Genomic DNA, 115,343 nt, shown 5'->3' on the forward strand with positions numbered 1-115,343 from the left:
ACTGCCGCGCGCCGGGCGGCGGCAACTAGCTAGCCACGCGACCCAGCCTGATGCCAGGCCCGATGTTAGGCCGACTATCAGGCCGAACGCCCTGACCGGTCGACCTGATCGACCGGTTCTTCGATCAGCGTTGCCACGGCGCCGGATGTGGCGGCCCGCTCCGCCATCACCGCGCCGGTCATCGCGGTGCCGCTTTGCATCTCCCGCAATGCGGCCGCAATCACGCCTTCCGCTTCTGCCACCAGCGTACGCCGGTCCGCGCCTGGCGCGAGCGGTGCGCATATATAGATATGCGCGGTGAGCGGTCCGCCGCTCAGCAGCAGATTCAGCGAATCGGCGAGCGACAGGTCGTCGATATAGGCAGGCGCGGTGGATTGCCGGCCTTGCGCGTCCTGATACATGATGCACAGTGGCTGCACCGCCGCCGACGCCGACACGGCCGCCTGAAACATGTTCGCGTGAAACGGCAGCAGCGCGAGACCATTGGACGTGGTGCCCTCGGGAAACACACACATCAGCTCGCCCGCGCTCAGCCGATCGGACAGCTCATGCATGATCCGCTTCGCGTCGCTGCGCTTTTCGCGCTGAATGAACACCGTGTCCAGTTGCTGCGCGAGCCAGCCGACCACCGGCCACTGCCGGATCTCGGCCTTCGAGACAAACGGTGTGGGCCGCCACGCGTTGATCACATAGATGTCGATCCACGAGATGTGGTTGGCGACCACCAGTGCGCCGCGATCGAGCCGCGCGCTGTCGTTATGCACGACGAGCCGCATGCCGCACAGGCGCAACATCTTCAGCGACCATTCGCGATTGAGCGTGTGACGCACATCGGCGCTGGCTTTGGGAAAGCGCGTCGCCACGATCCACATGCCGTGCAGCAGATGAACGACGAGACGGGCCTTGCGTAACGCGAGCTTCATGGTCGGAGCGTTCCTGATTGGGCCAGTGAGCGTAGCAACGCCGCGGATATCAGCGCTGTTCGAATGCGACGTGCCCGGACACGATGGTCGCATGCACGCGCGCCGGCAATTCGTAGCCGAGGAACGGCGTGTTGTGCCCCTGGCTCTTCAACGCACGCGGCTCGACGCGCCAATACGCATTGCGGTCGAACACGCAGAGATCGGCCACACCGCCCACAGCGATACGGCCGGCCGCGTCCAGTTTGAGCACTTCCGCCGGCGCCGTGGTGATGCGGTTCAGCGCCTTGGCAAGCGGCACGCCTGCCTCGTCGGCCCACTTTACCGTCAACGACAGGAACAGCTCCAGCCCGGTCGCACCGGGCGTGGCCTCGGCGAACGGCAACAGCTTTTCGTCATCATCGACGGGCGTGTGGTCGGAGCAGATCGCATCGATCGTGCCGTCGACCAGACCCGCGCGGATCGCTTCGCGATCGCGCTGTTGACGCAGCGGCGGATCGAGCCGGAACTGCGCGTCGAAATAGCCGATGTCGACGTCGATCAGATGCACGTGATTCACGGTGACGTCGCACGACACCGGCAAACCCTCGGCCTTCGCCGCGCGCATCAGCGCAATGCCCGCCGCCGACGACACGTGCGACAGATGCACCCGCGCTCCCGTCACGCGCACCAGTTCGAAGATGGTGTGCAGTGCGATGGTTTCCGCCGACGCCGGCACGCCCGACAGCCCAAGCCGCGAAGCCAGCGCGCCGCTCGCGGCCACGCCGCCCTTGCCGAGATAAGCGTCCACGGGACGCAGCCACACGGTATAGCCGTAGGTCTTCGCGTATTGCAGCGCGCGCATCAGCACCTGAGTGTCGACCACCGGCACGTCGGCCTGCGAAAAGCCGATGCAGCCCGCCTCGGTCAACTCGACCATCTCGGTGATGACCTGCCCCTTGAGGCCGACCGTCAGCGCGCCGAGCGGATACACGTGCACCTGGTTCAGATTGCGCGCGCGAAACTTGAGCATCTCGACGAGGCCCGGTTCATCGAGCGTCGGATCGGTGTCCGGCGGGCAGACGAGGCTCGTCACGCCGCCCGCGAGCGCGGCGGCCATTTCGGATTCGAGCGTCGCCTTGTGTTCGTAGCCCGGCTCGCGCAACCGCGCGGACAGATCGACCAGACCTGGCGCGACACAGAGGCCTTTGGCGTCGATCGTCTTCTCCGGGTGGAAATCCGCAGGCGCGTTGCCGATGGCGACGATCTTGCCCGCTTCGATAAAAATGTCCTGCTGCTGTTCGGTGCCCGCTGCCGGATCGATCAGCGTGCCGCCTTGAATATGAATCTTCATGCGCTGCCTTATGTTCAGCTGAGTTCAGCCAGGTTCTGCGTTGTGTGCCGCGGGTTCGTAGTGCGTGAGTGACGTGGCGCCGCGGCGCTCGACGTCTGCGAGATCAATCGTGATTGCCCGCGACAATCCCCATCACCGCCATGCGCACCGCGATACCGAAGGTCACCTGATTCAGAATCACCGATCGCGGGCCATCGGCCACTTGCGAATCGATTTCGACGCCGCGATTCATCGGGCCCGGGTGCATCACGATCGCGTCGGGCGCGGCGAGCGCGAGACGCTCCGGCGTCAAGCCCCAGCTCTTGAAGTACTCCTGCGCCGACGGCAGCAATGCGCCGCTCATCCGTTCGTTCTGCAGACGCAGCATGATGATCACGTCGACGTCCTTCAGGCCTTCGTCGAGGTTGTGGAACACGCGCACGCCCATCTGTTCCAGCCCGCCCGGCAGCAGCGTGCGCGGACCGATCGCGCGCACTTCCGGCACGCCGAGCGTGGTCAGCGCATGAATGTCCGAGCGCGCGACCCGCGAATGCAGAATGTCGCCGACGATCGCCACGCGCAGCTTCGTGAAGTCCTTCTTGTAATGGCGAATCGTGTACATGTCGAGCAGCCCCTGCGTGGGGTGTGCATGACGGCCGTCGCCGGCATTGATCACGTGCACGTGTGGCGCGCAATGCTGGGCGATCAGATACGGTGCGCCGCTCGATGCATGACGCACGACGAACATGTCGGCATGCATCGCCGAGAGGTTGTTGATCGTGTCGAGCAGCGACTCGCCCTTGCTCGTCGACGACGCGTTGATGTTCAGATTCAGCACGTCCGCCGACAGGCGCGTCGCAGCGATCTCGAAGGTGGTGCGGGTGCGCGTCGAGTTCTCGAAGAACAGGTTGAACACCGACTTGCCGCGCAACAGCGGCACCTTCTTCACTTCGCGATCGGTCACGCTGACGAACTGATCGGCGGTATCGAGAATGTGATTGACGATCGCCTTCGGCAAGCCCTCGATCGACAAAAGATGTTTCAGCTCGCCATTTTTCGTGAGCTGCGGGTTTCCCTTCAGGAAGCCATAGCGGAAGCGCTCGGTGGCGCTATCGGCGGAATCCTTGGGAGCCTGGGTGGCGGTGTTCATGGTGTACCTGCTTCAAATACGGGCTTCAACGTGATCGGTGTCGATGCTGACTGCGTGTGACGATGCCAAGCCGGACTTCGCGCGTTTAGCCGCGACGAACGGCTCGAAAATTTTCTTTTGTGTGGCGTGTGATGGCTCAATGCGATGCGCGGAATGCGACGGGCTCGATGCGCACTTGGCGCGCTCTCGCGCCGCGTTCAATCGACGCGTGCTTCTGTGTGAAAAGTGAAATGCGGCTGACCGGATGCGCCGCCCGCTTCACCACTGTCCGAGCGGGCCAGCACGAGCGTAGCGTCGGCGGGAATATTCACCACGCTGCCGACAAAGCGCGCCGCCACCGGCAATTCGCGCCCGCCGCGATCGGCGAGCACCGCCAGTTCGACCGATGCCGGCCGGCCATAGTCGTACAACTCGTTTAGCGCCGCGCGAATCGTGCGGCCGGTGGACAGCACGTCGTCGACCAGCACGATACGGCGGCCGTCGACCGAAAACGGCAGCGAGGTCGGGCTCGCCTGTGAGTGCAGGCCTTTTTTCGCGTAGTCGTCGCGATGCAGCGCGACGTTCACCACGCCGAAGCTCGGCAGGTTCAGGTCATGCGCAAGCCGTTCGGCAAGCCACGCGCCGCCGCTGTAGATGCCGGCCAGTACTGCGCCTTCGGCGTCGTCCTGCCCGGCGCCGAGCCGGTCGCCGTACACCGCGCGAATCTGATCGAGCAACGCGCGATAAAGCGCTTCGGCGTCAATGGAACTCATGATCGTCGGAAAGTCCGTCTAGATATTGCTGGAGGATGATGCTGGCGGCTTCGGCGTCGAGCATGTCGGCGCGGCCGTTGCCGGCGCGGATTTCCGCCTTCGCCTCGACCGACGAATAGCGTTCGTCGATCCACGTGACCGGCAGATTGAAGCGGCCGTTCAGCTGATTGCCGAAGCGCTTCGCGAGTTGGGTCATTTCGTGCGGCGTGCCGTCGGGATGCAATGGCAGGCCGACCACGAGCACGTTCGGCTTCCACTCGGCGATCAGTTTGCCGACCGCCTCGAAGCGATATTCGCGGCTGCGGTTTTGCACGATCACCAAGGGCCGCGCGCTGCGAGTCAGCGAATTGCCGACCGCGACGCCGATGCGTTTTTCACCGTAGTCGAACGCAAGCAGCGTCGCCTCACGTCCGGCCGCCAGGCTCATGCGTGGCCCGCCTCGCCCGACAGCATGGACAGGTTGATGCCGAGCAGAGCCAATGCGGCTTCGAGACGCTCTTCAGCGGGCACGTCGAAGACGATTTTCGGGTCGGCTTCGACCGTCAGCCAGCCATTCTTCGAAATCTCTTCTTCGAGCTGGCCCGCGCCCCAGCCGGCATGGCCGAGCGTGAGCAGGAAACGCTCGGGACCCGTGCCGCTCGCCACGGCTTCGAGCACGTCTTTCGACGTAGTCATCTCGAGACCGCCCGGCACCGACATGGACGAGGTATACGCGTTGCCGTCTTTCGGATCGTGCAGCACGAAGCCGCGCTCGGTTTGCACCGGGCCGCCGAAATAGACAGGCACATGGAGAAGGGGTTCGATCTCGAGCTTGAGGTCGATGCGACTGAAGAGCGCTTGCAGGTCGATATCGGTCGGCCGGTTGATCACGAGGCCGAGCGCACCGCGCTCACTGTGATCGCAAAGGTAGACCACCGTTCCTGAAAACGTCGGATCCGCCATGTTCGGCATGGCGATCAGGAACTGGTTGGTCAGATTGATGCGATCGGTACTCTTGGACATAGTTCGGATTTTAGCAAAGACGATGCAGGATGGCGGGCTTTGAGCGTGGAACCGCGATGTGTGCCATGAAGCGTGCCGCGAGCCATCGACGGCGATTCAAGTTGCACTCTATCACGCACGCGGGCGCTCGCCACGGTGCAGGTTCGCGAGGCTTCGCGGCACGCGTGTTGCGTGCCGCCGGCTTGTGTCATCGCGGCCCGTTGCGGCCGGCCGGCAGATGGCCCGGCGGGCCGAAGCTGCCACGCCTATCGCTCACGCGCCGCCCTGCTCGATCGAGCGCGTCAGGGCGGCCAGCGCGGTATTGCCGCCGGGCGGCGCGACGCCTGCTGCAACCTTGTGCAGCGTGGCACGCAAGGCCTCGGCGGCCTGCTCGAGCGTGCTCGCCGCCGGTGCGCCGACGATCACATGTGCGCGTACCGCGGGCGTCGATACGCCGGCATGCGCGCGACGGCGCCACGCAAGCCCCAGCGCATCAGCCAGCAGCGCGACATGGCCGAGGCCCAGCGCGCACGCGGCGGAGCCGAGCCGGTAAGCGGCATCGCCCGCTTGCAGTGCTTCACTGGGATCGGCTTTCTCCGGCTGGTCGGCCGCGCGGGCATGCTCGGTCAATGCGGAAATCGAGGCATCCGCTGTTTGCAGGAAATCTTCGTACGCGTTGGCGTTGACCGCCAGCACGCCCAACTCGCGCGTCAGTGCGCCACGAGTGGCGCTGATCGCCTGGGCCTGCACCGCGCCCGCCTCCCAAAGCATTTCGGATGCCTGGGTGCCCGCGACGTGCCAGTCGACGGTCAAGCCGTAGTCGTGCAGCACTTCCACCTGGTCGGCGTCTTCCGCGGCGGCGCCGAACAACGCGTAGTCGCGCCACAGCAGCGCAAGCGTCGCGCGCACGAGCGAGCGCGGCGCAAGTTCGATGCCGCGCGCATGATCGGCCAGCGCGAGGTTGCAACGGGCGTAGAAGCGCCGCGCGTCGGTTTCACCCGTGGCGCGGCCGCTGACCCGCAATGCCTTGGCACAGGCCTTGGCGAGGCGCCAGAAATCGTAGGGGTCCGGGCCGGCGAGCTCGCTGAAAACGGCGTCCAGTTCGTCGAGGGCCGCGTTGGTGACAGCCAGCGCCGCCGCGCTGCCGGTATCGGCCTGCGAGCGCAGCACCGGCAGCAGCGCGCGCTCGTAGCGTGCCCGCAAATGAGCCAGTTGATCGGCGGACTGCGCGTGCAGCGAGACCGGCGGCACCGGCCGCGCGGTCAACGCGAGATCTTCGAACGCGACAGTAGAACCGGGTGTGTGCTCCGACAGATGCGTGCAAAGCGCCCGATAGTGATTGAACAGCACGGGCGAGCAGGACAGCTCGCGCAGATTGTGACGTTCGAGCGCGGCGCGGAAGTCGCGCAAGGCCGCGCCGAACACGGGCCGCGCGTTGACCGCGTCGGCCGGGTCGCCCTCCGCGAGCGGCGACAGCCGCACCAGCGCGTCAGCGAAGCGCTGCGCGCTCAGCCAGCCGGCTCCGCGCAATGCGTGTGACGCCCGCAGCAACGCCGACGTGCTCTCGCTGTGCTGTTCGAATGCCAGCAGCGCCTCAGCCAGCGCCAGCTCGGCGGGACGGACAGCGCCGCCGCGCGGATTCGGCAAGGCGTCGAAGGAAACGGGTGCAGCGGATCGAAGAGTCATGGGCAGGCGACACGAAGCTGACGGGCCGTCGCCTCGCGCCGCACGCAGACTGATCAGCTAACGCGCGAACCGGCGACAGGACAATGACAGACTAACGTTGCGACACGGTGCGGCCGAGGACGTTCCGTGTCGACGCGTTGGGGCAAACTTCAGAGCGCACCGGGTGCGGTCGATCCGGCGCGTCACGCCGGCTGCGAAACACCATGCCAATGCCGCGCCGCGGGCTTGCGGCACGGCCCGCAGCCGGCATGCCGGCTGCTCCCGGACTTCAGATCTGGACCATCTCGAAGTCTTCCTTACGCGCGCCGCACTCCGGGCAGGTCCAGTTAATCGGGACGTCTTCCCAGCGGGTGCCCGGCGCAATGCCTTCGTCCGGCAAACCGGCTTCTTCGTCGTAAATCCAGCCGCAAATCAGGCACATCCAGCTTTGATATTCCATTCTTGTGTCGCGTCGTAGAGTCCGTGGAAACGGGAGCCATGATGGTACCGTGTTGCCGCCCCAATGCCTAGCAATCAGAAACGCGCAATCGTAGCGTGCGACGGCCTTTGGCTATGCAGTTTGCGTCGGCCGGCACGGTGGTTGCGGCGCCATGCCGCGCGCCGGCCGCAGCTGGCTTGCTGCGATGCATCGCGAGATGCGAAAAAACGCCCCCGCGACGGTTTAGGCCGCATAATTGAGTCGATTGCGCACTCTCTGCGCCTAAATTTAGCTCCTTTCTGTCAATCTTCATGCCCAGCGACACGCCTCCGATCGTCCTCACCTTCGGCCTTTCCGATCCCACCGGCGGCTCCGGCCTGCAAGCCGACCTGATGACCCTTGCCAGCATGGGCTGCCATGGCGTCTCCGTGCTGACGGGCTACACCGTGCGCGACTCGGCGAGCTGCGACGAAGTCACCGGGCTCGACCCTGAAGTGGTCGCGACTCAAGCTCGGATGCTGCTCGAAGACATGCCGATCGCCGCGTTCAAGGTCGGCGCCTGCACCCGTGCGGAAGTGGTGAGCGCAATTGCCGAAGTCGTCGCCGATTACGACGACATTCCGCTGATTCTTGCCCCCGATTTCACGCTCGACGACGAGCACGTGCTGTCCGCCGACGAACTGCGCGAAGCGATCGCCGATCTGCTCGCGCCGCAAACCACCTTGCTGGTCGCCGATACGGCCACGCTGCTCGCGCTCGCCCAGCCGGACGGCGACGCCGAAGCGCCGAGCCTCGACGCCGCCATCTCGCATCTGCTGTCGCAAGGCTGCGAATACATTCTGTCGACGGAAACCGGCACGCACCGGCACGTCAATACGCTCTTCAGCGAAGACGGCCAGTTGCGTCAGGACATGTGGGACCGCGGCAGCCATCGGATCATGGGCCTGACGGATACGCTGGGCTCGGCGATCGCCGCGCTGCTGGCCAATGGCCAGGAGCCCGCTGAAGCGGTGCGCGAGGCGCAGGAGTATTTGTACCAGGCCCTGCGCAATGCGTTCCGGCCGGGCATGGGTGCGTATATGCCGGATCGGTTCTTCTGGGCGCGCAGCAGCGACGACGAAACGCCGCCGGCGGCCGGAAAGGATGCGGCGCCGGGCGAAGCACGGCACTAGTTCTGTGTGAGGCGTCCCGGCCTTGCGAACGCATGGGCGGGACACCTTGTTCTGTTCCAGGCGCTCCAAGCTACATCAAGCGCCCATAAAAAAACCCGCATTTCTGCGGGTTTTTTCTTTTGGGAAGCACGCCTCGCGGCGCACTCCCCCATGTGCTTCCAACTGGACCTCGTAACGAGGCCCAACTGAAATTACATGTCCATGCCCATGCCGCCCATGCCGCCGGGCATACCGCCGCCCATCGGAGCATCTTCCTTCGGCAGTTCGCAGACAGCTGCGTCGGTCGTCAGCAGCAGACCGGCAACCGAAGCTGCGTTCTGCAGCGCCGTGCGCGTCACCTTCGTCGGATCCACGACACCTGCGTCAACCAGGTCGACGTACTCGCCGGTTGCTGCGTTGTAGCCGTAGTTGCCTTGGCCAGCAGCAACAGCTGCCACCACGACGCTGGCTTCTTCGCCACCGTTCGTGACGATCTGGCGCAGCGGCTCTTCCATCGCGCGCAGCACGATCTTGATACCTGCGTCCTGATCGGCGTTGGCGCCCTTCAGGCCGGCGATTGCCGTGCGTGCACGGATCAGCGCGACGCCGCCGCCAGCCACGATGCCTTCTTCCACAGCTGCGCGCGTTGCGTGCAATGCGTCTTCGACACGTGCCTTCTTTTCCTTCATTTCGACTTCGGTCGCAGCGCCGACCTTGATCACCGCAACACCGCCTGCCAGTTTGGCAACGCGCTCTTGCAGCTTTTCACGGTCGTAGTCCGACGTAGCTTCTTCGATTTGCGTGCGAACCTGCTTCACACGTGCTTCGATGTTCGCACCTTCGCCAGCGCCGTCGATGATCGTCGTGTTTTCCTTGCCCACTTCGATGCGCTTCGCTTGACCCAGTTCAGCCAGCGTTGCCTTTTCGAGCGTCAGACCGGTTTCTTCAGCGATGACTTGACCGCCGGTCAGGATCGCGATGTCTTCCAGCATGGCCTTACGACGATCGCCGAAGCCCGGAGCCTTGACAGCAACAGTCTTCAGGATGCCGCGGATGTTGTTCACCACCAGCGTAGCCAGCGCTTCGCCTTCGACGTCTTCTGCAATGATCAACAGCGGACGGCCAGCCTTGGCGACTTGTTCCAGTACCGGCAGCAGATCGCGGATGTTCGACACCTTCTTGTCGTGCAGCAGCACGAACGGGTTATCGAGCACGGCAACTTGCTTGTCCGGGTTGTTGATGAAGTACGGCGACAGGTAGCCGCGGTCGAATTGCATACCTTCGACCACGTCCAGTTCGTCTTGCAGCGACTTGCCGTCTTCAACGGTGATGACGCCTTCCTTGCCGACCTTGTCCATGGCTTCAGCGATACGATCGCCGATCGACGAATCGCTGTTTGCCGAAATCGCGCCGACTTGTGCGATTTCCTTGTTGGTCGTGCACGGCTTGCTGATCTTGCGCAGTTCTTCGATTGCGGCCGTCACAGCCTTGTCGATACCGCGCTTCAGGTCCATCGGGTTCATGCCCGATGCAACGTACTTCATGCCTTCGCGGACGATCGACTGAGCCAGGACCGTTGCGGTCGTGGTGCCGTCACCTGCGTTGTCGCTGGTCTTGGAAGCAACTTCCTTGACCATTTGCGCGCCCATGTTCTGGAGCTTGTCTTTCAGTTCGATCTCTTTCGCGACCGACACACCGTCCTTCGTGACCGTCGGGCCGCCGAAGCTGCGTTCCAGGACAACGTTGCGACCCTTCGGGCCCAGCGTGACCTTCACAGCGTTCGCGAGGATGTTCACGCCTTCAACCATCTTGGCACGGGCGGAATCACCGAATACGACGTCTTTAGCTGCCATCTTCTAACTCCTTGAATTCTTTAAGATATGACCGGGAAAAGTAGCGACTTGCCGCTTACTTCTGCACCACGGCCATGATGTCTTCTTCGCGCATCACGAGCAGTTCGTTGCCGTCGACCTTAACGGTCTGGCCTGCGTACTTGCCGAACAGGACGCGGTCACCAACCTTCACGTCGAGCGCGATTTGAGCGCCCTTGTCGTCACGCTTGCCCGGGCCGACTGCCAGAATTTCGCCTTGATCCGGCTTTTCTGCTGCGGCTTCGGGGATCACGATGCCCGACGCGGTCTTGGTTTCTTGATCCAGACGTTTGACGATCACGCGATCATGCAAAGGACGAAGGTTCATACATACTCCTCTCTTGATTGAGACTGAAGAACGCTGAGAAAACCCGGCTGGCTGAGCCAACCGGCGATGTTGTTAGCACTCTCGTGCAGCGAGTGCTAATTATATGGACGGGTGGTGACAAATTCAAGAAGGGATGCTGCCGTTGGTGTCGAGATTCACTTAACTTTGAACTTTGTTCGCTTAAGTCTGAACCCGCGACATGCGCCCAACACCGCCACGAGAATTCATTTTCCATAAAAAACAATGACTTATAATCCGACCGTCGCGCTGCAGGCTTGCGAACGCCGCTACGACACCTAGTGGTTTTTTCCGACGTCGCGCCACAAGAACGCAGCGATTGACTTGCGGTCAGGGGTAAACCCCAACAATCAATCACATTTGTCATTCATTCTCGGGAAGTTCGAAAAACATGATGCGGCCTGCGGCCGCCACCCTGTCGCTTTCCTCGCAAATTCGCTCTGGATTCAGTTGCTCGATCAATTCATCACCGAGCAACGCGATAACGACGGCGTAAAGGTAGTCGCTGTACAAGCCCGCGACCTTCACGACCTCCTCCATAACGGCTTCGAACGATTCACTGGCATCACTCTTCCCCGCCAAGCCGTGCAAACTCGCTATTGCTGCAAGTTCAGACAGATGGAATAGGTTATCCGCCGCCGATAAGTCAAAAGCAGCGGCTGCTGTGGGTGTTCCGCAAGGTCTGGCCATTTCGAACCTGCTGGCGGAGATTTTTCTGCACCCGTTCGACACCGTCGTGGCGTCCAAAGCAAACGTAGCGTATTTCCGTTACGTCGATGACGTGTTTCTCCTGACTTCAGAACCTCCCGCGCCACTTTTCGAGGAACTGCGAAGCACGCTGGAAAGCGATTTCCGATTATCGGTTCATCCGGTAGGAACCGATGGGTCCAAATCCACGTTCGGTCTTGTGACAAATGAGTTTGCTTTTCTCGGCTATCTTTTTCGGGGCGGCAAGGCGCGTGTCAAGGAGCAATCCGTTCAACGACTCGAGCGATCGCTCGCGGACATCTTTACGAGATACAAGTATCGCTGCGAGGAGATCCGGCGTAAGCATCACTCAAAGGGGGAGCGTCGCAAGCTGCTGGATTTCGCGAAAAACTCCCTCCTGTGGCGAATTAATCTGCGCATTACCGGTTGCATTTTCGAGGAAACCCGCAAGGGATGGGTCTTCTATTTCTCGCAGATTGACGAGTCCAGCCTGGAGCAGTTACGCAAGCTCGATCACACGGTTGCAAAGATGCTAAATCGCTTCCGGATCAGGCCGCGGACGCCGGTGCGCTCTTTTGTGTGGACGTATTTCGAAAGCCATCGCAAGAATCCGACGGCCACGGGATACATACCAAACTTCGACACCGCATCTGTCGCGGAGATGCGCCGAATACTGGAGCGCTACTTTGGTTACAGCGTCCCGGGGATGTCAGATGCAGCAGTGAAGGCGAATTTCGCCTTTCGGATCCGGCGCGCCACAAAAGAACTCGAACTGGATATTCAGGATATCTCGTGACTCCAGCTGGAACGTACCCATCATGACGCTTGGGTCCTGCTCCCCTTGGCCAAGGGCAGGGTGGCTCGACGAACGATCAGAACGACTGGCTCACGACATCATAGGAGAACCGGAAAAAGGGTTCTTCGGAGATTTCCGGGCAAGGGCTCAGTTCGACCCTGAGCGGTCGTACTCCGTGCCGTCGTAAGCGACCGATAGCAAGCGGGGAACGGCCCTTCGGTAAGCTAGATATTCGCCAGCTAATGGCTTTCCTCAATGTCAGGTAAAGCCCACGTCTTATCGAAAAACGGCTGGGTTGGACCATACCAGCGGAAATAAGCAAACCAGCCTTGCCCTGGCAACGTCTTCACCCAGTTGCTGCGTACGGCCGCCGGCGCCTGCGGCCCGAAATAAATATCCACCGATCCGTCAGCTTCCATCTGCAACTTGTCTTTACTCGACACACCCGCCTTCATCGTATCGGTAACGATCATCGAGCGCGTCAGATTATCGTAGACAGTGACCGCCCAGAACTCCTTGGCCGGAACGTTTGCTGGCACGTGGAGGATGTATTGCTTGCCACCATCCAGCCATCTGCCATCGTTGTCTTTGGCCGTGCCCCATCGTTGCCCGATCCATCGACAACACGTCGGCAAGCGCGGCCATTGTCGTCGGCCCGCGGCTGGCAAGGAGACTCAAGATCGTGTACTGCGTGGCCCGCAAACCGGTTTCCACCATGCAGGCATCATAGAAGCGGGTCAAGCGCCGCGCGGCTTTACGCAGAGCGGTGTTGTTACATACACCAGGATTGATTGCTAGCCGGGACGCAGTCATGTCGGATCAAGCGTTAGGATCTTGAAGAAAATATTATGGGCATATAAGACTATTGTCAGTGAGTTTCATACCGGCCGATCAGCAGAGAAGTTCACTCAGCCCATACCAGGATCGCCGGGTACGCGACGACGGCTACGTTGTCCGATCGAACTTGTGTGCAAAGCGCTCCGTCGCCCATTCGATAAAGACGCGCAACCGCTGGCTCATGTGCCTGTCTGGCGAATACACGAGGAAGAAGGGGTATGGATCCGGTTGCCACGCCGACAGAACAGGCAGAAGCTCGCCACGCGCGATCGCGTCTCTCGCAGCAAACGAGAAGGTTTGAATCACGCCGAGGCCGGCCAGCCCAGCCGCGACATGGGCGTTGCTCTCGTTGACCCCCATGCCTTGTAAGCCGCCGATTTCAACTCGCTCGCTGCCCTTCTGAAAACGCATCGGCAACACACGTCCCGTCCGCGCCGAAACGTAGCTCACGATGCGATGGCCGATTTTCAGCTGGTCGGGATGCGTCGGCCTGCCGTGCTGCTTCAGATAATCGGGCGTCGCGCATGTCACCCATGATGCACGGCCAAGCGGACGGGCGACTAGCGAGGGCTCGTCCGCGCTGCCGCCGCGGACGACACAATCTACGTTCTCGCCAATGAGATCGATCTGCCGGTCGCTCACGCCGAGGTCGACACGTATGTCGGGATATCGCGCAATAAAGTCGGGCAGTGCGGGGATCAACACGCCGCTTGCGTTCGCCGAGCCGATGTCGATGCGCAGCCGTCCGCGCGGACGCTGATGGGCGCTGGCGAAACCCGAGTCGATGTCCTCGAGCTCCTTCAACACGCGCGAGGTGCGCTCGTAATACGCGGCCCCCTCGGCCGTGACGGTGACGCGTCGCGTCGTTCGCTGGAGCAGTTTGACGCCGAGATGCTGCTCCAGTGAACGCACGAGTTTGCTCACTGTGGCGAGCGGCATGTCGAACGAGTCGGCGGCACGCGTGAATGCGCCCGCTTCAACGACACGCGCGAACACGCGGATGGCAAGCAACTGGTCCATGTCGATTATCTATCCACGTAGATAAAGTTATCCGATTTACCCACTTTTTCAACAATCTCCTGGTTTGTAAAGTAGCGCTCACGTCTTTGAAAAGGAAGTTGATCGTGACTACGAACGCACTTGAACGACTGCTTGCGCCCGTTCGCCTCGGCAGGCTCGAACTGAAGAACCGCCTGGTCATGGCACCGATGACTCGCAGCCGCGCCGGGTTTGACGGCACGCCGGGAGAGTTGGCCGCCGAGTACTATGCGCAGCGCGCAAGCGTCGGCCTGATCGTGACCGAAGGAACCCAGCCCTCGGACGATGGGCAGGGTTATCTCGCCACGCCGGGCATCTATTCCGACGCGCATGTCGCCGGTTGGAAGAGGATCACCTCTGCCGTGCGTGATCGCGGTGGCCGTCTTTTCATCCAGCTCATGCACGCAGGGCGCATGTCGCACCCGGACAACACGCCGCATCATCGCCAGGGCGTCGCGCCTTCGGCCATCGCGCCCGCTACGCCGATGTTCACGGCCAATGGGATGCAGGATATTCCGGTACCGCGTGCGCTGACGACCGAGGAGGTGCGCCAGACCGTAGCCGACTTCCGCTTCGCGGCACGCCGCGCGATCGAGGCCGGCGCCGACGGTGTCGAGGTCCACGGTGCGAACGCCTACCTGGTCCATCAGTTCCTCGCGCCAAGCGCCAATGCCCGCACCGACGAATATGGCGGCTCGACCCAAAACCGCACCCGCTTTGCCATCGAGGTGGTCACTGCTATCGCCGACGAAATCGGAGCTGACAGGACGGCCATTCGCCTGTCACCCGGCATGACGCGATGGGGCATCGAGGAAGGCGCCGAAGGACCGGCGCTCTACCACTATCTGGTGGTTGAACTCGCCAAGCTCGGTCTGGCGTACCTGCACATCACGCATCAGGGCAACGAGCCGCTGGTGGCTGACATTCGCAAGCTCTGGACGGGCACATTGATCCTGAACCGGCCGGGCCGCTCCCGTGACGAGCTTGGAGCCGATGTGGCCTCGGGACTCGCCGAGCTGGAAGCCTATGGCCAGATGGTGCTGGCCAACCCGGATTTCGTCGCACGCCTGAAGATCGGCGCACCGATGAACGCTGCGAACCCCAATGCCTTCTTCGGCGGCGACGGGCACGGCTATATCGACTATCCCGCGCTGGCCGAAGCCGTGGAACGCTAAGGGATCGCGCGTAACCAATAACACCGGGCGCGAGCCTGCTTCGCATCATTGGCACGATGCGGCTCGCGCCGGCGGTCCTGATCGCCCGCGGTGCATGAGACCGGAGTCAGCACTAAACCGACATACCATGACACGACAGACAGGCAGTCACTCGACCATGATCAAGGCAAACCACCTTGTGTACTTCGCCTGCGTAGTGACGCACAGAAGCTTCAGCGCAGCCGCGAAGGAAGTCCGCGTAAGCAAGTCGACGTTGAGCCGTGCCGTCATCGACCTGGAACAGGAGCTTGGGGCATCACTTCTCACGAGAACGAGCCGCCGCGTGGATGTCACGCCCGCGGGCGAGCAGCTATACACACGCTGCCTCGCCGTCTACAACGCCGTACTGGCGGCGCAAAAAGCCCTCGAAAATATCGAGGCGGAGCGCGATATCACTCCAACCGGTCAATGGGAAACCAGTGCAGTCGACCAGTGAGGTGAAAGACCGCTATCCGAGCCGTAACGACGTTTGAGTGACTATTCACGTCGTGCTTCGCGGCTCCTGAATCATCTTCCAACCGTTGCCGGCGGGGTCGCGGAAACCGGCGTCGACGCTGCCGAAGCGATCGACCGGCTGCTGGGTGAATTCCACGCCACTCGCCTTTAGCCGGGCGTAGCTGGCGCGGCAATCGGACACCAGGAGGACGAGAGGCGGCATGGCCCCCTTCGCGACCATCGCGCGCAGGGTTAGTGCGGTGGCATCGTCGTGGATGGGCGGACCGGGTTTGAACAGTCCGAGCTGGAACGAGGGCTGGTCCGGATGCTGGACTGTGAGCCAGCGGTAGGAACCGTTGACCACGTCCGTGTGGACACGGAATCCGAGTTTGTCGACGTAGAACGCGAGCGCTTCGTCCTGATCGTCGACGTACAAGCCCACCACACTAATACCTTGGTTCATGACACCTCCTTGGTTAATGGCCGGAATGTACCTTTGGCCGCGCGGCGGCGCTTCTCCAAAACTGCGATGATGAGATCGGGACGCTGCGCGGCCTTCAGAACGCAGGCGGGTACGCGGTTGAGCTGCTGCGTGGCGGCCTGCGCCTCCCGGCGCATCGCACTGGGGCTTAGACCGGTGATATCCCGGAAGATGCGGCCAAAGGTACCCAGGCTCTCCCAGCCAGTGGCGAAGGCTATTTCCGTGACGCTGAGCGCAGTGTCGCGCAACAGGGTATTGGCCTGCTCGATGCGCCGTGTCAGCAGATAGCGATGCGGCGGGATGCCGAAAGCCCGCTTGAACGAGCGAGCGAAATGGGCCTCGGAGACGCCACTGACCGCAGCCAGGCGCTCGACGGGCCACGCCTCGTGCGAGGCGGCATCCATGCGGTCTTTGGCGCGTAGCAGGCGACGCAGCAGGGCCGGATCCTGCAACGGATCGGCGTCGGCCGGCGCCGGAGACGGCGCAGGCAGTTGATTGAATGCGACCATGATCAGCCCTTCCATGCGCGGTATCGGTCGTGCAGGGTCAGGTCGAGAAGAGCCAGGGCGACTTCATCAATTGCATGGGTATTGATGTTCATGGTGTTCCAGCCGCAGCGTTCCGGACCGCACACAAAACCGTTCGAGGCTGACTAGTATCTCATCAGCCGACTTGCTCTAGACAAACGGTTTGGGATTAGCGTTATAGACGTCCGGATCGTGGCGTCTGCCTGACGCCATGCATCGCCACCCGCGATCCGGCGCATCTGATCGCGCTGGCGGTTTTGCGGTCGGGCGTGGTCGACGGCCGATACGGCTCGTGTTCGATCAGTAGTGCTCTGCCGCTGCCGCGTTGCCCGTTGTGGGTGCGGAGCCGGTTGTCGCTACGCCGTGACTGTCAGCATCCGGTCGCGCGCCGGCGCCGCCTGGCTGCCCAGGACGCAACAACAAACCGCCCAGCACACCCGCCGCCGCCGCGAATATCGCACCGAACAGAAACGCGACGTGATAGCCGCTATTGAGCGCCGCCGTCGCGCTTTCGGAAGCCTGCATCGCGTCACTGCGCGCAGCAGCGAGACTTGCGAGCACCGCGAGCCCAAGCGCGCCCCCCATCATCAACGACGTATTGACGATACCGGACGCGAGGCCCGAATCGCCCGGATCGACGTCGCTCATGGCAGCCAGCAGCACGGCATTGAATGCGATGCCCGCACCGAAGCCGAACAGGATCATGCCGGGCAGCACGTCGAGCACGAAGCTGCCGTTGATCGGTGCCCGTGCGAACAGCGCGAGGCCACACGCCGCGACCAGCAGCCCGACGGCAAGCGGAAGGCGCAGACCAAAGCGCATTACCACGCGCGCCGATAACCCCAGAGAAAAGAACGCCATGATCAGACTGGCCGGCAAAAACGCGAGCCCGACCTGCAAGGGCCGGTAGCCAAGCACGCGCTGCAGATACAACGCGGAGATGAAGAACCACGCGAACATCGCCGCCGCCCAAAGCACGCCGACCACATTGGCAGTCGCGACATTGCGCGAGCGGAACAGACCGAGCGGCATCAAGGGATGCTGCACGCGCGCTTCGATAATGAGGAACACAGCCAACAGCGCCAGCGCGGTGAACAGCAGGCCCAGCGTCTGCGCCGAGGTCCAGCCCGCTTCGTTGCCGTTCACGACTGCGTACACGGCGAGCATCAGCGAAGCAGTCACCGTCACCGCACCGGCCACGTCAAGCCGTTCGCCATGCGCATGACCACGTGCCGACGGCAAGAGCGCGACGCACAGCGCATAGACGACGATGCCAATGGGCAAGTTGACGAGAAAGATCCAGTGCCAGCTCAGCAGGTTGGTCAGCAACCCGCCGAGCAACACGCCGATGCTGCCGCCCCCCGCGCAGACAAAACCGTACACGCCCATCGCTTTGGCCCGTTCGCCGGTCTCGGTGAAGAGATTCATGATCAGCGACAGCGAAACAGCGGAGACGACCGCGCCGCCCAAACCCTGCACCGCACGCGCGCATACCAGCAGGATTTGCGAATTAGCCATGCCGCATGCAAGCGACGCCAGCGTGAACAGCGTAATGCCGCCGAGGAACAACTTGCGGTGGCCGTAAAGATCGCCCAGCCGCCCGCCAAGCAGCAGGCAGCCGCCGAAGGTCAGCATATACGCATTGACCACCCACACCAGCGAGGTCTCGGTAAAGCCGAGGTCCGCGGCGATCGACGGCAATGCAACGTTCACGATCGTCGTATCGAGCACGATCATGAGCACGCCGAGGCACAAAACAATCAGCGCTAGCCAGTGTCTATTGCCGTGGATGGAAGGGGTCATGCAGGGGCTCCTTTGGCTTGGTCAAACGGGTTAAGCGGGTGCCGGACATGCCGCCGCCCGGCACGTGCCTATACCACCTGCCGATACCACCAGAAGGGCATCGGCATGGCCGGCACCCTGCCGGTTTCGATCAACGCTTGCTCAGCATCGTAAACTGCCGGCGGAAGGCGCCCGCCATGTACGACCACGAACCCGCGCCGTGACTCAGGAAGCAGGTAGGCAAGCGTAGAACGGACATGGCGGTGCTACCTCATGCAGCGAGCGCGGCGGTCTCTTTCTTCGCCGAGGCGATAGCCCCACTACGTGCCTCCGGACCCATCGCCACGCCTTCCGCACGAATGAAGGTGATATCCGTGATGCCCAGAAAGCCGAAGGCCGCCTTCAGATAGGTTTCCTGATGATCGAAGAAGGCGGCAGGCGAGCCTTCGCTGTAAACGCCGCCGCGCGACGAGGCGATGACAAGCTTCTTGCCGCCGCATAGTCCGGCCGGGCCGTGCTCTCCGTAGCTGAATGTCTTCCCGGCGACAGAGATGCGGTCGATCCAGGCCTTCAGTTGAGAGGGCACGCCAAGGTTGTACATCGGCGCGCCGATGACCACGATGTCGGCGGCCAGGAACTCCTCGAGCGCGACCTGGCCCGCGGCGACGTCGGACTTCAACGCCTCGTCGACCGGCGCGCCTTGCGCGGCCGCGAGGTGTGCTGCCGTCAGATGGCCGATCGGTGTGACCGCAAGGTCGAGATGAGTGACAACAAGGTCAGGATGGCGGGCCCGGAAAGTCGCGGCCACCTCCTCTGACAGATCACGACTGACCGAGCCTTGCCCGAGGATGCTGGAATCTACGTGTAGCAGTTTCATGCGAATGATCTCCGAAGTGGCAGACGGTGCGTTTGCCGGAAACCCGCACGATAGGCTTCGATATCCGATCTGGATAGCCTATATTTCTAGATGAAAACTATCGTTTCGTTAGATACTTTATATGCCTTCAAAGTCGGGCGAGCCGAGCCAAAAAGGCGTCGACCTGGTGTTCCTGTGTGGCCCATGACGTTACCAGGCGAATCACAGAATGATCGTTATCCGACTTTCTCCAAACGTAGAAGGCAAAGTGCTGCGTCAAAGCCAAAATGACCGAATCGGGCAAGATTGGAAATACTTGATTCGTAGCCGTTTCCGCCTCGAGCGCGTAACCGCTGGACACGATCCCAGAGGCGAGCTTTGCCGCCATCGCATTGGCGTGCCTTGCATTTTCGAAGAAGAGATTCTTCACGCCAAATAACGATCTGTCAGCAAAACGCCTTGTAAAAAATTGCTGCCCCGCCGTCAGAAGCGAGCGGGAGTCACGCCGTACGCCTCGCGAAACGCCCGCGTGAAATGGCTTTGATCAAAGAAGCCAACGGCGTGCGCGATTTCAGTGATCGGCATGTTCCTATTCGCGTTGATCAACGCCACCGCCTTTTCCAGCCGCATGCGCAATTACCAGGTGTGAGGCGTCATGCCGACAGTGCGTTTAAACAATTTCAGGAACCGGAATCGAGCGAGGCCAACGAGAAGAGACAGATCCTTCAGAACGATTTTTTCGGCAAGATGCGCCTCGACGAATTCCCGAACAAGTCGCAATTGCTGAGACGACAAGGCGCCGGCGATGGTTTGAGGAGAGGGTTGCTTCAAACGGGCGAACAGCGACTCCAGCAATTCCAGAACGTAGGTTTCGTTCATGATCGGATCGTTTATCCCCTACTGAAGGGTTGAGTGCATTTTGAGCAACTGATCTGCGAGGCGGCTATCTCGCAGCACCACTGCGGTCGAGATGATAGTGCGGCTCAAAGCGAAACTCGGCAAACCGAGCCGTGCTAAGGATCAAACCGGGGATGTCGGCTGAATGACTGTACTGGACTTCTTCGGGCATAACTCACCTTCGGTTCGCCGCCGACACCTTGGAGACTAGCCCCGAAAGTTGCGCCGTGAGGCCTTCATTATCCCAGCTTCCTGTGGTCTGCACTTACGCTGTCAGACTTCGCGCGTTCATGTGATCTCCCGACCGACCTGGTTGGCCGATTCGTTAGCGTATTCGGATTTCAAGCTTCTCCTGAAACGCCACTCGTCGACTCCTTCAACAAGGCGATAAATGCCCGCAGCCCCGCGGGAATATGACGATTGCCAGGAAAGTACAGGAACAGACCGGGTATGAGCGGACACCACTCGTCCAGCACGGTAACGAGCCGCTTGCGGGCAAGCGCAGCGCGTGCGTACACCTCGGGCACGTAGGCGATCCCAAGCCCGTCGATCGCAGCCTCGATCATCAACGTATTGCTATCCAGTGTCAGCGCACCGGGCGGGTCGATCGTGAATTCCTGGCCGTGACGCGAGAATTCCCAACGATACCGTTTGCCGCTCGGCAAACGCTGCCGGATGCACCGGTGCCGAAGCAGATCTTCTGGCGCGACCGGCTTTCCTTGTTTGCGAAGGTAGCCCGATGACGCGACCGTCAGAAAGCGCATGTCGTCGCCGACTCGCACTGCAATCATGTCCTTGTGCAGCGCCTCGCCAAGCCGGACGCCCGCATCGAATCCGCCTTCGACGATGTCGACAAGACGTCCGTTGGCGACCAGGTCGAGTTCCATCGCCGGATAGAGCGCAAGAAAGCGCGGCACGACTGTCTGCAACAGTAGCCTGATCGCCCCTTCACTCCCGTTGATTCTGAGCGTTCCGCTCACTTGTCCGTCGGTGCGCGCGACGTCCTCCAGTACTTCATCGAGATCGCCCAGCACCGGATTGAGACGCTTCAGGAAACGCTCGCCCGCGTCGGTCAACGACACGCTGCGCGTGGTCCGATGCAGAAGACGCACGCCCAGATCGTTTTCCAATCCGCGCATGGCGTGGCTCAGAGCCGAGCGGGACACGCCCAACTGGTCGGCGGCCTGCCGGAAACTGCGCCTTGCGGCAACCTCCATGAACGCCTGGAGGTCGGCCAGAGTTGGCTTGTTCATTGGTGAAAATTCCTCACCTCGTCATGCACATTGAAGGCGGTTCTCATCACAATCATACCGCTCTAGTATGAATGGCAAGAACTCAACAGGAGCTGAGCATGGCAAGGAACTGGTTGATTACCGGCGCGTCGAGCGGGCTTGGGCGCGAACTCGCCGAACGGCTGCTGGCACGCGGTGACGGTGTCGTGGCGACAATACGCAAAAAAGGGGCGTTGGACGATTTGCTGGCACGGTATCGCGAGCGTTTGCATGTGGCGGAGTGCGACGTGACCAATGTGAATGCGGTCAGGGCCACTGTCGCCCAGGCGTTCGAAGTCATGGGCCGGCTCGATGTTGTCGTCAGCAACGCGGCCTACGGGTTATTCGGTGCCGCGGAGGAACTGACTGACGCACAGATCGACCGCCAGATCGCAACCAATCTGACAGGCTCGATTCAGGTGATTCGTGCAGCCATTCCGCACCTGCGGAATCAGGGCGGTGGCCGTATTGTCCAGGTGTCGTCGGAAGGCGGTCAGATTACGTACCCGAGTTTCAGCCTTTATCACGCGACCAAATGGGGTATCGAGGGCTTTGTCGAGGCGGTTGCAAAAGAAGTCGCATCTTTCGGCATCGATTTTCTGATCGTGGAACCCGGTCCGACGCGGACAAATTTCGGCGCCGGTCTTGATCACGCGACGCCGATGAGTTGCTATGACCCTACGCCCGCCGGCGAGATTCGGCGTGCAATTGCGTCGGGGAACTTCGCCAGCTACGGCGACGCCGGGAAGACGGTGGACGCGATGATGGTCGCGATCGACAGCCCGAATCCGCCGTTGCGCCTGGCCTTGGGCCAGTCCGCTTACCACTCGGTACGCGAGGCACTCCTCGGCCGACTGAAGGTACTGGAAGCGCAAAAGGACGTAGCGTTGTCAGTCATGGAGCAGTCCTAGAACGTAGCGACTGTTCAACATGTCCCGCTGCGCCTAACATTACTGCACGAGCAGGAAGGAGGCGCATGGACAACTTTGGTACCGACACTCGCTTCACTGGCTCGATCCCCGAGCTTTATGACAGCCTCCTTGTTCCGCTGATCTTCCAACCCTACGCCGCAGATCTCGCGAACAGAGTAGCTGCGCGTCATCCGTCGCGTGTGCTTGAGACCGCTGCCGGCACTGGCGTAGTGACCCGCGCGATGGCCCATGCATTGCCCCTGCATGTCGACCTGGTTGCGACCGACCTGAATCAGCCGATGCTGGATCGTGCGACGGCCATCGGCACCCCAAGGCTAGTAAAGTGGCAACAGGCAGACGCGACCCGACTGCCGTTCGACGACGCGAGTTTCGACATCGTCGTCTGCCAGTTCGGGGTCATGTTCTTTCCGGACAAAGCGCGTGCGTTTTCCGAAGCTCGGCGCGTACTTCGGCACGACGGCGTGCTGTTGTTCAACGTCTGGGATCGCATCGAGGAAAACGAGTTTGCCAATACCGTCACGGCGGCGCTTGCCGGTCTCTTCCCCGCGGATCCTCCACTTTTCATGGTGCGCACGCCGCACGGCTATTTCGACCCGGAAGTGATCTCGCGCGACCTCGCGGATGCGGGCTTCAGCGCGGCGCCACGCCTCGAGACAATCGCGGCGCGTAGCCGCGCGGCATCGGCTCGCGTGCCGGCCGTCGCCTATTGCCAGGGAACACCCTTGCGCAATGAGATCGAGGCCCGTTCTGGCGTAGGTGTGGACGACGCTACGTCAGCGTCCGCCACTGCGATCGCCGAGCGATTCGGCATGGGACCGGTCGACGGGAAGATTCAGGCGCACGTGGTCGTCGTCCAGCGCTGACACGCCCGGCATTGCAGCGGCATCTGATGGCCGTGATCGGGCCGAAGCGGACTGTAGAGCCTGAAGTCCTCGCTGCATCGACTACAAGGGATAGAGCGGCGCTTCACCCTTGATGGTCATCCATTGCCACTGCGTGAACTCTTCCCAGTTTGCCGGTCCGCCGATGCTGGTGCCATTGCCCGACGCGCCGACGCCTCCGAACGGGTTGACGACGTCGTCGCCCACCGTCTGATCATTGATATGCAGAAGCCCCGTGCGCAACCGCTCGCCGATCCGCAGCGCGCGCCCGACGTTCGCCGTCACGATACCCATCGACAACCCGTACTCGGTGCGGTTGGCGAGCGCGATCGCCTCGTCATCGCTATCGAACTGTACGACAACGGCTACGGGTCCGAAGATCTCTTCGTTGAACGCCGGGTTGTCCGGCGTAACGCCGCTCAGCACGGTAGGTTCGAAGAACCGATCGCGATAGCCGCCACCGGCTTCGAGCTTGGCGCCGGCGTGCAGCGCGTCGGCAACCACGCGAGCGACGTGATCTCGCTGCACGGTGTCAATCAGCGGCCCAAGGGCAACATCGCCGTCGGCCGGATTGCCGACCGTCAGGCTGGTGGACTTCGCAACCAGCTTCTGAACGAACCGGTCGTGGATATCCCGTTGGACGAGCAGCCGGCCAGCCGCCATGCAGACCTGGCCTTGATGCAGATAGGCCCCCCATGCGGCGTTCGACACTGCAATGTCGAGATCGGCGTCGTCCAGCACGATCAGCGAGTTCTTGCCGCCGAGCTCCAGGCTCACTTTCTTGAGATGACGCCCAGCCGCTTCGCCGACCTTTCGTCCCGCAGCCGTCGAGCCAGTGAACTGGATCATCGCGGTATGCGGGTCGCTGGTCAGCGCGGCCCCCGTGGCGCCATCGCCGGGCAGCATGTGAAGCACACCCGCAGGCAGTCCGGCCAGTTCGAACAGCCGCGCAATCACGACACCTCCACTGACCGCGGTACGCGGATCGGGCTTCGGCCGCGACGGGCTGTTTTCAAGGTGGAACGGGCCGAATACGGTGGATTCGGTGCATTCCTTCGGCTTGCGATTGTTCTGCGCGCAAACCAGCGTAGACAGGCCCAACGTGTCGGAGAAGAGTATGAATTCCTGCCTCGTATCGCTGCATTTCTTGCCGACAGAAGTGAGGAACGCAATGCCCGTTGCCCATTCCTCTTCGGTCAATTCCACCTCGCGGGCGAAATCGTGGAGCGATTCAATTAACCTCGTCATGAGCACTTTTGTGCGCGGGTCTGCGCATTGCGCATGACGGGAGATCGCCGCTGCCGTGATAGTGTTTTCGTCCAGATTGCGCATTGCATGCTCCTTCCAATATGAGTTCGGTCTTTTGCAATGTCCATTGCGGGAGACCGCAAACCGATGTGTGGTTATTCAAGTGGCTGCCCGTGACGATCGCGCACGAAAAAGATATTCACCAAAGCAGCGATCATCGCCACGGATATCGGATAGGCAAGCGCAATGTAGATGCTTCCCGTCGCGTTGCGGATCGCGAAGACGATGAGCGGCAAGAGTCCACCGATAACGCCCGTACCGATGTTGTAGGGAATGGAAAGTGATGTCGTGCGCACTCGGGTCGGAAACAGCTCGACCAGATAAGCCGCAAGAGGTCCGAAAACCAGCGAGATCAGGAACATATGCGCGAACACGAGAAACGAGAGTGCAAGGGGATCAACGGGATTGGAGTAAACCGTCATTAGCCTGTAAATGGGCAGGTATGAGACGGCGGCGAGCAACATGCCGCAAACCATCACCCGCTTACGCCCAATGCGATCGGACAGCCAGCCGAAGAACACAAAAAAAGCAAGCTCAGGATCAGCCCTCCCGCATACACCGCACTAGTGACGTGCGGACTGACATGAAGACCGGACTGCAGATACAGCAACGAAAACACGAGCCCCATGTTGCCGAGCGTCGCATGACCGGCCACTGCCCCGAAGAGCGCGATAAGCATCAGCTTCACATTGCTCCAGCGCCACGTATCGCGGAAAGGCTTGCGTGATTCCGTGTGAGCGCTCTTCATTGCGACGAAGGCGGGTGATTCCGCGAGGCGTGAACGGACATACAGCGAGATGCCGAGAATGATCGCGGATAGAAGAAACGGAATCCGCCATCCCCAGGCGGCAAAGTCGTCACTCGTCAGGGAATACTGAAGAACGAAGATGACCGCGATCGCCGACAACTGGCCAACGCTGGTGGATGCCTGGATCCAGCCAGTGAGCAAGCCTCGCTTTTCAGAAGGGGCGTGTTCGGCGACGTAAACAGCGGCCCCGGCGTATTCGCCTCCAAGGGCCATACCTTGAAGCATGCGACAAGTCAAAAGCAATGCTGGAGCGACAAAACCGACCTTGTCGTAGGTCGGCAGCAGACCTATCCCAGCCGTGGCGACTCCCATTACGAGAAGCGTCCAGACGAATGTGATCTTCCTGCCGTACCGATCGCCGATAATGCCGAAGAACATGCCGCCTAATGGACGCACGACATACCCCGTGGTGAGCGTAGCCACGCTCAGCAATACCCGTACGGTCTCATCGTCGGTCACGAAAAACATCGGCCCTATGTAGACCGCGAGTGACACGTAGACCATGAAGTCGTACCACTCGATCACGCTTCCGAGAGATGACGCGACAATCAGCCGCCGCAGTTCCGCATTCGTTGGACGTTCCGCCGACACGCCAGGCGGCGTATGCACTGCACTTTCCATCAGAGTCTCCAATTTGCCAGCGCCCCATTCGTGAATGATGAGGCTGTCGATCAACGTGAATAAATGCTAATCAGCGGGCTGATATGCGTCAATTTCAAACCGTTCATATGGGATGTGAATTGCTGCATATCGCGAAGCGATCAGCAGTCGTTGGTCGGTGCGAGGAGACCGTTGGAAGTCAGAATATAGGCAAAGACAATTGAGGCCTTAGGCGCGGAAACGACGCGACATCGGCTGCGCAAAGGAATGTGGGAGAGCGCAAGGGACTATCAGCGCGGCAGGTGGAGGCTCACGCACTGGCTTTGCGCGATCGGCGAGGCCGTGGCTCGGAGCTTGGTCGGTTAAACAGATTAAAGACTATCTCTCGCAGCCATCGGTTCGCCGGCTCATAGTGCTGGCAGAGGTGCCAGTGTTGCTTCACTTCAAAAGACGGAAGTTTCAGTGGTGGGCGCAGCACCTGCACACTGGCCAGGCGGCTGAGCACCTCAGCGAGCGCCTCGGGCACGGTCACGATGAGATCGGTCGCGGCAATCACGGGCGCGATACAGATGAAATGGGGCAGACGCAACGCTTCGCGCCTCGCAACATGCTCGCTTTTTAAATGCTGTTCAGCGAGCTCCCTGTGCCTCTCTTCCGTTTCGACAATAACGTGCGACATCTGGAGAAACTGCTCTCGCGTAACCTCGCCGTGCACCAGCGGATGATCTCGCCGAACAAGACAAACGAATCCCTCGGTGTACAACCGTTGCTGAAAGGTATCCGCGCCTTGCAGGTCCGGAAAATAGCCTACGGCGAGATCGACCTTGCCAGATGCGAGATCAGCCACCAACTCCTCAGGTCGAACCGAGACTGCATGAACAGAGACTTGCGGCGCGACCGTGGCCAGCTCATGCAATAGCCTTGGGAGAAAAGCAATCTCGCCGACGTCGGTCATTGCTATCGTGAACGTGCGCCGCGATGTCTGAGGCTCGAACTCGGGCGCCGTAAGAACGCGGTCTCGAACGCTCGTTAGCAGGGATTCGACAACTGGCGCCAGTTGCACAGCCCGCGCCGATGGCTGCATGCCGCGCCCGGTTCGTACAAACAATGGATCGTCGAGCTGCTCTCGCAGACGGCTCAGCGCATGCGACAGCGTGGACTGGGTGAGCTCCAACTCCGTGGCCGCCCGGCTTAGATTCCGGTGACGCCAAACGGCGTCGAAGATACGTAACAGATTGAGATCGAAGGCGGGCATATTTTGCTTCTGCCTGTACATAAGGTTGAAATACCTACCGGGCACAGTTTCCCGATAACTGCCGTGCGCAGACGAAAGTTACCGGACGCAGACCACCTTGTGTGAAGTAATTCGTTAGATTGCCTGCATGGATTACTTATCCTTGAACCATTGAGCGAGGTTATTCACACAGCGACATCCTCTAACGGATTGCGAGTCTGCGGCCACTAACTTCTCGCACTCCGAGCCCGAATCTCCAACTCCATAACTGCACGCGCCGCGTTAATATGGATAGCTGAATGACAACGTGAGGATAGTCTATGAATGCATCGGTTATCTCTGCCCTGGCTGCACTTGTCGGTGCCGCCATCGGCGGCATGACTTCGGTTCTTGCCTCGTGGCTGACCCAACGCACCCAGGTTCGCGCGGAGTGGCTAGCGCATGACCTTACCTGGCGGCAGGATCTGTACAAGGCGTTCATCGAGGATGCGACGAATTGCTATGTCGACGCGCTGCAACACAACCAGCCCGATCTCGCCGGGCTCGGCAACCTCTACGCGAAGATCAGCCGTATGCGCGTCCAGTCATCGCGCGAAGTCGCGGACGAAGCCGACGTGATCGGACGCAAGATCGTGGACACCTATCTCGCGCCAGACAAGTCCTTCATCGAGATTCGCGAGATGCTCGCGGATGGCTCGATCGACATTCTCGGCAAGTTCGGCGACGTGTGCCGCGCGGAATTCGAGTCACTGCGCGCACAGCAGTTCTGACCAGAAGACGTGCACAGTTCAACGCGGCTTGAGCTCGACAGGCGGATCAGCGAGATAACCGCCCCCGAGCGCCTTCGTCAACGCAATCTCCTGACTGAGCACTTGACCGTTGAGCGTGAGCAGGGCGACCTGTTCCGCGATCACCGGCTGGCGCGCTTCGAGCGCCGCGAGCCGGCTCGTCAGTCCGCGTTGATAGTAGGCTTCGACGCTGTCCCTCGTGAACGCCACCGATTCGATCCGTTGTTTCTGCAACGCGGTCTCCGCATCGAGGGACTGCAGACGGCTGCCCGTCTGGGCGACATCGCGTACGGCGTTGAGAACGGCCTGGTTGTACTGCTCGATCAACAGGTTGCTCCCCTCGCGTGCGCCGCCCAGGTTCGCGTTGAGCCTGCCGCCGTCGAAGATCGGTAGATACAGGCCCGGAATCAGGTTGATCTGCTGGCTTGCATGCGTGAAGAGGTCGGCGAGGTGCAAGGCGTTGAAGCCGAAAAATGCCTTGATGTCGAAGCTCGGATAGAACGCCGCTTTCGCCGCATCGATCCGGTCGAACGACGCCTCGACATACCATCGCATCGCCTGCAGATCGGGCCGCCGGGCCAGCAGTTCGTACGAGAGCGTCGCCGGCAAGGCCGCCTGCGAGCGCGGCAGCGCGACGGGTTCGATGGCGGACAGGCCGGCGGGGCCCGCGCCGACCAGCGCACGCATCGATTCGCGCAACTGCTTGATTTGCCCTTGCGCCGACACGATCTGCCCTTCGATAGCCAGCTGCTGCGCGCGTGCTTCTTCGAGCTGGGTGCGGGCTTCGAGGCCTCGCGCCGCTCGTCCTTCGTGTGCTTGCACCGCGAACGCCGCGATCTCATGCGATTCGTTCAACAAATCGATGAGTTGATACGTCGTCTGAATGCCGTAGTAAAGCTGCGCGACATCCGTCGAGATTTCGAGTTCGACAGCGGACGTCTCGGCGAGCCGCGCATTGCTCACGCCGAGCGACGCGGCGACCTCCGCGCGTTGCTTGCCCCATATGTCGACGTCCAGGCTCGCGCCAAGCCCGACGACACCTTCCGTGTACCACGGCCCCGTCAGCCCCGCAGCCGGTTCGTTCTTTGCGAACGGGCCGAGAAAGCCGTTCGCGGAAATATGCTCGCGATCCAGCGACGCCAGCGCCGCCACCTGAAGGTTGGATCCCGCTCTGGCAAGCTCCACATCCGACTTCGCTTGCGCGACGCGTGTGCGCGCAATCACCATCGTTGGCGCATCGGCGAGCGCCCGATCGATCAGCGCGTCGAGCTGAGCATCGCGATAGCGCGTCCACCAGCGTGCGGCGGGCCAGCCGTCGCGCGCGAGATGAATGTCGTCCGCGAGATTGATCTGCTCGGGCGCGATCTCGGAGTAGGGCGTGCCGTTGTGATGGATCAGCGCGCAACCCGACAGCACGGACGACACCCACGCGACGCATAGAATGCATCGACGCCATCGCCAATCGCACAACCACGTTCGCGCGTTCATGCTCGTACCGCCGGTGATGCTGGGGCCGCGACGGGTGCCTCGACGCGCCAGTCCGGCAACCCCGCGATCTGCCGCGACAGTTCGTCCGCTGCGGCGATGAGCGGCTGATCGGCCAGTTGTGCCGGTTCGACCGCTTGCGCAGCGATCTCGATGCGCCGCGGCGAGTGTGCATCGGGTGGGTTGACCGCGAGTTCATCCGCGTACCGGTTGAGTTCGGCGCTGGCCTGTTCCTGAGCCGAGCGCACTGCGTCGATCGTGCGCGGGCTCGACGATGCCGCTTGCGCCACGAGCTTGTCGCGCAACGCATCGCCTGCCAGCATGATCTCGCGTCCCTGCGCGAGCACCGTTTGTGCGCGCAGTGTCAGTTGCGACTGCTCGCCTTCCTGCCAGCCGGGTTCGAGCGCGACACGCGAGAGCGTCGTCTCGCAATCGGCCAGCACGGCCCACGCCTGCAACTGGCGCTGCGCATACGGCAACTCATCCCCTTTCTCGGCGCCGACCTGCAATGGACGCAACTGTGCGGCAATCGCGCGCAACAGGGTTGCGAGCTTCTGCCGCAGCGCGTCGCCCTCGCCCTCGCGCCAGAACGACATCTGCACGAAGGTCGCCACACAAACGCCCAACAGAATGCCGACCATCCGGTCGCGGATTTCAGTGAGGTTCGTGGTTGGGCCGAACTCGCCGAGCAACGCAAGCGAGAACGTGAACATCACCTGCAGGCCCGCATAGCTGATCCTCTCCGAACCCGCCATTAGCCACGCCCCGAGCGCCACGACAGGCAACGCCATCAGCAGAAGGCCGGCAATGTCGTCGAAATGCGGAATGATGAACACAACCATGAACAGCGCCAGCGCGCTGCCAACGGCGGCCCCGGAGAGCCGCAGCAATGCACGCTGCGTCGACGCGCCAAGGCTTGGCAGCGCGACGATCAGGCAGGTCAGCATGACCGTGTGGACGCCCTGCCAGTCCACGGCGTTGTAGAACACGTAGCAGATGAGAACAGCGAGCAGCGTCTTCAGCGAAAAGCGCGTGTACGCCGGATTGGTCCATGCGTCGGGCGCGACCATCGGTTCGCTCGCGGGCGGTTTGCCGGCCCCGACCGCACCGCTTGTAACAAGATCTGCGTACGCGCGCAGCGCTCGCTGCGATTCGGCAGCAGCAGGAATCGCGTCGGCGGCATTGCGCTCTTCAGGTGTCGCCGCGCTCACGTAACGGTAGGGCTCGCCGGTCATGACCGAGTCGTCGAGCGCGCGGCAGTTCGCACGCAACTCGCGCAACATCGCCAGTTGCGCTGCCGACGCGCCTGGCCAACTGGGCGGCAGTTCACTCGCTCCGCGATAAAGCCGCGACACGGTCGCAATGCACGCAAGCTGTGACGCCTGATGCTCGCGATAGTGAGCATCACGCATCGTCGTGAACCGCAGCAGCTTCTGTAACGTAAGCGCTCCCTGCTGGACGGCCGCTAGCGTGATCGGCGGAGCGCTCGCGGTGCCGTCGATCAGCTGCGTCAGGCGCGCGTCCAGCGTCACGAGTTGCCGATGGATTTCCTCCTTGAGTTGCAATTGCGGTTCGGCAGGCAGCAGCAACGTATTGACCACGAGCGTCAGCGCGATCGGATAGTTGACGGCGACCCACACCCACAACACCGCGCGGATCAGCAGGTCGGCCTGATCGGTCTGGTCCACGAAACTCTGTACGTAGATCACGACGATCGCGACGCAGAAGAACACCACGCCGATCTTGAGAACGCGAAGCAGATACACGCTGCCGAAAAACAGCAGACTCGCGATAACGATGCGCAGCAACGGATAGTCGAACGTAAACTTCAGTACCAGGATCGACAGGCCAATGGCGAGCGTCGATCCGACCATGAACATCACGCCGACCAGCCGCGTGAGCACCACGTTCGACTGCGTGACGTAGAACACCACCAGCAGCGACAACGCGAGTTCCGGCACTTCGAGCGCCATCGACGCGACGATCACAATGGCGCTCGTCAGCATGCAACGCAACATGACGTTCAGACGCCCGGGGAACGGCGCCAGTTCGCGCCTCAGGAAAGCGCCTGCATCGCGCAGCGTGACGGGCAGATAGTCGACGGCGGTCATGGTTTTCTCAATGGCGCTCGCCGTCGTCGCCGCGCCCAGGTTCCAGAACCGCCACAGCCGACGTACCGACGCGAAACAGTTCCGGGTTCGGCTTGTCGATGCGGATCTTCACCGGGAAGCGCTGCGATACATGCACCCAGTTAAGCGTGCGTTGAATGCGGGGCAGCCCGCCAGGCAATGCAAGGCCGGCTTCATCGGGCGCGATGCCATAGCTGATCGAATCGACGCTGCCCTGAAAACGCTGGCCCGTATCGCTCATCAGGTAGACCGTGGCAGGCGTGCCCGCCCTGACGCCCTTGAGTTCGGTCTCGCGAAAGTTCGCGACCACGTACCAGTGGCGCGTATCGATCAAGGTGAAGACCGGTTTGAGCGCCGTGGCAAACTGACCTGTCGACGTTTTCAATGACACGATGCGTCCGTCGAACGGTGCTCGCACCGTCGCATACTCCAGATTCAGTTCGGCAGTCGCGATCTCCGCCATGACGACGGCACGTTGCGCCACCAGCGCATCGACGCCGCTCACAGCCGCCGCCGCCTGCTGCGCCTGCAGCTGCGCGGCGCTGAGTTCGGCCTGCGTGGAGCGTTGCGCGGTGCGCGCACGGTCGACGTCTTCCGCCGACACATAACCGTGCGACAACAGCGGCTCCATGCGGTGCAGCGTATCGGACGCCTGGCCGGCCGCAGCTCGCGCGCGCTCGACGGCTGCACGCACCGACTGCGCGTTGTACTGCTGCGCATTGACCGTGCGCTGGGTCAGCTCGATCTGGCGGTCGAGCGCGACGAGGGATGCGTTGCCCCGTGCGAGCGCATCCTGATACGGGCGCGGATCGATACGGAACAGCAGATCGCCCTGCTTCACCGCCTGATTGTCGCGCACGGCCAGTTCGACGATGCGGCCGCTGACCTCGGGCACGACGTCGATCGTATCCGCGTAGACATAGGCGTCGTCGGTGCGAGGCGCGCGGTCCCACAGCCGGATGACGTAGACGAGCAGCAACAGCGTCACCACGACCATCACGATGGCCGGCCATTTTCTCTTCGATGTTTTGCTGGCTGGGGTCGCCATTCATCCACCCGACAAAGATTCAATGTTGGAAGAACATCAACCAGACAGCGAGCGCAAAAAAAGCGACAAGCGTGGGATACACCACGGCTGAAGGTCCCGTCAGATGGTCGGCCTGTAAGCGCTTGAGGATCAGATAGATGACGACCGTGAGCACGACGCCCGCGACGATACAGAACAGCCAGTCGGGAAAGTACGCGCCCAGCACGCTAATGGATGGCGAATTTGCACACCCCGACATCGGAATCGCGGCAATCGCGGCCGCGCCGATTGCACGCTTTGAACATCTGCCTCTGACTACTGGCATGTGTTGTTTCAAAGTCGTCTCTGTGGTTGAACTCAATGTCACGCCTTGCAGATACGCCGATGCGTCTCGCCTCGGATTTCGGGTTTTGGGCAGCCAGGGAAACGGCTTCGGGCGCACTGGAGATGTGACGCTTGCTTTGCATTTCCAACACAGCGCCGTCATCCAAAGGCCTTCTGAAGAAACCGATAGCGCATTTTGCAAGGTCGTAGCCTGTGGGCCGCCCGTCGACAGATGACGGGCGCACCAAGTCGTCACAATAACGCCGAAAAAGGTATTCCGCATTACATGAATATGTAATGTCGCCGCCATGGCTCCTCTTCCTGGTCAACCCGGACGCACTCCACATTCATGTAGTAGCGGCCCGCAAGTCCGCTGACTATCATCAAGCCAGGGTCGAATGTTGGCTCGAGAATCCGGCACGTCACATTGATTGCGCGCGGCATCTTTTTGTCTAATGAGAATCGAGGAACCGCATCATGCAAGCTCCCTTTGAAGAAGACAGAACGTGGCAGTCCACGATGGCGCTCCTCTCGGGCGAAGGCGACATACAACGGCCCAGTGTGTCCGGTCGCGTCCGTCCGATGCGCGGCAAAGGCAAATTTTCGAAATGTGCGATCCGGATTCTGGAGCGCAATGGACAGATCTCGGCAACTATTGCGTGGAGTGACGCGACCTCCTGCTGCTACGGCGAACAGCTATGGCGGCGCTGCATCGCGAGGAAAGCCGGGGTTTGCGCGCTGAGCGGCCAGGCCATTGCAACAGGCGATGCCGTGTATCGACCCAGGCGTGGTCGACCTGCGCCACGGAACATCGAAGCGATGATTCTGGCTACCGTCATGGAAGCTACTCCCGTGGAGGAAGCTGTCTGACGGATCAAATCCGGCTCTGCGTCAACAACAGATCACGTCATGCTCGGCCGAGACATTTCGTTATCTATGTAATCCGAAACACGTCCACGCGTCCTGTCGTTACTCAATAAGTGTCGAGCACAAGAATCCTGGCCAGGCTGATTCCAGATTCATGTAATAGCCGTGCTTCGCCGCGCTCACTAACATCAAGCACCTGACACTGCGGACCGTTCAAATCAGCCACTACGGCTGAGTGATTGCACCGCGCTCGTGCGGACGTGTCTCTTTGGTCTCTCTGCGAAAGCATCGCACTCGTAGTAATTCATTCACCTATGGAGATGTGAAATGGCGACGATAGCTGCCGACTACATGGTTGGTGCACTGGTCAACGCGGGCGTGAAGCGCGTGTTCGGTGTCGTGGGGGATTCGCTCAATGGATTCACGGACTCGCTGCGCCGGGATGGTTCGATTGAATGGGTTCACATGCGGCATGAGGAAAGCGCGGCTTTCGCCGCCGGCGCCGAAGCTCATCTCACGGGGCAGCTCGCAGTCTGTTGCGGGAGTTGCGGCCCGGGGAATCTGCACCTCATCAACGGCTTGTTCGACTGCCAGCGTAGCGGTGTTCCCGTTCTCGCTATCGCCGCGCATGTCCCAAGTACGGAAATCGGCATCGACTATTTTCAGGCTACCCACCCCGAAATCCTCTTCAAGGAATGTAGCCACTACGTCGAACTCGTTCACAGTCCCGACCAACTACCGCAAATTCTGGGCCGTGCCATCCGCACAGCAGTTGCGCGCAAAGGCGTTGCTGTTGTCGTCATACCTGGAAATGTGGCACTCGGGCCTCTCACGAAACCTGTGCCGACCTGGAGCGCGCCTTCTGCTCCGGTGATTCACCCATCGAACGACGAGGTCGCGGAACTCGCAGGTCTGCTGAACAGGTCGTCGCGAGTGACGTTGCTGTGTGGGGCCGGCTGCAAGGATTCCCATGCGGAAGTCGTGGAACTCGCCCGCAAACTGCAAGCGCCGATCGTGCACTCGCTGCGAGGAAAGGAATACATCGAATACGATAACCCGTTCGATGTGGGCATGACGGGCCTTGTCGGCTTCGCCTCCGGTTATTCGGCGATGAAGAGTTGCGACATGCTCCTGATGTTGGGCACCGACTTCCCTTATCGACAGTTCTACCCGGAGAAGGTGACTATCGCGCAGGTCGATACAAGGGCGGAAGCGCTCGGCAATAGATGCCCGATACAGCTCGGCGTATTGGGAACCGTCAAGGATACGCTCAATGAACTTCTTCCCAGGATTCAGCAGAAAACGGACAGCAGCTTTCTGAATCGCGCACTCGACGACTATCGCAAGGCTCGCCAGAGTCTGGATGCGCTGGCGGAGCCGGAAACGGGCAGCAGCACGATTCATCCGCAGTATGTGACGCGGCTCGTCAGCGAACTCGCGGACGAGGATGCGATCTTCTCCTGCGACGTCGGCACCCCCATCGCATGGACCGCCCGATATCTGAAGATGAACGGCAAGCGACGACTGGTCGGTTCGTTCAACCACGGCTCGATGGCCAATTCGTTGTTGCACTCGATCGGCGCGCAGGCCGCTTTCAGGGACCGGCAGGTGATTTCGATGTCGGGTGACGGCGGCTTCACCATGATGATGGGTGAGTTTTTGACGCTGATTCAAACCGGGTTGCCGGTCAAAGTCGTCGTGCTCAACAACGGAACGCTGGGCTTCGTGGAAATGGAGATGAAAGCCAGTGGGTTCATCGATACAGGATGTGACCTGAAAAATCCGAACTTCGCCGCGATGGCCAACGCGATAGGAATCAAAGGTGTACGCGTCGAGCATCCTGCGGAGCTGGAAGGCGCCCTGGCCGAAGCATTCGCCCATCCGGGTCCGGCTCTCGTCGATGTAGTGAGCGCACGCCAGGAGCTCGTAATGCCTCCTGCGACGACCGCTGACCAAACTTACCACTTTGGGCTCTTCATGCTTCGTGCCGTCATGGACGGTCGAGGCCAGCAGCTCATCGACCTCGCAAAGGTCAATCTGTTCCGGTAACGCGATCAGCAAAACTCAACGGAAATCGAACCATGTCCAGCAAGGTCGTCAGCACCGTCAATGTTGCATCAGACCGCCAGCCCATCCACATGGGTTTCGTCATCGCCTGGCTTTTCTGTGCCGCGTTCTATTTCATGCAGTACATGCTGCGTTCCGCGCCGGGCGTGATGATACCCGAGCTGAGTGCGGCGTTCGCCCGCGATGCGCTGGGCGTGGGCGCGCTCGTCGGCCTGTACTACTACACCTATGCGTTGTTCTCGATCGTTTGCGGTGCGCTGCTCGATCGGCTCGGCGGCAAGGCCGTCATTCCGGCCGGCATCGTTCTCGTTGCCATCGGCGCGGCGCTGTTCGCTCTGGGCAGCGTGGAGGCGGCGCAGGTCGGCCGCCTGCTACAGGGCGCGGGTTCGGCGTGTGGGTTCATCGGCGCGGTGTATCTCGCCACGCACGGTTTTCCTCCACGTTCTCTCGCGACAGCGGTGGGATTCACTCAATGCTTCGGCATGCTGGGCGGCTCCGCGGGTCAGTTCGCCGTGGCTCCGCTGATTCACGGCCTCATCACGTGGCAGCAGTTCTGGTGGATGTCCGGCCTCGTCATCCTTTTGATCGCCGTGCTGGTGTTCTTCGCGACGCCCGCAGCCAATGACGAAAGTCCAGCCAGCCAGGGCTCGTGGATGAAGATGTTCGCGCCGTACAAGGAAGTGCTGTCCAATCCGCAGTCGTATCTCTGCGGTTTCTGCGCCGGCCTGCTGTTCTTGCCGACGACGATCGGCGACATGATCTGGGGCATTCCCTTTCTGCACAACGGTCTCGACGTCAGCTATGCGGAGGCTGTCAATCGTGCAAGCATGGTGCCGCTCGGCTGGGTGATCGGCTGCCCGCTGCTAGGTTACCTGTCGGACCGTCTGGGGCGTCGCAAGCCGGTGTTGATGGCCGGCGCACTGTTGATGCTCGTGTCGGGTGCAGGCATTTTCTATCTGCCTGCCGGTGTGGCGCCCCCTTACGTGCTCGGCCTGCTTCTCGGCATCGGCTCCGGTGCGGCCATGCTGCCCTATACGGTGATCAAGGAAGTCAATCCGGATAACGTCAAGGGCAGCGCCAGCGGTGCGATCAATTTCCTGGTGTTCACGTTCAGCGCCTTGCTCACGCCTGTGTACGGCAAGGTGCTCGCCCACGTCGCGGGCGGCGGCGTAATGAACCTGCCGGTGTTCCGCGCAGCCGGCTCATGGCTGCTCGGTGGCATCGTGCTTGCAATGGGGCTGGCGATGTTCATGCGCGAGACCGGACCACGCGGACGCGCGAACGCGTGAGGCTGTACAAGGCCAGGCTAGCGTTTGGGGATCCCATCCGAAGGGCGGGCCCCCAACGTCGGGGCGTTCGGTGGCCACAAATTTCCCGTATCGGGTCGGTGATGATGTGTGTCTGGCATCAGGCATCGAACGTGGTTGTCGCCGATGTTTCGAGTTGCAGTTTGCTTGCCTGCCTGACAAGAGTAGCAAATGAATCCGCCTGCATTTTTCTCATGATGTGGCCACGATGCACCTGCACGGTGTATTCAGTGATGCCAAGGATTGCCGCCGCCTGCTTGTTGAGCAAACCGCTTGCGAGTAACGGCAACAGTTCCTGCTCACGAGGCGTCAACGATTGATAGAGGGCCTGTAGCATCGCTGCATTCGCCGCCTCCTCGCGAAGAACGTACGCCCTGGCGAGGGCCGCATCGACCGCGCGCATCAAGGCATCTTCATCGACAGGCTTTGTGAGGAAGTCGACAGCTCCGCCCTTCATGGCTAGAACGACGGACGGCACATCTCCCATTCCGGTAATGAAAATGACGGGAATCGGAGAGTCCATGCGGACAAGCTTCTGGACTTCCAGGCCGTTCATGCCTGGCATTCGCATATCCAGGATCAGACATGCCACGACATTTCGATGCGGTGTGTCGAGAAACTCTCCACCGGAGCTGAATGCCTGGACGTTTCTTCCGTTTGCGCGCAGCAGCGTAGAGAGTGCTTCCCGCACCCGGCTGTCGTCGTCCACCACATAGACGAGTTCGTTTGCGGATTCCATGGAACCCCTATAGTCAGGCAAAACTTCCCCTAACGTCGGTACAGTCGATCTGCGATAGACGCGCCGAATGTGCCTCTCACGCGGGCGTGCCGACGAGAAATTATAGCCGTAGGAATGGTTGCCAGGAAGCGCGGGGAGTCGTGTCTTGCATTACATGATTATGTAATGTCGCCGCCGTATATGAAATTGTAGGCTTGGCGTTCCGCCTCGTCGGCTTGATTGGAGATCCCGATGCGGCGCACTCGGAAACACGTCATTGCTATCAGCCCGACTATGCTCTTCCAAACCGTGTCTTCGAAAAGCTTTGATCCCCAAACGCAGGCGGTGATTCGCTATGGTATGACGGATCGCTGTCTCCTCGTATTCGATTCGTGCGCACCGCACTGTGCGCGACCAGGCCCCGTACGTACTACATAAAACAACCGGCGACACCCCGCTCAATTTTCGCGCAAGGCACCGTTGCACGAGAAGATTCTAGCCATTGGCGGAGACATGCAAAGGACCACTGTTCAATGCACCGACGAACTCGGAGGTTGACATGCTTACCGTGTTGATACCACGCTCGTCTCGAGATGTTGCCCTCAGCGTCGCCATATCGAGTGTGTCAGGTGTGGCGGGGTTAATAGAACCGATTTCCGGCATCTTCCTGGTTGTCCTTATCGCGCACTTTTTCGGCCGGAGCTTCGGGCGTCTGGCCGCTGGGTTCGCCTCGCTTGGAATTGCCGGGGTGGCGTTGACTGCCGGTCACCCCACTCTTGCCTCCTGCTCTACCGCCCGTTCCGTCGTCGCAATCGCGGCGGCATGGATTTGTGCCGAGCTGGCCTCCCGGCGCCCCCGGCAGCTAGACTCAACGGCCGGATTGAAGGATGAGCCGTTCGGCGAGCAACTCCGCCAACTGGACGAGACACTTCAAAGCATTAGCAGTCTCTTTCCCGGTCATGTGTGGACCGCGCTGCCCAATGGTGACATCGGATACCTGAGTCCCAGCCTATGCGAATACACAGGCTTAAAAAAAGCACATCGCTGCGACTCTTTCCGGGCCGCTATCCACCCTGACGACCTGCGGACAAACGACCAATACTGGGGCGCACTCCGGGCCGGAAACGACATGGGAGAATTAGAGCTTCGATTCCGACGTATTGACGGCGAGTACCGGTGGTTTCTCTGCCGTGTCAAAGCGATAAGAAACGACAGTGGACGGCTACTGCGATGGATCGGTGTGAGCTGGGACATACACGACCGGAAGACCGCGGAATCCCTTCTTCGAATCGAAGAAGAAACCTATCGGCGCATTGTGGATAGTGTGCCGGCATGCGTATGTGTCGGCGGACCCAACGGCGAGCTTGTCTACGTGAATAAAGTCGGCGTTGCCGCGCTGGGAAGACCGATGGAGGAAATAGTCGGCGACCGATGGATGGCTTACATTCACCCCGATGACGTGCAGGCCGCACGACAGCAATGGAAAGCGTGCATTGCCGCGCGCGAACCGGTCGACATTGCCGTGAGGATGCGGCAGCACGACGGCGCGTACCGCTGGCAGCGTCTTCTAGCCGAGCCATCCCGCTCGTCGAACGGAGACGTCATCAACTGGTACCTCGTCGGAATAGAAATCGAAGAGACCATCAGGGCTCAACAGGCATTGGCGGCCAGTGAGAGAGAAGCCCGAGAACTCCTCGATCGACTACCGGGCCGCTTCGCTACTCGCACAACCGACGGTTTCGACTTCATCAATAAGCAGATTCTCGAGGAAACGGGAACTACGCTTGAGGGCATACAGAAGCGTGGCTTTCTGAGTTTCGTTCACCCCGATGACCGCGACAGGATAAAGGAAGGGTATTTTCGTTCTGTTCAGGAAAAGAGCGCGCACGATACGACCTATCGATGGGCAGGCCGTGACGGCAATTATCGATGGCACCACTCGCGCTCCGTCCCTTACTTCAACGATAACGGTAGTGTCTACAAGTGGTATTCCGTGACCATCGACATTGATGAGCTTTACAGATCCAAAGAGGTCATCCGTGACCGGGAGGCGCAACTGAATTGGCTGACAGAGAATGTTCCCAGCCTGCTCTGGCGTACGGACTCCCATGGCCGCCTGGAATACGTCAACAAGCGCACCGAAGACTACACCGGGCTACAGTTCGATGATTTGATGGCGACCGGCTGGTTTCAGCTGGTGCACCCGGATGACTCTGCGTCAACCGTTGAAGCCTGGCGGGATTCCATCGAAAGCGGGATACCTTTTGACTGGGTCTATCGGCTCCGCGCGGCCGACAACAGCTATCGATGGTTTCAATGCAAAGGCGCACCTATGCGGGATGCCGACGGCGCCATTGCGAAATGGTACGGTCTTTCGACGGATATCCACGACCGGCAGTTAGCCCAGGAGGCCATTCGCACGGAAGAGCTCAATTTGCGAAGGCTCGTAGACGTATTGCCCGTGATGATCTGGCGCGCCACACCGCAAGGCGATGTCGACCGGTGGAATCGACAAATGCTGACGTTCATGGGCAAGAGCGGGGAAGAATTCGACAGAGAAATGTTACTTAACCTGATCCCGGAAGCTGACCGCCTTCGCGTCCGTTCGCGCTGGCGGCAAGCTGTCCGGGAAGGTGCGTCCTATCAGGACACCTACCAGGTGACTGGCGCCGATGGGAAACTGCGCTGGTATCTCGCTCGCGGCGAACCGTTTCGCGACGAACGCGGGCAGATCCTGCACTGGTACGGCGTATGTACGGACATCAACGACCTCAAGCAAACGGAAGCCGTGCTCGAACAGCGGGAGCACCAGCTACACGAGCTTATCGAGACCATCCCGGCCATGCTCTGGTGCAATGACCCACAAGGCAGGCTCACTTACATCAATCGGAAGACCTCCGAATTTGTTGGCCTGGATATTTCGCAACTCGTCAACCTCGGCTATCAGAAGACCTTCCACCCTGACGACCTGGACAGCGTGCTTCAGGCGTGGACACACTCGATCAAGACCGGCGAACCGTACTGCCATGTTTCCCGGCTTCGCCGAAAAGACGGTGTTTATCGGTGGTATCAGAACACTGCGGAAGCAATGAGAGATTCCGACGGCAACGTTGTTCAATGGTATGGACTCAGTCTTGATATCGACGAACGCAAGCGTGCAGAGGACCGGCTCAGACACACTCAGGCTGAACTCGCGCGTGCAACCCAGATTGCGACGGTCGCAGAACTCTCGGCGTCGATTGCACACGAACTCAATCAGCCTCTCACGTCCGTTATCGCCAATGCGCAGGCTTGCAAACGGTGGCTCGCAGCGTCGCCGCCCAATTTGGGCGAAGCCAGGGTTTCCGTGGAAAGCGTCGTTCGGGATGCCCGTTCCGCGGACGAGACGATGCAAAGCATCCGCGCGCTGTTCAAGCGGCAAGCATTCCAGAAGCGGGAACGGAATCTGAAAGACATGGTCCTCGAAGCCGTGCGGCTGCTACGGGAGGACGAGACCAGGCGCACAGCCGACATCGAGTTCGACTTGCCCGATGGCCTGCCTCCAGTGTTCGTCGACCAGATACAGATTCAGCAGGTTCTTCTTAACCTCATCACGAACGGAATAGAGGCCACGGAAAACTCGGGACGCACTCCCAGGATTCTCATTGCCGCAAGCTCCGTTGACGAGCGGTCGGTACTGCTCGAAGTCATGGATAACGGTTTGGGCATCGTTGACGACGACAGCATATTCGACGCATTCGTCACGACCAAGTGCAAGGGAATGGGCATCGGGCTTGCGGTGTCGCGCTCCATTATCGAAGCTCACGAGGGTCAGCTTATTGCCTCCAATAACGAGGGTTATGGAGCGACCTTCGCCGTCGTCCTCCCCGTCTTGCCTGTCCAGCTTTCCCAACAGGAGGTGGGCGCCAGATAGTGCAGGCTTGACTCCAGTTTCATGTAATAGCGCTCAGACATACGGCCAACTACCATCGAAACCAGGTAGAACATTGGAGCGCCCAGGGCTCGATGACTTCAACGCTGCTATCGCAGTCACCGGTCTGCGCCGGTTACTGTCCCAATACAGCGGTCTCAAACGAATGGATATTTAAAGCAATGATTCGCATTGGAAATCTGACTGTCTTCCCGGACCGGCGAGAGATATTCGTCGAGGGCTCTCCTGTCGAACTCGGCTGCAGAGCGATGGATGTGTTGCTCGTCCTTATCGAAGCAAACGGCGCATTGGTGACAAAGGAGAAGCTGATAGACGAGGTGTGGCCGACCACTGTCGTCGTGGATAACAATCTTCACGTGCACATCTGCGGGATTCGTAAAATGATGGGCGAGGATCGTAAGCTGCTTGTATCTGTACCTGGCCGCGGCTATCGTCTGTTGAGACCGGTTCAGCTACCGCACGCCCCTTCGATTTTCGTCGAATATACTGACTCTAGGCGGGGTGCGCAGTAGTCTTTTCTCTTCGAGCGCGCAACTCGCTGGGCGCGACACGTCCCGCTCAAAATAACTTGTCTGCGCCTGCAAATCCGGCAGCGCTTGTCTCAACGCAGAGGCGGACTGACCACCCGATGCCTTCAGGCGATACTATCGAGCAGGTCCAGCAACGCGTCCCCGTCGACGGGTTTTCTGAAGAAACCTAGTGCGCCTCTTTGCAGATAGTAGTTCTCCGTATGCTCGCCCGGTTTGCCAGTGATAATGATGACGGGCATCGCCGCACCAGAATGAACCACACGCTCGAGCACCTGCAAACCGTCGATGGGCCGCATTCCCAAATCCGTAATAACGCATAACAGACCCAGGTAGCCGTCGGAAAAGAAATCCTGTGCCGATTCGTAGAGCCGTGTTCCATACCCGCCAGAGGCCAGCAGGTTTGCAAGCGAGGTCAGAACCCGTCGATCATCGTCAATCACGGCAATGGTTCGAACCGGAGGCACGAGCATTTCTTTCCTCCGGGACATGGGGTCTCACAAAAGTTTGTCGTTGGCGTCAGGCATCGAACGTGGTCGTCGACCAGATAGACCAGTTCGTTTTCGGATTCCCTGGAACCCCTCTGTGGTCAGGTAAAAAACTCCCCCTAACGTCGGTACAGCCGGTTTGCGATAGCCCCGCTAAATGTGCCTCTCAAGCGGGTGTGTCGATGAGAAATTATAGTCATCGGAATCGTCGTCCGGAAGCGTCGGGAGCCACGTCGTGCATTACATGATTATGCAATGTCACCACCAGGTCTGAAGTTGTAGGCTTATTGTTTCGTCAACCGCCGTCATTGATACCGGCCTTCACTATATGTTCAGCAAGCCAATGGCGTGTTCACCTGGCCTCTGCACGATGAGCAAGTGCGATCGCATCGAGACCCGCCAGCACAAATCGCACAAAATCCTCTGCAAGTGCATCCTTGTCCTTTGCGACAGCGGGCAATAGAGCAGACTGCATCTGCTTCGGCGCGATCATCAGGGCGATGCAGGGCAACACCGTAAACATCAAAGCCCGCTGGACCACGGGCGTGGTCGGGTCCAGTCCCAGCACGTTGCCGATCACCTTGAGCAGGAATGCAGCTTTCGGACGCACCGCTTTCTCGATGAGCACCGGGATAGCTTTCGACGGTGACAGCACTTCACGCAGCATCAGCATAAAGCCCCAAGGCGTGCCTGCGCTCGTCGAAAGACCGACGAGACGGGAAAGGACCGCGCGCAACTGATCCTTGGGATCGTCGAGGCCCGCAGCAAGCGCGGCTAGCTCGTCAAGACCTACGACTTGCCGGTGCGCCTCGACCAGCGCCGCTTCGTAGAGCGCCTCCCTGCTTCCAAAGTGATAGTTCACCGACGCCATCGGTGTGCCCGCGCGCTCGCAAATTTCCTTGCTGGTGGCATCCGCGAAACCACGTTCGGCGAACACCTGGCCCGCAGTTTCGAGCAGGTGCTGACGGGTCGCCGCGCCGTCAGGGCGCGAGGCCCGTTTAGGCTGCGTCGCGGCTGTCTTTTTCGGGCTGGTCGGCATAGTTGAACACTTAAATTCCAGAAATAGTTTGAATTTGAATTCAAATTCGCATAGTATCCATTCTACTTCATCTGCGTCCGGTCCGCGAACGGACGCGCCGGCATGAAATGCTGAGTCACCAAGGCAGCCGGATCGCCCTCGCGGAGACCGCGGATTTGAACTCATCGCGCGCCTCCCCGTCGTGCTGAGTCGGTCCGCCCAGTGTCCCGATCGGGACACCACAGGATTTTTAATTATGGATGACTTACTAAACAAGCACCTCACGGTAGGAGTTTTGTCCAACCCCACGCGAGCGCAACGATTTGCCGGCGCCGCACTTTCCGTGCTGCTCGTCGCCCTGCTATCCGCCTGCTCGCGGCACGAAGCGGCGACTTACCAAGGCTATGTCGAAGGTGAGTTCGTCTACCTCGGCTCCTCGCAAGCCGGCAAGCTTACGGCGTTGTCGGTCTCCCGCGGACAAACAGTCAATACAAACGCCTCGCTATTTTCCCTTGAATCCGACGATGAAACCCACGCACTCGTTCAGGCGCAGCAGCAACTCGCGGCGGCCCGCGCTCAACTCGCCGACATCCGGACCGGCAAGCGCGTGCCCGAAGTCGACGTCAGCCGCGCGCAACTGGCCGAAGCCGTCGCCAGCGCCCGCAAGGCCGCGCTGCAACTGACGCGGGACGAAGCCCAATACCGCGCAGGCGGCATCGCAAAAGCTCAACTCGACGATTCGCGCGCCAACGCCGACTCCACTGCCGCGCAGGTTCGGGAGCTCACCCATCAGGTCGACGTGGCTCGCCTGCCCGCCCGTTCACAACAGATCGTCCAACAGGAGGCGCAAGTAGCCGCCGCCGATGCCGTGGTTGCACAGGCCCAATGGAAGCTCGACCAGAAACGCGTCAGTGCCCCATCAGAAGGTCTTGTCTATGACACGCTCTATCGTCAGGGTGAATGGGTGCCCGCCGGCAGTCCGATCGTCCAGATGCTGCCGCCGCAGAACGTCAAGGTGCGTTTCTTCGTTCCGGAGACAATCGTCGGGCAACTGGCACTCAATCGCGGCGTGAGGCTGCATTGCGACGGCTGCGCGGCTGACGTGCCTGCGAAGATCACCTACGTGTCGAGTCAGGCTGAATACACGCCGCCCGTCATCTATAGCAACGAAAGCCGCGCCAAGCTCGTGTTCATGGTCGAAGCCCACCCGTCGATTGCGGACGCAACGAAGCTTCATCCGGGCCAACCTGTTTCGGTGGTGCTGCAATGAGCGACGATGCCCAACAGTATGTGATCGACGTGCATGACCTGAACAAGCGCTTCGGCAACAAACATGTGGTCAACAACGTCTCGTTGCAGGTCGGCCGTGGCGAAATCTTCGGCTTTCTCGGGCCGAATGGCAGCGGCAAGACGACGTCCATCCGCCTCATGTGTGGATTGCTCACGCCGGATTCGGGCAGCGGCACCTGCCTCGGCTACGACATAGTGCGTGAAAGCGAGCAGATCAAACGCAATGTCGGGTACATGACCCAGCGCTTTTCCTATTGGGAAGACCTGACCATCCGCGAGAATCTCGACTTTGTCGCGCGCATCTACCAGATGCGCAACCGGCGCGAGGCAGTGGATCGCTCGCTAGAATCGCTCGGCCTGCAAACGCGCGCGAACCAGTTGACCGGTTCTCTGTCGGGCGGCTGGAAGCAGCGGCTCGCGCTGGCCGCCTGCATGCTGCACGAGCCGAAACTGCTGCTGCTCGACGAGCCCACCGCGGGCGTGGATCCCACCGCACGGCGCGACTTCTGGGAGGAACTGCATCGCCTTGCCGCCACCGGCATATCAGTACTCGTCAGTACCCACTACATGGATGAAGCGGAACGCTGTCACAAGCTCGCTTATATCGCTTACGGGAAGATGCTCGCCCGCGGCACCTCGAGCGAAGTGATCGAATCACAAGGGCTTTCGACGTGGTCCATCCACGGCGAACACCTGAGCAAGCTATCCGAGCAGCTTCGCACGACACCCGGCGTCGACCAGACCGTCGTGTTCGGTTCCGCGCTGCACGTCAGCGGGCGCGATCATGAAGCGCTCGAAGCCGCGGTGCGGCAAGCGGTTGCCGGAACCTCGCTGCGCATCGAACCGATCGGCACGGGACTCGAGGATGTGTTCATCTATCTGATGAGCCATTCGAAAGACAACTTCGGAACGCCGTCATGAAGAACCGCACCGTCTTCTCTCTGACACGCTGGTGGAGCATCGTCCTCAAGGAGTTTCTCCAGCTGCGGCGTGACCGCGTCACCTTTGCCATGATCGTCGGGCTGCCGATTGTCCAGCTTGCACTGTTCGGCTTCGCAATCAATACCGACCCGAAGCATCTGCCGACGGCCGTCATCATCCACGACCAGAGCGAGTTTTCTCGCAGCTTCGTTGCGGCGATGGCGAACTCCGCTTATTTCGACATCGTCGAAACCTTGCCTGACGAGGAGGCCGGGCGCCGCGCGCTCGCCCAGGGCAAGGTGCAATTCGTGCTCAATGTGCCAGTGGATTTCTCGCGCAAACTGCTGCGTGGCGAGCATCCGTCGCTACTCGTCGAAGCCGACGCGACTGATCCCACCGCAACGAACACCGCCGTCAGCGCGTTGCCGAAACTCGTCCAACCGGTTGCGGACAAAGATCTCACGGGCCCGCTTGCACACCTGAACGGCACGCAGAACGCATTCGACGTGCAGGTTCACAACCTCTACAACCCTGAAGGCGTTACGCAATACAACGTCGTGCCCGGACTAATGGGCGTGATCCTCACCATGACGCTCGTCATGATGACCGGTCTCGCCGTGACCCGCGAACGCGAGCGCGGCACGATGGAAAACCTGCTCGCCACTCCTGTTCTGCCAATCGAAGTGATGACCGGCAAGATCGTGCCCTATGTCGTCATCGGGCTCATTCAGGCGTCGATCATTCTTGCCGCGACGCGCTACGTTTTCCATGTTCCGTTTGTCGGCAGCGCGCTGGCCATCTATCTCACGGCGTTGCTTTTCATTGCGGCGAATCTGACGGTGGGCATCACGCTTTCTTCGCTCGCACAAAACCAGTTGCAGGCGATGCAGCTCACCGTCTTCTACTTCTTGCCCAACATCCTGCTCTCAGGTTTTATGTTCCCTTTCGCGGGCATGCCGGCGTGGGCGCAGTTTATCGGCAACCTCTTGCCGCTGACTTATTTCAACAGGCTGATTCGCGGCATCTTGCTCAAGGGCAATGGCTGGGCCGACCTGTGGCCATCGGTGTGGCCAATGGCTCTGTTTACTGCAATCGTCATGGCCATTGCATTGCGCTTCTACCGGCGCACGCTCGACTAGGAAGACACGATCATGAAGCAACTCGCTTTCCTGTGTTCACTCGTGCTGTGTGGCTGCGCAGTGGGACCGGACTTTCACACACCCGCGGCGCCGGACACGCAAACCTATACGCACAACGCCGAGCCATCTCGCACGGTATCGGCCGGCGGCACAGAGGGTTCCGCGCAAATCTTCACCACGGCGGCCACGCCGCTGCCGATGTGGTGGCGCCAGTTTCACTCGGCGGAACTCGACCGTCTCGTCGAACAGGCGCTCAGCCGAAGCCCCACCCTCGCGCAAGCCCGCGCAAAGCTGATCGAGGCGCGCGAAAACTACAATGCCCAGTCGGGCGCGACACGATTTCCGAGCGTCGACGCGAAGATTTCCGGAACGCGTCAGCAGGTTGATCTCGCGGCCTTCGGCATTCCGCATGTCGAGAACCCCGGGCCGTTTTCGCTATTCAATGCGTCGCTGACGGTGGCCTACACATTCGATGTTTTCGGCGGCAATCGCCGGGCACTCGAAGCCACGTTGGCGCAGGTCGACTATGAGGCATTCCAACTCGATGCAGCGCGCTTGTCCATTGCGGGCAATGTGGTATCGACGGCAGTGCAGCGCGCTTCTTTGCAGCAACAGGTCTTGCTGACGCAGCGTCTTGCCGATGCACAGGCGCAGCAACTCGGCATCATGGAGGCACGCTTTGCCGCCGGTGGTGTGTCGCAACTCGACGTGAACAGCCAGCGCACGCTGCTCGCGCAAACGCGCGCGTCGCTGCCGCCGCTCGCTACGCAGCTCGCGCGGGCGGATCACCAGCTTGCAATCCTGGTGGGCGATGTGCCGTCCAAAGCGGATTTCGATCAACTCGCGCTGGACTCGCTTCACCTTCCGACTGAGATACCCGTTACGCTGCCATCGACACTTGCACGGCAACGTCCTGACATTCGCGCCTCTGAAGCGCTACTGCACCAGGCCAGCGCAAACGTGGGCGTCGCGACAGCGAATCTGTATCCCCAGTTTTCGCTATCGGCAGGAATCGGCTCTGAACGCACGAGTATTCAGGACATTGTGAATGGCCTGAACATCTGGAATATCGGCCTGAATCTGACGCAGCCGATTTTTCATGGCGGCGAACTGCATGCGAAAAAACGTGCAGCGCAGGCGGCCTATGACGCTGCGTTTGCGAGCTATCAGCAAACCGTACTTGAGGCGCTGCAGCAGGTTGCGGACGCGCTGACGGCAGTGCATAACGATGCGCACGAGTTGCATGCGCGAGACGACGCCGCCCAGCAGGCTCGAGCGAACCTCGAGATTGCGCGCGTGCAGTATTCAGCGGGTGGCGTCAGCCAGTTCAGCCTGCTCGACACCCAACGTCAAGCGCTGCAGACCGCTCTCGATCAGACGCATGCGCAGGCGGCACGGCTGAGCGACACGGCCGCGTTATTTCAGTCACTGGGCAGCGGCGAGGCCGACTTGACGTTAGGAAGCGCGCCGTAACTGCGAAAGACCGCCTTGTGTGGCCGCATATATCATGAAGTGATATATAATAGAACCGAAAACCCGCGCCAGAATCCGGCGCGTGGCCTCGTCCCACGTGATTTCGCTCCCTCAAATTCCGATTCGACCTTGTCCCGCTACGCGCTCATCCGCTGGCTCGCCAGCTTCGCCCCCCATCCCATTGCCGTCCGGTGGCCGGAGCGCCTGAGATCGTGTCTCGGCGCCTTGCTTGGGATTGCGTTCACCGGGGGGACCATGCACGTCCTTCTCGGGCCGGCGGCAAACATTCCCCTCCTCGTCGCGCCAATGGGCGCTTCGGCCGTGTTGCTGTTCGCGGTTCCCGCCAGTCCGCTGGCGCAACCGTGGTCGATTATCGGCGGCAATATCGTCTCCGCTACAGTGGGCGTGGCCTGTGCGAGCTGGATCGCCGATCCAGTGGGCGCGGCCGCTTTGGCCGTCGCGCTGGCGATCTGTGCGATGTTTGCGCTGCGCTGCGTTCACCCGCCGTCGGGCGCGGTCGCGCTCACCGCGGTCCTCGGCGGCCCGGCGGTGCACGCGCTGGGCTACCGCTTTGTGGCCGAACCGATTGCGATCCAGTCGGTGACGCTGCTGTGCGGTGCCATCATCTACCACGCTGCTACCGGGCATCGATACCCCCACGTCGCTCAGACGAGTTCGGTCAAAGGCGCGGGAGCATCGGCTTCGGCGTCGAATGAAGGTTTCACGCGCGCGGACCTCGAAGCGGTGCTGAACCGGCGCGGCGAATTGCTCGATATCGACACGGACGATCTGGAATCCCTGCTGCGCGATGTTCAGTTGCAGGCCTATGCCCGCACGTTCAATGAACTGACCTGCGCGGACATCATGTCGCGGTCGCTCGTCGCCGTATCGGCAACCACGCGAGCTTCTGCCGCATGGAGTCTGCTGAAACAGCGCCACATCAAGGCACTTCCGGTCACTGACGAGAGACAGCACGTGATCGGCATCGTGACCCGCACCGACCTCGTCGACAAACGCGCGTTCGGCAAAGCGCCCGGCCTGTCCTCCCCAATGCAACGGTGGTTCAGGCGCAGCGTCACCCCGGCGCCGCTGGTCGGCGCCCTGATGAACGTCGACGTTCGTACAGTCGATGCAACGACGCCGATCGTCGAGCTGGTGCCCGTGTTCGCGAACTACGGGCACCACCATATCCCGGTTCTGGACTCGAAACAGCGGCTTGCCGGAATGATCACGCAGGCCGATCTCATCGCGGGACTGTATCGCCAGGCTTACGCCAAGCAGCAAACCGCAGCATAGCCACTCTCATCCACCCCAAGGTTGAACCCGGAGATACATATCACATCATGATATAATCAGCGTTTTACCTCTTTCTCCACGGCACTCCGATGAAAACACTCACGCGCGGCTTGACCAAGGCGAACTTCGAGCAACTGTCCGAGTTTCGCTACCAGATGCGCCGCTTCGAGCGCTTTTCTGAACAGGCCGCTCAGGGCGAAGGCATCACGCCGTTGCAGTATTTGCTGCTCCTGCATATCAAGGGTTATCCGGAGCGCGACTGGGCGACTGTCGGCGAACTTGCGGAACGGTTGCAGGCGCAGCATCACGGCGTGGTCGCGCTCGTGTCCCGCTGCGAGGCGCTCGATCTGGTACGCAGAAAAGTCAGCGAAACGGACCGCCGCCAAGTCGAGGTTCATCTGTTGAAAGCGGGCGAGCAGGTGCTCGCCCGTCTCGCGGAGATGCACCGTGCCGAGCTGAAGTCGCTCAAAGGCGCGTTTAACGTCCCCCAGATCGATATTTGAGTCACCATGAGTCTCGATACCCATAAGCGCGATTTCTCCATCAACGCGCGGCTTCCTGGCATTTCCGCGCTCGCCGCGGGGATCGGCGCTCTCAGCACGCTCGCGGCGTTCGTGCTGCTGAGCCTGATTCATCTGTTCACCAATCTGTTTTTCTTCCAGCAATTTTCGTTTGCGGACCGCTCACCTGCCGTCAACACGTTGGGTGTGTGGGTGGTGATCATTCCCGTGATCGGCGGCCTGATCGTGGGTTTGATGGCGCGCTACGGCTCGGAGAAGATTCGCGGACACGGCATTCCCGAAGCGATTGAAGCCATCCTGTTCGGCAAGAGCCGCATGTCGCCGAAGGTGGCGATTCTCAAGCCGCTGTCGTCCGGCATCGTGATCGGCAGCGGCGGCCCGTTCGGCGCGGAAGGACCGATCATCATGACAGGCGGCGCACTGGGGTCGCTGATCGCGCAGTGCGTGAAGGTCACGTCCGCGGAACGCAAGACGCTGCTGGTAGCCGGCGCGGCGGCGGGCATGACGGCGGTCTTCGGCACGCCGGTGGCGGCCGTGCTGCTGGCGGTCGAGTTGCTGCTGTTCGAATGGCGTCCGCGCAGTTTTCTGCCGGTCGCGCTTGCGTGTGCCGTCGCGGGATCTGCACGCGCGGCATTCTTCGGCACCGGGCCGCTGTTTCCGCTCGAAACCGCGCCGCCCGGCGCGCTGTCGCTGCTGTCCTGCGTCATCGCGGGTCTGCTTTCCGGCGCACTCGCCTCGGGTTTGTCGGCCACGCTCTATAAAGTCGAGGACCTGTTCGGCAAGCTGCCCATTCACTGGATGTGGTGGCCCGCGCTCGGCGGACTCGTCGTCGGCATCGGCGGCTTTCTCGAACCGCGTGCGCTGGGCGTCGGTTACGACGTGATCGGCGACCTGTTGCATCAGCACATTGCAATCCAGATCGCGCTGGCGATCCTCATCGTAAAGGCTGTCATCTGGGTCGTCGCGCTGGGCTCGGGTACCTCGGGCGGCGTCCTTGCTCCGTTGCTCATGCTGGGCGCGGGACTCGGCGTCCTGCTCGGCCACGTGCTGCCCGGCGGCGAGCCAGCGCTGTGGCCGCTCGTCTGCATGGCGGCCACGCTCGGCGCCACTTTGGGCGCGCCGTTGACCGCCATCGTGTTTGCATTCGGCCTCACGCACGACAGCAACGCACTGCTGCCGCTGCTCGCTGCGACGCTGATCGCGCACGGGTTCGCAACAGTCGTCATGAAGCGTTCCATCATGACCGAGAAAATTGCCCGGCGTGGTTATCACATTTACCGGGAATACGGTGTCGATCCACTCGAACGCCATCATGTCGACGAGGTGATGTCGCGCGCAGTCAAGACGATCGATGGCGACATGTCCGTGGCAGAAACGCTGGCAACGTACTTCGGCGCGACGCAGACACATCGCGCCTATCCGGTCGTGCGTCGAGGCGCGCTGGTGGGCGTCGTCGATCGCGCGGTACTGGAGACAATCCGCGATGGCGAAGCGCAAAATGCGCTCGAATCGCGACTCGCCGACGTACTGCGTCACCGTTCACCCGCTTTTGCATTGCCCGGCGAGACCTGCCGCCTCGTTGCAACGCGGCTTGCGGTACACGGTCTCGAACGGTTGCCCGTGGTCGCGGATTCCGCAACGATGCAACTGGTCGGCATTGTGTCGCGCAGCGATCTGGTCAAGCCGTCCCTCGCGCACTTCGACGAAGAGCACAAGAAAGAGCGGTTCCGGCGCTTGCGAGTGCACACCGGCAAGCGGCACTTCCCACCGGTTCCGTAAACCGCTAGCGCTGTAAGCGATTCTTCCGTGCCCTTTCGGGGGGCACGCTTGCCTGCCTTTTCCCCGCTGTTTTACCGCACCCCCTCCCCGCACGACATCGCCCCGGCGCCGCGAAGCCACATCGCGCTCTTCATGGCTATTTCGCCAGCGTTCCAAAGACACGCGCATCGCAAGCCACAACTGGGAACGGGGCTCGCACACGTGACATCCAACACCATATTGACGATCGAATCAACCGCCGATCACGTGCGGCGCCGACCCGGTCTCGCCATCATTATTCAGGAGACGCAAGATGAAGATGATCAGCGCAGCACTGTTCACCGCACTCACGTTGACCGGCCTTCCGTGCTGGGCACAGAGCGCCGGTCCCACCGATCCGCAGATCGCAGCCATCGTCGTAACGGCCAATCAGGTGGATATCGACGCAGGCAAGCTCGCGGAATCAAAAACGAAGTCGAAGGATGTCAAAGCGTTCGCGCAACGCATGGTCACCGATCACAGCGGCGTCAACAAGGCCGCCACCGACCTGGTGCACAAACTGGGCGTGACGCCGGAAGACAATCCGACGAGCCAGAGTCTCAAGCAAGGCGGCGATACGAACCTCGCCAATCTGAAGTCGCTCAAAGGCGCGCCATTCGACCGGGCGTATATCGACCACGAGGTCACCTATCACGAGAACGTTCTCGACGCGCTGGACAAGACGTTGATTCCAGACGCGCAGAACGCGGAACTGAAGGCGCTGCTCGTCAAGGTACGGCCGGCCTTTGTCGCGCATCTCGAGCACGCCAGGCATTTGCAGGCGGCGCTGGGCAAGAGCGGTGAGTAATGCGACGGTTCGCGCGGCCGGAAAGCGCTGGGGCAACGGACGTACGAGTGGTGTCGTCCACGCCGGTGCTTTCCTTGCGATCGTTGCGACATCACTAGCCGGCGTTTCCAACGCTGCGGCAAAAACCTATCTGATCGTGATCGAGCAGATGCGTTTCGATCCGCCGGTGCTCACGGTGCACCGCGGAGATCGTGTGATGTGGGTCAACAAGGATCTGTTTCCCCACACGGCGAGCGCCATGTCGAAAGCGTTCGATTCACGCAAAATCGCGCCAAATGCATCGTGGACGTATGTGGCGCGGGAGACCGGCAGCTATCCGTATCTGTGCACCCTCCACGCCACGATGCATGGCACAGTGATCGTGCAATGACGGATGCACAATGCGTGGAGGCAACCTGGCGAGGCAGTCATGACGGACATCGCTGAAGCACATTCAACCCTTGCCGCGGACGACGACCGCGAGACAGTCCGCCGCATCGTCGCGGGAGATCGATCTGCGTTCGAACTGCTGATGCGCCGGCACAACCGGCGTTTGTATCGTCTGGCGCGTGTCACGCTGCGCGACGCAGCGGAAGCCGAAGACGCGCTGCAAGCGGCGTATCTGTCGGCCTACCGATCGATCGCCCGATTTCGTGGCGATGCCACGCTTCTCACCTGGCTGTCCCGTCTGGTGCTCAACGAATGCTATGGGCGCCTGCGCCGGGAGGCTCGGCGTCAGAACGTGATTCCGATGGTGGACGCCAACACTCACGTCGATATCGATGCCATGATCGCGCAAGATTCCGATTCCCCAGAGAAAGCGACCGCGCGCGCCGAATTGCGAACGCTGCTCGAGCGCAAGCTGGACGAGTTGCCGGAGGCCTTTCGCGTTGTGTTCGTACTGCGTTCAGTCGAGGAAATGAGCGTCGAGGAGACCGCGCAATGTCTCGACATCCCGGAAGCGACGGTGCGCAGCCGGCATTTCCGCGCAAGGAGCCTGCTGCGCGAATCATTGGCGCACGAGATCGATCTCGCCGAGCGCGACGTCTTCGAATTCGGTGGTCCGCATTGCGACCGGGTGGTCGCCAACGTACTACGCCGGCTAGCCGATGAGGATGATCAACCGTTCACGTCTGGTTGAGTTTTTGTTTGTACGCAGTTGGCAGATGGAGAGGCATCGCCGATGCGCCGCCGATACTGCAGACCTGCCGGTCCATGCTGCACAAGGCACGCACGGGCACTCCATCCGTGCGCTGCCGCACGGACTTCCGCACCGATTGATTTTGCACCGATACCGAATTCCATACCGCCGCGCTCAGCGCCAAACCAGAGCCAGGCAGCACACTCGTGCTGAGTTGCGTTGAAGAGACTGACGCGGGCAAATAACCGCCTCACTTTTGCGGACGAACCCGCACGGCGTTCTGCGCCATCCACCTGAGCCGCTCGCAGTCCACCTTCACCCGCGATGCGAATTCCGCGGGATCGTGCAACCGCATGGCGTTCATCTGAATACCTTCCTTCTCGCCGCGGCGCCAGCCGGTCTGCCATTGCAGGTCGAAGTTGCTGGCGTCATGCAACACCTTGCGCAGGCGCTCCTTGTACGCGCCGATACGCTCGGGCGAGGTCCCGCAGAATTCCTGGGCGAAATGAGCCCGCTCACCCGCGGCTTGCGCGCTGCCGTTCGCGGTTTCCTCGTTTGCTACGCCCGGCAGCGGCCATGCCACCAACAGCAACGACATGGATGCCACCGGCAACATCATTCGATAGCAGTACTGCCATTTCCTCATGTCCGACTCCTCTTCGTCCACGGCGGCGCCCCCGTCCAATCAGTCCCGGCACGGCCGCATGGCCCAGGGATACCCCCTACGTTTTCCGCCATTTCACGCCGATCTGTCTTGATTCGACTGCAGGATGGCGGTTTCGCGCGCTATGTCAGTGTATTGCGTTGACAATACACGGTGTTACGCTCAACAAAGCAGCCTTCGCGGCAGTGAGCCGCCGTTCAGCGGCAAAATCAGCAGCCATAGAACATACCGCGAAGCGCGAATGCCTACGAGAGGCGAAACATCGCTGCGGGAGCGACTGCGATGCAAATCAAAACATATACCGTACTGACGCTATTGGTGTTTAGCAGTGCTGCTTTCGCATGGCAGCCACTCACCTATCCAATTCGAAGTCAAAGCCCTTATCAGCGCAGCGTCGATACGGCTATGTGCTACGCGGCGGCAAACAAACAGACCAAGGTCAACATCGCCCGCGAGCCGCAGACTCCACCGCGCAAGCCGGCTGCCACCAAGACTTCGTCGACCGGCGTGCCGTCGCGGCCGCCCTTGCCGCCCAGCACCTTCTCGTCCGCGCCGATCGGCGCGAGCATGCCGGCCGCCGCCGCGCCGGGCGCGAGTGCGCCCGCCGCGACTACGGCGGCGACGGCGAAGGGTGCTTCAGCGCCCACGGCGGCGAGCGCGACTTCGACGGGGACCACGACCACGGCCGCCACGGCCGCCACGGCGGCATCGGCGACGAGCGCGGACAACAGCGCCTCGGAAACGGCGGCTGCGAGTGGAGCGCAGATGGCTGCGGCATCCAGCGTGAAGCTGCCGCCTCTGCCGGCGCCCGAGCCGCCAATGACACAGTATTGGGCCGCGTATGGCGCGTGCATGCAAGCACGGGGTTACGTCGTCGCACAGTAACCCTGCTTGCAAGCCTCGTTACGGTGCCTTGTTTTTTTCTGATTGTGGCGCCGGCATTCGACGCCCCTTTGCGACACGGCGATGCTTAGCGACTTTACTTCCGATCAGCACGATCCCCTCCGATGCGGGCACTGCGGTGTCCCGCTAGCCGGTCGCTTCACGCCCTGTCCTTCGTGCCATCGGCGGCCGGTCGATTCGTTCGGCGCGCGTTCGGCGCCGCCTCCCTCGCTCAAAGTCCCGCTGAAGGATCCATTGGACGATCCGCAGCCGCTCGTCGACAGCCGTCTGCCGACTCGCAAGATCTGGAACCCGTCCTCACGCGCGCTGGTCAATCCTTACGAGTTCATCGAGGAGCCCGTGGTTGCCGTGTCCGCCTATCAGCGACTGCGCCAGCCGCTCGTGCTGGGCGCGTCGGTGCTGGTGGTGACCTCTGCGGTGTACCTGGGGTTCATCCACAGCAACGACTCGGATGTCGGCACGCCTATCGCGGTTTCCGGCAAGGTGCAGACGCAAAATGTCCCGCCGCTCGTCGTCATTCCACAGAAGCCCACGGCCGCTGTCGCGCAGCGTTCCGCGCCTGCCACCCCGCAAAAACCCGCGACTATCGTCGCCCAGAAGCCTGCAGCCGTCGTCACCCAGAAACCCGCCAGCATCGCCGCCCAGAAGCCCGCCACCGTCATCGCGCAGAAGCCCGCGGCCGCGCCCCCTGCCGCCGCACCAAAGCCCGCGGCCAGCGTCGCTGCACAGCGCGCCACGACCGTCGCCGCCGCGCGGTCCGCGCCCGTGCGTTCGCCGCCAATTCCGCCACCGGCCGCTTCGCCACCGCTTTCGCGCCGTGTCGCATCCGTTGGACCCGACGCGAAGCGCAACCCAGGCGGCCAGTCAGGCAACCCGCCGGATCAACCACGCGCGGATGTGTCGCGGCATCTCAAAGCCGCCCGTGCCAATCTGCAGCAGAACAATCTGTCGGCGACCCGAGCGCGCCTCGCAGCGGCCATCGCCGCGCAACCGGACAATCGCGACGCGCTAAACATGCGCTCGACAGTGAGTCAACGCGAACAGCAACGCGACGCGCTGCTGAGCCTCGCGCGAGGCTGCGGATATATCGCTCGATGGACGTGCGTCTCGCACAACGCCGGCACGGCACTGCAGATCGATTCGAGCAGCAAGGAAGCACAGCGTCTCGTGACGCTTGCAGTGCGCGAAACCGAACTGCAGATGCCGCCGCCCGCGGAACCCGCACCCGAGCCGGCGCCCGACATGCGTGATGTGATCAACCATCATTGATACCCCGAGTCCGCTCGCAGCGGGCCATGAACGGCTGGCAACAAGAACAGGTGCGCGCTGCGCCCTAACGGGCCGGCACGGCCAGACTCACCTGACGCGCGATCGCGCGATAGCGGTCAGCGGTATCCCGGAGCGTCAAGCCGACCAGCGAGCGTTCCGCCCGCGCCTGCCCTAGCGCAACGATCACCGCCTCGGCATAGCACTGCACATTGCCCGTATCGACCAGCTGGACGCCGGGAAATCCGCTCGCGAAAGCGAAGGCCGGAATCTTGCTCGCCACGATCGGCACGCCGGAAGCCAGCGCCTCGAGAAAAGCCACGCTGTGCGCCTCGGATTGCGACGGCATGACGAACACGTTCGATTCCGACAGCACGGTGGCGACATCGGTACGTGGACCCGCCACCGCGACGCGCTCCGCGATGCCCAGCGTCTTCGCCAGCGCGATGACCGCGCGCTGATAGTCGGGGTCTTCGATCACGCCGTACAACACGAGCCGGGCGTCTTTCTCGTGTTTGAGCACTTCGCTGAACGCCCGCACGGTCAGGAGTTGATTTTTCACTGCCGCGTACCGGCCGATCTGCACCACCTGCGGCGCGCGGCCGTCGCGCTTCACGCCGTCGGTGAAGGCGAAGCGCGCGATGTCCACGCCGTTCGGCACCACGGTCATCGACGGATGCGGCCCGATGGCCTGCACGTAGTCCGTCACGCCCTGCTCCGACACGCCGATCACCATCCGGGCGCGTCCCGACAGGACATGTTCGACACGCCTGAACAGCGGGCGCTCGAAGTCGTTGGTCGCCGAATGCATGACATAGACCACCGGCACACGCAGCGGCAATGCGCGCGCGTAAAACGACGGAATGGTCGCGTGCGCAAAGATCACATCCGGATGAAAACGCCGCACCGCGCCGAACAGATGGCACAACTTGACGAACGTACGATGACGCCGCTCGGGAAAGAAGCACTGCACGCCGTGGCTTTCCAGGTCGTTCCGCAAGGGCGCGAAATCGGCATGCGCCGGCAACAGCGAAGCCACGCACACCGCCATGCCTTCCGCACACTGATCGAGCGCGAGGTCCTTGGCCAGGACTTCAGCTCCCGACAGACGCGGCGCAAGCACCAGGTGAAAGACGCGCATCATGGCGTCCTGGCCGTCAACGTCCTGAACAGCATCCACGCGGCGGCGCAGCCAAGGCCGAGCGTCATGGACCAGGCAATGCCGGTCACGCCCCAATAGTGCACAGCGGGCGGCGCGCTCAACACCAGCACCACGACCTGGATCGCCGACGCATGCACGGTCGCCTTCGCGTCGCCCACCGCGCGCAGATAGGCCACGAGCACCGCGATCAACGCGCCGATCGCCATATTGATCACGAGGATCCTGAAGAGCGGCACGGCCGGCAGCCATGCCGCGCCGAGAATCAGCGAGAAGAGCGGCTCGGCGATCAGCCTCAGCACCGCGACGAAAGCCGCGAGCCCGATCGCGATCACCAGCAGATAGATCTTGATGATGCGCGACGCCGACTCCGGACTGCGGCGATGATGCGCCGCGAAGGTCGGGAAGAGGTATTGCGACATGGCGATCGCGGCGTCGGCGAGCAGCATCTGCGCGAGCCGTGATGACATCTGGTAGCTGCCCAGTTGCGCCGGCCCGAGCAGTTTGCCGACCACGACCTTGTCGAACTGGTTGAGCAGCAGATTGATCACGCTGCTTGCCCAGATCCAGCGGCTGAAGCCCACATAGTGGCCGATGCCCGACCACACCGCGCGGATCGGCGGACGCGGTTTCATGGTCGCCCAGGTCAGCGTGCTTTTCAGGCATTCGCCGGCCACGAGGCCGATCAGCACCGAAGACGCGCCGGCGCCGAAATACGCGAGCGCGAGTCCCGCCGTGCAATCGACGAACGACGCCGCCACTTCCACACCGGCGATGTGCTGGAAGCGCCGCTCGCGCTGCACCACGTAATAAGCAGGCGACGCCAGACCGCGCAGCAACGGCAGCAGCGCCGCGAGCTGGATCAGGATCAGCGAGCCGTCCAGATGGAACTGACTGCTCAGCAACGGGGCGAGCGCGACCAGCAGCAGCGAAATCAGCACGCCGCGCGCCGTCAATGTCGTCCACACCGCGCCGAGTTGCGAGCGCGACGGCGGATGTTCGCCTTGAATGACCGCTTGCGCGAGGCCGGTGTCGGACAGCGCCTCGGCAATCGCCACCGCGAGCAAAGCCACGCTCACGCTGCCGATCGCCGCCGGCCCAAGCATCCGGCCAATCGCAAGAAATTTGATCGCTACAAGTCCACGCACGGCGAACTGCTGCAGCAGGACCCACGTCGCCGCGCTCGCGCCGAAGCTGCCCGCCATCGAGAACGCCGGAAGCCTGATCGCCCGCAAGCTGTCTCTCCGTCGAATCGGAGCGCCGTTGAATCGACCGCGCAGAGCGATTTCAAGCATCGCTCTGCGAACGCCGCCGGCGCATAATTTGTTAGGTTGCACCAGCAAGCTGGCGAAGTTTTTTCATCGAACTCTATGCACGACCATACCGCGAGACAATCGCCTACAACCGCCATCAGCTAGGCCGGTTCAGCCTAAGCCAGCGGCCCCTCGTACGCTGAACCACAAAGCCGGACAAATTAGTAGTTCCACGGATTCCGGCGGTGCTAACGTTGCTCAGCTAGCGCCATGCGGGAACGGGCGCTCGGGTACTTTTTTCAGCAACGCAAATGGCTACCGACGCGATGGAACAAGACTACGTCCTGATTGTGGAACCGAATCTCACCGGTCACCGCTGGCGATATGTCGAGTGGACCATGCAGGCCTGCGCGGAAGCCGGCTATCCGTGCATGCTCGTGACCGAGTGCGCCAACGAAGACCACCGGCTGGCGAGACAGATCACCGCCGCCAATCGCCCGGACCAGCAGATCGCTTTTGTCGATCCCGAGGAGCGACCCCGCGGCCTCATGCGTGATCCCAACGAATACTGGCGCTTCCATCGCTATTTCAAGCGCGTGCATACGATCATCAGCCGCATGCAGTCGATCCGCCTCGTGGTCGTGCCCTATGTCGATTACTTCTTCTATTCGCTGCCGTTTCTCGGCTCGCCTTTCGGCAAGACGCCTTGGATCGGCATCACGATGCGCTCGACTTTCCATCATCACAAGGTCGGCATCAAGGCCCCCGATCGTCCGGTCGTCAATGCGATCAAGGCGCTGCTCTTCAAGCGCGCGATCCGGACCACCGGCCTGCGCACGCTGCTGACGATCGATCCCACCTTGCCGGAATGGTCGGCGCGCAGTGCGCCGAAGCACAGCGCGGCCATCGCCTACGTGGCCGACCCGTTTCCCGATGAACACGCGGAAAACCCCGTGCTGGCCCGCGAGCGTCTGGGACTCGATCCCGAGCAGCGCTATCTGCTGGTGTACGGCGCGATCACGGAACGCAAGGGCATCTACGAACTGGTGCATGCGCTGACGCGTCTCGAGCATGCGCCTACGCTGATCGTCGCCGGCGAGCAGGATACGGGCACGCGCCATTTCATGCGCAATCATGTGCGCAGCCTCAAGCCCGCGCCGCTGGTGCTTGACGCCTTCATTTCCAACGATATGGAGCGCGACCTGTTCTCCGCGTGCGACGCGGTCTGGCTCGGCTATAAGGGACACTACGGCATGAGCGGTGTGCTGGTGCAGGCGTATCGTTTCGGCAAGCCCGTGATTGCGACGGAAGACGGTCTGATCGGCTGGTTCAGCCGGCGTTGCGAATTGGGGCCGATTCTGAGCGACCTGAGTTCCGCGTCAATCGGCCGCGCGATCACCGAGACCATGACCTCGTGGCCGCATGCGCCTCAAGCCACGCCGTCCGCGCGTGAAGACCTGCTGTCGCGGCATACGCTCGGGCAGTTCAAGCAGACCTTGCTGCAGCAGATGGCCTGATTCCGCGGCAGGCTTTTCAAAAACACGAGGCGTCCATCATTGCGATGGACGCCTCGTCACATGTGCGTCGCTTTCGTCACTGACACGGCGAAATCATGTCTTGAAGTACCGCGGAAGTGGCTGGAACTGACGCGAAGGCGCCAAACGGTACGCGCTGTATGCCGCGAATCGAGGCCAGTAGCAAATCAGGTACGCGAGCGGAATAAAAGAGGTGACGGTAGTGACGCTGACGGTGGCGCTGATAAACAGGAAAATCATCATGACGAAGCCGTCGCTCGCGGTAAATGCAATGACGGCGAAAACAACCAATGCGCTGAAGATCCCCAGTTCCGCTATCGTGCCGGGAAGACCACCAAACAGCGCACCGAGCGCCATGTCGTCCTGGATCAAACGGATATAGGGAAGGTACTTGTAGTGCGCCATCATGTCGGGTGCGCTGATGCCCGTGACGAGATCCTCCAGCCGCGCATCGAACACGAACGCGTAGCCGGCCAACCGGTGGGCAAATGTGTCCGAGTCGAAAAAATTGTTGGACGCAAGGTACACCGAGATCGCTGAAATCACCACATAGTAGCCAACCATGACCACCACGGGATGGAGCGAGCGCAATCTGTAACGGAAGGGATAGAGCGCGGCGAAAAGGAAAAGCACCATCGACGACTTCGAGAAGCTGATGAAGAGGCCGAAGAGATAAAGAGCAATAAGTTTTTTATTGGGTGAATCGCTGAAAAGATGCAGGACGAGAGACGCCACCAGCAACGACGAGAAGAACCCCGCCTCGCGCGAAAATCCCGAGACGCGAGTGAAGTAGAACACCTCGTAGAAGTTCGTGTTGGTCATCGTCGCATAGTCGCCCCAGATCAGTTTCGACAGATTCGTTGGTCCGAGCAGGAGCGAGAAATCACGATCGACGTAGTACATCGCGAATTGCACGGTTGCGAACAGGATGTTGATGACCATCCACGGATGAAGGTAGCTGATGCGGCGCTCTGTCGTGTACATCAGGTAGCCGATGCAGATGCCGATCGACAGGACCCGCACCGCCGCGGAAGGAGACGTCAACGCGCTTGCCATGACCGCGATCAGCAATGGACCGGCCCAGCGGCGCGCCGTACTGGCGAGGAAGCGGGAAAAATCCGGATCGAGAAACGGGATCACGAGATAGAAATAAAGGGTGATCCCGTTCACCTGCGGATTGAGAATCACGCAGGTAAAAAACATGTAGAACAGCACGGATACTAGTCTGGAGTACATTGTTTTCTCAATGCAGGAACGCGCGACAACCGGCGGCCGACCGGCCGGCGGCGATCACGATGCGCCATGCTGTTGCGGTGGCGGAGCACTCGCCGCGGCATAAGCCGCCGCATAGCCGTAGCTGCGTTTCTCGCTGCGCCGTCGCGGCATCGCATTGAATATCATGCCGATCAGACGTGCGCCGGCGCGATCGAGACCTTGCGCGGTGTCTTCCAGTTCTCGTTCGTTCTGGGCGCTCGGACGTACCACGAGCACCGTCGATCCGGCGAGAGAGGCGATCAGGTTTGCATCGCTCACCGCCAGCACCGGTGGCGTATCGACGATGATCACGTCATACAAATCGCCAAGACGGTCGAGTAGTTGTTGCATGCGAGGCGTCGAGAGCAATCGGGACGGATTGGACGGGTACCGCCCCGCAGCGATAAACGAAAGCCCATGAACGCCTGTGTTTCGAATTACGTGATCGACGTCGACCTGTCCAGCCAGAACTTCGGCGAGGCCACCCGCACCAGTCTGCTTCATGATGGCGGCCAACTGGCCGCGGCGCATATCGCCGTCGATCAGCAATACCCGTTTGCCGGCCTCCGCACTGAGGACGGCCAGATTTGACGAGATAAAGCTTTTTCCCGTGCCGGGCGTCGCGCCTGTCACGACAAGCACGTTATTCGGCGCGTCCTGAATCTGCCGTTGCAACGACGCGCGTATGCCCCGCAAAGCTTCAAGCGGCATGTCGTCGTACCCGTCAGTGGCGAGCAGGAAGCGGCCGCCGGCCAACACGGGGTCTTGCGGAGCAGAGCCGCTATAGGCCAATCTGGGCGGCGATCCGGTTATCCTTTCGGCCCCTGCTTGCTGTGCTCTACCCGAAAGGCCTTTCTTCGCCGGCTGCAAGTTCAAACTCTGCGCACGGTCCAGCCGGGCCTGCTCGTCACTGAACAATACGTGACCAAAGACAGGCAGGTTCAGATGGCGCTCGGCCACGATCGAGTTCTCAAACGCGGACGACCATAAGCGACGAACAAAGACGTACAGGAACGCCGCGATCAGTCCGCCGGCGGCACCCACGCCTATCACCAGCGGGCGCTTCGGTTTCACCGGGTCCACGGGCAACAGCGCGGTATCGATGATGTGCACGTTCCCAAGCGTCCCAGCCTGCGTCACCGCCAGTTCGTTGGATTTGTTGACCATCGCAACATAGATATCCTCGGCGACCTTGACGTTGCGCGTGAGGTCGGCCGACCGGCGCTCGGACGCCGGCAACTGGTCGAAGCGCGCTTCGAACGCGCTCTTGGCATTCTGAAGAAGTTCGAGCTGGCTATTGACGGTCTGCACGTCACGCGAGTTTGCTGCAAAGTGACTTTCAAGCGCCGCTTTTTGTACCTTGAGCATCGCGATCTGGCGATCGAACTCAATGCTGCCCTGGAGGTAGGACGCTGCTTCCGTACCCGCCTGCATCGAGCTCGACGCGGTTCTGTACTGGCTCAGTTCGGCCTCTGCTTGTGTCAGGTTGGCGTGAAGCTGCGGCAGCTCTCCAACGATAAAGTCACGGGTCGTGAGGGCCTCGGCGCGGTGCTGCGCGATATGAGAAGCGATATAGCCTTGGGCGATGCCGTTCGCAATGGCCCGAGCCAGTTCCGGATCGGTGTTTTCATAGATGATCTGCACGACGCCGGTGTCCTTACCCGACTCGCTGACTTTCAACTGACGCTGGAAACGTTCGATTGCCTTGACATCGCTAAAGCGCACGAGCGTGAATTCGGTTCCGGGGCGCGCGACGAGCCGATCCATCGTGAGCGCCACGCCGTTGGCCTGGGACAGCACGCCGGGTGCGCCCGTGAGCAGGGTCCGTCCTTTCGGATCGGTGAGACGGTAGTGGCCGCCAGCGAGAACGGTCAACGTCAGTGATTCGTCTTCGAGCCAGGCCGGAACAGTCAGTGAACCGACCGACGCTTCCTCTCCGCCCCATGCAAAGGAACCCAAACCGATGGGCGCCGGCATCGGCTCACCTGGCGTGGCGAATTGACGGGTGATCGCTCCGATAACGGGGATGATATTCGGCGTAATTGAGGTGTCCTGCTTGAATTTCTTGATCACCGGGGCAATCACGCTCCGGCTTTGGATGATCTGAATCTCCGCCTCGGTAGGCAGCGTGGGCGGGACGACCTGCTCCTGTGCCTTCGATGCTTCACCGAGGGCATTGGGCTGAGGAAAATCAACCTTGACCAACGCATCCGCGGAATAGACGGGGGTTGCTGCGAATGCATACAGCGCGGCCAGTCCTGTGACCAGCGCGGCAATGCCAATGATCAACCACGCGTTGTCCACGATCAGCCGTGCTAGTTCGCCGGCGGAAAATGCATCCACGTTGTTTCGTAGTACAACCGGCGGAGTACGGGAAACACTCGAATTCATACGACGAACTCCTTGTTGGTTGGAACCAGAGTGAGCCACTGGCCGGGAAATCCTCTTCCCGAACCCGCCTCGCAGGTCGAAAGGCGCATCAGATTGGATCAGGGATCCGTCACGCTTGCGTGAGGATCAAGGGGTCGTTTGGTGGCAGGGGTGGCGCGGTCGGGTCTCGCCTGACAGATTGCGGCGCCGCAGCGACATCGTCTGTGCTGTAACGCACACGACTCCAAAATCGCGCCGCACGGGGGGCGGACCAAAAGAAACAGCCCGCGGCTTGCAGAAAGCGCGCGGGCTGCGGAGGGGAAAGCTTGCTGCGCCGGGACGTGGCGCGATGGACCGGGTTAAACCGGATTGGCGGCAACGAAATTCTTGAAGGCCGCGTAGGACGGGTTCTTCGTGACGCCGTTTGCCTGTATGAGGCCGAAGTCCGGATCGATCAGGCAATACATCTGGACGGACTGAATGTTGTATTGATCCTTGAGCGATCGATACTCCGTCAGCGCCTCGGTTACATAGCTAGCCTGTTGCGCCGGCGTAACCTGGCTACCCTGCCAGCCCCATTCCGTCAACCAGATCGGCAGGTTAAAGGAGTCCTTCAGAACTTGCAGGACATTCAGGCAGGCGTTGTTTCGCCATCCACAAATGATATCGCCTGAACTCTGGTACCAGTGGTACGTCGTGTAGTCCCAGCGGACCTGCGTTGCACCTGAAACGCCGTTAGCCGAGCCATTAGGCGTGATGCCGCTCCACAGCATCTGCAAGGCGCGATAGGCAAGCGGGACACCCACATTGACGCCGCACTGGATCGTCGGGTCGATCGCCTTCACACCGTCGATCATGCCCCGGATGACGCCGCGGAATGCCGGCCAGATCGCGGGACTATAGTTGTTCGTGTTGCTACCGTCACCGTTCGTGATCAGGCCATTCGAGTCGAGTTCGTTACCGCACTCGATGTACTTGACGAGGCCCTTCAACGGCTTGGCGATCGAGGATCCCAGGTTGTAGCCCAACGTGTACGCGGCCGATTCCGAACCGTTCTGGTTATAGGCAGTCGACCAGACATTGATACAGGGCATGATGGTTACGCCGCTGCCGGCAAACGCACCGGTCAATGCATTGGCCACTGTTTGAGCCATGCCGGCGTCTGCCACGTCGACGCGATAGGTCGTGACGCCGAGATCCTTGAGCAACGCCAGCTGGGCGGCTGCCGACATGGTGTGGTAGATGCCGTCGGGCCACGCAAGGTGGCCATTCATGCCGTAGAACAGTGAACCCGAAGTCGACCCGGAAGTCGCCCGGGTGACGTTGACCGTGATGGTCTGGGTGGTCTTGGTACCGCCAGCTTGTCCCGCCGCAACGGAAAATGCGACCACATCGATCTGGTGCGAACCCACGGTCAATTTAGTCGTATCGACCTGGATGGAAAATTTGCCGCTGCTCGGTGTCGTGTCGGCGCCGATCTTGGCGACGGTCGCGTGGTCGTAAACGGCCACGTTGCGCCAGGTGGTGCCGGCTGTGCCGGTCACCGTGATGGTACCGGAGATAGTCGCGTTGGCCGCAGGGGTCGTCACGGTGAAACCGTTCGAGCCGGCCTTGTTGGCCACACTCGCGTCGTTGGCTACCGCCGCAGGCGAATCGCCGCTTCCGCCGCCACCGCACGCGGAAAGTGCAATCGACCCGGCACCCGCGACGAGACCGGCGAGGAACTTCCTTCGAGGGACGGATTCAGCAGGAACCAGAGAAGGGACGGACAGTGGAAGATGTTGCTGATTTTTCGGTCGGTTAGGTAAGGTCATGAGTACAACTTACGCAGTTCGGTTGGGGATCGCAGTATATGTGCCCGCCTTTTTCGTATGTTGTAACTGGATGTAAAAACGCAGCGATAAGGCGAACTATCTCCAGACTTATGTGAAGAAGCAAATATCCGCATTACGCGTATCGAAAAAGAGAACATATGTGCGCCGCCGCACATACGGACTGTTGTGCCCGCGCACCTATAAAAAAATTATTTACCTATTAATTAGGGGTTTTCATTACTTAGTTTTTGTGCTGTCGGCGGGGTGCCAAGCGAGATCGCGCTTTGTTTCCGGCTAACCCGTCCCTATAAAAAATCGAATAGCGCGGCGATTTATTCATACGAATATCTATGTCATCTCTATATTTTGTCTGATGAATAGAATAGTGAATATATGGCATCAAAAAGAGGCCGACCCTTAAATCATTAAAGGGCGGTCTATATGTTCGCCATAGAAAATCTTTAGGCGTACTTTCTTCGAAGCCGATTTCGCATTTCGCTTGTAAGAGTTTGAGTTTTCGTAAGACATTTAATTTATTCTCCATACAAATACGACTGCCCTTCGCGCAGAGTGCCTGTACGGCGGAACGACGCCAAGCGCGGCGGCGAATGCTTTGAAAGTTCGATTTCGTACTGACGAGCGGCCCGGCGCACCCTATCCTGGTTCAGCTTGCCGCTAAAGAATGCGGAGCTCCGCATTGCCTCCAGGTGCGTGCAGTCACCTGCCTCTTTGCTCGTCAAACCGACTGAGCCATTTTCATAAGCGATTCAACGAGGATTGATCCGATGCCGACGATTCATCGCCGCCGCAGCCTATTCAGATCACGCATATTCGGGCGCGCTACACTTTCCGTAGTAGTGTTTCTCGCTTTCTCAAGCGGCTCATACGCGCAGGTGAAGCTGCAACTGGCCAACTCGCCGGGCTCGCAAGTCACGCTGACAAGCGGAAAGAAGACACTCCAGTTCAAGGTCGTCCCGCAGGACAATTTGCGCGCAGCGAAAATAACGGTCGGCGTTTATTCCTATGACAGCGACGGCAACGCGGCGCCCACTCCGCTCGCTTCGTACGAGAAAAACATCGGCAGCATGCAGGGCGGTAAGGCGATCGACGTCGACGTAGCGATCCCGCGTTCGGGTCTATTCCGCATCGACGCAACCTTGAAATCGCCGGATGGGAAAGCGCTCGGCAAGACAACGAGCACGCTGGCTGTCGTCACGAAACGCGACGAGGTAGGGCCTTCCGACTTCGGGGTCGGCACGCACTTCGCCCAACACGTCACACCCTCAGCTTCGGTGCTGTTGCCGCTTGTCAAGCAGGCTGGGTTCTCGTGGATTCGGGACGACCTCTATTGGGCGGCAATCGAGAAAGAACCCGGCAAGTTCAAATTTCCCAAGAGCTACGACGACTATCTTGCCTTATGCAAGCAGCTCGGCATTTCGCCTTTGGTCGTTCTCGGCGAGGGCAACGAGGGTGCCTATCCGACACTCTTCCCGAAGTCGAACTTTCCCTTCTCACCCGAGGCCCGTGCGCGCTTCGCGGATTACGTCGACGCCGTGGTTGCCCGCTACGGTGACGACGCTGTGACTGCTCCCTACGGCGGAACAGTTAAACATTGGGAGGTGTGGAATGAGCCGGACTTCAGCAAGATCAGCTACGCCGCCTATCTTTCCCTGCTATGGGAAACGTTCGGCGCCGTTAAGGATGTCAATCCCGATGCATCGGTCATTTCCTGCGGCGGTGGCGGCTCGGGTGGCGGCCCCGGCGGCGACTGTCTTGTCGGGCTGCTCAAGGAAGGAGGGCTAAACGACCAGACCGGATTTAGCGTCCACCCCTATATGTCGCCCAATACGCCAGAAAAAGGTTATAAAACCGAAGGCGCCCCAATCGACTCCGTGAGCATTCCGACGGTGTGGCCCTACCTGAAGGACTTTACTGCCGACCGTGTGAAAGCAGACGGCCGACCTCTACAAGTTTGGGTGACGGAGTTTGGCTGGCCTGTGAATCCTAAAGAGCCGGGGCAAGATGAGGCCACGCAGGCGGCCAATCTGGTGCGCAGCTATTTGCTATCGCGACGCTATGGCACGGTTCGCGTCATGTTCTGGTATGACTTTGTCGACGACGGCACCGACCTCAACAACATCGAACATAATTTTGGTTTGCTGCATCACGACCTGACACCCAAACCCGCATTCGTCGCGGCGTCCGTGTTGAGCAGCACAGTCGGCAAGCGTAACTGGGCAAAGGCGCTCGTCGACGAGGAGAACGTCAAAGCGTATCAATACGGAACCGATGATCCCGTTATCGTCGGCTGGACCGTCGACGGCAAGCAGCGTGTTGCATCAGTAAACCTGCCGCCCGGAAAATATACTCTGCGCGACTGGCAAGGTGTGGACACGCCTGTCACGATTCCCGCGCAGAACTTCCAATGGCGAGTGGGGCCAATTCCCCGTTACCTTATGCCAGACCGACGGTAGCGTCCGCGCGTACCCGGATCGCTACGGCGCCACCGGGGGAGCGAGGCAACCCTGCCGCATGCTTGCGTACTCAGGACAACTGGCCACCCGCAGCAGCGGCGGGCACTTCCTCGCGCACCGAACTGCTGCGCTTTTCGGGGAACAGCGCATTGCGCATCAGCAGGAACGGATACTCGATGGCACGCGTGGTCACATAGCCGATCGCAATCGCGATCGCAAACTGCGCCGTGAGCGCGACGACCCAAATAAGGCTTGGCGCCAGACCCAGCGCGGTCGCTTTCCGAATCAGCATGTCGCCGGGCGCAAGCGCGAGCGAATGCCACAAGTAAATACCGTACGAATAGAGGCCGATCCACGCCACGCCGCGATAGATCCATGCCGTACGCATTGATCCGGAGTATTCGAGCACCAGCACGATCAGCGCGGCAAATCCAAGCGCCTGAATCGTGTAGCCGATGCTTTCGTCCAGCGCGAGGTTCGTGGTGGCGAATGCGAGCCATGCGCAGAGCAGGACGACGCTGAAGATCAGCAGCCATTTGCGCTTCGCCAACTGATGGTAGACGCCGGGCTTCATCCAGTAGATCGCGGAAAGAATCACGCCCACCAGCAAGCTGTCGATACGATATTGCGTGTAAGCAAACGCCCCGTCGAGGTTGCCGCCCGACACGGCGAAGCAGCGCGCCGTGAGCACCACCGCGCAGATGCCGGTAAGCACGCTGACGATCGTCCACGCGCCGAGACGCCAGCGCGCGAACACCAGCAGAAGCGCTGGCAACACCAGATAAAAGTGTTCTTCGACCGCCAGACTCCAGGTCTGCGTAATCGATGTGCCCAGATAGTTCTGCAGGTGGGTCAGGTTCTGGAACAGGAAGGTATTCCACGGGTGGCGTCCGGCCAGCACATGGAAGACGATCAGCACGTAATACGCGGGCCAGATACGGAAAATCCGGCGGATGATAAAGCGCCGTGCGTCGATATGGCCGGTTTCGGCGTACTGTCGAAGCAGCAGGCCGCCCACCAGAAAGCCGCTCAAAGTGAAGAACAGGTTCACGCCTTCGCGGCCGAAATTCTTCAGCGGGTACTCAATAATCTGGATGAGGTAATTGCCGGTATGAACAGCATGAAAGTGAAAGCCCATCACCGCGATGATCGCGATGCCGCGGACGAAGTCGAGCTCGATCGCCCGTCCGGCTTTTGCGGGTCCCGCCCCGCCGAATAACTTCATGTTGTACTCCCTGTCGACCAGAGTTGGCGCTTTAGCGCTTACTCTGGTCCCATGCAAAGCGGTCGACCAGAGTTGGCGCTTTAGCGCCTACTCTGGTCCCATGCAAAGCGGTCGACCAGAGTTAACGCCCCAGCGTCTACCCCGGTCCCATGCAAGATTGCGCTCGTCTCTCGCGGGCCCGTGTCCCTTTTTGCATCTTCGGTGTCGGCAAGCGTGCGTGCGCGCCAACTTCAAGGCATTGGCCGACAACCTGCGCAAGTGTGCGCGCGTCTTGCAGAGCTTACGCTTGCCGCGGCCGCCAGAACCCAGGCAATGATCGACGAATGCGGTCCAGCCCACTAACAGGCGTGCAGATTCCTTCAAAATAACCCGATGCGAGACCGTCCACTGTAGACCGACGGCGAAACGACGGCGACGGGGAGGAATCGTTAATGCGCCACCAGTATGCAACCCCCTGGATATGGTTTTTTCTGCTGCCGCTTGCGTTCGACTATAAGGCGACCGACGCGAATACGGGTCACTTCGCGCAGTTCATCTTCGTCCTGCCGGCGATCGCCGCAGGGATTGCCCTCCTTCTCATCGCGCCGCGCTTTCACGAGCGCTCGCGGCTGCGCTCGGTCGTCACGTGGAGCATGATCCTATGCGTGTTCGGCAGCATCGTCGCGCAACTGGTTCAGGATAACGACACCGGCAACTATTTGCGAACGCTGCTGCCGTTCATCCTCTTCATGCTGGGCTATCTCGTGGCGTGCCGCCCGTGGAGCGAATTCCGCATCGCCCAGTTCGAAAAAGCCCTGTTCGTCGCCAACGTCATCAGCCTCGTGTTCACCATGGTCTACGGCATGGCGACGGGCGGCGATCTCGACGACGTGCGCTTCCGTATCCTCTCCGTGACGTTGCTGGGTTTGCAAGGTGTGTTGCTCCACGAATTCGTCGTGGCCAAGCGTTTTTCGTTCTTTACCGTGTCGATCTTCGCGCTGAGCGTCGTCATCGAATTGCTGAGCGTGACGCGCAGCGTGATGGTCGGCACGGTGCTGCTGTTCCTGATCGCCATGGGATTGAGCGCGCCGTCGATCCGGCATATCTGGCGCGCAATGAGCCGCACCATGATCATCGGCGCCGTGCTTGCAGGCATGGCCGGCGTGGCGGCCCTGACTTTCCCGACCGTCGCCGAGCACTGGACGCAGCGCATTTTCTTCTCCGAGGAAACCCGCTCCGGCAAGGATCCGACCACGATCACGCGTCTCGCGGAAATGCGCGACCAATACGATCAGGTGACCGCACAGCCGGAGACGCTATTGTTCGGCGAAGGCTACGGCCACTACTATCGCTACTCGCCGGTCTATCTGCCGGACCTCGCCGGCCAGATCAGCGAGAAGGACTTTTACGCGATCAACGAATGGGCCGCGGGCCACAACTTCTGGGTCTATCAGTTCTTCGCGGGCGGCCTGCTGTTCGGCATCGGGATGCCGTTGGCCACGCTCGCCGCGCTGGCGATCTGCTTCTTCTCGTATCGCTACTGGCGCTCCGTCGTGCCCGACGCGCCCATGCTGCCGGTGCTGGGGCGCGCCATCATGCTGTTTGCCGCGTTGCCGGCCACGTCGATCGGCGGCAATCCGCTCGGGCCGCGTTTTTCGGGCTTGATTTTCGGCGTCGCGCTCGGCTTGATGATCGCCACTCACGCGCGTTTGCAGCGCGCGTTGCCGGCGCGCGCGCGGCGCTTCCGCAGGCCGCCTGACGTGCGCCCGGAAGCGATGCCCGAGTTGCCTGGCCGGATCCAGCCGGGCATGGGCCGGGCCGACCTCACGTCCACACTCGGCGTGTCGCGCACGCCCGGCTCCTCGTCCGACACCGGCCAGTTCGGCGCGCTCGTCCCACATACGCCGCCCAGGCATCGCTCCAACCGACCGAATATCGCCCGATGAAAATTCTCCACCTGCTTGCAAGCGTCGACCCACGCGCCGGCGGCCCCGTTGAAGGCGTCCGCCGCAGCGGCATGGCGATGCGCGAGGCCGGACATCAGATCGAAGTGGCGACCTGCGATGCCCCCAGCGACGCCTATCTTGCGGCCTTCCCCTTTCCGGTCCACGTCTTCGGCCCGACCAAGGGCCGCTACAGCTTCAGCGAACGCCTCGCGCCATGGCTCGCCGCCAACGCAAAGCGCTTCGACGCGGTGATCGTCCACGGCTTGTGGCAATACCACGGCTTCGCGGCATGGAAAGCGCTGCACAAGAGCGAGGTGCCGTATTACGTGTATGTGCACGGCATGCTGGACCCGTGGTTCAAAGAGGCCTATCCGCTCAAGCATCTGAAGAAGTGGCTGTACTGGCCGTGGGCCGAATATCGCGTGTTGCGCGACGCGCGCGCCGTCATCTTCACGACCGAGGAAGAACGCACGCGGGCGCGCCAGTCGTTCTGGCTGTACCGTGCGCATGAACGGATCGTGCCGTTCGGCACGGCGGTGCCGCAACTGGAAGCCGCGCCGCTGCGCGAAACGTTCCTCAAATTCATACCGAGCCTGCGTGGCAAACGCATCGTGCTGTTTCTCGGCCGCGTGCATGCGAAGAAAGGTTGCGATCTGCTGATCGGCGCATTCGCGCGCGTAGCCAGCCGCGATCCGACGCTGCACCTCGTGATCGCCGGTCCGGACGAAACCGGCTGGGCCTCGACGCTGCGCACCCAGGCGCAGGCGGCCGGCATCGCGCATCGCGTGAGCCTGCCGGGCATGTTGCAAGGCGAACTCAAGTGGGGCGCTTTTCATGCGAGCGACGTGTTCGTTCTGCCGTCGCATCAGGAGAATTTCGGCGTGGCGGTGGCCGAGGCGCTCGGCTGCGGACTGCCGGCGCTGATCTCCGACAAGGTCAACGTGTGGCGCGAAATCGAAGCGGATGGCGCCGGACTGGTGGCTGCGGACACCGTCGATGGTACGGAAAAGAATCTCGTGCGCTGGCTCGAACTGGACGACGCGGCTCGCGAGGCGATGCGCGCGCAGGCGACCCGTACATTCAATGCGCGCTTCCGTGTCGAAACGATGGTCAGCGCGCTGACCGCGCTTCTTGAGACCAAGGGCGGCCACGACGACGCGCGTGAAAACGACAACACCCTCACCACACTGCGCGAAGCGACCCAGCAAAGCCGCTGACGCGTGCCGCCGGCGATCAACGGCGGCTTCCACAGCCTGAAGGCCTCACCACCCAGAACGGAGATGGCGCGCCTCGTGCGCGCCATCTTCGTTTGTCTTCATCAGACGCTCACTGCTCTTTCATCACCGGCGTCAAGGTCGAGGCCGCGATCGGCAGCGTCTCGACCTGAGGCGGCGTCTGGAGCGACATGCTCGCGCTGTTCGCGGCTTCGGCTCGCGTACTGCCTACCACGTCCGGCACATCCAGTTGCCGCATCAGATGACCGGCGAGACGCAGCGACAGCGCGGCAATCGTGATGGTCGGGAAATTGGCGCCGACGGTCGGAAACACCGAACTGCCGCCAATGAACAGATTGCTGATCCCGTGCACCTTGCAATCGCGATCGACCACGCCCTCGCGCGGCGAATCGTGCATGCGCGTGGTGCCCATGTGGTGCCACGTGCCTTCCAGCTTCACTGGCCACGTCCGTCCTTCGAGCGGCTCATCGAGCGTGACGTCCGCGACGTTCGCCATCTGCAATTCCTGCGCAAGCAACTGGAACGTCTTGTCGAAAGTGCGCTGCACCTGTTCGCCCAGGCGCCACTCCACCCGCACGCGCGGCATGCCGAAGTGGTCGCGCTTGTCGGCCGACAACGTGACGCGGCTATCCGGATTGGGCTCCGCTTCGACGATGGCCTGCAGCGTCACGTCGGTGATCAGCGCGGGCCATTGCAACAGCCGCGTCAAACCGAAACCGACCGTGTGCAGCGGGTGCGCGATCATGGTCTCGACGTCGCGCTTCAGGCTGCGGCCGGGCTGATCCTTGCCCATCAGCGCTTCCTTGAAACGGATCAACGCCTCGGAACCCGCGCTGCCTTCGCCGTACCATTTCGAGTAGAGCCACACGCGTGAATTGAGCAGCTTCTCGCGTTCCATCCACTCCTGCTTCGGCGCGAACTGCGACGAGATCTTCGTGCCGTGCGCGGAGACCGCCACATTCTGGTAGTGATACTTGATGTCGTACAGCTTGTTGCGCGCGATGCCCGGACGGATGCGCACCTTGCCCGACATCATCCGCGGATGGTCCATGAAGTAGCGGCCAACCAGATCGTTGGCATTGCCGAGCCCGGCGGCCTGCACGTTGTTCGACGCAAGCAGCAGGCGCGCGTTTTCGATGCCGCCCGTGGCCAGCACGAAAATCCTCGCGGTCACCGACATCGCACGGCCGCCGATCGTACCCACCTTCACTTTGGAAATCGTCGTGCCTTGCGCATCGGCGTCGATACTGAGCACGTTCGCATGGAGGAACACGCGCACCCGCGTCGAGCGCGACAGCTCCTCGCGATACACCTTGCCGAAGCGCACCGGCGGGCTGAACTGCGCGACGGTATCGCGCATGTCGCCGGTGGCGAGCGGCAGACGGCGCACGTCCTGACGCCCGATCTCGCGCTCCCAGTAAGCAGGATCGAAATTCTCCGGGCCGAGCTTCAGCAATTCATGCGTGCGCGCATAGTAAGGCGCCAGTTCATCGAGGCCGAACGGCCAGCCGCTGTGTGGAATCCAGTCGCGCTTTTCGAAGTCCCAGGGATCGAGCGGGCGGCACCAGCCGCCCCAGCAATTGCTGCTGCCACCGAAATAGCGGCTACGCGAGCCATCCGCGAACGTGTAGGGAAGCCCGATGTTCTCGCCGCGATAGAGGTCGCGGGTTGCATCGTCAGGACCAAAACCACCGCTTTCGAGCATGCAGGCGTCGATACCCGCCCTCGACATTTCGAGCGCGAGCGTAATTCCCGCGACGCCCCCGCCGATGATGCAGACCGTCGTTTCAATGACCGTGTCTTGTTCAACCGTACGCGTATCGATGAACATCCGCTACTCCCCATCTGCTTCACGCATTTCCTGAGCGCGTCACGGTTCGCCAAGCGGAGCTGGCAACCAAGCCACGCAAACGTCGCGGCCGGAACTTGCATTGGTGCTGCCGCGAACGCCGCTCATCATGCAGCGCGGCAATCCCATTGCGACAGCCGACATTCCGGCAAAACGACCTCGGCCTCCCCAGCATACAAACGCTGTGGTCCTATGTCTGTGGTTCAGGTCACGGAATCGAACCGTTTCCTGATAAAGCGGCAAGGATTTCCGCCGTACACGCCCTCCGCTTCCAGCGAACGATGCACGACCGACAAAGGTGTCACGACCGCCGAACGGCCGATCGTCACGCCCATTTGCACCACGCACTTCGAAGTGATCCAGACGCCGTCCTCGATGAGGATCGGCGCGACGTGCAGATCCATCGTCGTGCTCATGTCGTGAGAGCCTGCAGTGAGGAACGTGCCCTGAGAAATGCATACGTTCGAGCCGATGCGAATCAGCGTCTGGTTGTAGATCCACACGTCGACACCGAACCAGCAGTTGTCGCCCACCTCGAGATTCCACGGCGCCTTCACGCGCACCGGATGCACGAATCGGCAACCTGTACCGATCTTTGCGCCGAACAGACGCAGCAACGCAACGCGCACACCTGAGAACGGCAGCAGTTTGTTGTTGATCACACAGGCTTCCAGCACGAACCAGATAAGCTCGGTCAGCGCGCCGCGCTTCGCCTGATAGTTTCCTTTTCCGGCCTGCGACAGATCGATGACGCGGCCGTCCTTGCGCGCGTCCTCGGCTTGCGGCATGTGCCCGATGTGCGGATCGTCGGCTACGTTACCCATCAGCTTTCTCCGAACCACGAACAGTGGTAAACATACACAGGCATGCCAGGCAAACCTCTTACATTATGTTGCCGCGCCTGGCTAGACTTCGCGCAGTGGCTGTGCGGGCAAGCGTTTTGGCGGCTACACGCGTACTGGTTGGCGCACGATAGCTTTATCCCGACAGCATCGCCTTGGGGAATAAGATGATGACCTCGCTTCGACACACCGCTACCTTGACGTTTCTCGCGATCGCATCGTGCGCGATGCCGGCGTTCGCGCAGAACGCCGCACCCAATCCCGCCGGGGGCGCCCGCCCTCCCGCCGCGACGGCGGCCAACGGCTACGGTCTCAATGCACAACTTCCCGCCGACCGGCGCGCCGCGCATCGCAGCAGCGAGCAGGGCTTTCTCGGCGCCCCGAACCCATACGGCGCCGACGACACGCAAGGCAATACCAACGACGCCCAGCGCGCCGCGCTGCTCGACACGCAACGCATGACGGTGCTCGGCGGTGACCAGGCTGCGCAACCGGCGGTAGGCAAGGGCAAAGGCCAGCGCAAAGCGCCGGCTGCGGCCAACGGCCAGGTGCGTGTAGCCGGTCAGCCAGCACGACCGAATGCGGCTGACGGTCTGACACCCCAGGGCGCCGCGAGAGCGACCTATACCGATCCCTACGCCAGCAAACAGGGTGTCTACCGTTCTCCGTGGTGATATCGCTTGCATGACAGCGCCGCGTATCGGATCAATCCGGCGCGGCTTCCTCCGCGGTAGCCGGCTTTCGCCGGCGCCTCGCCGCAGCACCTGAAGGCCGCGCGCCAAAAGACGGCGTGCCGCCTTTGCCGCGTTTGCCACGTTTGCCGCCCACCTCACGCAACAGCATCGCGAGCCGTTCCTCGAAGGTGCGAATCGTCGACTCCGGCGAGAGCGCGCGCTCCGCATAATTGCGCGCCGCTTTGCCGAGTGCTGTGCGCCGTTCCGCGTCGCCCGCCAGCACCGTGATCGCCGCCGCCAGCGCCTTCACGTTGTCCGGCGGCACGACCACGCCGCGCGGCGCCACGGCTTCGTAGAGCGCCGTGCCGCGACGCGCCATCGCCACGGTCGCGCGTCCGCTCGCGAACATGCCCGTGAGCTTGGACGGCATGACGAGATCCGCCGCGTCGCCGCGTTGCGGCAGCACGTGAATGTCGGCGAGGTTGAGCAGTTCGTTCAGGCGGTCTACCGGTTGCAGCGGCAGGAACACGCAATTCGTCAATCCTGAGCAGCGCTCGAGCAGACTCTCTTTCGCCGCGCCGCTGCCGCAGAATACAAAGGTCAGGTCCGTGCGTGCAGCGAGCGCGACCGCCGCATCCGCGAGCGTTTCGATACCCTGCTTCGCGCCCATGTTGCCGGAGTACAGAATCACTTTCTGTTCGGCAGGAATCCCCAGGAGGCGCCGGAATTCGCTCGGCCGCGCAAGCGGGAAGATGGTCGACACGTCGACCCAATTGGGCAGGCAGACAACCTTTGATGCGTCGACGCCCTTGGTCGTCGCGCGCGCGCTCATCTGCCGGGTGATCGACGACACCGCATCGAAGCGCCGCAGCAATGCGCTTTCCACCCATCGTGCGGTGCGGGCCGCGAGCGAGCTTTTCAGCAATCCCAGATCGAATGCCGCATCGACCTCGTAGTCCTGAATATGCAGCCACGCTCGCGCGCGCGTGATGCGTGAGAACATCAGCGAGCCCGGCGCGCACATCAAGGTCGGTGCGATCAGCATGACTGCATGGGGGCGCCACAACACCTGCCGCACGAGCAGCGGCAGCGAGGTCGCCGCGAAAGTTGCCAGATGCAGCATGCGCTTCAGGCCGCTCGGACGCGCGGGCACCCAGAGCGGCGCGCGCCAGATCGCCACGCCGTCGCGCATCTCGTGCTGATAGCGCCACGACGCGTAGCCCTCCCCGACACGCCACTCCGGGTAGTACGGCGGCGCGCATACCACGCGCACGTCATGTCCGCGGCTCGCGAGCAGCACGGCCATTTCCGCCGTGTACTTGCCCACTCCCGTCAGCTCAGGCGCATAGTTGATGCCGTAAATCAGTATCTTCATCGTGGCTGCCAGAACAAGTTAGGGCGTGGTGCGCGCGACGTGGCTGGGCGGAGCGAGTCAGTCGCTCAACATCAGTGCGCAGCCGCGGGCGATGTTGGCAGCCGCGGAAGGCGGATCGAAACGGCGAATCACATCCATGCACCGGCGCGCGGTGCCGCCGGCGTCGGCGAACGCCTCCATGGCCTTGAGCATGGTGCGCTGCAGGCCGGCGACATCGCCCGCTGTAAACGCATAGCCGCTCACCCCGTCGATCACCAGTTCCGGCACGCAGCCGCAACTTTCGCTGACCACGGCCGGGCAACCATGCGCGAGCGCCTCGTTGACCACCAGTCCCCAAGGCTCGCTGTAACTCGGCAGCACCATGCAGGTGGCGCCGTAATATTCGCGTGTAAGCGGCTCGTCCTGCAGACTGCCGACGAACGTCACCGCGTCGCCGAGTTCGAGCTCGGCCACCTTCGCATGCAACGCGTCGCACATCGGACCGGTGCCGACAATGCGCAACTTCGCCGCCGGAATACGCCGCCGCAATCCGGCGAGCGCTTCGATCAGCGTGCCGATGCCTTTCTCTTCGGACAAACGTCCCACGAACAGAAACACCGGCGGATTACCCGCGCGAGCGGCGACCCGCTCGACCAGCGCACGTTCCGGCGAAAACGAACCCGGCATCGCCGCGGCCTGACACGGCACGAAAATCTTGTCGCGCTTCGCGCCGAGCGACAGCAGATACTCGCGGCTGCGCTCGCCGAAACCGAAATAGCCGTCGCACAGCGCGAAAAACACGCGCTTTGGAATCGACGTCAGCAGTTTTTTGGGCCGGTCGCGCGCGGTCGAATCGCAGAACACCGCACGCCGTTTGCCGGTCACGATGCACGCCGCGAGCATCGCCCAGTATTCCGGGCGGTGATAGCCCGGCAGCACGATCAGATCCGATTTGGTGCGCAAGACTTCCCATGTGAGCCGTGCGATCAGCTTCATGGTCGGCACGTCTTCGTAGCAGCCGTCGAACAGCTTTTGCATCGGATAGCGGTGAAACGAATAATCGACGTCGGAAAAGCCGACGCGGTCGTGCTCCGTATCCGCGATCTGCACCATCGAATAGCGAATTGCTCCGGAAGCCGAAATGTTGTGCAAGGCGGAAAACACGACACCTTTGTGGCGCGACCACACGACGTTGTGGAAGATCGTGACTGACGCTGTCATTTTTATGCCACTCCTCGAAAAATCGTCCTGCGTGCATCGCGCATCCTGCGCATGCACAGCGGCCCAAGCGGTCCTTTACTGCAAAGCCGCGCTGACGGCGCGGCAATCCGCGCGTCTAGGCCTCGATGGCGGCAGCCGGTGTCGAACCGGCGTGTGATTCGACGAAGTCCCGATACGTGGACGCGATTCCGTCCTCCAGACCGATCGTTGCCTGCCAGCCCATTTGCGCGAGGCGCGAGACGTCGAGCAGCTTGCGCGGCGTGCCGTCGGGTTTCGAGGCGTCGAATACGAGCTCGCCTTCAAAACCGACGACCTTGCAGATGCATTCGGCGAGCTCACGGATCGACAGGTCCTCGCCCACTCCGACGTTGAAGAGGCCCTCCGTCACGTTGTGTTCGAGCACGAACAGCGTGGCCGCGGCAAGATCGTCGACGTGCAGGAACTCGCGACGCGGCGTGCCCGATCCCCACACCATCAAGGTAGCGTCGCCGTTCAGCTTCGCTTCGTGCGCCTTGCGCAGCAGCGCCGGCAACACGTGGCTGCTCTTCAGATCGTAGTTGTCGTTCGGGCCGTACAGATTGGTCGGCATCAACGCGACGTACTGCGTGTTGTACTCGCGGTTGTACGCTTCGCACAGTTTGAGGCCGGCGATCTTCGCGATCGCATAGGCGTCGTTGGTCGGCTCCAGCGGCGAGGTCAGCAGATACTCCTCGCGGATCGGCTGCGGACATTGCTTCGGATAGATGCACGACGAACCGAAGAACACCAGCCGCTCGACCTTGGCGCGATACGCGGCATGGATCACATTGGTTTCGATCACCAGGTTTTCGTAGATGAACTCACCGGGCCGCGTCGCGTTCGCGAGAATGCCGCCCACGCGCGCGGCCGCGAGCAGCACCACGTCGATCTTTTCGCTTTCGAAAAAGCGATTCACGGCCGCCTGATCCGTGAGATCGAGCTCCTTGCGCGAGCGGGTGATCACGTTCTGATACCCGTCGGCGGCAAGACGCCTGACCAGCGCGGAGCCGACCATGCCACGGTGGCCCGCGACGAAGATGCGTGCTTGTTTGTTCATCGCAAGTTACTCGTGATGTTCCAGCGCCGTGAATCCGGCCAGCGTGACGAGCGCGTCACGTCGTGCAATCTGATAGTCCGAGCGCACCATTTCCTTGACGAGCGACTCGAACGAGGTGGTCGGCCGCCAGCCGAGCTTCGCATGCGCCTTCGACGGATCGCCGAGCAGCGTCTCGACCTCGGCGGGTCTGAAGTAGCGCGGATCGACGCGCACGATCACGTCGCCCGGCGACATCCTGATCTCGCGCCCTTCCACCTTCTCGACGATGCCGACTTCATCCGCGCCAGTGCCCTCGAAACGCACGGTGACACCCAGCTCAGCGGCGGCGTGCTGCACGAACTGACGCACGCTGTATTGCACGCCGGTGGCGATCACGTAATCCTCCGGCTGCTCCTGCTGAAGCATGCGCCATTGCATTTCCACGTAATCGCGCGCATGGCCCCAGTCGCGCAGGGCCGACAGATTGCCCAGATACAAGGTCTTCTGCATGCCCACCGCGATACGCGCGACCGCACGCGTGATCTTGCGCGTCACGAAGGTCTCGCCGCGCACCGGCGATTCGTGGTTGAACAGAATCCCGTTGCACGCATAGAGACCGTAAGCCTCGCGGTAATTGACCGTGGTCCAGTACGCGAACAGCTTGGCGACGGCATACGGGCTGCGCGGATAGAACGGCGTGGTCTCCGACTGCGGCACCTGTTGCACGAGGCCGTATAGCTCCGAGGTCGAGGCCTGGTAAAAGCGCGTCTTCTCCTGCAAGCCGAGAATCCGGATCGCTTCGAGAATCCGCAAGGCGCCGAGGCCGTCCGCATTGGCCGTGTATTCCGGCTCCTCGAACGACACCGCGACGTGGCTTTGCGCGGCGAGGTTGTAGATCTCGTCCGGCTCGACGCGCTGGATCACGCGCAGAATGCTGGTCGAGTCGGTCAGATCCGCGTGGTGCAGAAAGAGTCGCTGGTCCGGATCGTGGGGATCGCGGTAAAGGTGATCGATCCGGTCTGTGTTGAACAGGGATGACCTGCGTTTGATGCCGTGTACGTCGTAGTCTTTGGCGAGCAGCAACTCCGCCAGATACGACCCGTCCTGTCCAGTGATGCCGGTGATCAGCGCGACCTTACGTTTCATGGAGCCTTCTCCTCGTTAACCTTTGCAATCCCAGTGCCAGAAGCTTTGTCGCGCGGCTGTGCTGCGCGGCCGGCCGTCGGCCGCTGTCTCAACCGGCGATGCTGTCGTAGCCGTAATACCCACCCTGGTAACCCGAGCCGAGGAACGCGCCTTCCTGCGGCACATCGGTCAGCAGCACGCCTCTGAGCCCCACGCCGCCATTGCGCAGCCGCTTGGCCGTCTCCATGACTTCGTTGAGCGGATGGCGGCCATGGCGCACCACCAGCAGCGTCGTGCCTGCGTATTTGCCGATCACCGTGGAGTCGGTCACCGCCAGAACCGGCGGCGTGTCGACGATCACGAGGTCGTAGTGCGACTTCAGTTCTTCGAGCATCGTCTCGAAGCGCTTGCTCATCAGCAGCTCGGCCGGGTGCGAGGGCAGCGTGCCCTTGGCGAGCACGTCGAGACCCGGCAGCACGTCGCGCTGGATCATCGAGCTCAGATCGCCGCCGCTCAGCACGTCGGATAGACCCGGCTGATGCGCGACACCGAAATGCGAGTGCACGTCCCCACGCCGCATATCGCCGTCGATGATCAGCACGCGCTTATTCGCCGACGCCACCAGCGCCGCCAGATTCACCGACAGGAACGACTTGCCTGAATCGGGCCGCGAGCCGGTGATCATCACCACGTTGTTCTCGGCGTGATCGAGCGAGAGCTGCAACGAGGTGCGCAGATTGCGCACGCCTTCCACGGCGATGTCTTCCGGCGCCTGCTGCGCCAGCACATGCAGCCCGCGACGGCGCAGCATGACGTTTTCCTGCAGCTTCAACTGGGTCTGGCTGCGCGGCACCACCGCGAACACCGGCACGCCGAGCATGCCTTCGAGTTCGTCAGGACGTTCCACGCCGCCGTACATGGCGCGCTTGAAGAAGGTCAGCAGAATGCCGAGCACGAGCCCGCCGCCGAGCGCGATCAGGATCGCGAGCACGCGCTTCGGACGCACCGGTTCATCAGGTGCTTCGGCGAAGTCGACGACGCGCACGTTGCCCACCTGTCCCGCCTTCGCCACGCGCAGTTGCTGCGCGCTGTTCAACAGATTGGTGTACAGCTCCGTGTCGACGTGCACGTCTCGCAGCAAACGCAATGCGGTCTGCTCCGTATCCGGCATCACCGCCACGCTGCGGTTCATGTTGGCCGCAGCGCCTTGCAACGCCGCGATCTGCGCGTCGAGCGAGGCCACCGCCGGGTGATTCGCCGTGAAGCGTTGCGACATCTCCGCGCGTTGCTGCTGCAGATCCATCAGCTTGGTCTTGTTATCGACGATCTGTTGCAGCAGCAGGCGGCTTTCTTCGCCCAGGTCGACCGTGCCGTGCGTGTTGCGGAACTTGTTGTAGCGTTGCTCCGCGTCGTCGAGTTCCTTGCGCAAGCCCGGCAGTTGCTGATCGAGGAAGGCCAGCATGTGCTCGGCTTCGGTCGAACGGCTCTCCACATCCTGACGCACGAACTCGCGCGCCATGCTGTTGACGATCGCGGCCGTCAAGCCGGCGTCGCCGCCTTCGAGGCTCGCGCGGATCACGCCGGATTGCAGCGTGGTTTCCTGCACCACCAAAGCCTTTTGCAAACGGTCCACCGTGCTCAGCGTCGAGGCGCGCTGCAATTCGAAACGCGAGCCGGCGGGGCCAACCAGCTTATCGACGCGCAGCGTGATCGGGCCGTCGGCGGTATCCGTTTCCACGGTTTCGCCGACTTTCCCCGACAGAATCGCAATACCGTTCTTGTCCCGCAGCACGTACGACCCGTCATTGCCGGAAATCAGCGTGAAAGTCGCGTCGTACATTTCCTTCGAGGTGTCGAACTGCGACACCGAAATGCTCTCGTCACCCCATGCATAGCCGGACAGGTTGATGAACTGCGGCAATTTGAAGCCCCATTGCCCGTTCACCAACCCCGCAATCATTCCGCCGATAAACGGAAAATAGCGCGGTGTAGCCGTGATATCGAGGTGCAGTTTCTTGACGGTTTCTTCCGTGACGAGCCGCGACTTCAGCAACTCGATCTCGGCCGCCGTCGAAGGCTTGGTGTCGAACATGCCGGTGAGCGGCGGCAAGGAATCCTTGCCGTTCGCATTGGCATTCGCCGTCTTGTCCTCTACGTGAAACAGAACATCCGCGCGGTACGTCGGCGGCGCGAGGAAAGCGTACGCGCACCCCAGCGCGAGCGCGATCAGCGTCACCATCACGATCGTTCGCCAACCTCGCACGATCGTACGCAGATAGTCCGACAAGTGAAGCTCGTCCGGACCGGACACGTCGGTGTAACGGTTTTCAAAGTTGATTGCCATTTTCTTCACCCAACAAAGCCCGGCGGTTCAAGATCACGTTGTACGGTTACTATTTCGCGAGGACGGCGCCCGTTACAGCCGCATTGATCGCCGGCAGCAGCAGGTTCAACACACGGTTGAAGCGGACCAGCCCGCCTTGACCGACATACACCACGTCCTTCGGCTGCAGTTCGAACTGGTTCGCGAGAACCATCGACACCGGCGAGGTCGCGTCGAGGTGGTACACCTCGGGCGTTTCGCTCGTCGAATTGCGGATCACGAACAGTTGCCGGGCCGCGGCCGTGTTCGAGTCGAAGCTGCCGCTGTCGGAGATCGCCTGCGAAAGCGTCAACGAGCCGTTGCGCATCGGCAGGATGGTCGCCGGCTTGTTGACCTCGCCCATCACGTAGACACCGCTGTCCTCGCGCGACGCCACACGCAGCATGTCGCCCGGTTGCAGGTAGATGTCCGACGGATTTTTGCCACGCTTGATCAGATCGTCGATGTTGAGCTGATACGGGACGCCATTGCGGATCAACACCACGCGGCTGCGGTCTGCATTCGGGCTGAGGCCGCCGCTCAAGCTGATCGCGGTCGTCAGCGACATCGGGATGTCGTTGACCGACTGCGCGCCAGGCGTGCGCACTTCGCCGTCCACATAGACCTGCTGCGCGCGGAACGAGGCCACCCGCACCGTCACTTCCGGCTTCTGGTACACCTTGCTCAGACGCTTGGCCAGGTCCTTCTGGATCGAGGCGACGTCCCTGCCGGCCACATGCACCGTGCCCGCGTACGGAAACTGCACATCGCCGTTCTCGTCGATCAGGAAGCCAGGTGCCGCATCCGTCGCCTTCGTGTTCTGTTGCGGCTGACCGAGCGCGGCAGCGAGTTCCGGGTGATCCCATACGACGATCTGCAGCACATCGCCGGGGCCGACCTTGTAAGCGCTCGGCTTGCCGAACAGTGCGACCGTCGCCGGCGGCAGCGTCGCAGTCGTCTGCGCCTGGTTCATCTTGCGCAGCAGCGCGAGATTGATATCCGTAATCGGAATCTGTTGTTGCGTTGCCGGTTCAGTACTGTAATCACCACCCGTGTCCTGAAGTGCGGCAGGCGTGACCATCCGCTGGCCCGGTGCGATGCCGCATCCGGAAAGCAGCGTTGCAGCAGCGAAAACCAGGAGACTTCCCGTGCGTAAACCAAGCGAGCTCATGATGTTCCTCCTTGTGCCACGGCGTTTTTCCTCAAAGGAGGAAGCGCGCGGCGTTTTGTTAACAACTAATAAGCGTTTCGATGCACCAGTCCGGCGACTATCGTCGCGCCGATAATCCGCATGTCGAGTGCGAACGACCAATGCCCCAGGTAATACAGGTCATGTTCGACACGACGTTCCATCTTTTCGATGCGGTCGGTTTCGCCACGAAAACCGTTGATCTGTGCCCACCCCGTGATCCCCGGTTTTATGCGGTAGCGATTGATATAGCCCGCGACCACTTTCTGATAGAGGTCGTCGTGCTCGAGTGCATGGGGACGCGGTCCTACGACCGACATGTCGCCACGCAACACGTTGTAGAATTGCGGCAGTTCGTCGAGGCTCGTGCGGCGCAGGAAGGCGCCCACTTTGGTCACGCGCGGATCGTTGCGCGTGGCTTGCCTGACGGTGCCTTTTGGCTCGATATGCACACGCATCGAGCGAAACTTGTAGATCGTGAATACGTGACCGTCGGCGCCTTTGCGTTTCTGCTTGAACAGAACCGGGCCACGCGACGACAGCTTCACCGCGATCGCAATGGCGAGCATGACCGGTGCAAGAGCGATCAGCGCGGTCAGCGCAAACAGGCGGTCGAAAATTTCCTTCTTCAGCATCGAACTGGCGGACAGCGGCGAGGCCACGAGATTGATCGCCGGCACGCCGAGCAGATCGATCACCCCGCTGCCCTCGAACAGCGCGAGGCTGCGCACGTCCGGCATGAAGCGGATGTTCACCAGATCGTCGCGGAATTCGCCGACCAACGAACAGATCAGCGGTTCTTCCGAGAGCGACAGCATCAGCCACAGTTCGTGCACGTCGTTGGTCCGCATGTAGCCGGCCAATGCATCGACGGTATCGAACACCGGCACGCCCGGGCTCGCGACCGGCGACACGTCCGGACGCGCGTTGTACACGGCCGTGGCGCGAAAACCGGTGGTCGGCGCGGCGTTGATCCGGCGAATGATCGCGTCGCACTGCGAGCCACTGCCGACAATGGCGACCTGATGCAGATTCATCCCGGCGCTGCGTGCGCTCGCCAACACGGCATGCGTCATCAGCCGGTACGCGATCAGCAGGCCGCCGGTCACCGCCGTCCAGTACGAAAACCACAGCCGCGACACGAAGTCGATACGATGCAGCGAATACATCAGCACGAGCGCGCTGCCCTGCACCATCAGCCACGCGAGCGACACCTGGCCGGCCAGCACCAGCTTGGAGCGGCCGCGCCATGATTCGTAGACGCCGAACGCCGGAAAGATGGCCAGCGCGAAGGCCGCGGAAAACATCACGAGTGCCCAATAGAACCCGGATTGAGCGAGGTAGTCAAAGCGGATCTGCGACGCCACCGCCGCTCCCGCCAACACCAATGCAACATCGAAAACTCGCGCGAGCAAATCCTGAAACTTGCGCATTCTGGTCACCTCGTTCTTGCCGTTCTTGTCCGCAGTTGAGTCCGGCGTGCTGTTTAGGAGCAGCGGCCGTAGTTGTCGTTAAACCTCACAATGTCGTCTTCACCGAGATAGGTGCCTGACTGGATTTCAATGATTTCGAGCGGCACCTTGCCCGGGTTTTCGAGCCGGTGCTTGATGCCGAGCGGAATGTAAGTTGATTCGTTTTCACTCAACAAAAACTGCTCTTCGCCGCGTGTGACGAGCGCCGTGCCGCGCACGACGACCCAGTGTTCCGCGCGGTGGTGATGCAATTGCAATGACAGTTGCGCGCCCGGCGTCACGACGATGCGCTTGACCTGGAAACGCTCGCCATGGTCGATCGAATCGTAGAAACCCCACGGACGGCGCACCTTCCGATGCGCGTCGGCCTCCGGCGCGTGCTGCGCCTTGATGCGCGACACCAGACCCTTCACGTCCTGCACGTGCGAGCGGTCGACCACCAGCACCGCGTCGGCCGTTTCGACCACCACTACGTTGGTGGTGCCGACGCAGGCCACCAGCCGCCCTTCCGAATGCGCGTAGCTCGATACCGCGCCTTCGAACGTCACCCGGCCGCGTCCTGCGTTACCATTGGCGTCCTTCTCCATCGCGGCCCAGACGGCGTCCCAGGAACCCAGGTCCGACCAGCCGGCATCCAGACCGACCACCACGCCGGCGGGTGTCGCCGGTGCGCTCGCGGCCGCGCCATCCGTCGTTTCGGCTTCGGCCGTCTCCGTCAGGCGCTCCATCACCGCGTAGTCGATCGAATTCGCGGGTGTACTGAGGAACGCGTCGAGCAACGGCCGGAAATACGCGCCGTCGACACGGCCGCCGGTGAATGCACGTTCGCAGGCCGAGTGCATTTCCGGCTGCAGACGCTTCAACGTATCGAGCCACACGCTGGCGCGGACGATGAAGATGCCGCTGTTCCACCAATACATGCCTGCCGCAACGTACTTAGCCGCGAGTTCTTCCGCGGGCTTTTCGACGAAACCGTCGATCGCATGGCCGCCGCCCGCCAGCTCGGCGCCGATGCGGATATAACCGAAGCCCGTGTCGGGGCGCGTGGGCGGCACGCCCAGCGTCGCGATCGAACCCTGCTCCGCATAGCGCGCGGCGAGTTCCAGCGCGGCCTGCAAGGCGGGCACATCGGCGATCGAATGATCCGCGGGCATGACCACGAGAATCGCGTCGCTACCATCCGCGCACGCCAGCGATGCCGCCAGCGTCAGCGCGGGCGCCGTATCGCGTCGCGCCGGCTCGACAATAAGACGAGCGTCGACGCCATTTTCATGAAGTTGTTCTGCGATTACGAAGCGATGTTCTTCGCCACATACGATGATCGGCGACGCATCCACGCTCCAGCCGGCCGGAAAGCCTTCCATGCGCCGCGCGGTGGCTTGCAGCAGCGAGTCGGAACCGACTACGTCGATCAGTTGCTTCGGATAGTTTTCCCGCGACACCGGCCACAGGCGCGTGCCCGAACCGCCCGCCAGAATCACCGGAACGATGCGCGCGCAACGCGCGTCTGCCGTCGCGCCATCCGCACCAGTCGGGGCGACCGACGCGGCGCCTACAGCTCCCTGATTCAACATATTCGCATTCCTTATAATTCCCAAAGATCGACGGAAGTACGGACCGGATGCCGTGTTGCCACGGCCACCCGGCAGGCCCCGTCGCGCTATTCGCCGACTAGTCGGCGACTTTGAATCCGAAATTCGGTGGGCGAAATTCTCATCCGTTTGCGAAACACTTTGGCGAGGCGGTCACCGTTACCCATGCCGGTGCGCCGGGCAATCTTGTCGACCGGCAATTCCGATTCGGTCAACAGGCTGCAGGTCACTGCAAGGCGCTCGTGCAACAGAAAACTCGAGGGCGTAATGCCCATTTCCATCTTGAAGCGGCGCAGAAAGTTGCGCTCGCTCATCGCGGCGAACTGCGCCGCGTCGGCGATCGAAATCGCCTGCTGGCAATTCTCTTGCAGCCAGCGGGCTGCCGCGCGCACCTTGTCGCCGGGACTCAGGCCGCCGTCTTCGCCGAGCAGCGGCGCGAGATTCGAGCACGAGTCCGCCAGCAGGCGCTCGGCAACCGTACGCGCCGTCGCGCCGCCGAGATCGCGCTTGATCATGGCGAGCGCGCTTCGCATCGATTCGAGGCGATCGCCTGCATCGGCCGTCTGCTCCGGCTGGCGCGCCGGTACCGACTGCGTCTGCGCATCGCTAGCTTCCTTGCTGTCGGGTACATACGCTGCATCCAGCAGCGCGCGGCCTTCCGCGATCGGCCGGATCATGCCGGTGTTGCGGCGCACACGGCGCAGCCACGCGATCAGCCGTTCGTCGCCAGCGGCGGCGAATGCGCCTTTGCCGCCCGCGACATACAACGCATCGAAACCGCCGTAATGCCGCGCGTCGAGTCCGTCTGTCCAGACCCGCAGCGCGGACGACGAAGTCACCATGCCGCCATCGGCCGACAGGAAGGACACGTCGTATAACCAGCCGCCCGAGCCAGACGAAGCCATTTCGTTCGCTGCCTGGAACACCTCGGCAACGACCCCGGCTCCCTGCAGCGAGCAGTCGTTGAACATCAGTATCGCGATGCGACGCATACCCTTATTCGGAGCGTGCACCCAGCGCAGCATTGCGGACTCGAGACTCGCGCAGGTCATAGTCATCCTCTCACCAGAAAACGGATCTACCTTTCACCTTGGACGGGCCACAGAGAGGCCAGCCTCTGTGCAGCGCATCATAGTCACCGCCCCTCAAGCATTTAGCCGCCATGACCGAAAGCGCAGACATGTTGGCGTATGGACAGGGTGACCAACCAGGGATTTTCGGAACAACCCCGCTACCGCCGTCTTTTCAACGAATTAATTGCCGATTCCACATAGGAATGAATTGGCATTCTGCGAATGTTAATGCAAATAAAAGGCCGATTTCGTACGCCACCGCACACACCACGACTACTCGAAAACGGCGCAGTTACAATTTGATCCATCCATCGTCGCACCGATTTGAAGTGACATTTTCCCGTCAGGACGTCAGAATGAGCGCAACCCGCTTCGCTATTCCGGCGGCCGCCGCGCCCCATGCCTACTTGGGTTTCTTCTGACGATAGTCCGTGGGGATGGCAATAAGTAAAACGAACATCCAATATAAGCACTTGAGAGTGCGACAAAATTATTTAATTGGTTGTTATTGGATCTCACGGATATAAACGTGACGATTAATGTTTCAAACGTGAAACACGGGAATAAGACAACTTTAGGCCGCACGGCAATAGACGGACCAGTGGCGGAATGTGTCGAGTGGCAACCGGGCCATTTCCGCCAGCGGTTTGCGGAAATACACTATGCGGTTTCCGCAACACATTGCTTCGAGAGGTGCGGCGAGGCGGCTCTGACCTGGTGAACTAGTAGTTGGGCGACGCGTCTGTTCCTTTTGGAAGGACAGCGAACGGCACGGGAACACATGTCGAATGTACGCGAACAACGCGCGGCGCGAAAGCGCATCGGCGCCTTTTCCGGTGGTAGTCGAAGACTGGGGATGGGCATCGTCGCCTCGGCGGCGGCCGCCGTCCTGCTCGGCCGCGCGGCCGGCCGATGCGTGGCGGCCGACGCTGCGCCGCAGGCGAATGGTGTGAGCAATGGCGAGTTCACCGCAGACGGCAGAAAGTGGACACCGTGTGCGGCGGAATACGGTACCTGCCGTTTCAACGGCGCGCGCGACGTGCTGTATGGCACGGCGCAACAGCACGTCGTCAAAACGTTCTCGAATAGCGCCGAGTGCAATAACGGCGTATTCGGCGATCCGGCGCCCGGCGTGGAGAAACGTTGCGCGATGGCGCCAGCGGCGGCGAGCAATGCAGCCGCGCCAGTCGCGAAGCAGGACGCAGCGCCGAATGCTGCGATGCAATCCACCACGCCCACCGACCTGAAGGCGCCACCCGGACAAGGGCTGCGTTGCTCGGCGCCTTCGTTGCAAGTCCCCACAGTGGCGAACGGCGATCTGCTCGAAGTCGACACGCCCAGCGACGGCACGCGTCTGTTCGCCGTGAACAAACCGTTCGCGCTGGTTTTCGCCACGCGCCCAACGCAAGGCGACACGCTCAACTGGCAGATACGCGACACGTGGAATGCCGTGCGCGCCAGCGGACGCTTTCCCGTTGCGGCTGGTGCGACGCTGTCCACGTTGAGCTGCGCATCGAACGTGGCGGGTTACTTCGCAGTGTCCGCATCGCTGGAACGCGCACATGGCCAGCTCGAATCGCGCGGCACCCGTCCCGCGGGCATCGCGACGTTCGGCGTGCTGCCGGATCCGTCCGCTGCGTTACCCGTCGTCCGTTTTCCGTATGAAGAGCTGCACCGGTTCGGCGGACAGGGCGCCGCTTATCTTGCGCCGGGCCAGCATTGCTGCGACGGCGACGGCTATCGGCCGGTCTATACCGCGCTCGGCCTCACATGGGTCAACGACAATCGCAACTGGTATATGGAGGAGCCGAAAAAAGCGGGCACGTTCGACCCCGCGAGCAAACAGCTCACGGCCTTCTTCAGGCGCGGCGACCTGATGCGGTTGATCCAGCTCGACGGCATTCCGCAATGGGCGAGTCCGACGAACAAGGAGACCCACAGCTATGCGCCGACATCGCTCGCGCAGATGAAGGACTACATGGCCAAGGTGGGCGGCGAATCGAATCGCGTTCGCATGACTTACTTTCCCAAACAGCGCGACAACTACTATCAGGTGACGTGGGAACCGGACGCCGACGGCGGTCTGCCGTGGCGCGACACCGACGCGAATTTCATCGCAATGTACAAGGCGGTCTGGGAGGGCATCCATCAGACGGATCCGCATGCGGTGGTGATGGGTCTGACCTATTCGTCGGTGCAGGGCAACGTCACGTGGATGCGCAAGCTCGGTCCGCTCGGCATTGGCCGCTATATGGATGGCATGGCGATTCACGGTTACTACGACATCGGCACGACGCCCTCGCATCCGCCCGAGCGCGTCGCGGACACCGGCAATCAGGGCACGGTGCCGGGCGCGTTGCCCGCTGCGATGCGGGCGCTGCGCCACGAAATGCGTCTGTACCTGAAGCCCGGCGCGCCGCTCTTCGTGACCGAAACCGGCATCAGCTACGACATCGGGCAATCGTATGGCAAGAACTATCCTGGCGCGAACGTGCTGTATGCACAGGCCGCCGTGACAGCGCGCACGCATCTGATCCTGCTCGGCGAAGGCGCGGACATGACCTATGTGTTCTATCTGGCAGATATGCCGGACGCCGCGCCGGGCTACGGGATTTTCTTCGAGCTCGATCATCCGACGGGCGCGTACGGCCCGACGCGCATCAGCCCGAAACCCGCGGCGCTCGCGGTGGCGGCGATGACGCGCATCATCGACGGCACCGACACGCTCGGCCCGCTCAAGGATCTGCCCAAAGGGGTCTACGCCTACGCCTTTCGCCGGCTCGGCGGCGGCAAGATCGTGACCGCGTTATGGACGCATGACAACGACAGGTGGAACGCCAAAAGCGGCTTCGACGCGAGCCGCAGCGTGGACTATCGTCTGCGGGTCGACGCGCCCGGCACGACGGGCGAAGTGACGGCGTTCGACATGATGGGCAACGCGACGAGCTTGCCGTACCGCGACGGAATGGCTAGCCTGAAACTCTCTCCCGCGCCGGTTTATGTGGTCTCCGGCAACGCCGACGTCTTCAAGGGCGCGGTCACCACGCCCGAGGGTTACACGGCGCATTAGCGGCGCGATGTGACGATACTTCGGCGTGATGTGACAGGCTATGCGGCTCTTGCCGCACATAGCATGCAGGCGGGGGCACGTTAGCATGCCTATCGACACGCTGGAGCCGAAACATGAACGGCCTTGCATGGATGATGCTGATACTGGCCGCGATGATCGGCGCGTTTCTCTTTGCGACGGTCGGCGCGATCGTGCTCGCGCTTTTTCTCGCGAGCGTCTCGAGCCGGCTCACGCGGCACGATGATCACCATCGCGACTACTAGCTGGCCAGGCGCCCAACCAAAGCGAGAACCGGGGAAGATGACATGTTGCTGACCGAGATCGATTTCCTGGACGTGGTCCGCCTCACGCCTCTGGTCGCGTTCGATCTGATCGTCAGCGATGCTCAAGGGCGCGTGTTGATCGGCCGACGCCGCAACCGCCCTGCCCGTGGCACATGGTTCGTTCCCGGTGGCCGCATCCATAAAGACGAAACACTCGACGCCGCGTTTGCGCGCATCGCCGACGCCGAGCTGGGCATCGCGCTACTGGCGCGCTCGACGGCACGTTTCGAAGGCGTGTTCGAACATCACTACAGCGACAACTTCGCGGGCGAGCCGGACGTGTCGACACATTACATCGTGCTCGCCTATTCGCTGACCCTCACGGGCACCGCTTCGCTCGGACGGCCCGAGCAGCACAGCGAATATGTGTGGCTTGCGCCTTCGGAACTGCTCGCGCGCGCGGACGTCCACGACAACACCAAAGCCTACTTCCTCTAACGCAGCCGCAAGCCGTCGCACGAGCCCGAACCGGCGCCGAGTCGCGATTTGCCGCTGACTGTGAGTTCGGCAACGTGCCGGCCACGGCCGCTACAGTATGATGCGAGCTCACCGTCAGAGCTCGAATCACTATGCGATTACCGGCAATCAGGCTCGTTCGCGATTCTTTCACTGCTTTTCTTGCGGTTTTCTTCTTCACCTTCCTGCCGGGCGCGGCGCGCGCGGCCGATTGCGGCGCCGGCACGCTGGTCACGGTGGTCGCGCACCTCGACGACGATCTGCTCTTCGTCGACCCCGCCATCAGCGAGCGTCTCGACGCGGGCTGGTGTATCACCACGGTGCATCTGATCGGCGGCGCCAACGGTGCGGACTTCGCTTACGTTCAAACGCGCGAGCGGGCCTCGCGGCTCGCTTATGCGCGCATGGCGGGCGTGCCTGACGAGTGGCTCGAGTCCAACGTGACGATTGCCGGCAAGCTCGTGCATCAGATGGTGCTGAAGGCCCGGCCGCAAGTGCGCCTGCTCGAATTGCGCCTGCCCGGCGGCGCCGTGCGCGGCGGCCGCGTGCCGCTCGGCCTGCTGTGGGATCAACACGCCACGATCTCTACCTATCCGATGAACGCGGACGGCTCCGTGCGCGTGAAATATGATCGCGATGCCTTGTCGGCCACGTTGAAAGTGATACTCGCGCAGGCGACGCTGATCTACACGCTCAATCCGGACACCGTGCCGTTCATCGAGCATCCCGATCACATCTATTCCGCGCGCATTACCCGCCACGTCGCCCAGACGCTCGGCAAGGGCGTGCCGATCGTCTACCACGTCACCTATCCGACCGGCGGCTGGCCCGGCAATCTTCCCGCCGCTGAAGTGCAGCGCAAACGTGACATCGTCGCCAGCTATTTTTCGATCGACGGCAGCGAGTCGTCGCATGTATTCGGCGAGTTTCAATGGGACGGTAACTGGATTTCGCGCCGCTATGCGTTTGCCGATCGCACCGATCGCCGCGTGCCCGATTTTGTGTCTCATCCGATTCAGCTCTTCAATGCAGCGGCGAGCCGCTGCCTGACCTCCGCGGGTCCGGGCCGCGCGCCGACACTCGCTGCGTGCACGGACTCGTCCACGCAGCAATGGCGATGGGATCCGCTGACCGTGTATCCCGGCAATACGCGCAACGCCGCGCTCGTGAGCGTCGCGACTTCGCAATGCATCGCCGAGCGCGACGGCTACCTGGTCGCCGAAACCTGCGATCAATGGGACGTGGCGCAGCGCTGGACGCCCTGGGATTTCGGCCTCGTCTATACGCCGATGCGGCATTGCCTCGGCGAAAACGACGGCAAGCTGACCATGCGCGGCTGCACCGCGCTCACCACCCGCTACCGCTGGGCCACCACGCAACGCACCCAGGCGAACGACCTGAGGCTCGCCACGGGGATGCTCGGTGACATCGCCGGGTCGGGCGAGCAGTCCGCAGTGTATGTCCAGCGGCAACACGACGGTCCGGGATTCAACGTGTATGCGGCGTCGCTCGCGAAAGCGTTGCCGCCCGCGCTATGGTACGCGGGCACCGTCCCGTTCGATCCTCAGGCTACCGCACCGAGTTGCGCAGGCGACAAACTGTGCTTCGACAGCGTGCGCTTCCTGCTCGGCGATTTCGACGGCGACGGCAAGGCGGATCTGATGATCGTCGCCGCGCGCCAGGGTGGGACCGCATTCTGGTTGCTTCGCAGTGCTGGCGACCGATTCGAGGCACCGCGCCTCTGGCTGCAGACCAGCAATGCGTTCAAGCCGGAACTGACGCAGCAATATGTGGCGGCGGACTTCACAGGAACAGGACGGGCCAGCGTGCTGATCGCGCAGAAGCGATCCGACAGCGGGCTCGATCTGTGGATGGCGTCTTCGCAAGGATCGGGCGTCTCAACGGGAGCGGCGCCAGCGCTCTGGGCGCAGGCCAAAAACCTGCCGCAGAACGTCAATCTGCTGGCACGCGAAACGGCGGGCCCGCGCGCCTCGCTGGTCGCGTTGGACGGCGCCAACGGACGTCTCGCGCTCACGCCGATCGCCAACGAGGGTACGCGCATGAGCGTCGGCGAGCGCAATGTCTTGCCGGCAAGTTTCGCCCCCAGCTTCGTGAAAGTGACGATGGGCGCCGTGCATAACCGCGACAACAACACACTGATTCTGCTGACGCCGCATCTGGACGAGTCGAGCGAAGAAGCCATGATCGACGTCGCCACCCTCGACCTGAGCGGCGCGGCGAGCGCGCCGGCCCAGACGGCGATATTGCACGGCATGTCGTGGTCGGATGTCTTTCCGGGATTCGTGCGCGACAAACAGGGGGCCGCACTCGTGCTGTTTCGACGGACCGACGTGACCCTCGCCGACTTCTATTTCACCGGCGGCGCTCCCGCGCTCACGCGCTATCCGTCCGGAAACGGCCTGACACTGGGCGAAGCTCAGGAACTCGGCAAACTGCCGGGGCTTTTCTCGGAGACAGTGCGAATCGACCGGCTCGCGCAGTAACGCGGGCCGGCCGGTCCGATGGACGTCAGGCCGAAACCTGTAACGGGCGGACGAACTTCCGCGCGATCGTCATGTAACGATCCGCGGTGTCGTGCAGCGTGTAGCCGGCCAGTTGCCGGTTCGCACGCGGCGTGTCGAGCGCGTACAGCAGCGCGCGGCCGTAGGCCTCCGGGTCGGTTGTATCGACCAGGTTGACGCCGGCGAAAGCGCTCGCAAAGCCGAACGAGGGAATCCGGCTCGCCACGACTGGAATTCCCGACGCAAGCGCTTCGAGAAAACCAATGCTCTGCGCTTCGAAACGCGACGGCATCGCGAAGACACGCGAGGCGCGCAGGATCGCGGCGACGTCGGAACGCGGCCCACCCACCGTCACCTTGCTTTCCAGGCCGAGCTGACGGACAAGCGACACTACCGCCCTGTGATAGTCGAGATCTTCGACGACGCCGCAGAACAACAGACGCGCCTCCGGCTCCGATTGCAGCACGCGCTCGAACGCGCGGATCGTGTCCAGTTGGCTCTTGCCTTCGATATAGCGGCCGAGCTGGACGATCTGCTTCGGGTGCGCGCCGATATCCGGCGCAACAGCGTCGTTGGCTTCCGAGAACAATTGCGCATCCACGCCGTTCGGAATCACGACCATGGACGGATGCCGGCCAATCTCCCGAAGGTAGTCGTCAATATTTTGCTGCGACACGCCGATGATCGCTCTCGCCCGTCGCGAGAGCAGCCGTTCGGCCCGCTTGAGCGCGCCGTTCTCGAAGTCGTTGACGCCGGAATGCATCACCCACGCAATCGGCGTATGGACCGGCAGAAGGCGCACATACAGCGCGGCAAGCGTGGCGTGAGCCACGATGAAGTCGGGCCGGAATCGCCGTACCACGCGATACAGGTGCAGCAGCTTTCCCACCCTGCCGTAGCGAACCTCGGGAAACAGACACGTGACGCCCGCCGCCTGAAGTTCCGCGTGAATGGCGGCGAAATCGTCCTGCTCCGGGAGCAGCGATGTCATGCAGACTTCATGGCCACCGCGCTGATGATGAATGGCCAAACCCTTTACGAGTACTTCTGCCCCGGACAAGCGCGGTGCATGAACCAGTTGAAGAATCCTCACGATTTATCTCTCTGGATAACCGCCTTTCTTGCGCAGCGGAGGGATGCCGCCCCCGTTATTGCAGACGCAAAATAACGTCGGCATCCGTCATCGTGTATGGCGCGGCCCCTTTCGCGGAGCGCGTCAAAGTCCCAGTGAAACAGCGACAGTTCCGCTGCGAAGTCCATGTCGCGAGGAAACGTTACACCCAAGGCCCAGCACTTTTACGCCAACCCCAAGAGCTTTTCGGCTGACTAATGAGCGCTAGCGCCCATTTCTCAGTCGATTGGCCGTGCCAGATAGTTAGGCATCCGTTTCAAATCATTACGACCCCAATTCGACGTGGCGGAAAACGACTGGTTTCGCCTGACGGATATTTTCGTGCGATCAAAGCAATTAGTACTGCATTAATGTTCATACGTAACGACTCGTTACTTCTTTTAAACATACTAATGCGTATTGTTGCGGTCGATTCTTCCCAAATTGAGCTTTCTAGCTTACAGGACAGTAAAAGATTCATCGGCTAGCGCCGTGAATTCACGTACTGCGATCTGAATCGCGCTGTTCCTCAACACGCTGGCCGTTTTCGTCGTACTTTCCCCGGTCGTCCGATTCCGCCAAATCCGCTTCTGGTCAGCGGTCTGGTTTCGTATGACAAGAGTTTCTCGGCAGAGAAATGCGTTCGGGGCCGACATCCCGGGAAGGCATCACCTTCGCGCAGCCGCAAGGCTGCGCACTCAGGACGCCAGTGTCGAAGCCTCGGTCATCGGCTGGCTTGCAAATGAACCCGATGTTCGCTCCACCTCCCGACGCGCTTTTGCGCGAGGACACGGACGAATCATCAGCTACCGCATTGCTTACAGATTGATGAAATCGCAACTACTCGCACTCTCGACACTCTCCCTCGCACTCGCCGCATGCGGCGGCGGTGGCGGCGGCAGCGCCGCCAGCACCGCGGCAAGCCAGTCCAACGGCAACAGCAGCAGCTCGAACAGCTCGGCCAGCACGTCTGCCGCTAGCAACCCCAGCACCGGCACCACCGCGCTGAACGCCACGGGCGGCACCGCGGCCATGAGCTGCGCCTCGCCCATCACGTCGGCAGGCTCAGGCAGCGCGACGATCTCCGCCGATACGCCCAGCGCCGACGGCACGCGCATCTTCGCGGCCGGCAGCACCTTCCAGCTCGCCTTCAACACCAACGCGCCGAGCGCGGACACGCTGAATTGGGCCGTCACCGACACGATCGGCCGTGTCGCCGCGAGCGGCAGCGCCGCCGTGCCGAGCGGCGCGAAGACCATCACGTTCAATTGCACCTCGACGCTCGCCGGTTATTTTGCGGCGACGGGCACGCTGGCCAGGAACGGCGGCCAGTTGCCGCAAGCCGGCACGCGTCCGGTCGGCATCGCGAGCTTCGGCGTGACGCCGAATCTGTCCGGCGTCGTTCCGGCCGTCACCTATGCGCGCCAGGAACAGCATCGCTTCGGCATGCAGGGCGCGAACGACAATGGTCCGCTACTCGCCGCGCTGGGCATTTCGTCGACGATCGACGACCGCCAGCTCTCCACCATGGAACCGAACGGGCCGAACACGTTCAACCCGTCGGCCAGTAGTCTCGATTCGTTCTACAAGAACGGCAACGTGATGCGCCTGATCCGCCTCGACGGCATTCCCGCCTGGGCGAGCAGCACCGGCGCCTTCCAGGACGACACCACGCTGCCGACCGATATTTCGTACTACCAGAGCTATATGAGCCGTGTCGGCACGGAATCGAACGCGATTCGCGCCGCGTACTTTCCGACCCAATCGGCGAACTACTATCAGGTGACGTGGGAACCGAACCAGATGTGGACCGACACCGACGCCAACTTCGTCGCGTTGTACAAAGCGGTCTACCAGGGCATTCATTCAACCGATCCGCACGCGATGGTGATGGGCCCGGCCGATGCCTTCCCGAGCCTGACCACGACGCACCTGAAACGCCTCGCGCCGCTCGGCTTCGGCCAATACATCGACGCGGTCGCCACGCATGGTTACTACGACGCGGGCACCTCGCCGTCGCATCCGCCTGAGCGCTACGACAGCGACCCGTCCACCGCCGACGGTTCGTTGCGCGGCCAGATGCGCAACCTGCGCACGGAAATGGCCACCGACTATCGCACCGGCATGCATCTGTTCTCGACGGAAGCGGGCATCAGCTACGACCTCGGCACGTCGTACGGCCCGAACTATCCGACCGCGAACGTGTTGTACGCACAAGCGGCGGTCGCGGCGCGCATGCACATCATCACGCTCGGCGAAGGCGCGGATCAGACGTACGTATTCTACGGCGCGGACTATCCGGATGAAGTCGGCTACGGCACCTTCTTCGACCTGAGCGATCCGCAAGGCGCGTTCGGCGCGAGCAACATCAGCCCGAAGCCGGTTGCCATGGCGATCAGCGCGATGACGCACACGCTCGACGGCACCACCACGCTCGGTCCGGTGAACGGCACGCCGACCGGCGTCTACGCGTACGCGTTCCAGCAAGTGGGCAACGGCGCGGTGGTCACCGCTTTGTGGGCGCACAACAACAACGTGTGGAGCGCGAGCGCGGGCTTCAGCTCGACCTATAGCGTCGCGTACAGCCTCAACGTCGACGCGCCGGGCACGAGCGGCACCGTGAAGGTGGTCGACATGATGGGCAACGCGACCAATGCGAACTACAGCAACGGAGTGCTGACGCTCAATCTGACCGAATCGCCGGTGTACGTGGTGTCGAACAATGCGTCGGTCGCGAAAGCCAACGCGACGACTCCGGTGGGATACGTCGGCATGTAAGTTGCGCGTTTGATGGACCCGAATTCGGGTACTCGGCGGACACGAAAAACGTCAGCCGGCTCATGGGCCGGCTGACGTTATTTTTTTTGGACGCTCGAAACAGGCACCGCAAGGTCGGCGTCGCGAACGAGCCACGAGGTCACAGCATCACATCAAAACCTTGAGATTTGTCTTATAGCGAAGCAAGTTCGGGCTGCCTACAATCCGCTTCTCCTTTGAACGGCTAATAGGCCAGCAATCTCAGCGGGCGAGGTAAGACGTGAGCAACACCTACCAGATGAACTACAGAACTCCGATCGCTGAAAGCTGGAATCACACGCCCCTCCCCACATCCGAGCCGGCAGAAGACGTCTCGTCGATGCTCGAACGATTGAAAGCCGAATCAAGTTCACTGGAGTCGTACTTCACCGACCTCGAGAGCGAACTCAAGCGCGTCCATCTCAAACGAAAGATTGTGGGCAAAAAGCTGGGCGTGCTATCGGAACTCATCAAGGATGTCGACGCGCTCCAGGCGGAGCCCGCAGTAGCGGTGCAGACAGTGGCTGCCAGGCCGGAGATGGATGCCTTCACCGAGGCCGCTCCGCGACGCTCACGCAAGAAACAGATATTCGCCGTCGCGTCCATTCTCGTGGCGCTGGCGATTGCTTTCATCGCGCTGGAAAAAACCGGTCAGATTTCTTGCATGACTTGTACGCCGGCCAAGCTGCTGGGCCTGATGTGAGCTTCGCCCGGACCACAGCCAGGCGAGCGCCTTAAAAACCAGAAACCCCAACATAAAGCACAAAACAGGCGCACACTACCTTATTGCTCCCCTGCGGAGCAAAAACCGCCAATTGGGGAGTCCATCATGGCAAAAGGTCAAATGCGCAGTAACCGCGAAGTCAAGAAACCGAAACAGGCGAAGAAACCCCAACCCGCCACTTCGCCATCAGGCGCGCCGCCGATCCGCATAGCACCGAGCGTGTCAGCGACCCAGAAGAAGCACTAAAGCGAGCGAGCCCGCCCCACACAGGCGGGCATCTTCCTGAACACACTACTTCGAAATATCCTCCAACGCCACGTCCCGCGTCTTCGGCCCAAGCATCCCAATGGCCAGCATCACCACCGCCATCGCTCCGGAAATAAACACGAACACGCCGTCCACGCCGAAGCGGCTCAAACATCCCGCGATCACGAACGCGGAGAACATCGCCGAAATCCGGCTCCACGAATAAACGAATCCCACTGCCCGAGCCCGGATACTGGTCGGAAACAACTCGGCCTGATATGCGTGATAGCTATACGAAATAATATTTCCCGCTAGCACGAGACACACACCCAGGCTCACCAGCAACACCGTCTCGCGCGCCTGGCTGAACGCCAGTCCGCACACCACATTCACCCCCGCCATGCAGATGATCACCGTCTTGCGCTCGAAGCGGTCGGCAATCAGCAATCCCAGCAACGGCCCGAGCGGTGCGGCAATCGCGATGATGCTCGCGTACATCAGACTCGTCGTCACCGTAATGCCCTGCTTGATCAGCAAGGTCGGAATCCAGTTCGCGAAGCCGTAGTAACCCATTGTCTGGAACACGTGGAAGATGATCAGCATCAGCGTGCGCTTGCGATACGGCGGCACCAGCAGGTCGCGAAACGCCGCCCGTGCGCGCACCGGCTCGGGCAAGGCCGGTTCCGGCAATGGCCGTCCGTATTCGCGCGCGACGCGTGCTTCGAGCCGCGTCATGATCGCGTCCGCTTCGTCGATGCGGCCTTTCTGCGCGAGCCAGCGCGGGCTCTCCGGCAAACCCAGACGGATCCACCACACCACGATCGCGCCGACCACGCCGGTCAGCACGACCAGACGCCAGCCATCCAGACCGAAATAGCGATGCGGCACCAGCAGATACGAGAGAAACGCGACGATCGGCACCGCGCAAAACCCGACTGCCTGCGAACATGCCGACGCACGTCCGCGCACATGCTTCGGCACGAGTTCGGAGATGTACGTGCCGATCGTGACGATCTCCACGCCAATGCCGATCCCCGCGATGAAACGCCAGAGATTGAGCCCGAGCGCCGTGTCCTGAAACGCCATGATGATGTTGGCCGCGGTGTACCAGAGCAGCGACCACGTGAAGATCGCGCGTCGGCCGAAACGGTCGGCGAGAAATCCGCACGCCGCCGTGCCGATGAACAGCCCCGCGAACAACGCCGCGATGAAACTCGCCACGCCGCTCGTGCCGAACAGACCGTGTGTGGTCGCGGTGAGAATGCCGCTGCGCACGAGTCCCGGTGCGATATAGCCGGAGAACATCAGGTCGTACAGTTCGAAGAAAAGCCCGAGGCTCAGCAGCATCACCAACTGCCAGATCGAACGTGTGGCCGGCAGGCGGTCAAGCCGCGCGGAAATACGGGCGCCATCGAGCGCGATGTCGTCCGCGCGGCCGTCCGCGGACGCACCCGCGCCAGAGGGTAATCCGCCGAGCGCGCCGGCATCGCCGACCGCCGTTGCATATACCGCATGATTCGACGATTTCATCGTCTGTCTCCGTTGTCCGGTCTTGCGCCGGATGAGATTGATTTGATTGCGTTCAATGCATCGAGCGCCGGGTTCAGGCAGCGGCCTCAAGCGCGACCTCACGCCGCTTGGGGCGGCGCCTGATTCGAACTGCCGCTCAGCGCCGCGATCTCCGCTTCGTCGTAGCCCAGATCGCGCAGCACTTGCGCGGTGTGCTCGCCGATCTTCGCGATCGGTTGACGCGGTTGCAGACGCGCGCCATCGAGTGAAATCGGCAGCAGCGGCATGCTGGTTTCGCTGCCGTCGTCGAGTGTCAGGCGAGCAAGACCGCCGCTCTCGTTCAGATGCGGATCGTCGAACAGGTCCTCGGGTTTCGTGATCGACGCGAACGGAATGTGGTCGCGCTCGAACTGTGGCACCAGCGTCGCGCCTTCGAACTGGCCCAGCGATTCGCCGAGCGTTTTCAGCAGCCATTCGCGCGCCAGCACGCGGTCGTTGTTGGTGGTGAGGCGCGGGTCGGCCAACAGGTCCGCTCGGCCGAGAATCGCGCACAGCGCGCGCCACTGTCCATCGCCGGTCGCGGCGATGAACATCTGCTCGTTGTTGGCGAGCGTGAACACGTCGTACACGGCCCATGCGCTGATGCGCTCGGGCATCGGCGCAGCGGGCACGCCGGTCGCGGCGAACTGCTGCATGTGCTGCGCGGACAGCAACACGCAGTTCTCGAACAGCGCGCTGTGCACTTCCTTGCCGCGTCCGCTCGCATGCCGTTCATACAAGGCGGCAAGCACGCCGATCGCGCCGAACATGCCGCCCATGATGTCGTTGACCGAGCTGCCCGCGCGCAACGGACGGCCCACGGGTCCGGTCATGTAGGCGAGGCCGGCCATCATCTGCACGACTTCGTCGAGAGCGAGGCGGTGTTCGTATGGACCGTTCAGGAAGCCCTTGTGCGAGACGTAGATGAGCTTCGGATTGCGCTCGCGCAGCGACGCGTAATCGAGACCGAGACTCGCCATGCGGCCCGGTTTGAAGTTCTCGACGAACACATCGGCGGTATCGACCAGCTTGTGCAGCGCGGCCAGTCCGGCTTCGCTATCGAGGTCGAGCGCCACACTCTTCTTGTTGCGGTTGAAGGTGCGAAAAAAGCCCGCGCCGGTGCCGAGCAAACGGCGCGTGCCGTCGCCGCGCGGCGGCTCGACCTTGATCACTTCGGCGCCGAGATCGCCGAGAATCATCCCGCAGGTCGGCCCCATCACCATATGCGACAACTCGATCACACGAATGCCCGCGAGCGGCAGCGCGCCAGGTTGAGGCACGGAAGGAGCCTCAGTTGAAGCAGAGGGAAGCGGATTCATTGCAGTACCTGCGCGACGGAAGATTCAAAACGTTGACGGGCGGCCGAACTGAACTGCTTCGGCAAGCCGGCGCGCGCCAGATAGCCGTAAAGCGGTTCGCCGGGCAAAGCGTCGGCGAGCACCGCGCGCGACGCGAGCAGACGGTCCAGGTCGATGCCGGTCGCGTAGCCCATGCTGTCGAGCATGAACACGAGGTCTTCGGTGTTGACGTTGCCGGTCGCGCCCGGCGCATGCGGACAGCCGCCAAGTCCGGCGAGCGACGCGTCGAATTCGCGGATACCGTGTTGCAGCGCGACCAGCGTGTTGGCCAGTCCGAGACCGCGCGTGTCGTGGAAATGCAGCGAGCGCAGCTTGCCGCCCGCCACGTCCCGCACCAGTTCGATGATCTCGCCGACCTGGCGCGGCGTCGCTTCGCCTGTGGTGTCGCCGAGCGCGATCACATCGGCGCCCGCTTGCAGCGCGGCGCGGGCGACCGCGGCGATATCCACGTATGGCACTGCGCCTTGCAGCGTGCAGCCGAACACCGTCGACAAACCGGCGATCAGTTCGACGCGCCGCGCGCCCGCGTGCGCCGCGCCGTCGATCAACTCGCGCATCGCCGCGAACGCCCCGATCATTTCCGCCGGCGTTTTGCGCACGTTCGCGAGGCTGTGCGCGGCGCTCACCGAAATCGGCGCGACGATACGATGCACGCCGGATTCGAGCGCGCGTTGCGCGCCCTTCAGATTCGGCACCAGCGCCGTGACGATCAGATCGTCGTAGGTGAGCGCGTGAGCGATGACTTCGTCGGCGTCGGCCATCTGCGGCAGCAGCTTCGCCGGCACGAAGGAGGCGACTTCCATATGGCGCACGCCGGCGGCATAGGCGGCGTCGATCCAACGCCGTTTGAACGCGGTAGGCATCGTGCGAGCGATGCTTTGCAGACCGTCTCGCATACCGACTTCGGTCACGACGACGTGCTCCTGGGTGTCACTCATGGTCTTGAATCCCGGTCTTGAATGCCGCGGAGAATGCGGGGAATGAAGCAGCTGAGTGACAGCGTGCCCGCGCATCGGCGCGCGGCAAAGTCTGCGTTGGCGACGCACTCCATCGCCGCTCGCGATGGCGGCTCAGGCAGGCGGGACGGGCGTGAGCCGTCGCAAAGGGGAAACCCTTAAGGGCTTTTCAGAGGGTGTGACGAGAAGATCGCGACGCGCTTTTTAGGCTCGGCCTCAGACCGCGTTCAGCAGATGATCGAGCAGATGCGACGCCGCGAGCGTCAGCGCCTGACGGTCGCGCATGCAGATCACGAAGCGCCGTTCGGCCCAGGCTTCGCGCAAGGGCACGGCCATGATGCCGTATTCGTCGGCGGCGTGACGAGGCAGCGCTTCGCGCGGCAGGATCGCGACGGCGAGGCCGGCCTGGATGAAACGATAGGCGGCATCGAACGTCGACACGTAGGTGCGATAGTTGAGTTCGTGGCCCTTTTCCGCCGCGATGCGCTGCATCAGCGCATTCACCGATGCGTTCGACGAGAGTCCGAGGTGGTCGAACGCCAGCGTCTGCTCGAAGCTGATCGCCACCTCGCCCGCGAGCGGATGGTCGCGCGGCACGATCAGCGCGAGATGATCGGCGCGATAGGGCACGACGTCGAGACTGCCCATCGGCACGACGTCGCGGCAAATGCCGAGATCGGCGACACCCTCTTCCAGACCTCGGACGATTTCCGCGCTCACGCGCTCTTCGACGTCCACGCGAATTCGCGGGTTCGCCTTCAGGAACGCCGAAAGTGCCTCGGGCAGAAACTCCACCATCGACGACACGTTCGCCAGCACCCGCACGTGGCCGCGCGCCCCGGCCGCGTATTCGCTCAGTTCGGCCTGCAGGCGTTCGTGGCCGCGCATGATGAGCCGCGCGTGCCGCAGCAGCGCCTCGCCGGCGGCGGTGGCGCGCACGCCGCGCTGGCTGCGCGAGAGCAACGCGACATCGACCAGCGCTTCGAGATCCGCGAGCCGCTTGCTGACCGCCGACGGCGCGATGAACTCGCGTTCGGCCGCGCGCGCAATCGTGCCTTCCTCGCAGACGGCAATGAACAAGCGCAAGGTCACCTGATCGATCTGCCACATGAGCGGGCATGCTTCCAAGGTTTGAAGTGGGAAAATTATGCCCGACGATGACGGCGGCTGAGGCCATCTCAGGGTATCTACCGCGGGAGCTGCCTGGTTTGCCTGGTTTGCCTGGTTTGCCTGGTTTGCCTGGTTTGCCTGGTTTGCCTGGTTTGCCTGGTTTGCCTGGTTTGCCTGGTTTGCTCGGGTTGCTTGAACTGCTTGAACTGCTTGAGCCGCCTGGCCGCTTAGGCCGCCTGAATCGCTTGCTCCTACGATCACGCGCGCACTTGCCCGGCTTTTCCGGTCTGGCTATGCTGAGGGCCTTGCCGGCCGCGAGCATCTGCGCAGCACGCGAATCGCGCCACGAACCAGAACAATCGACCAGAGATAGCCATGTCCACCACCAGTCTCTTCCTCACCGCCGCTGGCGTCGGCCTCGCGATTGCCGCGCCGGTCGGCCCGATGGGCATGCTGTGCATCCGCCGCACGCTGACCGGCGGTCCGCGTGCCGGCCTCGCGATCGGTTTCGGCATCGCAACCGGCGACGCCGCCTATGGACTGATCGCGGCGCTCGGCCTCGTCAGCATCTCGCAGTTCATGCTCGCGTATGACCGGCCCTTGCATCTGCTCGCCGGGTTGTTCCTGTTGTATCTGGGCGTGCGCACGCTGCTGCAGAAAGCCCCCGCCGACCCGTCGAACGGCGACGGCAACGGCAACGGCAACGGAGCAAACAACCGCGACGGCAACGGCAAGCTCGCGCAAGTGGGCCGCGCCGGTGCACTACGCGCCTATGCGAGTTCATTGCTGCTCACGCTGACCAATCCGCAAACGGTCATCATGTTCGCCGCGCTGTTCACGACGCTCGCCCCGCGCGGCGCGTTTTCATCGAGCATTGCGCTAACCACGGTAGGCGGCGTGTTTTGCGGCTCGATTGCGTGGTGGTGTTTCCTCGTGACTGTGGTGTCGCTTGCGCGCCATGCGATCGGCAGCAAACTGCGCGTCGCCATCGACCGGATCGTCGGGTTCACGCTGGCGGCGTTCGGCGTCGTGGAGATTCGCCGGGCGCTTTGAGCGGGTCTCACCGCACAGCGCCACGTGCTAGCGCTGCGGCCGCGTCGGCGGCTGCGCCCTCAGTCTTAGAAGCGCCCGCGCAACGCCACGACCACTACTCCAGCAATCGCCAACAACCCACCACATAGCGTCGCAAGCCCCGGGCGCTCTCCGGTCAGCAACGCGGACAAGGCTGTCGCCACGGCCGGCGTCAGATAGAGAAAATTGGCCGCGCGCGCCGCGCCGAAATGACCGAGCGCGAAGGTCCACGTCGCATAACCGAGCGCCGCCGGAAACACGCCGAGCACCAGCACCGCCTGCAGCGTGCCGTGCGGCGCGCCGTCGAGCGAATGCAACGCGCCCGGCAACCAGGGCGTCAGCAGCAGCGCTCCGGCCAGCAATGTGTAGGCGGTGCAAGTCAGCGCACCGTAGACCGGAATCAGGCGCCGCTGCAGCACGAAGTAACTCGCGGAACACAGCGCGGCGCCGAGAATCAGGGTGCTGCCCGCGCCGAGCGTCAGGCCGCCCGGCTGGCCGCGCGCGATCACGGCGATGCCCGCGAGGCTCACGAGTGAGCCGAGCCATCCCCAGCGGTTGAAACGCTCGCCGAGTACGACGGACGCCAGCAGCGCCGTAAAAATCGGCAGCGTATTGACGATGAAACTCGCCGCACCTGCGGCCACGGTCTTTTCACCGGTATTGAGCAGCGCGTTGTAGAGCGCGATGCCGAGAAAACCGCACAACGCGAAGCGCAGGCTGTCGGGCCATGTCGGCAGACGCGGGCGCCGGTAGGCGAGCCACGCGAGCACCAGCAGCGCTGCCGTAGCGAAACGCGCCGACGCCAGTTGCAAAGGCGGCAAGCCCTGCAAGCCGATACGAATGAATGGAAACGCGGACGCCCACGACACAATCGTGAAGGCGACCGCACCTGCCGCCAGCAGCGGCTGACGCGCAAAGCGCGAGGGACGAGGCGAAGTCAGTGTGTTCATGCCGCGATCGTGCCTTGGCATGAGCTGCTAAGCTAGAACACAAATGAACACTGTGATGTGAATATGGCTCACACCTCGCCACCCGCCGCGTCTGCTCGGCCGCCGCTCGCAAGCCTCGAAACCGTCTGCCACGTGGCCCGCGAAGGCTCGTTCCTCGCCGCCGCGGAAGCCGCCGGGCTCACGCACGGCGCGATCAGCCGGCGAGTCGCCGCCGTTGAAAACTGGCTCGGCATGACGCTGTTCGAACGCCATGCGCGCGGCGTGCGGCTGACACCGGACGGGCAGCGTTTTATCGGTCGGATCGAGCAGGCTTTCGGCATCATCGACAGCGCGGCGGACCAATGGCGTTCGCCGCGCAACCCGCAACTGGTCAAGCTAAGCGTGGTGCCCGCGTTCGCCAAGCTGTGGTTCTTCGAGCGCCAGGCGGCGTTTGAAACCGAGGCGCCGGCGCTGCGTATCCAGCTCGACATCGACCACCGCAATGTGGACATCGTCAGTGGCGACGCGGATCTGGCCGTTCGCTACGGGCGCGGCAACTGGCGTCAGCTCGAGGTCAAGCCGTTCCTGCCGGAGACGCTGTATCCGGTGGCGCATCCCGCACTGGCCGCGCAACTGGCGAAGCAGCGGCATAAGCGCGGCGACGCGGCGCTGCTGGACGTGCCGCTGCTGCACGACTCGGACGTGACAGGCTGGCGCGCATGGTTCGATGAGCTGGACATGCCGTTGAAACCTCGCGCGCAGGACCGGCGCTTCGAAGACTACACGCTGGTGCTGGCCGCCGCGGAAGCGGGTCTCGGCGTGGCGCTGGCGCGCGTGCCGCTCGCCGACGCGTATCTGCAGCGCAGCGGCCTCGTGCGCGTAAGCCGCCATGAAGTCGCCTCGCCGCTCACCTACTACTTCGTGCATGCGAAAGGCGAAAACCGGCCCGAAGTCCTGGCGTTGATCGACCGTATGCAGAGCGCTTCATACGCAAACGCGGCAGTTTTGCGACAATAGCGGCTTTCGCCGCGCCACGGCGGCCTTGCCGCCTATAACCCGTCCAACCCACCCGACCGCCAGCGGTCCGCTCAATGGCACTTCCCCACATCGATCTGCTGTACTCCGTCTCCGGCCTGTTCGTCGGCTTTCTGGTCGGATTGACGGGCGTCGGCGGCGGCTCGCTGATGACGCCGATCCTGGTCCTGCTGTTCAACGTGCATCCGGCCACCGCGGTCGGCACCGACCTGCTGTACGCGGCGGCCACCAAGGCGACCGGCACGCTCGTGCACGGCCTGAAGGGCTCCGTCGACTGGCAGATCACCCTGCGCCTCGCCGCCGGCAGCGTGCCGGCCGCCACCATCACGCTGATCCTGCTGCATCGCTATGGCATGGACACACCGGGCGCGAGCCGGCTGATCCAGGTCGTCCTCGGCGCGGCATTGCTGGTGACGGCGGTGGCGCTGGTGTTTCGTCCGCAACTCGCGGCGCTGGGCGCGCGCAAACAGCGCACGCCGCGTCAGGGACGCACGCTCGCGCTGACCATGCTGACCGGCGCGGTGCTCGGCGTGCTGGTGTCGCTGACTTCGGTGGGGGCGGGCGCGATCGGCGTGACGGTGTTGTTGCTGCTGTATCCGCTGCTGCCGACCACGCGCATTGTCGGGTCGGACATCGCACACGCGGTGCCGCTCACCCTGTTGGCAGGCGCCGGCCATTGGCTGCTGGGCTCGATCGACTGGTCGATGCTGCTGTCGTTGCTAGTGGGATCGCTGCCGGGCATCGCGGTCGGCAGCTATCTGTCCTCGCGCGCGCCGGACACGCTGCTGCGCAACCTGCTCGCCGCCACGCTCACGCTGGTCGGCGTGCGCCTCGTGCTGGCCTGAAACCGCCTTAGGAATATCGACACGCGCCGGCGCGAACGTCCAGCAGCTACTTGAAGAACCGGCAGGTCAGATCGGCCTCGAACTGCCGGATCCATTGACCGTGACGGTCGTGATAGGACTGCGCCCAGCCGCCGCGCCGCACGGTAACGAGGCGCTCGTGCGCCGCGTCGCTCGGATCCGCGCAGGCACTGATGTCGAAATGCGCCGGTGCAAAACCGTGCCGTGCGCACACCAGTTCGAAAGCCGCCCGATCGCCGATGGGCAGATCGGTATAGCGCAAAAGCGAGGTTTCCATGGCGTTGACTCCGGTTCCCTACGCATCACAGTACGCTTCGCAACGCGTCAGCAGTGTGTCACAGCGCACAGACGGACTGCGGCCGCGCCGCCGTCCCAGTTCGGAACGGCTGAGGCCTATCATCGCCGCTTCAATAATCGCCAAACTAAATAAAAAAAAGGCTCCGGTTTTTTGCCGGAACCTTGGTGCGCGTCTGCATCACGATGGCGCATGGCGGCGTGAACCGCCCGCGCCAGGTGCCGCAGCCTGCTTACTGCTGCACAACGGTCAGCTTGTTCGACACCGACGTCACGCCCGCGACGCCCTTTGCCGCCTGGCCGGCAGCGTCGATCTGGCCTTGGTCAGGCACCGAACCCGTGAGGGTCACCGCGCCGCCGCGAGCACGCACGGCAATGTTCGACACGTCGATGCCTTGCGCCTTGGACAACGCGCTACGCACCTTGCGGCCCAGCTGGCTGTTCGCCTTCTTGGTCGACTTGGCGCTGGCAGCCGGCGCGGCGGTCGTGCCGGTTGCCGTTGCGTCGCTTGCCTGAGCGTACACATTGCACGCCACCACCATTGCCACAACCGAACCCAGCGTTTTCAGAAAACCGACCGATTTCATAGCTTTTCTTCTCCTTAGCTTCACATTGGACCGCATAGACAAGCGGCTTCGTTACGACTACTTGCGGCCATGCTGGGCGCGCGCGGCAAGGGCGCGGCTGAGCAACGGCCGACTATGGCTGTAACACGATGTGCGAGAGGCGAGAGAGGCCGGTTGCCGTTGCCGCCTGCGATGACAGGCATGCAGTGCGGTACGAAAACCGGCAAGCCGCGAGGTCCGCCGACGCGCCCGGTTCTTGTGTGTCGTGCCGGGTCACGCCGCGCAAACATCTGTTCGCGGCAGCGATGCACAATTTAATCTAGCCGGGCCAGAAGCGCAAAGGGTTTAGTCGGGTTTAGTCATACTCGAGATGCTCAAGATGCGAATCGCGTCAGGCGCACGGGCTGTCACGCCACGTTCACGATTTGTTACGGGTTTGTCGCCGCTGGCCGCTGCCGCGCGTTCCGCCGTGCAGTGAATCTCAGGTACCATCGGCGCGACGCAAGCTGCCGCGCGGCTCGCGGGCCCGTCGCGGCAGCCGGTCCCGCAAGCCGCGCGTGCTTCGCACCGACTCGCGCGCCGCAGAGCGCCGTTCCTGTTCACTTTCGACCGTAGCCGTCACGTCATCCGATGAAGCCAGCCTCCGGCCGCAAAAGCCCTCCCCGTCTCGTCGCCCGTTTTGTCGCGATCTCCTGGCGCGATCTCGCGGTCTCGTTCGGGCCGATCCTGCTGATCGTCGCCGTCGCGATCTGGGTCGCCGTGCGGTTGATCCAGCCCGCGCCGCCCAGCACGCTGACCATTAGCGCCGGCCCCGAAGGCAGCACCTTCTGGACCGCGGCGCAAAAGTACAAGGCGATTCTGGCGCGCAACCGCATCACGCTGAACGTGATGTCGTCGGAAGGCTCGCTGCAGAATCTCAAGCGGCTGTCTGATCCGAAGTCGAACGTCGATGTCGCCTTCGTGCAGGACGGCGTCGCGCCCGGCCCGGCGGCCGACGGGCTGATGTCGCTCGGCAGCGTGGCCTATGTGCCGCTCGCGATCTTCTATCACGGGCCGACCGTCACGCGGCTCTCCGAATTTAAAGGCCAGCGGCTCGCGGTCGGCGCCGAAGGCAGTGGCACGCGCGAGCTGGCGCTCGCGCTGCTCAAGGCCAACGGCATCGTGCCGGGCGGCGCGACCAAGCTGTTGCCGCTCTCTGGCGACGACGCCGCCGATGCCCTCGTCTCCGGCAAGGTCGACGCGGCGTTCCTCGCCGGCGATTCGGCCCAACCCGCGGTGATGGGCAAGCTGTACCGCACGCCGAACGTGCAGTTCTACGACTTCTCGCAAGCCGATGCCTACACGCGCCGCTTTCCCTACCTGACGCAACTCGAGATGCCGATGGGGGCGTTCGACCTCGGCAAGAATCTGCCGTCCGCGCCAATTCATATGGTGGCGCCGACCGCCGAACTGGTCGCGCGCGACTCGCTGCATCCCGCGCTTTCCGACCTTTTGATCGAAGCCGCCCGCGAGGTGCACGGCAAGGCGAACATCATGCAGCGCGCCGGCGAATTCCCCGCGCCGCTCGCGCACGATTTCCCGATCAGCGACGACGCCGCGCGCTACTACAAGTCGGGCAAGAGCTTCCTCTACCGGATCCTGCCGTTCTGGCTCGCGAGTCTCGCCGACCGGCTGCTGGTGGTCGTGGTGCCGCTGATCGTGTTGCTGGTGCCGGCCTTGCGTCTGGTGCCGTCGCTGTATGCATGGCGGGTGAAATCGCGCATCTATCGCTGGTACGGCGCGCTGATCGCGATCGAACGCAGCGCGCTCAGCGACCATTCGCCCGCCGAGCGCGCCTCGCTGATCGAGCGGCTCGACGCGATCGAGGAGTCGGTCAACGGCCTGAAGATGCCGCTCGCCTATGCGGATCAGTTCTACGTGCTGCGCGAGCATATCGGCTTCGTACGCCAGCGGCTCACGCAGGCCCGCGACGCCCAGCGCGACGAGGCCGCCAACGAAGCTGAAAGAGCGGAGAACGGTGCGCGCGAAGCAGGCGCCGGACCCACGCCGCGCGCCGCGAACGAAGCGGCCGAAATCGGCGAAGCGCGCGACGACCACGACGCCAAACCATATTGACGGGTGCAAGCCGCGGCTGCACCGCGTAAGATCATTACAAATCCGACGGTGCGGCAGACGCGCCGTGCGGAACAGGCAATTCGGGAGACATTTATGACCGTTGGCATCGACGCCAGGCAACCGCTGTGGTTTTACGACTTTGTCTCGCCGTTTACTTACCTGTTGCTGGAGCAGCACGACAAATGGCCGGGCTTCGACTTCGTGTTCACGCCCGTGGTACTGAACGATCTGTATCGTCACTGGGGACAGCGGCCGGCTTACGGCGTGCCCTCGAAACGCACCTTCCTGTACCGGCACGCGCTGTTTCGCGCGGAGCAACTCGGCATTCCGTACAAGATGCCGCCGGCGCATCCCTTCGATTCCATGAAGCCGCTTTTGCTTGCCACCGCAGCGAACGGCGACGTCCAATTCGTGCGCGAGATTTTCCGCTTCATCTGGCGTGAAGGCCGCGATCCGTCGACCGATGAGGCCTTTGCCGAGTTGTGCGACCGCGTCGGCGTGACCGACGGTCCGGAGCTCATCAAAAGCGCAGCCGTGCTGGCGCAATTGCAGCGCAATACGGCGGACGCGATCGCCCTCGGCGTCTACGGCGTGCCGACCTTCTTTCTGAACGATCAATTGTTTTGGGGTGAGGACGCGTTGCCCATGGTGCTGTACTGCGCGCGCACGCCGAACTGGCTCGAATCGAGAGAAGTCAAACGGATCAGTTCGCTGCCGTCGGGGCTCGCGGATATTCAACCGTAGGCGATACGTAAGCGTAAAGCGGGCGAAACGCGCGTCCCACGGCGCTTGCGAGGGTTTGTTGCGGCAAAACAGCCTTGCTGATGCCGGCCATACCGTGCCCGCTATGCCGCTACACCGCAAACGGGCCTAAGGTTATGACCTTCGCGCCGTGCGCGTTGGCGCCGCGCTCTCGCGAGACGCTCGCGGGCGGCTCCGTACGACGCCTCATCGGATCCGATCCCCTTGCCCCGCCTCGCTTAAACCATGGACGACACCGCCGCCTCCCTCGATATCTGGCTCGTGCGCGTGCTGCGCACGCTGCTGGTCGAGCGCAGCGTCACGCAGACCGCGTTGCGTCTGAATCAGACCCAGCCTGCCATCAGCACCGCGCTGCGCAAACTGCGCGAGACGCTGAACGACCCGATCCTCGTGCGCGGCAAGTCGGGCATGGTGCCGACCGAATACGGTGAATCGCTGCTGGCTTCCGCGCAACGCGTGCTGCGCGAAGTCGATTTCGTCGCGACGCCGCATGGCGACTTCGATCCCGGCCGCTCGCGCCGCACGTTTCGCGTGGCCGCGCCGGACTATCTGAACGACTTCTTCATGCCGACGGTGATCGCGCAGTTTCGCGAGGCGGCGCCACATGCTCGGCTGGAGATCGATTCGCTGAGCCCGATGCTCGATCATTCCGCCGCGCTCGATGCCGGCGAGCTCGACCTGGTGATCGGCAACTGGCCGAAGCCCGAGCCGCGTTTCGAGCGCAGCGATCTGTTCTCCGATACCGTTGTGTGCATGATGCGCGCCGATCATCCGCTGACGCGCATGCCACTGACGCGCGAAGCGTATCTCGCCGCGCCGCATCTCGCGCCGACGGCGTATAGCGGCGCGAGCAGCGGCGCCATCGACATCGGCTTCGCGCGGGCGCGCGCCGAGCGGCGCATCGTCGCCACGCTGCCCTACTTCGGGCTGGTGCCGCAAACGCTGTTGCAATCCGATCTGATCTTCACGACGACGCGCCGCTTCGCGATGCACTACGCAGACATGTTGCCGCTCGCGGTGGTCGATGTGCCGATTCCGTTTCCACGCATCAAGTGCTATCAGTTGTGGCATCCGCAGCCGGATCGGCCGAGCGACGTGGGTTGGCTGCGTACGCTGATGTCCCTGGTGTCGGATAGGCTGGTTGCGCAGAAAGTGCGGCGCACGAAGCGGGCGCCCAAAAAGGAAACGTCAGCCGCAACGGGCTGACGTTTGGATTTGAAGTTTGACGGGCGGCGCCAGTTGAGCGCCTTCGTCTTGACTTACTTCAACCGATCAGACGCTCGCGCAAAGCTGCTGCGTCGCGAGTTGCGCCACGACCTGCCGCGTGCGAATCTGCAGCAACTCCGCGCATACCGCCACGGCGATCGCCGAAGGCGCCTTATCGATAATACCGGCCACGCCGATCGGACACGTCATCTCCACCAGCCGGTCCAGATCCACGCCACGATCGAGCAAACGACGCTCGAACTTCACGCGCTTCGTCTTCGAACCGATCATGCCGAAGTAGGTGAAATCGCGCCGCCGCATGATGCGGGCGGCGAGCGAGAAATCGAGCGCGTGGTTATGCGTCATCACGAGAAAGTACGCGCCGGGCGGCGCCGTATCGACGATCGCGTCCGGCGTGTCGGTCGCTTCGATCTGCACATTGGCGGGCGTTTCGTCGGGGAACAGTTCGTCGCGCTCGTCGACCCACTGGACGACGCACGGCAAGCTGCCGAGCAGCTTGATGAGCGCATGCCCGACATGCCCCGCGCCGAACAGCACGATATGCATCGGCGCCGGACGCGGCATTTGCACGGCGTCGCGTCGGCCGATCTGAACGGAAGAAAATTCGTTCATGGCGATCATTCCAGTGAGTGTGTTGTTCACGCGCTTCTTTCCCGGCTCATTGCTACGCTGATTGCCGCGGTGCTGTGGTTGCAGCCCGTACCGCGCCGACCGCCTTGAGGATTTCCTCGCTGGTCGCCGGCGCATTCAGCGGCGGATTGATCTTGTGGTCGCCGACTGCCGACACCGCATCGCGCACGGCAAAGAACACCGAGAACGGCAGCAGCAGTGGCGGCTCGCCTGTCGCCTTCGAACGATGGATGCTGTCCTCCGCATTGCGGTTCTTGAAGAGGCGCACGCGGAAATCGGGCGGCGTATCGTTGACGGTCGGAATCTTGTAGGTGGACGGCGCATGCGTCATCAGCTTGCCGCCCGCGTTCCACCACAGTTCTTCGGTCGTGAGCCAGCCCATGCCTTGAATGAACGCGCCTTCCACCTGGCCGACGTCGAGCGCCGGATTCAACGAAGCGCCCACGTCATGCAACGCGTCCGCGCGCAGCACGCGCATTTCGCCGGTCAGCGTGTCGATCACCACTTCCGACAC

104 protein-coding genes and 1 pseudogene (2 of these 105 cut by a window edge) are annotated in these 115,343 nt (G+C 62.1%); 44 read left to right on the forward strand and 61 right to left on the reverse strand.

Features of this window, described 5'->3' with window-relative positions; all coding sequences use genetic code 11:
• On the forward strand, window positions 1-29 hold the end of the coding sequence (locus tag PQR32_RS09400; protein WP_408224875.1) for a symmetrical bis(5'-nucleosyl)-tetraphosphatase. The gene continues 850 nt to the left of window position 1, outside the view; 29 of the gene's 879 nt are visible here — the last part of the coding sequence; its start codon lies off the left edge, out of view; its stop codon occupies window positions 27-29.
• Between the two features lie 48 nt (window positions 30-77).
• On the opposite strand, the gene PQR32_RS09405 is transcribed toward PQR32_RS09400, so the two are convergent.
• The 8 genes from PQR32_RS09405 to PQR32_RS09440 form a co-directional block, all read right to left on the reverse strand.
• On the reverse strand, window positions 78-923 hold the full coding sequence (locus PQR32_RS09405; RefSeq protein ID WP_408224878.1) for a lysophospholipid acyltransferase family protein: 846 nt from the start codon (window positions 921-923) through the stop codon (window positions 78-80).
• Between the two features lie 49 nt (window positions 924-972).
• Window positions 973-2,253: a dihydroorotase gene (locus PQR32_RS09410; RefSeq protein WP_408224881.1), complete on the reverse strand. Its 1,281-nt coding sequence runs from the start codon at window positions 2,251-2,253 to the stop codon at window positions 973-975.
• 103 nt (window positions 2,254-2,356) lie between these two features.
• Window positions 2,357-3,382 carry an aspartate carbamoyltransferase catalytic subunit gene (locus tag PQR32_RS09415; RefSeq protein WP_408224884.1) on the reverse strand — a complete coding sequence of 342 codons (1,026 nt, stop codon included), beginning with the start codon at window positions 3,380-3,382 and terminating at the stop codon, window positions 2,357-2,359.
• Between the two features lie 197 nt (window positions 3,383-3,579).
• Window positions 3,580-4,134 (reverse strand): bifunctional pyr operon transcriptional regulator/uracil phosphoribosyltransferase PyrR, encoded by a 555-nt coding sequence (gene pyrR, locus PQR32_RS09420; protein WP_408224887.1) that lies wholly within the window; start codon window positions 4,132-4,134, stop codon window positions 3,580-3,582.
• Entirely contained in the window at window positions 4,121-4,561 is a 441-nt protein-coding gene (gene ruvX / locus PQR32_RS09425) for a Holliday junction resolvase RuvX (RefSeq protein WP_408224890.1), read from the reverse strand. Before ruvX ends, pyrR begins: the two co-directional genes overlap by 14 nt.
• Entirely contained in the window at window positions 4,558-5,136 is a 579-nt protein-coding gene (locus tag PQR32_RS09430; RefSeq protein WP_007178990.1) for a YqgE/AlgH family protein, read from the reverse strand. The genes ruvX and PQR32_RS09430 overlap by 4 nt, the downstream gene beginning before the upstream one ends.
• A gap of 252 nt (window positions 5,137-5,388) precedes the next feature.
• Window positions 5,389-6,801 carry a FimL-related protein gene (locus PQR32_RS09435; protein WP_408224893.1) on the reverse strand — a complete coding sequence of 471 codons (1,413 nt, stop codon included), beginning with the start codon at window positions 6,799-6,801 and terminating at the stop codon, window positions 5,389-5,391.
• 268 nt (window positions 6,802-7,069) lie between these two features.
• Entirely contained in the window at window positions 7,070-7,240 is a 171-nt protein-coding gene (locus PQR32_RS09440; protein ID WP_006047743.1) for a rubredoxin, read from the reverse strand.
• 290 nt (window positions 7,241-7,530) lie between these two features.
• Between PQR32_RS09440 and PQR32_RS09445 the strand changes: the two genes are divergently transcribed.
• Window positions 7,531-8,391, forward strand: coding sequence for a hydroxymethylpyrimidine/phosphomethylpyrimidine kinase (locus PQR32_RS09445; RefSeq protein ID WP_408224896.1), 861 nt, complete (start codon window positions 7,531-7,533; stop codon window positions 8,389-8,391).
• A gap of 191 nt (window positions 8,392-8,582) precedes the next feature.
• Here the strand turns inward: PQR32_RS09445 and groL are convergent, their stop codons facing one another.
• The 3 genes from groL to PQR32_RS09460 all read right to left on the reverse strand — a co-directional run bounded on the left by groL (window position 8,583) and on the right by PQR32_RS09460 (window position 11,277).
• The gene (gene groL, locus PQR32_RS09450; RefSeq protein WP_408224899.1) at window positions 8,583-10,223 is read right to left on the reverse strand and encodes a chaperonin GroEL; all 1,641 of its coding nucleotides are present in this window, start codon (window positions 10,221-10,223) and stop codon (window positions 8,583-8,585) included.
• A 55-nt stretch (window positions 10,224-10,278) separates the two neighbouring features.
• On the reverse strand, window positions 10,279-10,569 hold the full coding sequence (gene groES, locus PQR32_RS09455) for a co-chaperone GroES (protein ID WP_007178996.1): 291 nt from the start codon (window positions 10,567-10,569) through the stop codon (window positions 10,279-10,281).
• 381 nt (window positions 10,570-10,950) lie between these two features.
• The gene (locus tag PQR32_RS09460; protein ID WP_408224902.1) at window positions 10,951-11,277 is read right to left on the reverse strand and encodes a hypothetical protein; all 327 of its coding nucleotides are present in this window, start codon (window positions 11,275-11,277) and stop codon (window positions 10,951-10,953) included.
• Here PQR32_RS09460 and PQR32_RS09465 point away from each other — a divergent pair.
• Window positions 11,252-12,091, forward strand: a complete 840-nt coding sequence (locus PQR32_RS09465) for a reverse transcriptase domain-containing protein (RefSeq protein ID WP_408224905.1) — start codon at window positions 11,252-11,254, stop codon at window positions 12,089-12,091. The two genes, PQR32_RS09460 and PQR32_RS09465, sit on opposite strands and share 26 nt — an antisense overlap.
• Window positions 12,092-12,330: 239 nt before the next feature.
• On the opposite strand, the gene PQR32_RS09470 is transcribed toward PQR32_RS09465, so the two are convergent.
• The gene (locus tag PQR32_RS09470) at window positions 12,331-12,759 is read right to left on the reverse strand and encodes a DUF1214 domain-containing protein (protein WP_408224908.1); all 429 of its coding nucleotides are present in this window, start codon (window positions 12,757-12,759) and stop codon (window positions 12,331-12,333) included.
• Window positions 12,760-13,036: 277 nt separating this feature from the next.
• A complete protein-coding gene (locus tag PQR32_RS09475) occupies window positions 13,037-13,948 on the reverse strand; it encodes a LysR family transcriptional regulator (protein ID WP_408224911.1) in 912 nt (303 codons plus the stop codon).
• Between the two features lie 104 nt (window positions 13,949-14,052).
• On the opposite strand from PQR32_RS09475, the gene PQR32_RS09480 reads away from it, so the two are divergent.
• Both PQR32_RS09480 and PQR32_RS09485 read left to right on the forward strand, forming a co-directional pair.
• On the forward strand, window positions 14,053-15,141 hold the full coding sequence (locus tag PQR32_RS09480; protein WP_408224914.1) for an alkene reductase: 1,089 nt from the start codon (window positions 14,053-14,055) through the stop codon (window positions 15,139-15,141).
• Between the two features lie 157 nt (window positions 15,142-15,298).
• Window positions 15,299-15,616: a LysR family transcriptional regulator gene (locus PQR32_RS09485; RefSeq protein WP_408224917.1), complete on the forward strand. Its 318-nt coding sequence runs from the start codon at window positions 15,299-15,301 to the stop codon at window positions 15,614-15,616.
• 45 nt (window positions 15,617-15,661) lie between these two features.
• Here PQR32_RS09485 and PQR32_RS09490 read toward each other — a convergent pair whose 3' ends face one another.
• The 7 genes and pseudogenes from PQR32_RS09490 to PQR32_RS09515 form a co-directional block, all read right to left on the reverse strand.
• Window positions 15,662-16,078, reverse strand: a complete 417-nt coding sequence (locus tag PQR32_RS09490; RefSeq protein WP_408224920.1) for a VOC family protein — start codon at window positions 16,076-16,078, stop codon at window positions 15,662-15,664.
• Window positions 16,075-16,605, reverse strand: coding sequence for a helix-turn-helix domain-containing protein (locus PQR32_RS09495; RefSeq protein ID WP_408225156.1), 531 nt, complete (start codon window positions 16,603-16,605; stop codon window positions 16,075-16,077). Before PQR32_RS09495 ends, PQR32_RS09490 begins: the two co-directional genes overlap by 4 nt.
• A 5-nt stretch (window positions 16,606-16,610) precedes the next feature.
• A pseudogene (locus tag PQR32_RS42265) lies at window positions 16,611-16,697 on the reverse strand (DUF6429 family protein); the annotation flags it as partial.
• 226 nt (window positions 16,698-16,923) lie between these two features.
• Complete coding sequence (locus PQR32_RS09500) at window positions 16,924-18,426, reverse strand: DHA2 family efflux MFS transporter permease subunit (protein WP_408224923.1); 1,503 nt, start codon at window positions 18,424-18,426, stop codon at window positions 16,924-16,926.
• Between the two features lie 250 nt (window positions 18,427-18,676).
• A complete protein-coding gene (locus PQR32_RS09505; RefSeq protein WP_408224926.1) occupies window positions 18,677-19,282 on the reverse strand; it encodes an FMN-dependent NADH-azoreductase in 606 nt (201 codons plus the stop codon).
• Window positions 19,283-19,409: 127 nt separating this feature from the next.
• A complete protein-coding gene (locus PQR32_RS09510; protein WP_408224929.1) occupies window positions 19,410-19,691 on the reverse strand; it encodes a hypothetical protein in 282 nt (93 codons plus the stop codon).
• A gap of 53 nt (window positions 19,692-19,744) precedes the next feature.
• Entirely contained in the window at window positions 19,745-19,840 is a 96-nt protein-coding gene (locus tag PQR32_RS09515; RefSeq protein ID WP_408225159.1) for an AraC family transcriptional regulator, read from the reverse strand.
• On the opposite strand from PQR32_RS09515, the gene PQR32_RS09520 reads away from it, so the two are divergent.
• Window positions 19,796-20,173: a hypothetical protein gene (locus PQR32_RS09520; RefSeq protein ID WP_408225189.1), complete on the forward strand. Its 378-nt coding sequence runs from the start codon at window positions 19,796-19,798 to the stop codon at window positions 20,171-20,173. The genes PQR32_RS09515 and PQR32_RS09520 overlap by 45 nt on opposite strands.
• A 326-nt stretch (window positions 20,174-20,499) precedes the next feature.
• Here PQR32_RS09520 and PQR32_RS09525 read toward each other — a convergent pair whose 3' ends face one another.
• The gene (locus tag PQR32_RS09525) at window positions 20,500-21,411 is read right to left on the reverse strand and encodes a LysR family transcriptional regulator (RefSeq protein WP_408224932.1); all 912 of its coding nucleotides are present in this window, start codon (window positions 21,409-21,411) and stop codon (window positions 20,500-20,502) included.
• Between the two features lie 98 nt (window positions 21,412-21,509).
• On the opposite strand from PQR32_RS09525, the gene PQR32_RS09530 reads away from it, so the two are divergent.
• Entirely contained in the window at window positions 21,510-22,340 is an 831-nt protein-coding gene (locus PQR32_RS09530; RefSeq protein ID WP_408224935.1) for an SDR family oxidoreductase, read from the forward strand.
• Window positions 22,341-22,405: 65 nt separating this feature from the next.
• Window positions 22,406-23,224 (forward strand): class I SAM-dependent methyltransferase, encoded by an 819-nt coding sequence (locus PQR32_RS09535; protein WP_408224938.1) that lies wholly within the window; start codon window positions 22,406-22,408, stop codon window positions 23,222-23,224.
• Between the two features lie 81 nt (window positions 23,225-23,305).
• Here PQR32_RS09535 and PQR32_RS09540 read toward each other — a convergent pair whose 3' ends face one another.
• From PQR32_RS09540 to PQR32_RS09555, 4 genes are all read right to left on the reverse strand, one after another.
• Window positions 23,306-24,574, reverse strand: coding sequence for an aldehyde dehydrogenase family protein (locus PQR32_RS09540; protein ID WP_408224941.1), 1,269 nt, complete (start codon window positions 24,572-24,574; stop codon window positions 23,306-23,308).
• A 71-nt stretch (window positions 24,575-24,645) separates the two neighbouring features.
• A complete protein-coding gene (locus PQR32_RS09545) occupies window positions 24,646-25,026 on the reverse strand; it encodes an MFS transporter (RefSeq protein WP_408225162.1) in 381 nt (126 codons plus the stop codon).
• Window positions 25,026-25,979 (reverse strand): MFS transporter, encoded by a 954-nt coding sequence (locus PQR32_RS09550; RefSeq protein WP_408224944.1) that lies wholly within the window; start codon window positions 25,977-25,979, stop codon window positions 25,026-25,028. Before PQR32_RS09550 ends, PQR32_RS09545 begins: the two co-directional genes overlap by 1 nt.
• Window positions 25,980-26,268: 289 nt before the next feature.
• Window positions 26,269-27,213, reverse strand: coding sequence for a LysR family transcriptional regulator (locus tag PQR32_RS09555; protein WP_408224947.1), 945 nt, complete (start codon window positions 27,211-27,213; stop codon window positions 26,269-26,271).
• Window positions 27,214-27,512: 299 nt separating this feature from the next.
• On the opposite strand from PQR32_RS09555, the gene PQR32_RS09560 reads away from it, so the two are divergent.
• A complete protein-coding gene (locus PQR32_RS09560) occupies window positions 27,513-27,962 on the forward strand; it encodes a hypothetical protein (RefSeq protein WP_408224949.1) in 450 nt (149 codons plus the stop codon).
• A gap of 18 nt (window positions 27,963-27,980) precedes the next feature.
• Here PQR32_RS09560 and PQR32_RS09565 read toward each other — a convergent pair whose 3' ends face one another.
• Genes PQR32_RS09565 through PQR32_RS09580 form a run of 4 tightly spaced genes read right to left on the reverse strand, consistent with a single transcriptional unit; the run spans window position 27,981 to window position 33,255 of the window.
• A complete protein-coding gene (locus PQR32_RS09565; protein WP_408224952.1) occupies window positions 27,981-29,468 on the reverse strand; it encodes an MdtP family multidrug efflux transporter outer membrane subunit in 1,488 nt (495 codons plus the stop codon).
• On the reverse strand, window positions 29,465-31,576 hold the full coding sequence (locus PQR32_RS09570) for an FUSC family protein (RefSeq protein ID WP_408224955.1): 2,112 nt from the start codon (window positions 31,574-31,576) through the stop codon (window positions 29,465-29,467). Before PQR32_RS09570 ends, PQR32_RS09565 begins: the two co-directional genes overlap by 4 nt.
• Before the next feature lie 7 nt (window positions 31,577-31,583).
• A complete protein-coding gene (gene mdtN, locus PQR32_RS09575) occupies window positions 31,584-32,642 on the reverse strand; it encodes a multidrug transporter subunit MdtN (RefSeq protein ID WP_408224958.1) in 1,059 nt (352 codons plus the stop codon).
• Window positions 32,643-32,661: 19 nt separating this feature from the next.
• Window positions 32,662-33,255: a YtcA family lipoprotein gene (locus PQR32_RS09580; protein WP_408224961.1), complete on the reverse strand. Its 594-nt coding sequence runs from the start codon at window positions 33,253-33,255 to the stop codon at window positions 32,662-32,664.
• Between the two features lie 272 nt (window positions 33,256-33,527).
• Here PQR32_RS09580 and PQR32_RS09585 point away from each other — a divergent pair, with 272 nt between their 5' ends.
• From PQR32_RS09585 to PQR32_RS09595, 3 genes are all read left to right on the forward strand, one after another.
• Complete coding sequence (locus PQR32_RS09585) at window positions 33,528-33,815, forward strand: DUF3331 domain-containing protein (protein WP_408225165.1); 288 nt, start codon at window positions 33,528-33,530, stop codon at window positions 33,813-33,815.
• 324 nt (window positions 33,816-34,139) lie between these two features.
• The gene (gene poxB, locus PQR32_RS09590; RefSeq protein WP_408224964.1) at window positions 34,140-35,861 is read left to right on the forward strand and encodes a ubiquinone-dependent pyruvate dehydrogenase; all 1,722 of its coding nucleotides are present in this window, start codon (window positions 34,140-34,142) and stop codon (window positions 35,859-35,861) included.
• 134 nt (window positions 35,862-35,995) lie between these two features.
• On the forward strand, window positions 35,996-37,168 hold the full coding sequence (locus tag PQR32_RS09595) for an MFS transporter (RefSeq protein ID WP_408225168.1): 1,173 nt from the start codon (window positions 35,996-35,998) through the stop codon (window positions 37,166-37,168).
• A 118-nt stretch (window positions 37,169-37,286) separates the two neighbouring features.
• On the opposite strand, the gene PQR32_RS09600 is transcribed toward PQR32_RS09595, so the two are convergent.
• Entirely contained in the window at window positions 37,287-37,925 is a 639-nt protein-coding gene (locus PQR32_RS09600; protein WP_408224967.1) for a response regulator transcription factor, read from the reverse strand.
• Window positions 37,926-38,463: 538 nt separating this feature from the next.
• Between PQR32_RS09600 and PQR32_RS09605 the strand changes: the two genes are divergently transcribed.
• Both PQR32_RS09605 and PQR32_RS09610 read left to right on the forward strand, forming a co-directional pair.
• Window positions 38,464-41,817: a PAS domain-containing sensor histidine kinase gene (locus tag PQR32_RS09605; protein WP_408224970.1), complete on the forward strand. Its 3,354-nt coding sequence runs from the start codon at window positions 38,464-38,466 to the stop codon at window positions 41,815-41,817.
• Between the two features lie 92 nt (window positions 41,818-41,909).
• Window positions 41,910-42,347 (forward strand): winged helix-turn-helix domain-containing protein, encoded by a 438-nt coding sequence (locus tag PQR32_RS09610; protein ID WP_408224973.1) that lies wholly within the window; start codon window positions 41,910-41,912, stop codon window positions 42,345-42,347.
• 122 nt (window positions 42,348-42,469) lie between these two features.
• Here the strand turns inward: PQR32_RS09610 and PQR32_RS09615 are convergent, their stop codons facing one another.
• A complete protein-coding gene (locus PQR32_RS09615; protein ID WP_408224976.1) occupies window positions 42,470-42,835 on the reverse strand; it encodes a response regulator in 366 nt (121 codons plus the stop codon).
• A gap of 367 nt (window positions 42,836-43,202) precedes the next feature.
• A complete protein-coding gene (locus PQR32_RS09620) occupies window positions 43,203-43,889 on the reverse strand; it encodes a TetR/AcrR family transcriptional regulator (RefSeq protein WP_408225171.1) in 687 nt (228 codons plus the stop codon).
• A 235-nt stretch (window positions 43,890-44,124) separates the two neighbouring features.
• Here PQR32_RS09620 and PQR32_RS09625 point away from each other — a divergent pair, with 235 nt between their 5' ends.
• The 10 genes from PQR32_RS09625 (at window position 44,125) to PQR32_RS09670 (ending at window position 54,233) form a co-directional block, all read left to right on the forward strand.
• A complete protein-coding gene (locus PQR32_RS09625) occupies window positions 44,125-45,138 on the forward strand; it encodes an HlyD family secretion protein (RefSeq protein WP_408224979.1) in 1,014 nt (337 codons plus the stop codon).
• The gene (locus PQR32_RS09630) at window positions 45,135-46,079 is read left to right on the forward strand and encodes an ABC transporter ATP-binding protein (protein ID WP_408224982.1); all 945 of its coding nucleotides are present in this window, start codon (window positions 45,135-45,137) and stop codon (window positions 46,077-46,079) included. Before PQR32_RS09625 ends, PQR32_RS09630 begins: the two co-directional genes overlap by 4 nt.
• Entirely contained in the window at window positions 46,076-47,218 is a 1,143-nt protein-coding gene (locus PQR32_RS09635; protein ID WP_408224985.1) for an ABC transporter permease, read from the forward strand. Before PQR32_RS09630 ends, PQR32_RS09635 begins: the two co-directional genes overlap by 4 nt.
• 12 nt (window positions 47,219-47,230) lie before the next feature.
• On the forward strand, window positions 47,231-48,691 hold the full coding sequence (locus tag PQR32_RS09640) for an efflux transporter outer membrane subunit (RefSeq protein WP_408224988.1): 1,461 nt from the start codon (window positions 47,231-47,233) through the stop codon (window positions 48,689-48,691).
• Window positions 48,692-48,820: 129 nt separating this feature from the next.
• Window positions 48,821-49,987, forward strand: a complete 1,167-nt coding sequence (locus PQR32_RS09645) for an HPP family protein (RefSeq protein ID WP_408224991.1) — start codon at window positions 48,821-48,823, stop codon at window positions 49,985-49,987.
• Between the two features lie 89 nt (window positions 49,988-50,076).
• On the forward strand, window positions 50,077-50,490 hold the full coding sequence (locus PQR32_RS09650) for a MarR family winged helix-turn-helix transcriptional regulator (RefSeq protein ID WP_012431895.1): 414 nt from the start codon (window positions 50,077-50,079) through the stop codon (window positions 50,488-50,490).
• Between the two features lie 6 nt (window positions 50,491-50,496).
• Window positions 50,497-52,287, forward strand: coding sequence for a chloride channel protein (locus PQR32_RS09655; RefSeq protein ID WP_408224994.1), 1,791 nt, complete (start codon window positions 50,497-50,499; stop codon window positions 52,285-52,287).
• Window positions 52,288-52,579: 292 nt separating this feature from the next.
• A complete protein-coding gene (locus tag PQR32_RS09660; RefSeq protein ID WP_408224997.1) occupies window positions 52,580-53,113 on the forward strand; it encodes a DUF4142 domain-containing protein in 534 nt (177 codons plus the stop codon).
• A 79-nt stretch (window positions 53,114-53,192) separates the two neighbouring features.
• Entirely contained in the window at window positions 53,193-53,483 is a 291-nt protein-coding gene (locus tag PQR32_RS09665; RefSeq protein WP_408225174.1) for a cupredoxin domain-containing protein, read from the forward strand.
• 39 nt (window positions 53,484-53,522) lie between these two features.
• Window positions 53,523-54,233 (forward strand): RNA polymerase sigma factor, encoded by a 711-nt coding sequence (locus PQR32_RS09670; protein ID WP_408225000.1) that lies wholly within the window; start codon window positions 53,523-53,525, stop codon window positions 54,231-54,233.
• Between the two features lie 250 nt (window positions 54,234-54,483).
• Here the strand turns inward: PQR32_RS09670 and PQR32_RS09675 are convergent, their stop codons facing one another.
• Complete coding sequence (locus PQR32_RS09675) at window positions 54,484-54,879, reverse strand: hypothetical protein (RefSeq protein WP_408225003.1); 396 nt, start codon at window positions 54,877-54,879, stop codon at window positions 54,484-54,486.
• A gap of 300 nt (window positions 54,880-55,179) precedes the next feature.
• Here PQR32_RS09675 and PQR32_RS09680 point away from each other — a divergent pair, with 300 nt between their 5' ends.
• Window positions 55,180-55,782: a hypothetical protein gene (locus PQR32_RS09680; protein WP_408225006.1), complete on the forward strand. Its 603-nt coding sequence runs from the start codon at window positions 55,180-55,182 to the stop codon at window positions 55,780-55,782.
• Window positions 55,783-56,034: 252 nt separating this feature from the next.
• Window positions 56,035-57,069, forward strand: a complete 1,035-nt coding sequence (locus PQR32_RS09685; protein WP_408225009.1) for a hypothetical protein — start codon at window positions 56,035-56,037, stop codon at window positions 57,067-57,069.
• Window positions 57,070-57,133: 64 nt separating this feature from the next.
• On the opposite strand, the gene PQR32_RS09690 is transcribed toward PQR32_RS09685, so the two are convergent.
• Window positions 57,134-58,207, reverse strand: coding sequence for a glycosyltransferase (locus tag PQR32_RS09690; RefSeq protein WP_408225177.1), 1,074 nt, complete (start codon window positions 58,205-58,207; stop codon window positions 57,134-57,136).
• The gene (locus tag PQR32_RS09695) at window positions 58,207-59,460 is read right to left on the reverse strand and encodes an oligosaccharide flippase family protein (RefSeq protein ID WP_408225012.1); all 1,254 of its coding nucleotides are present in this window, start codon (window positions 59,458-59,460) and stop codon (window positions 58,207-58,209) included. Before PQR32_RS09695 ends, PQR32_RS09690 begins: the two co-directional genes overlap by 1 nt.
• Window positions 59,461-59,789: 329 nt before the next feature.
• On the opposite strand from PQR32_RS09695, the gene PQR32_RS09700 reads away from it, so the two are divergent.
• A complete protein-coding gene (locus PQR32_RS09700; RefSeq protein ID WP_408225015.1) occupies window positions 59,790-60,995 on the forward strand; it encodes a glycosyltransferase in 1,206 nt (401 codons plus the stop codon).
• 93 nt (window positions 60,996-61,088) lie between these two features.
• On the opposite strand, the gene PQR32_RS09705 is transcribed toward PQR32_RS09700, so the two are convergent.
• The 3 genes from PQR32_RS09705 to PQR32_RS09715 all read right to left on the reverse strand — a co-directional run bounded on the left by PQR32_RS09705 (window position 61,089) and on the right by PQR32_RS09715 (window position 66,451).
• Complete coding sequence (locus PQR32_RS09705; RefSeq protein ID WP_408225018.1) at window positions 61,089-62,249, reverse strand: hypothetical protein; 1,161 nt, start codon at window positions 62,247-62,249, stop codon at window positions 61,089-61,091.
• A 54-nt stretch (window positions 62,250-62,303) separates the two neighbouring features.
• Window positions 62,304-64,658, reverse strand: a complete 2,355-nt coding sequence (locus PQR32_RS09710) for a polysaccharide biosynthesis tyrosine autokinase (protein WP_408225021.1) — start codon at window positions 64,656-64,658, stop codon at window positions 62,304-62,306.
• A gap of 338 nt (window positions 64,659-64,996) precedes the next feature.
• Entirely contained in the window at window positions 64,997-66,451 is a 1,455-nt protein-coding gene (locus PQR32_RS09715; RefSeq protein WP_408225024.1) for a glycosyl hydrolase, read from the reverse strand.
• A gap of 785 nt (window positions 66,452-67,236) precedes the next feature.
• Here PQR32_RS09715 and PQR32_RS09720 point away from each other — a divergent pair.
• The gene (locus PQR32_RS09720; RefSeq protein ID WP_408225027.1) at window positions 67,237-68,925 is read left to right on the forward strand and encodes a glycoside hydrolase 5 family protein; all 1,689 of its coding nucleotides are present in this window, start codon (window positions 67,237-67,239) and stop codon (window positions 68,923-68,925) included.
• Window positions 68,926-68,995: 70 nt separating this feature from the next.
• On the opposite strand, the gene PQR32_RS09725 is transcribed toward PQR32_RS09720, so the two are convergent.
• A complete protein-coding gene (locus tag PQR32_RS09725) occupies window positions 68,996-70,150 on the reverse strand; it encodes an acyltransferase family protein (RefSeq protein ID WP_408225030.1) in 1,155 nt (384 codons plus the stop codon).
• A 431-nt stretch (window positions 70,151-70,581) separates the two neighbouring features.
• On the opposite strand from PQR32_RS09725, the gene PQR32_RS09730 reads away from it, so the two are divergent.
• Window positions 70,582-72,075: an O-antigen ligase family protein gene (locus PQR32_RS09730; RefSeq protein WP_408225033.1), complete on the forward strand. Its 1,494-nt coding sequence runs from the start codon at window positions 70,582-70,584 to the stop codon at window positions 72,073-72,075.
• The gene (locus PQR32_RS09735) at window positions 72,072-73,292 is read left to right on the forward strand and encodes a glycosyltransferase (protein WP_408225036.1); all 1,221 of its coding nucleotides are present in this window, start codon (window positions 72,072-72,074) and stop codon (window positions 73,290-73,292) included. Before PQR32_RS09730 ends, PQR32_RS09735 begins: the two co-directional genes overlap by 4 nt.
• 109 nt (window positions 73,293-73,401) lie before the next feature.
• Here PQR32_RS09735 and PQR32_RS09740 read toward each other — a convergent pair whose 3' ends face one another.
• On the reverse strand, window positions 73,402-75,141 hold the full coding sequence (locus PQR32_RS09740) for an FAD-dependent oxidoreductase (RefSeq protein WP_408225039.1): 1,740 nt from the start codon (window positions 75,139-75,141) through the stop codon (window positions 73,402-73,404).
• A gap of 221 nt (window positions 75,142-75,362) precedes the next feature.
• Window positions 75,363-75,983 carry a DapH/DapD/GlmU-related protein gene (locus PQR32_RS09745; protein ID WP_408225042.1) on the reverse strand — a complete coding sequence of 207 codons (621 nt, stop codon included), beginning with the start codon at window positions 75,981-75,983 and terminating at the stop codon, window positions 75,363-75,365.
• 185 nt (window positions 75,984-76,168) lie between these two features.
• Here PQR32_RS09745 and PQR32_RS09750 point away from each other — a divergent pair, with 185 nt between their 5' ends.
• Window positions 76,169-76,675, forward strand: a complete 507-nt coding sequence (locus PQR32_RS09750) for a hypothetical protein (RefSeq protein WP_408225045.1) — start codon at window positions 76,169-76,171, stop codon at window positions 76,673-76,675.
• Between the two features lie 31 nt (window positions 76,676-76,706).
• Here the strand turns inward: PQR32_RS09750 and PQR32_RS09755 are convergent, their stop codons facing one another.
• The 9 genes from PQR32_RS09755 to PQR32_RS09795 form a co-directional block, all read right to left on the reverse strand.
• Window positions 76,707-78,050 (reverse strand): glycosyltransferase WbuB, encoded by a 1,344-nt coding sequence (locus PQR32_RS09755; protein ID WP_408225048.1) that lies wholly within the window; start codon window positions 78,048-78,050, stop codon window positions 76,707-76,709.
• 57 nt (window positions 78,051-78,107) lie between these two features.
• A complete protein-coding gene (locus tag PQR32_RS09760) occupies window positions 78,108-79,250 on the reverse strand; it encodes a glycosyltransferase family 4 protein (RefSeq protein WP_408225051.1) in 1,143 nt (380 codons plus the stop codon).
• 115 nt (window positions 79,251-79,365) lie between these two features.
• Complete coding sequence (gene fcl, locus PQR32_RS09765; protein WP_408225054.1) at window positions 79,366-80,325, reverse strand: GDP-L-fucose synthase; 960 nt, start codon at window positions 80,323-80,325, stop codon at window positions 79,366-79,368.
• 6 nt (window positions 80,326-80,331) lie between these two features.
• Entirely contained in the window at window positions 80,332-81,450 is a 1,119-nt protein-coding gene (gene gmd / locus PQR32_RS09770) for a GDP-mannose 4,6-dehydratase (RefSeq protein WP_408225057.1), read from the reverse strand.
• Between the two features lie 88 nt (window positions 81,451-81,538).
• A complete protein-coding gene (locus PQR32_RS09775) occupies window positions 81,539-83,773 on the reverse strand; it encodes a polysaccharide biosynthesis tyrosine autokinase (RefSeq protein WP_408225060.1) in 2,235 nt (744 codons plus the stop codon).
• A gap of 49 nt (window positions 83,774-83,822) precedes the next feature.
• Window positions 83,823-84,962, reverse strand: coding sequence for a polysaccharide biosynthesis/export family protein (locus PQR32_RS09780; RefSeq protein ID WP_408225063.1), 1,140 nt, complete (start codon window positions 84,960-84,962; stop codon window positions 83,823-83,825).
• 65 nt (window positions 84,963-85,027) lie between these two features.
• Window positions 85,028-86,413: an undecaprenyl-phosphate glucose phosphotransferase gene (locus tag PQR32_RS09785; protein ID WP_408225066.1), complete on the reverse strand. Its 1,386-nt coding sequence runs from the start codon at window positions 86,411-86,413 to the stop codon at window positions 85,028-85,030.
• A gap of 53 nt (window positions 86,414-86,466) precedes the next feature.
• Window positions 86,467-88,026 carry a mannose-1-phosphate guanylyltransferase/mannose-6-phosphate isomerase gene (locus PQR32_RS09790; protein WP_408225069.1) on the reverse strand — a complete coding sequence of 520 codons (1,560 nt, stop codon included), beginning with the start codon at window positions 88,024-88,026 and terminating at the stop codon, window positions 86,467-86,469.
• 86 nt (window positions 88,027-88,112) lie between these two features.
• Window positions 88,113-89,096 carry a helix-turn-helix domain-containing protein gene (locus PQR32_RS09795; RefSeq protein ID WP_408225180.1) on the reverse strand — a complete coding sequence of 328 codons (984 nt, stop codon included), beginning with the start codon at window positions 89,094-89,096 and terminating at the stop codon, window positions 88,113-88,115.
• 802 nt (window positions 89,097-89,898) lie between these two features.
• On the opposite strand from PQR32_RS09795, the gene PQR32_RS09800 reads away from it, so the two are divergent.
• The 4 genes from PQR32_RS09800 (at window position 89,899) to PQR32_RS09815 (ending at window position 95,470) form a co-directional block, all read left to right on the forward strand.
• On the forward strand, window positions 89,899-92,187 hold the full coding sequence (locus PQR32_RS09800) for a hypothetical protein (RefSeq protein ID WP_408225072.1): 2,289 nt from the start codon (window positions 89,899-89,901) through the stop codon (window positions 92,185-92,187).
• Between the two features lie 113 nt (window positions 92,188-92,300).
• Window positions 92,301-92,450 carry a hypothetical protein gene (locus PQR32_RS09805; protein WP_408225075.1) on the forward strand — a complete coding sequence of 50 codons (150 nt, stop codon included), beginning with the start codon at window positions 92,301-92,303 and terminating at the stop codon, window positions 92,448-92,450.
• Between the two features lie 45 nt (window positions 92,451-92,495).
• Entirely contained in the window at window positions 92,496-92,948 is a 453-nt protein-coding gene (locus tag PQR32_RS09810) for a GDP-mannose mannosyl hydrolase (RefSeq protein WP_408225183.1), read from the forward strand.
• A 131-nt stretch (window positions 92,949-93,079) separates the two neighbouring features.
• Window positions 93,080-95,470, forward strand: a complete 2,391-nt coding sequence (locus tag PQR32_RS09815) for a PIG-L family deacetylase (protein WP_408225078.1) — start codon at window positions 93,080-93,082, stop codon at window positions 95,468-95,470.
• Window positions 95,471-95,495: 25 nt separating this feature from the next.
• On the opposite strand, the gene PQR32_RS09820 is transcribed toward PQR32_RS09815, so the two are convergent.
• On the reverse strand, window positions 95,496-96,566 hold the full coding sequence (locus PQR32_RS09820; RefSeq protein ID WP_408225186.1) for a glycosyltransferase family 4 protein: 1,071 nt from the start codon (window positions 96,564-96,566) through the stop codon (window positions 95,496-95,498).
• Between PQR32_RS09820 and PQR32_RS09825 the strand changes: the two genes are divergently transcribed.
• Complete coding sequence (locus PQR32_RS09825) at window positions 96,489-96,656, forward strand: hypothetical protein (RefSeq protein WP_408225192.1); 168 nt, start codon at window positions 96,489-96,491, stop codon at window positions 96,654-96,656. The two genes, PQR32_RS09820 and PQR32_RS09825, sit on opposite strands and share 78 nt — an antisense overlap.
• A gap of 761 nt (window positions 96,657-97,417) precedes the next feature.
• Here PQR32_RS09825 and PQR32_RS09830 read toward each other — a convergent pair.
• Entirely contained in the window at window positions 97,418-97,867 is a 450-nt protein-coding gene (locus PQR32_RS09830; RefSeq protein ID WP_408225081.1) for a hypothetical protein, read from the reverse strand.
• Between PQR32_RS09830 and PQR32_RS09835 the strand changes: the two genes are divergently transcribed.
• Both PQR32_RS09835 and PQR32_RS09840 read left to right on the forward strand, forming a co-directional pair.
• Window positions 97,836-99,377 (forward strand): glycoside hydrolase family protein, encoded by a 1,542-nt coding sequence (locus PQR32_RS09835; RefSeq protein WP_408225084.1) that lies wholly within the window; start codon window positions 97,836-97,838, stop codon window positions 99,375-99,377. The genes PQR32_RS09830 and PQR32_RS09835 overlap by 32 nt on opposite strands.
• Window positions 99,378-99,636: 259 nt before the next feature.
• The gene (locus PQR32_RS09840; RefSeq protein ID WP_408225087.1) at window positions 99,637-100,098 is read left to right on the forward strand and encodes a hypothetical protein; all 462 of its coding nucleotides are present in this window, start codon (window positions 99,637-99,639) and stop codon (window positions 100,096-100,098) included.
• 312 nt (window positions 100,099-100,410) lie between these two features.
• Here PQR32_RS09840 and PQR32_RS09845 read toward each other — a convergent pair whose 3' ends face one another.
• The 4 genes from PQR32_RS09845 to PQR32_RS09860 all read right to left on the reverse strand — a co-directional run bounded on the left by PQR32_RS09845 (window position 100,411) and on the right by PQR32_RS09860 (window position 105,337).
• Window positions 100,411-101,895: an MFS transporter gene (locus PQR32_RS09845; protein WP_408225090.1), complete on the reverse strand. Its 1,485-nt coding sequence runs from the start codon at window positions 101,893-101,895 to the stop codon at window positions 100,411-100,413.
• Window positions 101,896-101,993: 98 nt separating this feature from the next.
• Window positions 101,994-103,232 carry a CaiB/BaiF CoA transferase family protein gene (locus PQR32_RS09850; protein WP_408225093.1) on the reverse strand — a complete coding sequence of 413 codons (1,239 nt, stop codon included), beginning with the start codon at window positions 103,230-103,232 and terminating at the stop codon, window positions 101,994-101,996.
• The gene (locus PQR32_RS09855) at window positions 103,229-104,209 is read right to left on the reverse strand and encodes a hydroxymethylglutaryl-CoA lyase (protein WP_408225096.1); all 981 of its coding nucleotides are present in this window, start codon (window positions 104,207-104,209) and stop codon (window positions 103,229-103,231) included. Before PQR32_RS09855 ends, PQR32_RS09850 begins: the two co-directional genes overlap by 4 nt.
• Window positions 104,210-104,443: 234 nt before the next feature.
• Entirely contained in the window at window positions 104,444-105,337 is an 894-nt protein-coding gene (locus PQR32_RS09860) for a LysR family transcriptional regulator (RefSeq protein WP_408225099.1), read from the reverse strand.
• 375 nt (window positions 105,338-105,712) lie between these two features.
• Here PQR32_RS09860 and PQR32_RS09865 point away from each other — a divergent pair, with 375 nt between their 5' ends.
• The gene (locus PQR32_RS09865; protein ID WP_408225102.1) at window positions 105,713-106,390 is read left to right on the forward strand and encodes a LysE family translocator; all 678 of its coding nucleotides are present in this window, start codon (window positions 105,713-105,715) and stop codon (window positions 106,388-106,390) included.
• 65 nt (window positions 106,391-106,455) lie between these two features.
• Here the strand turns inward: PQR32_RS09865 and PQR32_RS09870 are convergent, their stop codons facing one another.
• The gene (locus PQR32_RS09870) at window positions 106,456-107,358 is read right to left on the reverse strand and encodes a DMT family transporter (RefSeq protein WP_408225105.1); all 903 of its coding nucleotides are present in this window, start codon (window positions 107,356-107,358) and stop codon (window positions 106,456-106,458) included.
• A 63-nt stretch (window positions 107,359-107,421) separates the two neighbouring features.
• On the opposite strand from PQR32_RS09870, the gene PQR32_RS09875 reads away from it, so the two are divergent.
• Both PQR32_RS09875 and PQR32_RS09880 read left to right on the forward strand, forming a co-directional pair.
• Window positions 107,422-108,354 carry a LysR substrate-binding domain-containing protein gene (locus tag PQR32_RS09875; protein ID WP_408225108.1) on the forward strand — a complete coding sequence of 311 codons (933 nt, stop codon included), beginning with the start codon at window positions 107,422-107,424 and terminating at the stop codon, window positions 108,352-108,354.
• A 74-nt stretch (window positions 108,355-108,428) separates the two neighbouring features.
• Complete coding sequence (locus PQR32_RS09880; RefSeq protein ID WP_408225111.1) at window positions 108,429-109,217, forward strand: sulfite exporter TauE/SafE family protein; 789 nt, start codon at window positions 108,429-108,431, stop codon at window positions 109,215-109,217.
• A gap of 46 nt (window positions 109,218-109,263) precedes the next feature.
• On the opposite strand, the gene PQR32_RS09885 is transcribed toward PQR32_RS09880, so the two are convergent.
• Window positions 109,264-109,512 (reverse strand): hypothetical protein, encoded by a 249-nt coding sequence (locus tag PQR32_RS09885; protein WP_408225114.1) that lies wholly within the window; start codon window positions 109,510-109,512, stop codon window positions 109,264-109,266.
• Between the two features lie 250 nt (window positions 109,513-109,762).
• Window positions 109,763-110,116, reverse strand: coding sequence for a BON domain-containing protein (locus tag PQR32_RS09890; RefSeq protein WP_408225117.1), 354 nt, complete (start codon window positions 110,114-110,116; stop codon window positions 109,763-109,765).
• A gap of 609 nt (window positions 110,117-110,725) precedes the next feature.
• Here PQR32_RS09890 and PQR32_RS09895 point away from each other — a divergent pair.
• The 3 genes from PQR32_RS09895 (at window position 110,726) to PQR32_RS09905 (ending at window position 114,178) form a co-directional block, all read left to right on the forward strand.
• A complete protein-coding gene (locus tag PQR32_RS09895; protein ID WP_408225120.1) occupies window positions 110,726-112,210 on the forward strand; it encodes a TAXI family TRAP transporter solute-binding subunit in 1,485 nt (494 codons plus the stop codon).
• 93 nt (window positions 112,211-112,303) lie between these two features.
• A complete protein-coding gene (locus PQR32_RS09900) occupies window positions 112,304-112,954 on the forward strand; it encodes a 2-hydroxychromene-2-carboxylate isomerase (protein ID WP_408225123.1) in 651 nt (216 codons plus the stop codon).
• A gap of 243 nt (window positions 112,955-113,197) precedes the next feature.
• Window positions 113,198-114,178: a LysR substrate-binding domain-containing protein gene (locus PQR32_RS09905; protein ID WP_408225126.1), complete on the forward strand. Its 981-nt coding sequence runs from the start codon at window positions 113,198-113,200 to the stop codon at window positions 114,176-114,178.
• A 66-nt stretch (window positions 114,179-114,244) separates the two neighbouring features.
• On the opposite strand, the gene xdhC is transcribed toward PQR32_RS09905, so the two are convergent.
• Window positions 114,245-114,811, reverse strand: a complete 567-nt coding sequence (gene xdhC / locus PQR32_RS09910; RefSeq protein ID WP_408225129.1) for a xanthine dehydrogenase accessory protein XdhC — start codon at window positions 114,809-114,811, stop codon at window positions 114,245-114,247.
• A gap of 52 nt (window positions 114,812-114,863) precedes the next feature.
• Window positions 114,864-115,343, reverse strand: the 3' portion of a protein-coding gene (xdhB, locus tag PQR32_RS09915; protein ID WP_408225132.1) for a xanthine dehydrogenase molybdopterin binding subunit. 1,893 nt of this gene lie beyond the right edge of the window; 480 of the gene's 2,373 nt are visible here — the last part of the coding sequence; the start codon falls outside the window, past its right edge; its stop codon occupies window positions 114,864-114,866.

The organism is Paraburkholderia dipogonis (genome assembly GCF_046027395.1).
Taxonomy (GTDB): Bacteria; Pseudomonadota; Gammaproteobacteria; order Burkholderiales; family Burkholderiaceae; genus Paraburkholderia; species Paraburkholderia dipogonis_A.

Coding starts and splice junctions, on each gene's coding strand:
- PQR32_RS09405 (WP_408224878.1), bottom strand. CDS start 923: ATGAAGCTCGCGTTACGCAAGGCCCGTCTCGTCGTTCATCTGCTGCAC.
- PQR32_RS09410 (WP_408224881.1), bottom strand. CDS start 2,253: ATGAAGATTCATATTCAAGGCGGCACGCTGATCGATCCGGCAGCGGGC.
- PQR32_RS09415 (WP_408224884.1), bottom strand. CDS start 3,382: ATGAACACCGCCACCCAGGCTCCCAAGGATTCCGCCGATAGCGCCACC.
- pyrR (WP_408224887.1), bottom strand. CDS start 4,134: ATGAGTTCCATTGACGCCGAAGCGCTTTATCGCGCGTTGCTCGATCAG.
- ruvX (WP_408224890.1), bottom strand. CDS start 4,561: ATGAGCCTGGCGGCCGGACGTGAGGCGACGCTGCTTGCGTTCGACTAC.
- PQR32_RS09430 (WP_007178990.1), bottom strand. CDS start 5,136: ATGTCCAAGAGTACCGATCGCATCAATCTGACCAACCAGTTCCTGATC.
- PQR32_RS09435 (WP_408224893.1), bottom strand. CDS start 6,801: ATGACTCTTCGATCCGCTGCACCCGTTTCCTTCGACGCCTTGCCGAAT.
- PQR32_RS09440 (WP_006047743.1), bottom strand. CDS start 7,240: ATGGAATATCAAAGCTGGATGTGCCTGATTTGCGGCTGGATTTACGAC.
- PQR32_RS09445 (WP_408224896.1), top strand. CDS start 7,531: ATGCCCAGCGACACGCCTCCGATCGTCCTCACCTTCGGCCTTTCCGAT.
- groL (WP_408224899.1), bottom strand. CDS start 10,223: ATGGCAGCTAAAGACGTCGTATTCGGTGATTCCGCCCGTGCCAAGATG.
- groES (WP_007178996.1), bottom strand. CDS start 10,569: ATGAACCTTCGTCCTTTGCATGATCGCGTGATCGTCAAACGTCTGGAT.
- PQR32_RS09460 (WP_408224902.1), bottom strand. CDS start 11,277: ATGGCCAGACCTTGCGGAACACCCACAGCAGCCGCTGCTTTTGACTTA.
- PQR32_RS09475 (WP_408224911.1), bottom strand. CDS start 13,948: ATGGACCAGTTGCTTGCCATCCGCGTGTTCGCGCGTGTCGTTGAAGCG.
- PQR32_RS09485 (WP_408224917.1), top strand. CDS start 15,299: ATGATCAAGGCAAACCACCTTGTGTACTTCGCCTGCGTAGTGACGCAC.
- PQR32_RS09490 (WP_408224920.1), bottom strand. CDS start 16,078: ATGAACCAAGGTATTAGTGTGGTGGGCTTGTACGTCGACGATCAGGAC.
- PQR32_RS09495 (WP_408225156.1), bottom strand. CDS start 16,605: ATGGTCGCATTCAATCAACTGCCTGCGCCGTCTCCGGCGCCGGCCGAC.
- PQR32_RS09500 (WP_408224923.1), bottom strand. CDS start 18,426: ATGACCCCTTCCATCCACGGCAATAGACACTGGCTAGCGCTGATTGTT.
- PQR32_RS09505 (WP_408224926.1), bottom strand. CDS start 19,282: ATGAAACTGCTACACGTAGATTCCAGCATCCTCGGGCAAGGCTCGGTC.
- PQR32_RS09520 (WP_408225189.1), top strand. CDS start 19,796: ATGGCTTTGATCAAAGAAGCCAACGGCGTGCGCGATTTCAGTGATCGG.
- PQR32_RS09525 (WP_408224932.1), bottom strand. CDS start 21,411: ATGAACAAGCCAACTCTGGCCGACCTCCAGGCGTTCATGGAGGTTGCC.
- PQR32_RS09530 (WP_408224935.1), top strand. CDS start 21,510: ATGGCAAGGAACTGGTTGATTACCGGCGCGTCGAGCGGGCTTGGGCGC.
- PQR32_RS09535 (WP_408224938.1), top strand. CDS start 22,406: ATGGACAACTTTGGTACCGACACTCGCTTCACTGGCTCGATCCCCGAG.
- PQR32_RS09540 (WP_408224941.1), bottom strand. CDS start 24,574: ATGCGCAATCTGGACGAAAACACTATCACGGCAGCGGCGATCTCCCGT.
- PQR32_RS09545 (WP_408225162.1), bottom strand. CDS start 25,026: ATGGTTTGCGGCATGTTGCTCGCCGCCGTCTCATACCTGCCCATTTAC.
- PQR32_RS09550 (WP_408224944.1), bottom strand. CDS start 25,979: ATGGAAAGTGCAGTGCATACGCCGCCTGGCGTGTCGGCGGAACGTCCA.
- PQR32_RS09555 (WP_408224947.1), bottom strand. CDS start 27,213: ATGCCCGCCTTCGATCTCAATCTGTTACGTATCTTCGACGCCGTTTGG.
- PQR32_RS09560 (WP_408224949.1), top strand. CDS start 27,513: ATGAATGCATCGGTTATCTCTGCCCTGGCTGCACTTGTCGGTGCCGCC.
- PQR32_RS09565 (WP_408224952.1), bottom strand. CDS start 29,468: ATGAACGCGCGAACGTGGTTGTGCGATTGGCGATGGCGTCGATGCATT.
- PQR32_RS09570 (WP_408224955.1), bottom strand. CDS start 31,576: ATGACCGCCGTCGACTATCTGCCCGTCACGCTGCGCGATGCAGGCGCT.
- mdtN (WP_408224958.1), bottom strand. CDS start 32,642: ATGGCGACCCCAGCCAGCAAAACATCGAAGAGAAAATGGCCGGCCATC.
- PQR32_RS09580 (WP_408224961.1), bottom strand. CDS start 33,255: ATGGCGGCGACATTACATATTCATGTAATGCGGAATACCTTTTTCGGC.
- PQR32_RS09585 (WP_408225165.1), top strand. CDS start 33,528: ATGCGCGGCAAAGGCAAATTTTCGAAATGTGCGATCCGGATTCTGGAG.
- poxB (WP_408224964.1), top strand. CDS start 34,140: ATGGCGACGATAGCTGCCGACTACATGGTTGGTGCACTGGTCAACGCG.
- PQR32_RS09595 (WP_408225168.1), top strand. CDS start 35,996: ATGCAGTACATGCTGCGTTCCGCGCCGGGCGTGATGATACCCGAGCTG.
- PQR32_RS09600 (WP_408224967.1), bottom strand. CDS start 37,925: ATGGAATCCGCAAACGAACTCGTCTATGTGGTGGACGACGACAGCCGG.
- PQR32_RS09605 (WP_408224970.1), top strand. CDS start 38,464: ATGCTTACCGTGTTGATACCACGCTCGTCTCGAGATGTTGCCCTCAGC.
- PQR32_RS09610 (WP_408224973.1), top strand. CDS start 41,910: ATGACTTCAACGCTGCTATCGCAGTCACCGGTCTGCGCCGGTTACTGT.
- PQR32_RS09615 (WP_408224976.1), bottom strand. CDS start 42,835: ATGCTCGTGCCTCCGGTTCGAACCATTGCCGTGATTGACGATGATCGA.
- PQR32_RS09620 (WP_408225171.1), bottom strand. CDS start 43,889: ATGCCGACCAGCCCGAAAAAGACAGCCGCGACGCAGCCTAAACGGGCC.
- PQR32_RS09625 (WP_408224979.1), top strand. CDS start 44,125: ATGGATGACTTACTAAACAAGCACCTCACGGTAGGAGTTTTGTCCAAC.
- PQR32_RS09630 (WP_408224982.1), top strand. CDS start 45,135: ATGAGCGACGATGCCCAACAGTATGTGATCGACGTGCATGACCTGAAC.
- PQR32_RS09635 (WP_408224985.1), top strand. CDS start 46,076: ATGAAGAACCGCACCGTCTTCTCTCTGACACGCTGGTGGAGCATCGTC.
- PQR32_RS09640 (WP_408224988.1), top strand. CDS start 47,231: ATGAAGCAACTCGCTTTCCTGTGTTCACTCGTGCTGTGTGGCTGCGCA.
- PQR32_RS09650 (WP_012431895.1), top strand. CDS start 50,077: ATGAAAACACTCACGCGCGGCTTGACCAAGGCGAACTTCGAGCAACTG.
- PQR32_RS09655 (WP_408224994.1), top strand. CDS start 50,497: ATGAGTCTCGATACCCATAAGCGCGATTTCTCCATCAACGCGCGGCTT.
- PQR32_RS09660 (WP_408224997.1), top strand. CDS start 52,580: ATGAAGATGATCAGCGCAGCACTGTTCACCGCACTCACGTTGACCGGC.
- PQR32_RS09670 (WP_408225000.1), top strand. CDS start 53,523: ATGACGGACATCGCTGAAGCACATTCAACCCTTGCCGCGGACGACGAC.
- PQR32_RS09675 (WP_408225003.1), bottom strand. CDS start 54,879: ATGAGGAAATGGCAGTACTGCTATCGAATGATGTTGCCGGTGGCATCC.
- PQR32_RS09680 (WP_408225006.1), top strand. CDS start 55,180: ATGCAAATCAAAACATATACCGTACTGACGCTATTGGTGTTTAGCAGT.
- PQR32_RS09690 (WP_408225177.1), bottom strand. CDS start 58,207: ATGCGCGTCTTTCACCTGGTGCTTGCGCCGCGTCTGTCGGGAGCTGAA.
- PQR32_RS09700 (WP_408225015.1), top strand. CDS start 59,790: ATGGCTACCGACGCGATGGAACAAGACTACGTCCTGATTGTGGAACCG.
- PQR32_RS09705 (WP_408225018.1), bottom strand. CDS start 62,249: ATGTACTCCAGACTAGTATCCGTGCTGTTCTACATGTTTTTTACCTGC.
- PQR32_RS09710 (WP_408225021.1), bottom strand. CDS start 64,658: ATGAATTCGAGTGTTTCCCGTACTCCGCCGGTTGTACTACGAAACAAC.
- PQR32_RS09715 (WP_408225024.1), bottom strand. CDS start 66,451: ATGACCTTACCTAACCGACCGAAAAATCAGCAACATCTTCCACTGTCC.
- PQR32_RS09720 (WP_408225027.1), top strand. CDS start 67,237: ATGCCGACGATTCATCGCCGCCGCAGCCTATTCAGATCACGCATATTC.
- PQR32_RS09725 (WP_408225030.1), bottom strand. CDS start 70,150: ATGAAGTTATTCGGCGGGGCGGGACCCGCAAAAGCCGGACGGGCGATC.
- PQR32_RS09730 (WP_408225033.1), top strand. CDS start 70,582: ATGCGCCACCAGTATGCAACCCCCTGGATATGGTTTTTTCTGCTGCCG.
- PQR32_RS09735 (WP_408225036.1), top strand. CDS start 72,072: ATGAAAATTCTCCACCTGCTTGCAAGCGTCGACCCACGCGCCGGCGGC.
- PQR32_RS09740 (WP_408225039.1), bottom strand. CDS start 75,141: ATGTTCATCGATACGCGTACGGTTGAACAAGACACGGTCATTGAAACG.
- PQR32_RS09745 (WP_408225042.1), bottom strand. CDS start 75,983: ATGGGTAACGTAGCCGACGATCCGCACATCGGGCACATGCCGCAAGCC.
- PQR32_RS09750 (WP_408225045.1), top strand. CDS start 76,169: ATGATGACCTCGCTTCGACACACCGCTACCTTGACGTTTCTCGCGATC.
- PQR32_RS09755 (WP_408225048.1), bottom strand. CDS start 78,050: ATGAAGATACTGATTTACGGCATCAACTATGCGCCTGAGCTGACGGGA.
- PQR32_RS09760 (WP_408225051.1), bottom strand. CDS start 79,250: ATGACAGCGTCAGTCACGATCTTCCACAACGTCGTGTGGTCGCGCCAC.
- fcl (WP_408225054.1), bottom strand. CDS start 80,325: ATGAACAAACAAGCACGCATCTTCGTCGCGGGCCACCGTGGCATGGTC.
- gmd (WP_408225057.1), bottom strand. CDS start 81,450: ATGAAACGTAAGGTCGCGCTGATCACCGGCATCACTGGACAGGACGGG.
- PQR32_RS09775 (WP_408225060.1), bottom strand. CDS start 83,773: ATGGCAATCAACTTTGAAAACCGTTACACCGACGTGTCCGGTCCGGAC.
- PQR32_RS09780 (WP_408225063.1), bottom strand. CDS start 84,962: ATGAGCTCGCTTGGTTTACGCACGGGAAGTCTCCTGGTTTTCGCTGCT.
- PQR32_RS09785 (WP_408225066.1), bottom strand. CDS start 86,413: ATGCGCAAGTTTCAGGATTTGCTCGCGCGAGTTTTCGATGTTGCATTG.
- PQR32_RS09790 (WP_408225069.1), bottom strand. CDS start 88,026: ATGTTGAATCAGGGAGCTGTAGGCGCCGCGTCGGTCGCCCCGACTGGT.
- PQR32_RS09795 (WP_408225180.1), bottom strand. CDS start 89,096: ATGACCTGCGCGAGTCTCGAGTCCGCAATGCTGCGCTGGGTGCACGCT.
- PQR32_RS09800 (WP_408225072.1), top strand. CDS start 89,899: ATGTCGAATGTACGCGAACAACGCGCGGCGCGAAAGCGCATCGGCGCC.
- PQR32_RS09805 (WP_408225075.1), top strand. CDS start 92,301: ATGAACGGCCTTGCATGGATGATGCTGATACTGGCCGCGATGATCGGC.
- PQR32_RS09815 (WP_408225078.1), top strand. CDS start 93,080: ATGCGATTACCGGCAATCAGGCTCGTTCGCGATTCTTTCACTGCTTTT.
- PQR32_RS09825 (WP_408225192.1), top strand. CDS start 96,489: ATGGCCACCGCGCTGATGATGAATGGCCAAACCCTTTACGAGTACTTC.
- PQR32_RS09845 (WP_408225090.1), bottom strand. CDS start 101,895: ATGAAATCGTCGAATCATGCGGTATATGCAACGGCGGTCGGCGATGCC.
- PQR32_RS09850 (WP_408225093.1), bottom strand. CDS start 103,232: ATGAATCCGCTTCCCTCTGCTTCAACTGAGGCTCCTTCCGTGCCTCAA.
- PQR32_RS09855 (WP_408225096.1), bottom strand. CDS start 104,209: ATGAGTGACACCCAGGAGCACGTCGTCGTGACCGAAGTCGGTATGCGA.
- PQR32_RS09860 (WP_408225099.1), bottom strand. CDS start 105,337: ATGTGGCAGATCGATCAGGTGACCTTGCGCTTGTTCATTGCCGTCTGC.
- PQR32_RS09865 (WP_408225102.1), top strand. CDS start 105,713: ATGTCCACCACCAGTCTCTTCCTCACCGCCGCTGGCGTCGGCCTCGCG.
- PQR32_RS09870 (WP_408225105.1), bottom strand. CDS start 107,358: ATGAACACACTGACTTCGCCTCGTCCCTCGCGCTTTGCGCGTCAGCCG.
- PQR32_RS09875 (WP_408225108.1), top strand. CDS start 107,422: ATGGCTCACACCTCGCCACCCGCCGCGTCTGCTCGGCCGCCGCTCGCA.
- PQR32_RS09880 (WP_408225111.1), top strand. CDS start 108,429: ATGGCACTTCCCCACATCGATCTGCTGTACTCCGTCTCCGGCCTGTTC.
- PQR32_RS09885 (WP_408225114.1), bottom strand. CDS start 109,512: ATGGAAACCTCGCTTTTGCGCTATACCGATCTGCCCATCGGCGATCGG.
- PQR32_RS09890 (WP_408225117.1), bottom strand. CDS start 110,116: ATGAAATCGGTCGGTTTTCTGAAAACGCTGGGTTCGGTTGTGGCAATG.
- PQR32_RS09895 (WP_408225120.1), top strand. CDS start 110,726: ATGAAGCCAGCCTCCGGCCGCAAAAGCCCTCCCCGTCTCGTCGCCCGT.
- PQR32_RS09900 (WP_408225123.1), top strand. CDS start 112,304: ATGACCGTTGGCATCGACGCCAGGCAACCGCTGTGGTTTTACGACTTT.
- PQR32_RS09905 (WP_408225126.1), top strand. CDS start 113,198: ATGGACGACACCGCCGCCTCCCTCGATATCTGGCTCGTGCGCGTGCTG.
- xdhC (WP_408225129.1), bottom strand. CDS start 114,811: ATGAACGAATTTTCTTCCGTTCAGATCGGCCGACGCGACGCCGTGCAA.